This window comes from Salipiger sp. (assembly GCF_048261495.1).
Lineage (GTDB): Bacteria > Pseudomonadota > Alphaproteobacteria > Rhodobacterales > Rhodobacteraceae > Salipiger.
Genome location: NZ_JBLXFX010000004.1, coordinates 275,955 through 385,656, shown reverse-complemented (window position 1 = coordinate 385,656; position 109,702 = coordinate 275,955). Strand labels below are relative to the sequence as shown.

At 68.8% G+C, this 109,702-nt stretch carries 112 protein-coding genes (1 of these 112 running past the window's edge); 79 read left to right on the top strand and 33 right to left on the bottom strand.

Annotation, left to right across the window (positions count from 1 at the left end):
* Window positions 1-76: 76 nt before the first annotated feature.
* The 11 genes from ACN0RJ_RS11120 (at window position 77) to ACN0RJ_RS11070 (ending at window position 5,597) form a co-directional block, all read left to right on the top strand.
* The gene (locus ACN0RJ_RS11120) at window positions 77-970 is read left to right on the top strand and encodes a 2-dehydro-3-deoxygalactonokinase (protein ID WP_417724306.1); all 894 of its coding nucleotides are present in this window, start codon (window positions 77-79) and stop codon (window positions 968-970) included.
* Entirely contained in the window at window positions 967-1,572 is a 606-nt protein-coding gene (locus ACN0RJ_RS11115; RefSeq protein WP_417718877.1) for a 2-dehydro-3-deoxy-6-phosphogalactonate aldolase, read from the top strand. Before ACN0RJ_RS11120 ends, ACN0RJ_RS11115 begins: the two co-directional genes overlap by 4 nt.
* A gap of 24 nt (window positions 1,573-1,596) precedes the next feature.
* Window positions 1,597-2,094: a tRNA (N6-threonylcarbamoyladenosine(37)-N6)-methyltransferase TrmO gene (gene tsaA / locus ACN0RJ_RS11110; RefSeq protein WP_417724305.1), complete on the top strand. Its 498-nt coding sequence runs from the start codon at window positions 1,597-1,599 to the stop codon at window positions 2,092-2,094.
* A 168-nt stretch (window positions 2,095-2,262) separates the two neighbouring features.
* The gene (locus ACN0RJ_RS11105) at window positions 2,263-3,081 is read left to right on the top strand and encodes an urease accessory protein UreD (RefSeq protein ID WP_417724304.1); all 819 of its coding nucleotides are present in this window, start codon (window positions 2,263-2,265) and stop codon (window positions 3,079-3,081) included.
* 3 nt (window positions 3,082-3,084) lie between these two features.
* On the top strand, window positions 3,085-3,387 hold the full coding sequence (locus ACN0RJ_RS11100; RefSeq protein WP_417718880.1) for an urease subunit gamma: 303 nt from the start codon (window positions 3,085-3,087) through the stop codon (window positions 3,385-3,387).
* 20 nt (window positions 3,388-3,407) lie between these two features.
* Window positions 3,408-3,587: a hypothetical protein gene (locus tag ACN0RJ_RS11095; RefSeq protein WP_417724303.1), complete on the top strand. Its 180-nt coding sequence runs from the start codon at window positions 3,408-3,410 to the stop codon at window positions 3,585-3,587.
* Window positions 3,584-3,889, top strand: coding sequence for an urease subunit beta (locus ACN0RJ_RS11090; RefSeq protein ID WP_417718882.1), 306 nt, complete (start codon window positions 3,584-3,586; stop codon window positions 3,887-3,889). The genes ACN0RJ_RS11095 and ACN0RJ_RS11090 overlap by 4 nt, the downstream gene beginning before the upstream one ends.
* Window positions 3,890-3,910: 21 nt before the next feature.
* Window positions 3,911-4,270 carry an antifreeze protein gene (locus ACN0RJ_RS11085; RefSeq protein WP_417724302.1) on the top strand — a complete coding sequence of 120 codons (360 nt, stop codon included), beginning with the start codon at window positions 3,911-3,913 and terminating at the stop codon, window positions 4,268-4,270.
* 31 nt (window positions 4,271-4,301) lie between these two features.
* Window positions 4,302-4,646 (top strand): hypothetical protein, encoded by a 345-nt coding sequence (locus ACN0RJ_RS11080; protein WP_417724301.1) that lies wholly within the window; start codon window positions 4,302-4,304, stop codon window positions 4,644-4,646.
* 16 nt (window positions 4,647-4,662) lie between these two features.
* A complete protein-coding gene (locus ACN0RJ_RS11075; RefSeq protein ID WP_417718885.1) occupies window positions 4,663-5,073 on the top strand; it encodes a carboxymuconolactone decarboxylase family protein in 411 nt (136 codons plus the stop codon).
* On the top strand, window positions 5,070-5,597 hold the full coding sequence (locus tag ACN0RJ_RS11070; protein ID WP_417724300.1) for a GNAT family N-acetyltransferase: 528 nt from the start codon (window positions 5,070-5,072) through the stop codon (window positions 5,595-5,597). Before ACN0RJ_RS11075 ends, ACN0RJ_RS11070 begins: the two co-directional genes overlap by 4 nt.
* Before the next feature lie 26 nt (window positions 5,598-5,623).
* Here the strand turns inward: ACN0RJ_RS11070 and ACN0RJ_RS11065 are convergent, their stop codons facing one another.
* Entirely contained in the window at window positions 5,624-6,469 is an 846-nt protein-coding gene (locus tag ACN0RJ_RS11065) for a c-type cytochrome (protein WP_417724299.1), read from the bottom strand.
* 110 nt (window positions 6,470-6,579) lie between these two features.
* Here ACN0RJ_RS11065 and ACN0RJ_RS11060 point away from each other — a divergent pair, with 110 nt between their 5' ends.
* The 7 genes from ACN0RJ_RS11060 to ACN0RJ_RS11030 all read left to right on the top strand — a co-directional run bounded on the left by ACN0RJ_RS11060 (window position 6,580) and on the right by ACN0RJ_RS11030 (window position 12,391).
* A complete protein-coding gene (locus tag ACN0RJ_RS11060) occupies window positions 6,580-7,071 on the top strand; it encodes a GFA family protein (protein WP_417724298.1) in 492 nt (163 codons plus the stop codon).
* Window positions 7,072-7,145: 74 nt separating this feature from the next.
* On the top strand, window positions 7,146-8,855 hold the full coding sequence (ureC, locus tag ACN0RJ_RS11055; protein ID WP_417724297.1) for an urease subunit alpha: 1,710 nt from the start codon (window positions 7,146-7,148) through the stop codon (window positions 8,853-8,855).
* A 362-nt stretch (window positions 8,856-9,217) separates the two neighbouring features.
* Window positions 9,218-9,436 (top strand): DUF1127 domain-containing protein, encoded by a 219-nt coding sequence (locus ACN0RJ_RS11050; protein WP_417718890.1) that lies wholly within the window; start codon window positions 9,218-9,220, stop codon window positions 9,434-9,436.
* A gap of 138 nt (window positions 9,437-9,574) precedes the next feature.
* Complete coding sequence (gene ureE / locus ACN0RJ_RS11045) at window positions 9,575-10,153, top strand: urease accessory protein UreE (protein WP_417718891.1); 579 nt, start codon at window positions 9,575-9,577, stop codon at window positions 10,151-10,153.
* Window positions 10,140-10,781 carry an urease accessory protein UreF gene (locus ACN0RJ_RS11040; protein WP_417724296.1) on the top strand — a complete coding sequence of 214 codons (642 nt, stop codon included), beginning with the start codon at window positions 10,140-10,142 and terminating at the stop codon, window positions 10,779-10,781. The genes ureE and ACN0RJ_RS11040 overlap by 14 nt, the downstream gene beginning before the upstream one ends.
* Window positions 10,782-10,793: 12 nt before the next feature.
* On the top strand, window positions 10,794-11,426 hold the full coding sequence (ureG, locus tag ACN0RJ_RS11035; RefSeq protein WP_417718893.1) for an urease accessory protein UreG: 633 nt from the start codon (window positions 10,794-10,796) through the stop codon (window positions 11,424-11,426).
* Window positions 11,423-12,391 (top strand): ketopantoate reductase family protein, encoded by a 969-nt coding sequence (locus ACN0RJ_RS11030; protein ID WP_417724295.1) that lies wholly within the window; start codon window positions 11,423-11,425, stop codon window positions 12,389-12,391. Before ureG ends, ACN0RJ_RS11030 begins: the two co-directional genes overlap by 4 nt.
* 15 nt (window positions 12,392-12,406) lie before the next feature.
* On the opposite strand, the gene ACN0RJ_RS11025 is transcribed toward ACN0RJ_RS11030, so the two are convergent.
* Window positions 12,407-16,681 carry a translocation/assembly module TamB domain-containing protein gene (locus ACN0RJ_RS11025; protein WP_417724294.1) on the bottom strand — a complete coding sequence of 1,425 codons (4,275 nt, stop codon included), beginning with the start codon at window positions 16,679-16,681 and terminating at the stop codon, window positions 12,407-12,409.
* Window positions 16,678-18,471: an autotransporter assembly complex protein TamA gene (locus tag ACN0RJ_RS11020; protein WP_417718896.1), complete on the bottom strand. Its 1,794-nt coding sequence runs from the start codon at window positions 18,469-18,471 to the stop codon at window positions 16,678-16,680. Before ACN0RJ_RS11020 ends, ACN0RJ_RS11025 begins: the two co-directional genes overlap by 4 nt.
* Window positions 18,472-18,729: 258 nt before the next feature.
* Between ACN0RJ_RS11020 and ACN0RJ_RS11015 the strand changes: the two genes are divergently transcribed.
* Genes ACN0RJ_RS11015 through ACN0RJ_RS11005 form a run of 3 tightly spaced genes read left to right on the top strand, consistent with a single transcriptional unit; the run spans window position 18,730 to window position 22,675 of the window.
* Window positions 18,730-19,659, top strand: a complete 930-nt coding sequence (locus ACN0RJ_RS11015) for an NAD-dependent epimerase/dehydratase family protein (protein ID WP_417724293.1) — start codon at window positions 18,730-18,732, stop codon at window positions 19,657-19,659.
* Window positions 19,653-20,135, top strand: a complete 483-nt coding sequence (locus ACN0RJ_RS11010; protein WP_417724292.1) for a hypothetical protein — start codon at window positions 19,653-19,655, stop codon at window positions 20,133-20,135. The genes ACN0RJ_RS11015 and ACN0RJ_RS11010 overlap by 7 nt, the downstream gene beginning before the upstream one ends.
* Entirely contained in the window at window positions 20,132-22,675 is a 2,544-nt protein-coding gene (locus ACN0RJ_RS11005) for a rhamnan synthesis F family protein (RefSeq protein WP_417724291.1), read from the top strand. The genes ACN0RJ_RS11010 and ACN0RJ_RS11005 overlap by 4 nt, the downstream gene beginning before the upstream one ends.
* On the opposite strand, the gene ACN0RJ_RS11000 is transcribed toward ACN0RJ_RS11005, so the two are convergent.
* The 13 genes from ACN0RJ_RS11000 to ACN0RJ_RS10940 all read right to left on the bottom strand — a co-directional run bounded on the left by ACN0RJ_RS11000 (window position 22,672) and on the right by ACN0RJ_RS10940 (window position 37,070).
* Entirely contained in the window at window positions 22,672-23,580 is a 909-nt protein-coding gene (locus ACN0RJ_RS11000; RefSeq protein ID WP_417724290.1) for a DMT family transporter, read from the bottom strand. The two genes, ACN0RJ_RS11005 and ACN0RJ_RS11000, sit on opposite strands and share 4 nt — an antisense overlap.
* A 4-nt stretch (window positions 23,581-23,584) precedes the next feature.
* Complete coding sequence (locus tag ACN0RJ_RS10995; RefSeq protein ID WP_417724289.1) at window positions 23,585-24,013, bottom strand: hypothetical protein; 429 nt, start codon at window positions 24,011-24,013, stop codon at window positions 23,585-23,587.
* On the bottom strand, window positions 24,010-25,584 hold the full coding sequence (locus ACN0RJ_RS10990) for a GMC family oxidoreductase (protein WP_417724288.1): 1,575 nt from the start codon (window positions 25,582-25,584) through the stop codon (window positions 24,010-24,012). The genes ACN0RJ_RS10995 and ACN0RJ_RS10990 overlap by 4 nt, the downstream gene beginning before the upstream one ends.
* Window positions 25,581-25,997, bottom strand: coding sequence for a carboxymuconolactone decarboxylase family protein (locus ACN0RJ_RS10985; RefSeq protein WP_417718903.1), 417 nt, complete (start codon window positions 25,995-25,997; stop codon window positions 25,581-25,583). Before ACN0RJ_RS10985 ends, ACN0RJ_RS10990 begins: the two co-directional genes overlap by 4 nt.
* A gap of 16 nt (window positions 25,998-26,013) precedes the next feature.
* Complete coding sequence (locus ACN0RJ_RS10980; RefSeq protein WP_417724287.1) at window positions 26,014-27,999, bottom strand: FAD-dependent oxidoreductase; 1,986 nt, start codon at window positions 27,997-27,999, stop codon at window positions 26,014-26,016.
* Entirely contained in the window at window positions 27,996-28,982 is a 987-nt protein-coding gene (locus tag ACN0RJ_RS10975) for an ABC transporter ATP-binding protein (RefSeq protein WP_417724286.1), read from the bottom strand. Before ACN0RJ_RS10975 ends, ACN0RJ_RS10980 begins: the two co-directional genes overlap by 4 nt.
* Window positions 28,979-29,989: an ABC transporter ATP-binding protein gene (locus ACN0RJ_RS10970; RefSeq protein ID WP_417724285.1), complete on the bottom strand. Its 1,011-nt coding sequence runs from the start codon at window positions 29,987-29,989 to the stop codon at window positions 28,979-28,981. The genes ACN0RJ_RS10975 and ACN0RJ_RS10970 overlap by 4 nt, the downstream gene beginning before the upstream one ends.
* Window positions 29,986-30,888: an ABC transporter permease gene (locus ACN0RJ_RS10965; RefSeq protein WP_417724284.1), complete on the bottom strand. Its 903-nt coding sequence runs from the start codon at window positions 30,886-30,888 to the stop codon at window positions 29,986-29,988. The genes ACN0RJ_RS10970 and ACN0RJ_RS10965 overlap by 4 nt, the downstream gene beginning before the upstream one ends.
* A complete protein-coding gene (locus tag ACN0RJ_RS10960; protein ID WP_417724283.1) occupies window positions 30,885-31,898 on the bottom strand; it encodes an ABC transporter permease in 1,014 nt (337 codons plus the stop codon). Before ACN0RJ_RS10960 ends, ACN0RJ_RS10965 begins: the two co-directional genes overlap by 4 nt.
* A gap of 82 nt (window positions 31,899-31,980) precedes the next feature.
* Complete coding sequence (locus tag ACN0RJ_RS10955) at window positions 31,981-33,549, bottom strand: ABC transporter substrate-binding protein (RefSeq protein ID WP_417718909.1); 1,569 nt, start codon at window positions 33,547-33,549, stop codon at window positions 31,981-31,983.
* 49 nt (window positions 33,550-33,598) lie between these two features.
* Window positions 33,599-34,342, bottom strand: a complete 744-nt coding sequence (locus ACN0RJ_RS10950; RefSeq protein ID WP_417718910.1) for a DUF2848 family protein — start codon at window positions 34,340-34,342, stop codon at window positions 33,599-33,601.
* A complete protein-coding gene (locus tag ACN0RJ_RS10945; RefSeq protein ID WP_417724282.1) occupies window positions 34,339-35,343 on the bottom strand; it encodes a TauD/TfdA family dioxygenase in 1,005 nt (334 codons plus the stop codon). Before ACN0RJ_RS10945 ends, ACN0RJ_RS10950 begins: the two co-directional genes overlap by 4 nt.
* 128 nt (window positions 35,344-35,471) lie before the next feature.
* Complete coding sequence (locus tag ACN0RJ_RS10940; RefSeq protein ID WP_417724281.1) at window positions 35,472-37,070, bottom strand: GMC family oxidoreductase; 1,599 nt, start codon at window positions 37,068-37,070, stop codon at window positions 35,472-35,474.
* A 109-nt stretch (window positions 37,071-37,179) separates the two neighbouring features.
* Between ACN0RJ_RS10940 and ACN0RJ_RS10935 the strand changes: the two genes are divergently transcribed.
* Window positions 37,180-37,902, top strand: a complete 723-nt coding sequence (locus ACN0RJ_RS10935) for an SDR family oxidoreductase (RefSeq protein ID WP_417718913.1) — start codon at window positions 37,180-37,182, stop codon at window positions 37,900-37,902.
* On the opposite strand, the gene ACN0RJ_RS10930 is transcribed toward ACN0RJ_RS10935, so the two are convergent.
* From ACN0RJ_RS10930 to ACN0RJ_RS10920, 3 genes are read right to left on the bottom strand one after another with little or no spacing between them, the layout of a single operon-like run.
* Window positions 37,889-38,530 (bottom strand): hypothetical protein, encoded by a 642-nt coding sequence (locus tag ACN0RJ_RS10930; RefSeq protein ID WP_417724280.1) that lies wholly within the window; start codon window positions 38,528-38,530, stop codon window positions 37,889-37,891. The genes ACN0RJ_RS10935 and ACN0RJ_RS10930 overlap by 14 nt on opposite strands.
* Window positions 38,527-39,378, bottom strand: a complete 852-nt coding sequence (locus tag ACN0RJ_RS10925) for an alpha/beta fold hydrolase (protein ID WP_417724279.1) — start codon at window positions 39,376-39,378, stop codon at window positions 38,527-38,529. The genes ACN0RJ_RS10930 and ACN0RJ_RS10925 overlap by 4 nt, the downstream gene beginning before the upstream one ends.
* Window positions 39,375-40,808: an FAD-dependent oxidoreductase gene (locus ACN0RJ_RS10920; protein WP_417724278.1), complete on the bottom strand. Its 1,434-nt coding sequence runs from the start codon at window positions 40,806-40,808 to the stop codon at window positions 39,375-39,377. Before ACN0RJ_RS10920 ends, ACN0RJ_RS10925 begins: the two co-directional genes overlap by 4 nt.
* Window positions 40,809-41,099: 291 nt before the next feature.
* Here ACN0RJ_RS10920 and ACN0RJ_RS10915 point away from each other — a divergent pair, with 291 nt between their 5' ends.
* From ACN0RJ_RS10915 to ACN0RJ_RS10855, 13 genes are all read left to right on the top strand, one after another.
* Window positions 41,100-41,561, top strand: a complete 462-nt coding sequence (locus ACN0RJ_RS10915; protein ID WP_417718917.1) for a TRAP transporter small permease — start codon at window positions 41,100-41,102, stop codon at window positions 41,559-41,561.
* Complete coding sequence (locus tag ACN0RJ_RS10910) at window positions 41,562-42,854, top strand: TRAP transporter large permease (protein ID WP_417718918.1); 1,293 nt, start codon at window positions 41,562-41,564, stop codon at window positions 42,852-42,854.
* Between the two features lie 62 nt (window positions 42,855-42,916).
* Window positions 42,917-43,909, top strand: a complete 993-nt coding sequence (locus ACN0RJ_RS10905; protein WP_417724277.1) for a TRAP transporter substrate-binding protein — start codon at window positions 42,917-42,919, stop codon at window positions 43,907-43,909.
* Between the two features lie 26 nt (window positions 43,910-43,935).
* On the top strand, window positions 43,936-44,271 hold the full coding sequence (locus ACN0RJ_RS10900) for a hypothetical protein (protein WP_417724276.1): 336 nt from the start codon (window positions 43,936-43,938) through the stop codon (window positions 44,269-44,271).
* 54 nt (window positions 44,272-44,325) lie between these two features.
* A complete protein-coding gene (locus ACN0RJ_RS10895; protein WP_417724275.1) occupies window positions 44,326-45,393 on the top strand; it encodes a class I SAM-dependent methyltransferase in 1,068 nt (355 codons plus the stop codon).
* On the top strand, window positions 45,393-46,121 hold the full coding sequence (locus tag ACN0RJ_RS10890) for an SDR family NAD(P)-dependent oxidoreductase (RefSeq protein WP_417724274.1): 729 nt from the start codon (window positions 45,393-45,395) through the stop codon (window positions 46,119-46,121). The genes ACN0RJ_RS10895 and ACN0RJ_RS10890 overlap by 1 nt, the downstream gene beginning before the upstream one ends.
* An 8-nt stretch (window positions 46,122-46,129) precedes the next feature.
* Window positions 46,130-46,660, top strand: coding sequence for a hypothetical protein (locus tag ACN0RJ_RS10885; RefSeq protein ID WP_417718923.1), 531 nt, complete (start codon window positions 46,130-46,132; stop codon window positions 46,658-46,660).
* Entirely contained in the window at window positions 46,657-47,007 is a 351-nt protein-coding gene (locus tag ACN0RJ_RS10880; RefSeq protein ID WP_417718924.1) for a hypothetical protein, read from the top strand. Before ACN0RJ_RS10885 ends, ACN0RJ_RS10880 begins: the two co-directional genes overlap by 4 nt.
* Window positions 47,007-48,950 (top strand): FAD-dependent oxidoreductase, encoded by a 1,944-nt coding sequence (locus tag ACN0RJ_RS10875; RefSeq protein ID WP_417724273.1) that lies wholly within the window; start codon window positions 47,007-47,009, stop codon window positions 48,948-48,950. The genes ACN0RJ_RS10880 and ACN0RJ_RS10875 overlap by 1 nt, the downstream gene beginning before the upstream one ends.
* A gap of 10 nt (window positions 48,951-48,960) precedes the next feature.
* Complete coding sequence (locus ACN0RJ_RS10870; protein ID WP_417724272.1) at window positions 48,961-50,589, top strand: GMC family oxidoreductase; 1,629 nt, start codon at window positions 48,961-48,963, stop codon at window positions 50,587-50,589.
* Entirely contained in the window at window positions 50,586-51,275 is a 690-nt protein-coding gene (locus ACN0RJ_RS10865; protein WP_417724271.1) for a carboxymuconolactone decarboxylase family protein, read from the top strand. The genes ACN0RJ_RS10870 and ACN0RJ_RS10865 overlap by 4 nt, the downstream gene beginning before the upstream one ends.
* Window positions 51,268-51,993, top strand: coding sequence for a hypothetical protein (locus tag ACN0RJ_RS10860; protein WP_417724270.1), 726 nt, complete (start codon window positions 51,268-51,270; stop codon window positions 51,991-51,993). Before ACN0RJ_RS10865 ends, ACN0RJ_RS10860 begins: the two co-directional genes overlap by 8 nt.
* Complete coding sequence (locus ACN0RJ_RS10855; protein WP_417724269.1) at window positions 51,990-52,379, top strand: nuclear transport factor 2 family protein; 390 nt, start codon at window positions 51,990-51,992, stop codon at window positions 52,377-52,379. Before ACN0RJ_RS10860 ends, ACN0RJ_RS10855 begins: the two co-directional genes overlap by 4 nt.
* A 105-nt stretch (window positions 52,380-52,484) precedes the next feature.
* Here ACN0RJ_RS10855 and leuD read toward each other — a convergent pair whose 3' ends face one another.
* Genes leuD through ACN0RJ_RS10840 form a run of 3 tightly spaced genes read right to left on the bottom strand, consistent with a single transcriptional unit; the run spans window position 52,485 to window position 55,284 of the window.
* Entirely contained in the window at window positions 52,485-53,084 is a 600-nt protein-coding gene (gene leuD, locus ACN0RJ_RS10850; protein WP_417724268.1) for a 3-isopropylmalate dehydratase small subunit, read from the bottom strand.
* The gene (gene leuC / locus ACN0RJ_RS10845; protein WP_417724267.1) at window positions 53,084-54,481 is read right to left on the bottom strand and encodes a 3-isopropylmalate dehydratase large subunit; all 1,398 of its coding nucleotides are present in this window, start codon (window positions 54,479-54,481) and stop codon (window positions 53,084-53,086) included. The genes leuD and leuC overlap by 1 nt, the downstream gene beginning before the upstream one ends.
* Window positions 54,478-55,284 carry a GntR family transcriptional regulator gene (locus ACN0RJ_RS10840; protein ID WP_417718932.1) on the bottom strand — a complete coding sequence of 269 codons (807 nt, stop codon included), beginning with the start codon at window positions 55,282-55,284 and terminating at the stop codon, window positions 54,478-54,480. Before ACN0RJ_RS10840 ends, leuC begins: the two co-directional genes overlap by 4 nt.
* Window positions 55,285-55,454: 170 nt before the next feature.
* Here ACN0RJ_RS10840 and ACN0RJ_RS10835 point away from each other — a divergent pair, with 170 nt between their 5' ends.
* The 4 genes from ACN0RJ_RS10835 to ACN0RJ_RS10820 are packed head-to-tail and all read left to right on the top strand — an operon-like array spanning window position 55,455 to window position 60,755.
* The gene (locus tag ACN0RJ_RS10835; protein ID WP_417724266.1) at window positions 55,455-57,206 is read left to right on the top strand and encodes a hydantoinase B/oxoprolinase family protein; all 1,752 of its coding nucleotides are present in this window, start codon (window positions 55,455-55,457) and stop codon (window positions 57,204-57,206) included.
* Window positions 57,203-59,272, top strand: a complete 2,070-nt coding sequence (locus ACN0RJ_RS10830) for a hydantoinase/oxoprolinase family protein (RefSeq protein WP_417724265.1) — start codon at window positions 57,203-57,205, stop codon at window positions 59,270-59,272. The genes ACN0RJ_RS10835 and ACN0RJ_RS10830 overlap by 4 nt, the downstream gene beginning before the upstream one ends.
* Window positions 59,269-59,886: a cysteine hydrolase family protein gene (locus tag ACN0RJ_RS10825; RefSeq protein WP_417724264.1), complete on the top strand. Its 618-nt coding sequence runs from the start codon at window positions 59,269-59,271 to the stop codon at window positions 59,884-59,886. Before ACN0RJ_RS10830 ends, ACN0RJ_RS10825 begins: the two co-directional genes overlap by 4 nt.
* A complete protein-coding gene (locus ACN0RJ_RS10820; protein ID WP_417718936.1) occupies window positions 59,883-60,755 on the top strand; it encodes an isocitrate lyase/PEP mutase family protein in 873 nt (290 codons plus the stop codon). The genes ACN0RJ_RS10825 and ACN0RJ_RS10820 overlap by 4 nt, the downstream gene beginning before the upstream one ends.
* Window positions 60,756-60,812: 57 nt before the next feature.
* Here the strand turns inward: ACN0RJ_RS10820 and ACN0RJ_RS10815 are convergent, their stop codons facing one another.
* The 3 genes from ACN0RJ_RS10815 to ACN0RJ_RS10805 are packed head-to-tail and all read right to left on the bottom strand — an operon-like array spanning window position 60,813 to window position 64,041.
* Complete coding sequence (locus tag ACN0RJ_RS10815; RefSeq protein WP_417724263.1) at window positions 60,813-61,976, bottom strand: class I SAM-dependent methyltransferase; 1,164 nt, start codon at window positions 61,974-61,976, stop codon at window positions 60,813-60,815.
* Complete coding sequence (locus ACN0RJ_RS10810) at window positions 61,973-62,752, bottom strand: DUF1365 domain-containing protein (RefSeq protein WP_417724262.1); 780 nt, start codon at window positions 62,750-62,752, stop codon at window positions 61,973-61,975. The genes ACN0RJ_RS10815 and ACN0RJ_RS10810 overlap by 4 nt, the downstream gene beginning before the upstream one ends.
* Window positions 62,753-62,754: 2 nt before the next feature.
* Window positions 62,755-64,041: an NAD(P)/FAD-dependent oxidoreductase gene (locus ACN0RJ_RS10805; RefSeq protein ID WP_417724261.1), complete on the bottom strand. Its 1,287-nt coding sequence runs from the start codon at window positions 64,039-64,041 to the stop codon at window positions 62,755-62,757.
* 242 nt (window positions 64,042-64,283) lie between these two features.
* On the opposite strand from ACN0RJ_RS10805, the gene ACN0RJ_RS10800 reads away from it, so the two are divergent.
* From ACN0RJ_RS10800 to ACN0RJ_RS10790, 3 genes are read left to right on the top strand one after another with little or no spacing between them, the layout of a single operon-like run.
* A complete protein-coding gene (locus tag ACN0RJ_RS10800; protein WP_417724260.1) occupies window positions 64,284-64,856 on the top strand; it encodes a sigma-70 family RNA polymerase sigma factor in 573 nt (190 codons plus the stop codon).
* Window positions 64,853-65,488: a ChrR family anti-sigma-E factor gene (locus tag ACN0RJ_RS10795; RefSeq protein ID WP_417718941.1), complete on the top strand. Its 636-nt coding sequence runs from the start codon at window positions 64,853-64,855 to the stop codon at window positions 65,486-65,488. Before ACN0RJ_RS10800 ends, ACN0RJ_RS10795 begins: the two co-directional genes overlap by 4 nt.
* A gap of 3 nt (window positions 65,489-65,491) precedes the next feature.
* Window positions 65,492-66,229, top strand: coding sequence for an SDR family NAD(P)-dependent oxidoreductase (locus tag ACN0RJ_RS10790; RefSeq protein WP_417724259.1), 738 nt, complete (start codon window positions 65,492-65,494; stop codon window positions 66,227-66,229).
* A gap of 4 nt (window positions 66,230-66,233) precedes the next feature.
* Here ACN0RJ_RS10790 and ACN0RJ_RS10785 read toward each other — a convergent pair whose 3' ends face one another.
* Together ACN0RJ_RS10785 and ACN0RJ_RS10780 are read right to left on the bottom strand one after the other, a co-directional pair.
* Window positions 66,234-66,635 (bottom strand): DUF2177 family protein, encoded by a 402-nt coding sequence (locus tag ACN0RJ_RS10785; protein ID WP_417718943.1) that lies wholly within the window; start codon window positions 66,633-66,635, stop codon window positions 66,234-66,236.
* 92 nt (window positions 66,636-66,727) lie between these two features.
* Window positions 66,728-67,552 (bottom strand): amidohydrolase family protein, encoded by an 825-nt coding sequence (locus tag ACN0RJ_RS10780; RefSeq protein WP_417718944.1) that lies wholly within the window; start codon window positions 67,550-67,552, stop codon window positions 66,728-66,730.
* Window positions 67,553-67,745: 193 nt separating this feature from the next.
* Between ACN0RJ_RS10780 and ACN0RJ_RS10775 the strand changes: the two genes are divergently transcribed.
* From ACN0RJ_RS10775 to ACN0RJ_RS10720, 12 genes are read left to right on the top strand one after another with little or no spacing between them, the layout of a single operon-like run.
* Window positions 67,746-69,050: an ABC transporter substrate-binding protein gene (locus tag ACN0RJ_RS10775; protein WP_417724258.1), complete on the top strand. Its 1,305-nt coding sequence runs from the start codon at window positions 67,746-67,748 to the stop codon at window positions 69,048-69,050.
* A gap of 53 nt (window positions 69,051-69,103) precedes the next feature.
* On the top strand, window positions 69,104-70,000 hold the full coding sequence (locus tag ACN0RJ_RS10770; RefSeq protein WP_417724257.1) for a carbohydrate ABC transporter permease: 897 nt from the start codon (window positions 69,104-69,106) through the stop codon (window positions 69,998-70,000).
* A 4-nt stretch (window positions 70,001-70,004) separates the two neighbouring features.
* Window positions 70,005-70,871: a carbohydrate ABC transporter permease gene (locus ACN0RJ_RS10765; protein ID WP_417718947.1), complete on the top strand. Its 867-nt coding sequence runs from the start codon at window positions 70,005-70,007 to the stop codon at window positions 70,869-70,871.
* Window positions 70,872-70,874: 3 nt separating this feature from the next.
* Window positions 70,875-71,978 carry an ABC transporter ATP-binding protein gene (locus ACN0RJ_RS10760; RefSeq protein WP_417718948.1) on the top strand — a complete coding sequence of 368 codons (1,104 nt, stop codon included), beginning with the start codon at window positions 70,875-70,877 and terminating at the stop codon, window positions 71,976-71,978.
* Window positions 71,971-73,083, top strand: a complete 1,113-nt coding sequence (locus ACN0RJ_RS10755) for a mandelate racemase/muconate lactonizing enzyme family protein (protein ID WP_417724256.1) — start codon at window positions 71,971-71,973, stop codon at window positions 73,081-73,083. Before ACN0RJ_RS10760 ends, ACN0RJ_RS10755 begins: the two co-directional genes overlap by 8 nt.
* A 1-nt stretch (window position 73,084) precedes the next feature.
* Window positions 73,085-73,414 (top strand): L-rhamnose mutarotase, encoded by a 330-nt coding sequence (locus ACN0RJ_RS10750; protein ID WP_417724255.1) that lies wholly within the window; start codon window positions 73,085-73,087, stop codon window positions 73,412-73,414.
* Complete coding sequence (locus tag ACN0RJ_RS10745) at window positions 73,407-74,462, top strand: Gfo/Idh/MocA family protein (protein ID WP_417724254.1); 1,056 nt, start codon at window positions 73,407-73,409, stop codon at window positions 74,460-74,462. Before ACN0RJ_RS10750 ends, ACN0RJ_RS10745 begins: the two co-directional genes overlap by 8 nt.
* A complete protein-coding gene (locus ACN0RJ_RS10740; protein WP_417718952.1) occupies window positions 74,455-74,901 on the top strand; it encodes a MaoC family dehydratase in 447 nt (148 codons plus the stop codon). Before ACN0RJ_RS10745 ends, ACN0RJ_RS10740 begins: the two co-directional genes overlap by 8 nt.
* Window positions 74,898-75,209, top strand: a complete 312-nt coding sequence (locus ACN0RJ_RS10735) for a UxaA family hydrolase (protein WP_417718953.1) — start codon at window positions 74,898-74,900, stop codon at window positions 75,207-75,209. Before ACN0RJ_RS10740 ends, ACN0RJ_RS10735 begins: the two co-directional genes overlap by 4 nt.
* Complete coding sequence (locus tag ACN0RJ_RS10730) at window positions 75,206-76,393, top strand: UxaA family hydrolase (protein WP_417724253.1); 1,188 nt, start codon at window positions 75,206-75,208, stop codon at window positions 76,391-76,393. The genes ACN0RJ_RS10735 and ACN0RJ_RS10730 overlap by 4 nt, the downstream gene beginning before the upstream one ends.
* A 23-nt stretch (window positions 76,394-76,416) precedes the next feature.
* Window positions 76,417-77,163 (top strand): SDR family oxidoreductase, encoded by a 747-nt coding sequence (locus ACN0RJ_RS10725; protein WP_417724252.1) that lies wholly within the window; start codon window positions 76,417-76,419, stop codon window positions 77,161-77,163.
* An 11-nt stretch (window positions 77,164-77,174) separates the two neighbouring features.
* Window positions 77,175-78,014 carry a fumarylacetoacetate hydrolase family protein gene (locus ACN0RJ_RS10720; protein ID WP_417724251.1) on the top strand — a complete coding sequence of 280 codons (840 nt, stop codon included), beginning with the start codon at window positions 77,175-77,177 and terminating at the stop codon, window positions 78,012-78,014.
* Between the two features lie 185 nt (window positions 78,015-78,199).
* Here the strand turns inward: ACN0RJ_RS10720 and ACN0RJ_RS10715 are convergent, their stop codons facing one another.
* Window positions 78,200-79,333 carry a CaiB/BaiF CoA transferase family protein gene (locus tag ACN0RJ_RS10715; RefSeq protein WP_417724250.1) on the bottom strand — a complete coding sequence of 378 codons (1,134 nt, stop codon included), beginning with the start codon at window positions 79,331-79,333 and terminating at the stop codon, window positions 78,200-78,202.
* Entirely contained in the window at window positions 79,330-80,469 is a 1,140-nt protein-coding gene (locus tag ACN0RJ_RS10710; RefSeq protein ID WP_417724249.1) for a carbohydrate ABC transporter substrate-binding protein, read from the bottom strand. Before ACN0RJ_RS10710 ends, ACN0RJ_RS10715 begins: the two co-directional genes overlap by 4 nt.
* 167 nt (window positions 80,470-80,636) lie before the next feature.
* On the opposite strand from ACN0RJ_RS10710, the gene ACN0RJ_RS10705 reads away from it, so the two are divergent.
* Window positions 80,637-81,413 (top strand): IclR family transcriptional regulator, encoded by a 777-nt coding sequence (locus ACN0RJ_RS10705; RefSeq protein WP_417718959.1) that lies wholly within the window; start codon window positions 80,637-80,639, stop codon window positions 81,411-81,413.
* A 10-nt stretch (window positions 81,414-81,423) separates the two neighbouring features.
* Here the strand turns inward: ACN0RJ_RS10705 and ACN0RJ_RS10700 are convergent, their stop codons facing one another.
* On the bottom strand, window positions 81,424-82,653 hold the full coding sequence (locus ACN0RJ_RS10700) for a CaiB/BaiF CoA transferase family protein (RefSeq protein WP_417724248.1): 1,230 nt from the start codon (window positions 82,651-82,653) through the stop codon (window positions 81,424-81,426).
* Between the two features lie 281 nt (window positions 82,654-82,934).
* Here ACN0RJ_RS10700 and ACN0RJ_RS10695 point away from each other — a divergent pair, with 281 nt between their 5' ends.
* The 19 genes from ACN0RJ_RS10695 (at window position 82,935) to ACN0RJ_RS10605 (ending at window position 101,462) form a co-directional block, all read left to right on the top strand.
* Window positions 82,935-84,146 (top strand): ABC transporter substrate-binding protein, encoded by a 1,212-nt coding sequence (locus ACN0RJ_RS10695; RefSeq protein WP_417718961.1) that lies wholly within the window; start codon window positions 82,935-82,937, stop codon window positions 84,144-84,146.
* A gap of 72 nt (window positions 84,147-84,218) precedes the next feature.
* On the top strand, window positions 84,219-84,968 hold the full coding sequence (locus tag ACN0RJ_RS10690) for an SDR family NAD(P)-dependent oxidoreductase (RefSeq protein ID WP_417724247.1): 750 nt from the start codon (window positions 84,219-84,221) through the stop codon (window positions 84,966-84,968).
* A 10-nt stretch (window positions 84,969-84,978) separates the two neighbouring features.
* Window positions 84,979-85,896 (top strand): NAD(P)-dependent oxidoreductase, encoded by a 918-nt coding sequence (locus ACN0RJ_RS10685; protein ID WP_417724246.1) that lies wholly within the window; start codon window positions 84,979-84,981, stop codon window positions 85,894-85,896.
* A complete protein-coding gene (locus ACN0RJ_RS10680; RefSeq protein WP_417718964.1) occupies window positions 85,893-86,780 on the top strand; it encodes a branched-chain amino acid ABC transporter permease in 888 nt (295 codons plus the stop codon). The genes ACN0RJ_RS10685 and ACN0RJ_RS10680 overlap by 4 nt, the downstream gene beginning before the upstream one ends.
* Complete coding sequence (locus tag ACN0RJ_RS10675; RefSeq protein WP_417724245.1) at window positions 86,773-87,729, top strand: branched-chain amino acid ABC transporter permease; 957 nt, start codon at window positions 86,773-86,775, stop codon at window positions 87,727-87,729. The genes ACN0RJ_RS10680 and ACN0RJ_RS10675 overlap by 8 nt, the downstream gene beginning before the upstream one ends.
* On the top strand, window positions 87,729-88,505 hold the full coding sequence (locus ACN0RJ_RS10670) for an ABC transporter ATP-binding protein (protein ID WP_417724244.1): 777 nt from the start codon (window positions 87,729-87,731) through the stop codon (window positions 88,503-88,505). The genes ACN0RJ_RS10675 and ACN0RJ_RS10670 overlap by 1 nt, the downstream gene beginning before the upstream one ends.
* Window positions 88,498-89,232 (top strand): ABC transporter ATP-binding protein, encoded by a 735-nt coding sequence (locus ACN0RJ_RS10665; RefSeq protein WP_417724243.1) that lies wholly within the window; start codon window positions 88,498-88,500, stop codon window positions 89,230-89,232. Before ACN0RJ_RS10670 ends, ACN0RJ_RS10665 begins: the two co-directional genes overlap by 8 nt.
* Before the next feature lie 47 nt (window positions 89,233-89,279).
* Entirely contained in the window at window positions 89,280-90,071 is a 792-nt protein-coding gene (locus ACN0RJ_RS10660; protein WP_417724242.1) for an N-acyl homoserine lactonase family protein, read from the top strand.
* Between the two features lie 32 nt (window positions 90,072-90,103).
* Window positions 90,104-90,739 (top strand): GntR family transcriptional regulator, encoded by a 636-nt coding sequence (locus ACN0RJ_RS10655; RefSeq protein WP_417718969.1) that lies wholly within the window; start codon window positions 90,104-90,106, stop codon window positions 90,737-90,739.
* A gap of 51 nt (window positions 90,740-90,790) precedes the next feature.
* On the top strand, window positions 90,791-91,369 hold the full coding sequence (locus ACN0RJ_RS10650) for a cysteine hydrolase family protein (RefSeq protein ID WP_417718970.1): 579 nt from the start codon (window positions 90,791-90,793) through the stop codon (window positions 91,367-91,369).
* Between the two features lie 205 nt (window positions 91,370-91,574).
* Window positions 91,575-92,795, top strand: a complete 1,221-nt coding sequence (locus ACN0RJ_RS10645; protein WP_417724241.1) for an FAS1-like dehydratase domain-containing protein — start codon at window positions 91,575-91,577, stop codon at window positions 92,793-92,795.
* 51 nt (window positions 92,796-92,846) lie between these two features.
* Window positions 92,847-94,007, top strand: a complete 1,161-nt coding sequence (locus ACN0RJ_RS10640; RefSeq protein ID WP_417724240.1) for a CoA transferase — start codon at window positions 92,847-92,849, stop codon at window positions 94,005-94,007.
* Window positions 94,004-95,197, top strand: coding sequence for a CaiB/BaiF CoA transferase family protein (locus ACN0RJ_RS10635; RefSeq protein WP_417718974.1), 1,194 nt, complete (start codon window positions 94,004-94,006; stop codon window positions 95,195-95,197). Before ACN0RJ_RS10640 ends, ACN0RJ_RS10635 begins: the two co-directional genes overlap by 4 nt.
* Before the next feature lie 17 nt (window positions 95,198-95,214).
* The gene (locus ACN0RJ_RS10630) at window positions 95,215-96,075 is read left to right on the top strand and encodes an FAS1-like dehydratase domain-containing protein (protein ID WP_417724239.1); all 861 of its coding nucleotides are present in this window, start codon (window positions 95,215-95,217) and stop codon (window positions 96,073-96,075) included.
* The gene (locus tag ACN0RJ_RS10625; protein WP_417724238.1) at window positions 96,072-96,878 is read left to right on the top strand and encodes an HpcH/HpaI aldolase/citrate lyase family protein; all 807 of its coding nucleotides are present in this window, start codon (window positions 96,072-96,074) and stop codon (window positions 96,876-96,878) included. The genes ACN0RJ_RS10630 and ACN0RJ_RS10625 overlap by 4 nt, the downstream gene beginning before the upstream one ends.
* Window positions 96,879-97,008: 130 nt before the next feature.
* Window positions 97,009-97,968 carry a TAXI family TRAP transporter solute-binding subunit gene (locus tag ACN0RJ_RS10620; protein WP_417724237.1) on the top strand — a complete coding sequence of 320 codons (960 nt, stop codon included), beginning with the start codon at window positions 97,009-97,011 and terminating at the stop codon, window positions 97,966-97,968.
* Between the two features lie 10 nt (window positions 97,969-97,978).
* The gene (locus ACN0RJ_RS10615) at window positions 97,979-99,838 is read left to right on the top strand and encodes a TRAP transporter permease (protein WP_417724236.1); all 1,860 of its coding nucleotides are present in this window, start codon (window positions 97,979-97,981) and stop codon (window positions 99,836-99,838) included.
* On the top strand, window positions 99,835-101,163 hold the full coding sequence (locus tag ACN0RJ_RS10610; protein ID WP_417718978.1) for an acyclic terpene utilization AtuA family protein: 1,329 nt from the start codon (window positions 99,835-99,837) through the stop codon (window positions 101,161-101,163). The genes ACN0RJ_RS10615 and ACN0RJ_RS10610 overlap by 4 nt, the downstream gene beginning before the upstream one ends.
* Window positions 101,160-101,462 carry a hypothetical protein gene (locus tag ACN0RJ_RS10605; protein WP_417718979.1) on the top strand — a complete coding sequence of 101 codons (303 nt, stop codon included), beginning with the start codon at window positions 101,160-101,162 and terminating at the stop codon, window positions 101,460-101,462. Before ACN0RJ_RS10610 ends, ACN0RJ_RS10605 begins: the two co-directional genes overlap by 4 nt.
* Here the strand turns inward: ACN0RJ_RS10605 and ACN0RJ_RS10600 are convergent.
* Window positions 101,459-102,121 carry a TetR/AcrR family transcriptional regulator gene (locus tag ACN0RJ_RS10600; protein WP_417724235.1) on the bottom strand — a complete coding sequence of 221 codons (663 nt, stop codon included), beginning with the start codon at window positions 102,119-102,121 and terminating at the stop codon, window positions 101,459-101,461. The two genes, ACN0RJ_RS10605 and ACN0RJ_RS10600, sit on opposite strands and share 4 nt — an antisense overlap.
* Window positions 102,122-102,254: 133 nt before the next feature.
* Between ACN0RJ_RS10600 and ACN0RJ_RS10595 the strand changes: the two genes are divergently transcribed.
* Window positions 102,255-103,409 (top strand): HlyD family secretion protein, encoded by a 1,155-nt coding sequence (locus ACN0RJ_RS10595; RefSeq protein WP_417724234.1) that lies wholly within the window; start codon window positions 102,255-102,257, stop codon window positions 103,407-103,409.
* Entirely contained in the window at window positions 103,406-104,962 is a 1,557-nt protein-coding gene (locus tag ACN0RJ_RS10590; protein ID WP_417718982.1) for a DHA2 family efflux MFS transporter permease subunit, read from the top strand. The genes ACN0RJ_RS10595 and ACN0RJ_RS10590 overlap by 4 nt, the downstream gene beginning before the upstream one ends.
* A 45-nt stretch (window positions 104,963-105,007) precedes the next feature.
* Here ACN0RJ_RS10590 and ACN0RJ_RS10585 read toward each other — a convergent pair whose 3' ends face one another.
* Both ACN0RJ_RS10585 and ACN0RJ_RS10580 read right to left on the bottom strand, forming a co-directional pair.
* Window positions 105,008-105,517: an Lrp/AsnC family transcriptional regulator gene (locus tag ACN0RJ_RS10585; RefSeq protein ID WP_417718983.1), complete on the bottom strand. Its 510-nt coding sequence runs from the start codon at window positions 105,515-105,517 to the stop codon at window positions 105,008-105,010.
* Window positions 105,514-106,374, bottom strand: coding sequence for a VOC family protein (locus ACN0RJ_RS10580; protein WP_417718984.1), 861 nt, complete (start codon window positions 106,372-106,374; stop codon window positions 105,514-105,516). Before ACN0RJ_RS10580 ends, ACN0RJ_RS10585 begins: the two co-directional genes overlap by 4 nt.
* A 397-nt stretch (window positions 106,375-106,771) precedes the next feature.
* On the opposite strand from ACN0RJ_RS10580, the gene ACN0RJ_RS10575 reads away from it, so the two are divergent.
* The 3 genes from ACN0RJ_RS10575 to ACN0RJ_RS10565 form a co-directional block, all read left to right on the top strand.
* The gene (locus tag ACN0RJ_RS10575; protein ID WP_417724233.1) at window positions 106,772-108,367 is read left to right on the top strand and encodes an ABC transporter substrate-binding protein; all 1,596 of its coding nucleotides are present in this window, start codon (window positions 106,772-106,774) and stop codon (window positions 108,365-108,367) included.
* Between the two features lie 78 nt (window positions 108,368-108,445).
* Window positions 108,446-109,435, top strand: a complete 990-nt coding sequence (locus tag ACN0RJ_RS10570; RefSeq protein ID WP_417724232.1) for an ABC transporter permease — start codon at window positions 108,446-108,448, stop codon at window positions 109,433-109,435.
* Window positions 109,432-109,702, top strand: the 5' portion of a protein-coding gene (locus ACN0RJ_RS10565; protein WP_417718987.1) for an ABC transporter permease. Its footprint extends 605 nt past the window's final position; 271 of the gene's 876 nt are visible here — the first part of the coding sequence; its start codon is at window positions 109,432-109,434; its stop codon lies off the right edge, out of view. Before ACN0RJ_RS10570 ends, ACN0RJ_RS10565 begins: the two co-directional genes overlap by 4 nt.

Below are 109,702 nucleotides of genomic sequence, written 5' to 3'. Positions count from 1 at the left end.
GAGGCTCGGGCTTGAACGTGGTCGGCAGGCGCTCTACCACTTGCGCGACCGCTCGGGCGGATTGGGAGAAGACTGCATGACGCAACCGGACTGGATCGCCGTCGACTGGGGAACCTCGCACCTGAGGGTATGGCAGATGGCGCGCGACGGCACGGTGCTGGAGCGCGCGGAGTCGACCGACGGCATGGGCGGGCTCGACCGCGACGGGTTCGAACCGGCGCTGCTGCGGCTGCTGCCGCCGCCGGTGCTGCCGCTGGTGGTGATCGTCTGCGGCATGGCCGGGGCGCGGCAGGGCTGGCACGAGGCCGCCTATGCCAAGGTGCCCTGCACCCCGCCGGGTCTGCCGCAAGCGGTGAAGGTGCCGACCAGGAATCCGCTGCTGGACGTGCGCATCCTGCCGGGCGTGGCCCAGGACCGGCCCGCCGACGTGATGCGCGGGGAAGAGACGCAGGTCGCCGGGTTCCTGTCGCTCAACCCCGGGTTCGACGGCATTCTCTGCCTCCCCGGCACCCACTGCAAATGGGTGCATGTGAGCGCGGGCGAAATCGTGAGTTTCCGCAGTTTCATGACGGGCGAGCTCTTCGCGCTGCTGTCGCGTCAGTCGGTGCTGCGTCACTCCATGGGCGAGGGCTGGGACCCCGAGGCCTTCGACACCGGGGTGGATCAGGCCATGGGCCGTCCCGCCGCCGTCGCGGCGGACCTCTTCACGATCCGCGCCGAGTCGCTGCTGCACGGGCTGGACGGCGCGACCGCCTCGTCCCGGCTGTCGGGCCTGCTGATCGGTCTGGAACTGGCCGCCGCGCGGCCCTACTGGCTGGGGCAGAGCGTGGCGATCCTCGGTTCCTCCGGGCTGGCCCGGCACTACCGCAGCGCGCTCGAAGCGCAGGGCGTGCCCGCCGTGACGGCGGACACCGAACGCATGACACTGGAAGGGCTGAAGGCCGCCCGCAACGCGATGGAGACACCATGAGCCGCGAGATCATTGCCATCCTCCGGGGGATCGAGACCGAAGAGGCCACGGCCGTGACCGAGGCGCTGATCGCGGCGGGCATCACCAAGATCGAGGTGCCGCTGAATTCGCCCGATCCCTATGACAGCATCCGCGCCATGGTCGCGGCCTTCGGCGAAGAGGCGCTGATCGGCGCCGGCACCGTGCTGGCCCCGGAAGAGGTTCTGCGGCTTCAGCGCATCGGCGCGCGGATGGTCGTCTCTCCCGACACCAACCCCCGGGTGATCGTCGCCACCAAGAAGGCCGGGATGCTGAGCTTTCCCGGCGTCATGACCCCGACCGAATGCTTTTCGGCACTGCGCAACGGCGCGGACGGGATCAAGCTGTTCCCGGCCTCGCTGATCGGACCCTCGGGTCTGTCGGCGATCCGCGCGGTGCTGCCCGAAGGCACCCGGACCTATGCCGTGGGCGGGGTCGGGGCCGAGAACATGGCCGACTGGGCAAGGGCCGGGGTCAGCGGCTTCGGCATCGGCACCTGGCTCTACACGCCGGGGCGCAGCATGGCCGACCTCGCCGCGCGGGCGCGCGACGTGGTGGCCGCCTACGACGCGGCGATGGGCTGAGCCGAGATGCGGGGGGGCGCGGGCATGAACGGCAAGGGTCAGGACATCCGCCCCGGCGAGCTGCGCGCGGATCTGCCGCCGGCCGAGGATGCGGGCCTGCGCTTTGTCGGGCGCATCCGGACGCCCTTTGCCACCCGTTACGACTGCCCGCGGCGCGGCGATCCCGAGGGCCCCGAATGCCGTCTGGAGCTCGACCCGGTCTATGCCCCGGCGCTGGAGGGGATCGAGCGGTTCAGCACCCTCGAAGTGCTCTACTGGCTGCACGAGTCCCGGCGCGACCTGCTGACCCAGAGTCCGCGGCGCGACGGCGCCGCGCGCGGCACCTTCTCGTTGCGTTCGCCGGTGCGGCCGAACCCGATCGGGGTGTCTTCGGTCACGCTGGTGCGGCGCGAGGGGGCGACCCTCGTGGTGCGCGGCCTCGACTGCGTGGACGGTACGCCGCTCATCGACGTCAAGCCGGATCGCTGCGATCATGCCGTCCGGCGCGACGGCGCGGGCGAAACGACGCCCGGCGATGCCTGATTTCATTCTGCCTGTTTTTCCGGCAATCCGCCCGATAACGCCGCCCGATTGCGCGCCGGGCCGGGGCGGGGCGGCAGGCACCGCGCACGGTCTTGCGCCCTTCGGGCCGGTGGCCAAGCCTTGCTCCGCTAGACGGAGTCCGGTGCCATTCCCTACGACCACATCCGCATGACCGCCCCGGACCGCCCCGCGCCGCAGCGCGCGCGCGGCATGGCGCGTGTCACCGCCCGGGTGCGGCGCGGGCGCAATGCCATCGGCGACCTTGCCATGTCGGGCAGTTCCAAACTGCTGTTCCCCCGCGCGACCGACGCGCTCCAGGCGGTGCTGCTCAACAGCGCGGGCGGCATCACCGGCGGCGACAGCTTTGCGCTCGACGCCGGGGCGGAGCCGGGGGCAAAGCTCGCCATGACCACGCAGGCGGCCGAACGCATCTACCGCGCGCTGCCCGGCAGCGAGCCGGGGCGGGTGCGCACGCGGCTGACCCTCGGGCCCGGCGCGCGGCTCGACTGGCTGCCGCAGGAAACCATGCTGTTCGACGGCTCCGCGCTCGACCGGGGGCTGAGCATCGACATGGCCGCCGACGCGCGCCTGCTTGCCTGCGAGGCGCTGGTCTTCGGCCGCACCGCCATGGGCGAACGGGTGACGGACCTGCGCCTGCACGACCGGATCGACCTGCGGATCGGCGGCGCGCTGGCCTGGGCCGACCGGCTGCGCCTGCACGGCGATGCCGCCGCGATCCTGGCCCGTCCCGGCGTCGCCGACGGGGCGGGGGCGGTCGCGACGGTGATCTACGCCGCCCCCGGCGCGGCCTTGCAAACCGACAGCCTGCGGGCGATGCTGCCCGGACATGCGGGGGTTTCCGCGCTCGGGGCGGATCTGCTGACCCTGCGCATTCTTTCCGTTGACGCCTTCGATCTGAAACGCCACCTTGGCCCGGTCCTGAGACACCTCAGCGGTGCCGAACTGCCACGACCCTGGATGATCTGACACATGCAACTGACTCCCCGTGAAAAGGACAAACTCCTCATTGCGATGGCCGCCGAAGTGGCCCGCAAGCGCCTGTCGCGCGGGGTGAAGCTGAACTATCCGGAGGCCATCGCGCTGATCACCGACGCGGTGGTCGAGGGTGCCCGCGACGGGCGCTCGGTGGCCGAGATGATGGTCGCCGGGGCCGAGGTGATCTCGGCCGAGCAATGCATGGAGGGCGTTCCCGAAATGATCCACGAAGTGCAGGTCGAGGCGACCTTTCCCGACGGCACCAAGCTGGTCACCGTGCACAATCCCATCCGTTGAACCGACAGGAGCCGAACGCCGTGAAAATCCTCTCCCTCACCCTGGCCGCGCTGGCGGCAACCCCCGCGCTGGCCCATTCCGGGGCGCATCTGCACCCGCATGACGGCGCCTCCTGGCTGGTGATCGCCGCCGCGCTGGGCGTCGTGGCGCTGGCCGCGCGGATGGCGCTGGTACGGGCGCGGGCGGGGGCGGGGAAGTGATCCCCGGCGAGGTCGTCACCGTCGAGGGCGAACTGACCCTCAACGAGGGCCGAGAGGCGATCACCCTCATGGTGGCCAACACCGGCGACCGCCCGGTACAGGTCGGCTCGCACTACCATTTCGCGGAAACCAACGGCGCGCTCGACTTCGACCGCGACGCGGCGCGCGGTCTGCGTCTCGACATCGCGGCGGGGACGGCGGTTCGCTTCGAACCCGGCCAGCGCCGCGAGGTCAATCTCATCCCGATGTCCGGTGCCCGCCGGATCTATGGATTCAATCAGAAGATCATGGGCGCATTGTAGAACATTGGAAAGCAGGACCGAATGGGAATACCCGAAAGATCGAACGGCACGTTGTTCAGCGCCATGACCGGCTGGAACGCCAGCGCCATCCAGCTCGGAACGCTGGCGGCGGAGGCGAACAGCGTGGTGATGTACCGGATGCTGGGCATGGCCGGGCTGTGGTCGATGCCGCCCTCCGAAATGATGCGCATGTCGGCGGAAAAGGGTCCGGCCTTCATCGAGGGCTTCGTCAACGCCACCGAGGCGGCGGGCGCGGGCAAGCCGATGGACGAGGTGGTCACCGCCTTTGCCGAACCGCTGGAACGCACCGCTCGCAGCAACCGCCACCGGCTCGAACGCCGCGGGCCGAAACTGACCATGGGGATCGAGTCGGAAGACTAGGCCGCGCCGCGACCGCAGGAGGAGCAAGAGAATGCGACCGATGACTCCGCTGGATTTCACCGTCTCGGCGGTGCGCGTGTCGGCCGGGCTCTGGGGCATGCAGATGCGCGTGCTGCGCATCTTCGCCGAGGCCGGGATGGAACGGCCGCTGCGGTTCTGGGGCTTCCCGGCAGCGGATGGCGGGGCGCCCGACGCGCCGCCCTGCGCGCTGGCCGCGCCGATGATGTCCGCGGCGGCGATCCGGCACTGGGCGGCGCTGCGCCGCCCGACGGTCGTGCAGGGCGGGAAATCCGGGCGCGCCGCGACGCTGTGCCGCCCGGTCGCGCGCCCGCGCGTCATCACCGAACCGGCGGGCGAGGGCGGGCCGCCGGTCTGAAGCCCGGGAGGGGATCATGGCCACCAGAGAACTGCTCACGGACGAGGACCTCGACCCCGCGGCGCGCGAGGTGTTCGACGACATCCGCGCCACGCGCGGCACCGACCGCGTCAACAATTTCTGGCGCGCGCTGGCGCATGACCCGGTGACGCTGAAACTCACCTGGGAGCGGCTGAAGGTTCTGATGGGGCCCGGCGCGCTCGACCCGCTCACCAAGGAGCTGATCTATATCGCCGTGTCCACCGCGAACGCCTGCGAATACTGCTGCCATTCCCACACCGCCGCGGCGCGCGCCAAGGGGATGACCGATGCCATGCATGACGAATTGCTTGCGGTGATCGGCATGGCGGGCATGACCAATGCCATCGCGACCGCGCTGCAGGTGCCGGTCGATGCCGCCTTCGACGTCGGGCAGGGCGCAGCATGAGCGCCGCCCCCGCGATCGTCCGCACCCGCTCCGGGCCCGAGCGCGACGCGATCCGCGAGATGGTCGCGGAGTTCTTCGATTTCATGCGCGTGCGCTATCCCGACATGCTGGCCGAGATCGACGACTATATCCTGCAGCAGGACATCGCCGGGCAACTGGCCGATTTCGACCGCTATTTCCTGCCGCCCCACGGTGAATGCTTTCTCGGGCTGCACGAGGGTGCCCCGGCGGGCATGGTGATGATCCGTCCGGCCGGGGACGGCGCCTGCGAGATGAACCGGATGTATGTCCGCCCCGCCGCGCGCGGCACCGGGCTTGGCCGCGCGCTCTGCGCGGCGGTCATCGCCGAGGCCCGCGCCCTCGGCTACCGCACCGTGCTGCTGGACGCGCTCTACCGGCACGAGGAGGCGCTGCCGCTCTACCGTGCCATGGGATTCCGCGACTATTCCGACCCGGCGCTGTTCAAGGCCGACGATCGGCGCGTCGTCCACATGCGTCTCGATTTCGACGGGGGGCCGGCATGACACCCGCCCCCCGGACGGTTGCGCCCCTATGCGTCGGGCAGCGGCGGCAGGCTGCGCAGGTAGAGCACGATGGCGTCGAGGTCGTCGGAGGTCATCCCCGCAAGGTAGCCGTAGGGCATCGGCGGCAGCATGGCGGACCCGTCGGGGCGCACGCCCCTGACGATCATCGCCTTCAACTCGTCGTCCGAGTAGCCCGCCAGCCCGTCCTCGCCGTTCGTCAGGTTCGCCGCGACCGAGGTGCCCCAGGGGCCGTGAAATTCGAACCCTCCCTGTCCCAGATGCTCCGGGTCGGTCATCGGCCCCTGCGGGCCCATGGGCGAATGGCACTCCATGCAATGCGACACGGCCTTGGCGAGGTATTCGCCGTATTCGACGCTGACCCCGGCGGGCGGGGCGGTGACGCTGTCGACCGGCGGTCCGTAGGCCGGGGGCAGAGGGATGCGGTATTCCGAGGCCGGGACCTCGTTCTCGACCGGCGCGAGGGTGCGCAGGAAGGCGACGATGGAGGCGAGGTCCTCGTCCCCGAGACCGCGATACATCGGCAGGGGCATCGGCGGCCCGATCAGCGATCCGTCCGGACGGATGCCCTCGCGGATCGCGCGGGCAAGCTCCTCGTCGCTCCAGCTTCCGATGTGCCCGGCCGGGGTGATGTTGGGGGCGTATGCGGTAAAGGCCTCGTTGTCGTCGACCAGCCGACCGGCAAGTTCCATGCCGGCGACGGGGCCGTCGGGCCCCAGCGGCGTGTGGCAGTTGCCGCAGCCCGCAGGTCCCCGGACGAGATATTCGCCGCGCGCCACATCGCCCGCGGCGCCGGCGCTTCCGGCGGCAAGGAGGCCGAGTGCGCCTGCACAGGCCATCAGTCTGAAATGCATGATGTTTCCCCGTATGGAATGGAAAATTCGTCGAAAATGAACTCGCACCGTACCGACCCCATTCTAACCGAAAATCCGCTTTACCCAAGGGAAGTTATCGGAAGCACCCCATGCCGCTGACACTCGAAGGTTCCTGCCGCTGCGGCGCCGTGCATTTCACCGTGCAAAGCCATACGCCGGTGCCCTACCAGCGCTGCTATTGCAGCATCTGCCGCAAGACGGCCGGGGGCGGGGGCTATGCGATCAACCTCGGCGCGCTGGCCGATACGCTGCATGTCGACGGCTGGGATCACGTGGAGGTCTACCAGGCGGAGATCGCGCGGGGCGACGGTTGCGAGACATCCTCGGGCGAGCGGCATTTCTGTGCGCGCTGCGCCACCGCGCTCTGGCTCTACGATCCGCGCTGGCCCGAGCTGCTGCATCCCTTCGCCAGCGCCGTCGACAGCGATCTGCCCGAGGCGCCGGACCACGTCCACCTGATGCTTGCCGACAAGCCCGGCTGGGTGCCGGTGCCCGACGGTCCCGGCGACCGGCAATTCGACGGCTATCCCGACCAGTCGCTCGACGACTGGCACAGACACCGCGGCCTCCGGGTCGACTGACCCCCGCGCCGCAGACCCGATGACCCGACCGAGCGGCCCCGCGCCCCGGCACAGACACACCGAGAGGGACAGACATGCCTGCCAAGATTTCCCGCGCCGACTACGCCGCGATGTTCGGCCCCACCACCGGAGACAAGGTCCGCCTTGCCGATACCGAGCTGTTCATCGAGGTCGAGCGCGACCTCACCACCTACGGCGAGGAGGTGAAGTTCGGCGGCGGCAAGGTCATCCGTGACGGCATGGGCCAATCCCAGGCCACCCGCGCCGAAGGGGCCGTGGACACGGTCATCACCAATGCGCTGATCGTCGACCATTCGGGCATCTACAAGGCCGACGTGGCGCTGCGCGACGGGCGCATCGCCAGGATCGGCAAGGCGGGCAACCCCGACACCCAGCCCGGCGTCGACATCATCGTCGGTCCGGGAACCGAGGTCATCGCGGGCGAGGGCAAGATCCTGACCGCCGGCGGCTTCGACAGCCATATCCACTACATCTGCCCGCAGCAGATCGAGGACGCGCTGCATTCCGGCCTGACCACGATGCTCGGCGGCGGCACCGGTCCGGCGCATGGCACGCTGGCGACCACCGTGACACCCGGCCCCTGGCACATGGCGCGGATGATGCAGGCGGCGGATGCCTTTCCCATGAACCTGGCCTTCGCGGGCAAGGGCAACGCCTCGCTCCCCGCCGCGCTCGAGGAACAGGTCAAGGCCGGGGCCTGCTCGCTGAAGCTGCATGAAGACTGGGGCACCACCCCGGCCTCGATCGACTGCTGCCTTTCGGTGGCCGATGCGATGGACGTCCAGGTGATGATCCACACCGACACCCTGAACGAGAGCGGCTTTGTCGAGAACACCGTCGCGGCGATGAAGGGGCGCACCATCCACGCCTTCCACACCGAGGGCGCGGGCGGCGGCCACGCCCCCGACATCATCAAGATCTGCGGCGAGGCCTTCGTGCTGCCGTCCTCGACCAACCCGACGCGCCCCTACACGATGAACACGCTGGAAGAGCATCTCGACATGCTCATGGTCTGCCACCACCTCGACAAGTCGATCCCCGAGGACGTGGCCTTTGCCGAAAGCCGCATCCGCAAGGAGACCATCGCCGCCGAGGACATCCTTCACGACATGGGCGCCTTTTCGATCATCGCCTCGGACAGCCAGGCCATGGGCCGGGTGGGCGAGGTCATCATCCGCACCTGGCAGACCGCCGACAAGATGAAGAAGCAGCGCGGCAAGCTCTCCGAGGAAACCGGCGACAACGACAACTTCCGGGTCCGCCGCTACATCGCCAAGTACACGATCAACCCCGCCATCGCCCACGGCATCGCGCACGAGATCGGCTCCATCGAGGTCGGCAAACGCGCGGACCTCGTGCTCTGGAACCCCGCCTTCTTCGGCGTGAAACCCGAGATGGTGCTGATGGCCGGCACCATCGTCTGCGCCCAGATGGGCGACCCCAACGCCTCGATCCCGACGCCGCAGCCGGTCTACACCCGGCCGATGTGGGGGGCCTACGGCCGCTCGGTCGAGCATTCGGCGGTGATCTTCGTCTCCGAGGCGGCGCAGGCGGAAGGGGTGCGCGGCAAGTACGGGCTGGCCAAGCAGACCGTCGCCGTGAAGAACACCCGCAACATCGGCAAGAAGGATCTGATCCACAACTTCGCGACGCCGAAGGTCGAGGTGAACCCGGAAACCTACGAGGTCCGCGCCGACGGCGAATTGCTGACCTGCGAACCCGCCAGGGTGCTGCCGATGGCGCAGCGCTACTTCCTCTACTGACCGGCGCCCCGGCGACTCGCCCGCGCGGGCGTCCGGGTGGGCTTTGGCCGCGCGGGGCGGTTTTTCACCGTGTTGCACCAAGCGCATAGCCGCCGCCCGCCCCGTGGGCGGCGGTTTTCCGTCCGCCCGCAAAACGCGCATTTCGCGGCCCGAAGGGCCGGATAGTTGCCCATTGAACTATTTTCGACGCTATTCGGCGTCCCCCGCGCCGCGCCGCCTCGGGGATCGCCCCCGATTTCCGCCCGCGACCTATGCACCTGCAGAAACCCGAGTTTGCACATGCAGCATTTGAAGGTTCGGACAGCCTGACTTACCTTTGAGGCCATGGGAGATACTGAAAGCTCCAGACAAGGAACGAACCAATGGCATTCATGACCGCAACCGCCCACCACGAGCACCAGCCGCTTCTGTCCCGCATCCTGTCGGGTATCGGCAACGCACTCGTGGCCGTCGGCGAAGCCAACCCGCGCCTGCGTCGCGTCGAAGCCCTGCAGCGCATGACTGACGAACAGCTGGCCGCCCGCGGCATCCGTCGCGAAGACATCGTGCGCCACGTGTTTCACGACGTCTACTACCTCTGATCCCTCCGTCGCGTGCCACGAGGCGCGCGAAAACAGGACGGACACCACTTTCCGAGGCCGCGATCCCGAATGCTCCGGGGCGCGGCCTTGATCTTTTCGCGCCCATGGCGTGATCTGCGGGAAACCACGGAGTCCCGCATGACACAGCTACCCCAGGCCCACGAGATCGCCCGCAAGGGCCGGTGGGACGGACCCGCCTCCGCCGCCGTGACCCTCTCCTACGAGGACCGCTTCCTGCGGCGCAAGGTTCTGACCACCGACGCGGGGGGCGCCTTCCTGGTCGATCTCGCCCACACCGAAAGCCTGGACCACGGCGACGCCTTCGTGCTGACCGACGGCACCCGGGTCGAGGTGCTGGCCGCGCCCGAGCCGCTGCTTGCCGTGACCGGGGCCGATCTGCCGCGCCTGGCCTGGCACATCGGCAACCGCCACACGCCCTGCCAGATCGAAGCGCAGCGCCTGCTGATCCTGCGCGATCACGTGATCCGCGACATGCTCGGCCATATCGGCGCCGAGGTGTCCGAGGTCGAGGAGCCCTTCACCCCCGAAGGCGGCGCCTATGGCCACGGCCGCACCCACGGGCACGACCATTCCCATGTCCACACACCGGCAGAGGCGCATGGCCACGGCCATGTTCACACCCATGCCCGCAGCCACGATGCGGAGGACGGCGCGCCCGCCCATGACCACGCCGGGCACGAGCATGACGACCTCTGACGACGCCCTGCTGACCCTGCACCAGCTCTTTTCCCCGGCCTTTCCGGTCGGGGCCTTTGCCTATTCCCACGGCCTCGAGACCGAGGTGCAGGCCGGTCGGGTGGCGGATGCCGACGGGCTGCGCGCCTGGCTGGCGGATGCGCTCGAACATGGCGCGGGCTGGTCCGACGCGGTGCTGCTGGCGCTGACCGCACGGGGCGGGGACGCGGCATCGCTGGCCGGGCTTGCCGCCGCGCTGACCCCGTCTGCGGAACGGCGGCTGGAGACCGTGGCGCAGGGCACCGCCTTTGCCGCCACCGTGTCCGAGGTCTGGGGCATCCGGATCGACGCCGCGCCCTATCCCGTGGCGGTCGGCGCAACCGTCGCGGCGCTGGACCTGCCGTTGCGCGACGCCCTGCGGCTGTTCCTCATGGCCTTTGCCTCGAACCTTGCCGGGGCCGGGGTGCGGCTGATCCCGCTGGGCCAGACCGACGGGCAGCGGGTGGCGCGCGCGCTCGCCCCGCTCTGCGCGGCGCTTGCCGAACGGGCGGAACACGCGGGCGAGGACGATATCGGCGGCTTTGCCCCCGCCATCGACATTGCAAGTCAGCGCCATGACATGCTCTATTCCAGGCTCTTCAGATCGTAACGGAGATTTACCATGGCATCCCCGAACGGACCCCTTCGCGTCGGCATCGGCGGCCCCGTGGGCGCGGGCAAGACCACGCTGACCGCCGCCCTCTGCGCGGCGCTGCGTGACCGGCTGTCCATGGCGGTCGTCACAAACGACATCTACACCCGCGAGGATGCCGAAGAGCTGATGCGCCGCCAGGTCCTGCCGCTTGAGCGGATCAAGGGCGTCGAGACCGGCGGCTGTCCGCACACCGCGATCCGCGAGGATGCCTCGATCAACCTCGCCGCCATCGCCGAGCTGACCGCCGCCTTTCCCGATCTCGACCTCGTGCTGATCGAAAGCGGCGGCGACAACCTCTCGGCGACCTTTTCGCCGGAACTGGCGGATGTGACCATCTACGTGATCGACACCGCGGCGGGGGAGGAGATCCCGCGCAAGGGCGGCCCCGCCATCACCCGCTCCGACATCCTCGTCATCAACAAGACCGACCTCGCGCCCCATGTCGGCGCCTCGCTCGAGGTCATGGAACGCGACGCCACGCGGATGCGCGCCGGGCGCCCCTTCGTCTTTGCCCAGATCCGCCACGGCAAGGGCGTGGACGAGATCGTCTCTCTGCTTGCGCGGATCGGCGGCCTGCCGCTGCCGCTCGCGGCCGAATGATGCGGGTCATCGTTCACGGGATCGGCGCCATCGGCGGCACGGTCGCCGCCGCGCTGGCGCTGAACGGACAGGAGGTAGTGGGCATCGCCCGCGGCGCCATGCTCGACGCGATCCGCGCCGACGGCCTGACCTTCCGCAGCCCCGGCGGCGTGCAGGTCGCGCGGTTCGACTGCGTCGACTCGCCCGATGCCATCGCTTTGCGCCCGGACGACGCGATCCTGCTCTGCATGAAGACCCAGCACACAGAGGCGGCGCTGGATCAGCTTGTCGCCGCCGGGGTGACGGACCAGCCGGTCTTCTGTCTCCAGAACGGTGTCGAGAACGAACGCCTTGCGCTGCGCCGCTTCGGCAACGTGCATGCGGCGACCGTCATGATGCCCGCCGATTTCACCACGCCGGGCGAAGTGGTCAGCTATGGCGCGCCCTGCTACGGGATCTTCGACGTCGGGCGCTATCCCGGCGGCAGCGACGCGCAGGACCGCGCCCTGGTCGATCTGCTGACCGCGGCCAACATGCAAAGCTTCGTGCTGGACGACGTGATGGCAAGCAAGTTCGGCAAGCTTCTGATGAACCTCGGCAATATCGTTCGCACCGCGCTGGGGCAGGCGGATGCCACCGCCATCGTCGACGCGGTCAGGCAGGAGGGTGAGGCGGTGCTGCGCGCCGCAGGCATCCCCCGGGCAACCGTCGATCTGTCCGACCCGCGCCGCGCCGAATACATGACCTCGCATCCGGTGGCAGGGGCCGCCCGCGCCGGCAGCTCCACGGCGCAAAGCCTGCTGCGCGGTGCCGGGTCGATCGAGACCGACTACCTCAACGGAGAGATCCTGCTGCAGGCCCGGCTTGCCGGGGTGGAGGCGCCGCTCAATCGCTACTGCGTCGAGCTGGCGCGGCGCATGCTGCGCGAGGGGCTTGCCCCCGGCGCGGTCTCGCCCGCCGAAATGTCCGCCGCGATGGGGCTCTGAGGCGCTGCGCGCGCCTCAGTAGTCGCGTTCGAAGAAGATCCCGAGCGAGGTGTTGCCGTCGGATTTCACGCTGCCCCGCGCCGTGACGCTGGGCGAGACCTTGAAGTTCAGCTCGACCTCGGTTTCGCCGTCCGAGCCGACGGCGACATCGGTATAGAGGTTCTCGTTGATGTACTTGCCGAACTTCAGCCCGGCATTGCCCTCGGCATCCGTGGTCACGTCGAGATCGTCGAGCCCGAAGCCCTTGCGCAGGTTGTCCACGATCCCCGAACCGCCGCGCCCCGACAGCGTGTTGACCGCCGCCGCCAGCCGCAGGGCCTGGAAGGCGGAGAGCTGTCCGGCGTCGCGTCCGAAGATCAGCAAGGCCAGAACCTCTTCCTCCGGCCGCGAGGGGCTGGAGGTGAAGCTGACCTCGGGCTCCATCGCGTCGCCTTCGATGGTGACGGTGATGGTGGTGCCGTCGCGCTCGGTGGTGGCGACGACGCGCAGGATCGGATCGAAGCTGCCGGTGAGCTGGAGGTAGGCCTCGCTCAGGGTCAGGCGCTGGCCGAGAATGTCGAGCCGCCCGCGGATCAGGTCGAAGCGCCCCTCGGGGATCATGTTCGCGGTCGACCCCGTCACGCGCAGTTGCCCGCCCAGTTCCGCGTCCAGACCGCGCCCGCGCACGAAGATCCGGGCCGGGGCGTTGATCGTCACGTCCAGCGGCAGCACATAGGCGCTGCCCCCCTGTTTCTGCGCGGCGGCCACCAGCCCCGCGCGTTCGCGGGTGATGTGGACCGGGCGCGGTTCGGCGATATGGGTCAGCACGAAGCTGCGGCTTCCCGGCCCGAGGCCGGTTTCCGGCACGCGCACCTCGGCGTTCAGCACGTCGACCGTGCCGGCGATGCGCGGCCCGGTGAGCAGGGGGCCCTGCACGGTGATGTCGGCTTCGAGCTCGGCCTGGTAGAGGCGGCGGTCCTGGACCACGACCTCGCGCGCCTTGACCAGCAGGTCGGCATTGTAGGGCGCGGCAAGGCCGATGGTGCCGTTGGCCCGCAGCCGCCCGCCGGTCGAGATGTCGCCGCCGACAACCAGGTCGACCCGTCCGCCGGAGAGGGTGGCGTCGATCTCGAGCCCGGTCAGAGTCAGCGCCGGTCCAGGCAACACCACGTCGCCGTTGCGCACCGTGACCGTCCCGCTCAGCGAGGAGGGGCTCAGCGGCCCGTTGAGCCGCAGGTTCAGCTGGACCGGCCCGGAGAGCAGGTTGGGCGCGGTGATCCGGTTGGCAAGCGACAGCGGCGCGGAGCCTTCGATCGACAGGTCCGCCGTGGCGAAATCGCGCGCCACGCTGCCCGAGATCTGCGCCTGAGTGTTGCCCGGCGCGGTGATCGCGGTCCGCACCTGCCAGGGGCCGGAGCCGGCGGCCGAGAGCGTGCCCTCGGCGGTGGCGCGGCCGGGAAGCTGTTCGACGATGATCCCGAGATTGCGCAGCGCCACGTTGTAGCGCAGCGCGCTGTCCGTGCCGGTGATGCTGCCGCTGAGATCGGCGGTCACTTCCGGCGTCTGCGCGTTCAGCCGTTCGACCGTGATTGTGCCTGCGGCATCGCGGTTCGCGGCAAGCTGTACGCTGCCGGTCCCGGCGAGCAGGCGGTCGGCGATGTCGATGCCGACCCCGAGGTTCAGCGTGTCGACCTGTCCGGTCACGTCGAAGGCGCCGTCCGGCACGTTGTAGGCGGCGACGCCGTCGAAGGTCACGGCGCCTTTCAGCGGGCGGCCCACCAGCGGCGCGAAGGCCGACAGGGATTGCGCGCCCGCCGTGCCGTTGAAGCGGACCATGCCGACGCCCGTGCCGGCCTTTTCCGCGCTGACGCGGCCCGAGGCCTGCGCCGACCCCGGTCCCGCGGCGGTGAAGTCGAGCAGCCAGGCCTCTGCGGTTTCGGAAAGGGTGCCGTTCAGCGACGCACCGCCCGGCAGGCCGGGCCGGATGCGCGACAGCTCCGGAAGGCTGAGGTCGAAGGTCCCCTGCGTGGCGTTTTCCGCGTATTGCCCCTGCGCGGCAAGCTCGATGGCGGGGCCGTCGGCGGTCAGGCGGTCGACCACGATGGTCTGCCCGGCCCTGCGGGCGGTGACGGCCAGCACCGTGCGCCCGGCCAGCAGGCCGTCCGCCTCGGCGATGCCGACCTTCAGATCCTGCGTGACGAGATCGCCGTCGACGTTGAAATCTCCGCTGGCGAGGGCGTAGTTCGCCGTGCCGTCGAATTCCAGCGCGCCGCCGATGTCACGGCCCGCGATGTCGGCATAGATGCTGAGGTCGCGCGCCGAGGCGCTGCCGTCGAAGCCCACCGCGCTGATCGCGCCGTCCGACTTGGAGGCGGTGACCTTGCCGTCGAGCTGCACCGATCCCGGCGCGGAGCCGGTGAAGTCGAGCAGGTAGGCGGCCGCGGTTTCCTCGAGCGTGCCGGACAGCCGCGCGGCCCCGGCGAGGTCGGGATCGACCAGCGACAGGTCGGGCAGGGCGGCCTGGAAAGCCCCGGTGGAGGCATCGGTCTTGAGTTCCGCGTTGGCGTTGAGTTCGAGCCCGTCGCCCTTGAGTTCGAGGTTGCGCAGGAAGGTGCCGCTTTCGTCCCGCGCCATCGAGGCGGCAAGGTCGATCTGCCCGGCGATCAGCCCGTCGAGCTGCGCGATCCCGGAGGTCAGGTCCACGGTCTTGCCGTTGACCACCAGGTTGAACCGGCCCGAGATCGGCTCGACCCGGCCCTTGAGCGCCACGTCGGCGGCCCCGGACAGCGGACGCCCGGCAAGCCCGGAGAACCGCGAGATATCGTCGGTGCGCACCTGGAGGTCGGGCTCCACCGCCGGGTCCTTGCCCACGGTCAGACCCGAAAAGGTCGTCGCCCCGGACAGTTCCAGACCCGCGCCCTGCAGGTCGATATCGGTGAGGTAGAGCGGTTCGTCCTCTTTCCACGCGAACCCGAGGCTGCCGGTCGCGGCATCGCCCGCCGCCTGTGCCAGCGCCTCGTCGGTGAAGTCGAGCCCGGAAACATCGAAGGTCAGCGTGCCGTCGACCTGACCCGGCCGCGCGGCCTCGGGGTCGCGGTCGATGGTGCCGCGCCCGGAAATCCGCGCCTCACGCATCGCCACGTCCGGCCGGTCCAGCCCCTGCGCGATCACGTCGAGGGTAAAGGCATCGCCCTGGTCGACGTCGTATTTCAGCGCGATGGTGGCTTCGTCGATCAGCGTGACGACGGTTCCCGCCGGAAGGCTGACCGGCGTTCCGTCCGCCGAGGCGAGCCGTCCGTCGAGGCGCAGCAGGCGCGGCCAGCCGTCGCTGCCGATCTGCGCCTCGCCGTTCAGCGCGACAACCGCGGTGGTCAGCGTCATCTCGTCAAGCGCGATGGTCCCGTCCGAGGCCAGCAGCACGTTGGCGCGCAACTCCTGCCGGGGCCCGAGAAAGTCCTGATCCTGCGCGGGGATCAGCGGCCGCAGGTCGCCGGCGATGTCGACATCGACGCGGTGGCCGGCCTCGCTGCTGCCCCTGAGGGTGATATCCCCCGCAAGCCGTTCCTCGCCATCGGTGGCAAAGGTGAGCGCGGCGGCGAAATCGTCCACCGGCCCTTCGCCCTTGAGCGTCAGTTCCAGCGAGGGTTGGCCGGGCAGGGTGGCCATGCGCGCGACGATGCCGCCTTCGCCTTCGCTCAGGTCGAGGTCGACCGTCAACTGTCTGGTGGCATTGGCGTAATCGCCGTTGAAGGTCAGGCTGCCGTCCTTGCCGTCGGTACGCCGGATCGCCACGTCCGCCGTGCCTTCGCCGTCCGAAAGCTGCGCCGAGCCTTCCAGCGTCAGCGTCACCGCCTCGCCGAGCAGGGTCGGTCCCAGCTCGACCTGCGTGATGGCCAGCTTGCCGATGTTCACCGAAACCGGAAGCTCCGGCAGGGAAAATCCGCCGCTCGCCTCGGGGGCGGGGGCGGTGTCTTGCTGCGATCCCGGCGCGCGCGCGACTTCGAGCCGCTCGGCGGAGAGCTCCGCAACCTCCAGCCGCCCGGTGAGCAGCGCGGTGCGGCTCCAGTCGAGCTTTGCATTCTCCAGCGTCAGCCAGATGCCGTCCTCGTCCGCGATGGTCATGCGCTCCAGCGTGGCTTCGGAGCTGAGCACCCCCCGGAAGCCCGAGATGTTCACGGTGGAGCCGGCCGAGGACAGCAGATCCTCCAGCAGTCGTTCCAGCCGGGTGCCGCCGTCGTCATCCTGTGCGGACAGCGGGGCGGGTGCGATCAGGCACGCGAGGAGGGGGAGGAGAAGGAGGAGACGTTTCAAAACGATTGACCTATTCCGAGGTAGATCTGGACACCCTTGCCGGTGTCGCCGCCGACCGGGGCCGCGACGTCGAAGCGCAGCGGCCCGAGGCCGGTCTGATACCGCACGCCGAGGCCCGCACCCGCGTGCCAGTCGCCGTTGGAGCCGGGCACCTGATCCTCGCCCACATAGCCGATATCGGCAAAGGCGACGACGCCGAAGCTCTTGCCGACGTCCTGGCGGATCTCGCCCGAGAAGCCGATGAAGCTGAGGCCGCCGCTGCTGATCCCGCCGCCGAGGTCGATGTCGAGCGACTGGTACGGCTGTCCACGGACCGTGCCCGCGCCGCCGGAGTAGAACAGGAAGTCGGGCTGGGTTTCGGTGATCGAGGGACCGATGACCGATCCGATCTGCAGCCGACCGGCCAGCACGGTGCGGTCCGCCTCGCCGAGCCCGTAGTACCCGCGCAGATCGCCGTAGAGCCGAAGGCCGCTGCCGCCGTCCCCGGCCACGTCGGCAAAGGGCGTGGCATCGGCCGAGATGTAATACCCGTTGCGCGGATCGAGATCGTTGTCGCGCTTGTCGTAGGTGAGCGACAGCGGCAGCGTCACGAGATGGAATTCCCGCGTGCCGAGGTCGTCCTTGGTCTTGGAGAACTGGTAGCCGATGCCGATCTCGGCGGTCAGATCCTCGTTGTAGCGCCGGGTGAGACCGGCGGCGAGTTCGAGACTGTCGAGATCGTATGCCGGCTCGCGCTCGCGCGAGATGGCGGCCTGGAAATAGGCGTCGGTATCGGGGCCGACGGCGCCCGGCACTTCGAGGCGCGCGGTGATCGAGGCGTCGATGCCGTCGACGCTGTTGGAGATGTCCGACACCTCTGCGTCGATGCGGAACCGCTCGGCCCCGCCCGCGACGTTGCGGTGCAGCCAGAAGGTGCTGAGGGTCAGCCCCTCGAGCGAGGAAAGCTCGGCCCCGAACCCGAAGCGGCGCGGCTTGGCATCGGTCACCGTCAGTTCGATGTCGAGCGTGCCGTCGGCATTCGGGGTCTCGGCCTCGCGCAGCGTGACCGAGGAAAACGCCCCGGTTCGGGTCAGCCGGTTCGAGACGCGCTTGAGCTCGTCGGGATCGAATCGCTCGCCCGAGGGCAGGCCGGCGATGCGGCGCAGCGCGGCGGTGCGAACGTAGCTGTCATTCACCGTGACGAGCCGCCCGAAGCGCAGTTCCGGGCCGGGGGCGACGCGCAGGTTGACGTTGATCAGGTGGTCGACGTGGTTCGCCGTCACCCGTTGCGCCGCGATCTCCGCCTTGGCGTGACCGTCCGCGCGCCAGCCCTCGATCGCCGCATCCGCCGCGTCGCCGATCAGCGGCGCGCGCGCGGTCTGGCCGCGCTTGAAGCCTTCGGGCATCTCGGTTTCCGGGGTGACGGGCGCCACGTTGGTTTCGCCGAACTTGAACTTCGGCCCGGTGGTCACGGTCACATCGACCCGCGTCACGGTTTCCGGCGTCGACAGCAGGGCGATGTCCGCCGCTTCGCGCCCGTCGATCCGGATCGACACGGTGCCGCCGTAATACCCGGCGGCATAGAGCGTTTCGAGCAGGATGCCGTAGTCCGACAGCGCCGCGGCGAGCACGTCGGCCCCCGCGCTGCGGTTGTCCGCCTGCGCCTCGGTCAGGGCGGCGTTCGACTTCAACTGCGAGCGCAGATCCTCGTCCATGCCGGGAGTGTCGAAGTTGAGCGCATCGAAGCCGTAGGCCGGGGCGCTGACGATGCAGACTGCGAGGCCGAAGGCCGAAAGAGAAAACCTGGGCATCACTGGTCGGTCCTTGTTCTGGGCCATGTCCGGACGTTAACGCACAGGTTGGGTCAGTGCTAGCCGGTGCGGGCAAATATTGCGAAACCTGCCCGGAATCGGGCAAGGATCCCACAGCCGCGCGCCGCCGTCCCCGTGCGCCGCTGCGGGCGGCGCGGGACAGCGGAAATCTGCCTTCGGACAGTGGCATGTGGCGAAGGCGGGCTCTATGGTCCGGGCGGCGGGGCGGAGGGGCCCCGCGGGCAGGAAGGAGATCACATGGCAGGCAAGGTCTTCGTGACGGGCAGTTCCGGGATGCTGGGCGTCGAATGTCTCCGACATCTCGACGCGACCGGCTGGACGGCGACCGGCGTGTCGCGCCGCCCGCTGCCCGGGGGCAGCGCGGGCCTGACGCAGATCACCGTCGGCTCCGTCCTTGCCGCGGACTGGCTCGAGGATGCCTCCGCCCCGGTGCTGCACTGCGCCGGGCTGTCGGATGCACGGGCGCCCTTCGACGGCGTCACCGATCTCCTGTCGCGCGAGGTGGCGCCGCAGGTCGCCTTTGTCGAGGCGATGCTGGCGCGCGGCTGGCGCGGGCACCTGGTCTACCTTTCCTCCGCCGCGGTCTACGGCAACCCCGAATCCCTGCCGGTGGCCGAGGACCATCCGCTGCGCCCGCTCGGGTTCTACGCCTTGCAGAAGGTCGAGGTCGAGCAGGCGTTGGGCTTCCTTGCCCGCCACCACGGTTTCGGGCTGAGCGTGCTGCGCGTTGCCAACCCCTATGGCGGCGCGCGGCCCTTGGCGGAACGCGGCGTGCTCCGCCTGCTGTTCGACGCGGCGCGGACGGGGGCGCCCTTTACCGTCAACGGCAGCGGCGAGGGGCTGCGCGACTACCTCCACATGTCCGATTTCGTCGCGGCCGTCGCACGGGTGCTTGCCGCGCCGCCGCCACCGCAGGACCCGGTGCGGGTGCTGAACCTCGGCAGCGGCACGGGAACCTCGCTCAACCGGCTCATCGGTCTGGTGGAGGCGGCGACCGGTCGCCGCCTGGACCTGCGCAGCGTGCCCTCCGCGCTCGAGGTCGCGTCGAACGTGCTCGACGTCGGCCGTGCGGAGCGGGTGCTGGGCTGGCGCGCGGTCTGCGGCATCGAGGATGGCGTGCGCCGCATGGCGGCGGCCCGCGCGGCGGAGGAGGGCGCAAAATGCTGATCACCCGCGATCCCGACTGGACTGACGCCGACTGGCCGGGGCCCCGCTGCCTCGTCCTGCCGCCCGAGGCGCCGGATGCGCGCCCGCCGGGCAGCGACTGGCGCCGTTTCACCCTCGTCGACGGGCCGGGCGGCGCGCTGAGCGTCATCCGCGATGTCGCGGCCCGGCTGGCCCGCTTCCGTCAACTCGCGCCGACGCCGCTTCTGCACGCGCCGGAGCGGATTGCCGAACCGGAGCTCGCCGCCCTGCGCGACCGCGCCGGGACCGAGCCCTTTGCCGCCGACCTCGCCCTCACCCCCGGGGGCCATGCCGGGCGCATCCTTCTGGGGGCCGAGATCGTCGCGAATCCGCTGTTCGTGGCCTTCTTCGCCAATTTGCGAAGACCCGAAAGCCTCGATCCCGAGGCGGTGTTCGACCAGTTGCGCTTTCACCTTGTCCCGCAGGAGGATGCAGCGGACGAGGAGGCCCGGCCATGACCGCCGACGACATCTGGAAGGCCCGCACCGCAGGCAGCGACATCGCCGGGATGCGCGGTGATTTCCGTTTTGATGCAGAGGTTTACACCCGCCTCAACCGCGAGGCGCCGCGTCCGCCGGACGAGGCCGAGCAACACTGGTGCGCCACCGGCCGCGACAGGCGGCGCCCGGCGAACGAATACGGGCGCCTGCGGGCGGCGATCCCCGACCTCGACCGGCGCATCGCCGGGCTGGTCACCGATCCGCAGATCCGCGCACTGATCGCGGCAGGCGAGCCCGACGCCTGCGAACTGCTGTTCGAACTGATCCTGCTCGGCCATCCGCATGACGCGGCGGTGTCGGATTTCTCGGCGACCTATTACCTGACCTGCCACCCGGCGCTGCGCGATGCGGGGGTGCAGCCGTTTCTGCACTACATCCAGCACGGCATCCGCGAAAACCGCCGCACCCTGCGCGCCCTGCGCCAGGGCTACCAGGAGGGCGGGCGCGAGTTCCGCCCGTCGCGCGAAACCTGCCTGCTGGCCGTGCACGACCTGTCGCTCACCGGCGCGCCGCTGCTCGGGCTGGAGCTGGCGCGCGAGGCGGCGAAGCAGCACAATCTCGTGGTCACCGCGCTGGCGGACGGCCCCCTGCGCGAGGCCTATGCCGAACATGCGGTCGAAGTGCTCGTCACCGACGATCCCCTCCGCGATTTCCCGTTCTACGAAAGCGAGGCGCTGCCCGAGATCCGCTTTGCCGTTCTGAACTCGGTCGAGGCGCTGCCGGTCTCGCAGGTGCTGTTGCGCTCGGGCATTCCCTGGGCGACGCGGGTCAACGAATATCCCGACTACATGCTGCCCGCCCACAAGCCGCTGTTCACGGCGCTGTTCTCCGACCTGCTGGTGTTTCCCGCCACCCCGCTGCTCGACGCCTGGAGCGGCGTCTTTGCCGAAACCGGATTCGATGCCGCGCGCGACGTGCTGATGCTGCCGCAGCGCAGCTACGTCTTCGGTGGCGTCACCGCCGAGGCACAGGAGGCCGCCCGCGCGCGCCTGTCCCGGTTGATCGGGACCGAGGTCGGCAGCCGCCGCGTCGTGCTCGGCTCGGGGGTCGCGCATTGGCGCAAGGGTGCGGATCTGTTCGCCCTGACCGCGCAGGCGGCGCGGGCGCGCGGCGATGACACGCTGTTCGTCTGGGTCGGCGACGGGCGCAACCCGGAGGATTTCCACTCCGGCGTATGGCTCGAACGGCACCTCGTCGAGGCCGGGGCGGATCGCGCCGGCGCCAACCTGTTCTTCCTGCCGACCGGGCCGTATTACGACGACCTGCGCACGGCGGCCGATGCCTTCTACCTTCCCGCCCGGCTGGACCCGCTGCCCAATGTGGTCTTCGAGGCGGCCGAAACCGGCTGCCACACGGTTCTGTTCCGCGGCGCGACCGGCTTTGACGATCCCCGCTACGACGGTGCGGAGGGGCTGAGTTTCGTGCCCTACGGCGACATTGCCGGGGCCTGCGACGCGCTGCTGTCCGTGCCGCCGAAGCGCCCGACCGCTCAGCCGGCCCGCGCGAGCTTTCCCAGGCTGTTCGACGCCATCGCCGCGGCGCTCGACGCGCGGCTGGCCGATCAGCGCGACTTCGTCGTCGGGGGCGGGGCCTTCGACGTGCCGGTCATGGCCTCCACCCGGTCCGGAGATCATGCCGCCCGCATCGCCGAGCGGGAAAAGATCTGGACCTACGGGCGCAAGTTCATCTGGCAGTCGGCGGACCAGGCGCGCGCCGCGCTCGCGGCCGGCGGCAACGCGGTCCATGCCCGGTGCGAGATCCGTACCCATGTGCCGACCGATGCCGGGATGCCGGAGATCAACCTGCACATGCACGCGCATTACACCCGCGATCTGGGCGGCGACCTGCTGTATTACCGCGCCCTGCGCGAGGCCCGGCGCCTTGTCGTCACCACCGATACCGAGGCCAAGAAGGACGAGATCCTGCACATCGCCTCGGAGGCCGGGGTCGCGGTCGACTGCCGGGTGATGCCGAATGTCGGGCGCGACGTGCTGCCCTTCCTGCGGCTGTTCGCCGAGGGCATCGCCGCGGAGGACGAGACCTGGTGCCACGTCCATCAGAAGCGCTCGCCCGGCGTGTCGCAGGACGGTCTGGTGTGGAAGCGGTTCCAGATGGTCGGCCTGCTGGGCGACGATACCCGCCTGTCGCCCGCGCTGGGGCTGGCGATGCAGCCAGAGGTCGGCCTCGTCGCGCCCTTCGATCCGTTCCGCGTCGGCTGGAGCGGCGCGCGCCGCCTGCTGCACCGCGTTGCCCCGGCGCTCGGCGTCGAACTGCCCCGAGAGCCGTTGGTCTTTCCGGTGGGCAACATGTTCCACGTTCGCGGCTCGGTCGCGCTGCGGATGCTGGGGCTGTTCGGGATGGATCACCCCTGGCCGAACGAACCGCTGCCCCACGACGGCACGGTCTTTCACCTGATCGAGCGGCTCTGGCCCGCGGTCGCGGCGGATTGCGGCCTGCGGTCGGTCTTTCTCGACAAGCCGGACCAGCCGCGCAGCTAGGCCGCCGGGGGTTGCGGCGGGGCGGGGGCGATCCTGCGGGTCGAGACCTTGAGCACGATCACCCCGCTGGCGACGATCAGCAGGATGCCGAGACCGTCGACCAGGTCCGGCACCTCTTCGAGCACCAGCGCGCCGATCAGCGCGGCCCAGAGGATGCGCGCGTAGTCGAGTGCGCCGATCAGCACCGACGAGGACACCCGGTAGGCGATGGTCGTGCAGGTGTGCACACCGAGCGCGATCCCCGCCAGAACCCAGAACCACGGCCAGGCATCGGCCGCCGGCAGCCCGGTGTTGCCGATGGCGGCCAGCCCGTAGACCACGGCCCCGCCGAGGCTGAAGTAGAACAGCACCGCGTAGTTGCTGGAGCGCGCGGGCATGCGCCTGACGGCAAGGTTCATGCCCGCCCCCAGCGCCGAACCGAGCAGCACCACCGCCGCGTCGGTCCCGATGCCCGAGGCGTCGGGCCTCAGCACCAGCACGGTGCCCGCGAACCCCAGCGCCATCGCCCCCCACCCGGCGGGCGAAACCTGCTCGCCGTAGAGCAGCCGCGCCCCGATCAGCGTGAAGATCGGGGTGGAGAAATTGATCGCCGTCACGGTGACGATGGGCATGGTGCGCAGCGCGTAATAGAAGCAGGCCATCGTCGCGACGGTAAACGACGCGTGGATCACGTGCGCCCACTTGTCCGCCGTCAGCACCGCCCGCAGGTTGCCGCCCCAGAACAGCAGCGGCAGCAGCAGCCCGAAGGTCAGCCAGGCGCGCCAGGCCAGCATCTCGACGGTGCCGACCCCCTGCGCGGTCAGTTCCTTGATGGCGACGCCCATGATCGGAATCAGGATGGTGTTTGCCAGCATCGCCGTGGCCCCGATCACGGGGCGCGCTGCGACCACGCCGGACCCGCTCATGCCGTCATTCCGGCACGGCGCGCCAGATCGGCCCGCGCGCCTTGACCGCGTCGAGCAGGCTTTCGTCGAAGGGCGGCAGCGCGTAGCCCAGCGGTTGCGGCGGGCGGTTCTCGTAGCCGGTCAGCCGTTCGATCACGTCGCGCACGGCGGGGGTGGTGTAATAGGCGTTGTAGGCGGCGGTCACGATCCTGCCGAACCGTTCGGGGTCCGCGTCCTCGATCTCGGCAAGCAGCGCCTGCCGCGCGGGCTGATCCATCGCGCCGAAGGTGTCGGGCAACCGGGCCAGCACGGTCTCCAGCGCGTCGGTCCCGCCGGGGGCGAGGGCGGCCATCTCCGCCATCCGGGGACCGAGGTCGAGCGCGCCGGCCGAGGGCCAGTCCCCGCCGTCTCCCGGCAGGAGCGTGTCGACGAGGGCGTTCAGATGCGTGGTCATGCGGCGGTTTCCGTTTTGGCGTTCAGGCGGGTGCGCATGGCCTCGCCGGCGCGCAGGGCGATGGCCTGAAGCGTGGGGGTCGGGTTGACGGGGGCGGCGGTGACGAAGGTCGAGGCATCGACGATGGAGAGGCCACGCACGCCGTGGACCCGGCCGAAGCTGTCGGTGACGGAGGTTTCGGCGTCCTGCCCCATCCGCGCCGTGCCCATGAGGTGAAAGCCCGCGTTGCGCGACAGCGGGTTGACGCGGATCGCCTGCGCCCCGGCCTCGCGCAGCGCCTCGGAGGCGCGCTCGATCCCGAAGGCCAGCATCCTGCGGGAGTTGTCGCCCACGCGGTAGATCATCCGGGGCACGGGCAGGCCGTGCCGGTCGCGGCGGCTGTCGTGCAGGGCGATGCGGTTTTGATCCTCGGCAAGGTCGTCGCAGGTCACGGTGAGCGAGATGGTGCGCCCGAAGCTTTGCGCAAAGGCCGCGGCGTGGTGGGTGCCCCATTGCAGCGGCAGCCCGTAGCCGCCGAGCGCGGTGGTCAGCGGACCCTGTCCGCGCAGCGCCTGCATCTGGAAGCCTCGGGTGAATCCGCGCGTCGTGTCGGTCTCGTAGAACTGCTGGCTGACGAGGGCGGCGGCAAAGGCGCCGCGATAGCTCCGGATGTTGTCGGGGAACAGGCCCGTCACGATGGCGGTGGGGTGCATCATGAGACCCCGGCCGAAAGGCGCGGGGGCCTCGATGGTCTCCATCAGCCGCGCGGTGCCGAGCGCATTGCCCGCCAGCACCACTTCGGGCGCGTCGATCTCGTGCGCGCCGGTCGCATCGGAGTAGCGGAGGCCGGTCACGTCGCCGCCCGATCGCTTGAGACCCGTCACCACCGCGCCCGCGCGCAGCTCGACCCCGCGTGCCTGCGCGGCGGCAAGATAGGCGATGTCGGCGCTGGCGCGGGCGTGGCGGGGGCAACCGACGCCGCAGGGGCCGCAGCCGTTGCAGGCTTCGCGGTCGTCGCGCGCCCGCGACAGGATCGCGGCGTCGGACGGCCACCAGTGCCAGCCCAGCCGGTCGAAGGCGCGGGCCAGCCGCGTGGTGCCGTCGCAGAGCGGCAGCGGCGGGGCGGGGCGGGGGGCGCGGTCGGGGTTGCCGGGATCCCCGGCAAGGCCCGACACGCCCATCATCGCGTCGTTCAGATCGTAATAGGGGACGAGGTCGTCATAGCTCACCGGCCAGTCGGCCCCCACGCCGTCGAGCGTGTGCATCCGGAAATCCGAGGGCCGGAAGCGCGGAAAATGTCCGCCCCAGCGGATCGTGCTGCCGCCCACCGCGTTGTAGATCGCGGGCGAGATGTCGCTCTCGCTGTCGTCGACGGGGTAGTCGGCGGGCCCCTGCCGGATGTTGGGATTGTTGTTGTAGCCGGTCTGGAGCGCCAGTTCCCATTCCGTGCGCAGGTTGGGCGCGCGGCGCTGGTCGACGGGTTGCCCCGCCTCCAGCACCACGACCCGCAGGCCGGGCGCGGCGACGGCCCGGGCAAAGGCGAGACCCGCCGCGCCCGCGCCCACCACCACGATGTCGGCCACCTGCCTCATGTGTTGGCGGTTTCCTCGGGGACCTCCTGGTCGACCCAGCCTTCGCCCTGCTTCATGGCGTTGAAGGCGCGGCAGGTCGCCTCGAAGGCGGGGATGCCGGCGGGCAGGGCGGCCATGAAGGCGGCCTCGTAGACCTCCTTCCAGGTCGCGCCGTTCTGGATCGCGCGTTTGGAAGCCCATTCGACCCCCTCGCGGTCGCCCTTGATGGCGGTGGTCACGCCGACCAGCACGAGAAAGCGGGTCTTGAGATCCAGCGCCCGGCCCTCTTCGTCGCCGAAGATGGTGTAGGAGGCGAGGTTGCCGTAACGCTTGAGGAATTCCGGGTTCAGTTCCGCGAGATATTCGTGAACCGGCAGGGTGTAGCCGCGCACTTCGCGGATCTTGTCGAGTTCGGCCTTGCCTTCGGGTGTCATGGTGTGGGTCCTTTCGTTATATCCGGCGAGCGGCAAGCTCGCCTTCCTTGATTGCGTCGTTCACCCGGCGCGGCGCCATGGCGTCGCCCACGAGGTGCAGGTCCATCTGTCCGTCGAGTTCGTGGAACAGGGCGTCGTTCGCCGTGCCGCCCTGCACCATGACCACCATGCCGATCCCCTGCAGGGTCTCGGTGTCGCCGGTGTAGAGGTCGCGCAGGGTCACCGTGTCGGGGGTGATCCCGGTGAGTTCCCGGTCCACGTGGAAGCGCACGCCGAGACGGCGCAGCATCCCGTGCACCTTGCCCCAGTCGCGCGACGAGGCGAGGTCGGGCGAGGGCTGGCCGAGTTGCGTGACGAATTCCACGATGGCGCCCCGGCGGGCGAGGTATTCCGCCGTCACCGCGCCCTGCCGTCCGCCCATCGTGTCGAAGACCACGACGCGGGCGGGGATCTCGGGGTCGGTTTCCAGCATCCGGCCATAGGGCATGACGTGGGGCAGATCGGTGCCGGGCAGGGCGGGGCCGGACCATTTCTCGGGGCGCAGCATGGTCCAGCCATGGGCGATGCCGGTGGACCCGGCGGCAATCACCGCGGCGTCGAAGTCCTTGAGCGTCGCGGCATCGGCGCTGGTGCCGAGGCGGATCTCGGCATCGGTCTCGCGCAGGCGGGCTTCGAGAAAGTTCACGATCCCTACCAGTTCGCGGCGGCTTTCGGCCTTGGACCACCAGCGGACCTGCCCGCCGAGGGTGTCGCGCGCCTCGAACAGGGTCACGGCATGGCCGCGCCTCGCCAGCGTCCAGGCGGCGCGCAGACCGGCGGGGCCGCCGCCGACCACGGCCACGCGCTTGCGGGCGGGGGTTTCGGGCAGGTCGGCCTCGTTCAGTTCCAGTTCGCGACCCGCCGAGGGGTTGTGGATGCAGCCGATGGCGGCATGGGCAAAGATCGTGGACATGCACCAGTTGGCGCCGACGCAGGGGCGGATCTGGGTCTTGCGCCCGGAGAGCGATTTCTCGCCCCAGTCCGCGTCCGAGATCAGCTGCCGCGCCATGCCGACGAAATCGAGCTTGCCGTCGCGCAGGTAGCCTTCGGCCTCGTCCGGGTCGACGATCCGGCCCACGCCCACGACCGGGATGGTCAGCGCCTTGCGCACCGTCTCCGTCGCGCCGAGTTGGAAGCCGTGCTCCTCGGGCGAGGTCGGGTAGATCTTCATCCGGTCGATATAGGTGCCGTGGCTCATCGAGATGTAGTCGATGAGGCCCGTCGCCTCGAACCGCGCGGCAAGCTCGGCCCAGTCGTCGGGGCGCAGCCCGCCCTCGTGGCCGTCGTCGGAATTGATCCGCATCCCCATGATCATGTCGGGGCCGAGTTCGGACCGGCAGGCGTCGAGGATCTCGACCACGATGCGCATGCGGTCCTCGATGGTGCCGCCATAGGCATCGGTGCGGGTGTTGGTGGCCGGCGACAGGAACTGGTTCAGCAGGTAGCCGTGCGACATGCCGTGCACCTCGACCCCGTCGAGCCCGCCCTCGCGCGAGTATCTGGCCGAGAGGCGATACCCCTCGATGATCTCTGCGATGTCCTTGCCGGTCATCACGTGCGGCATCTCGCGGTAGACGCCGCAGGGAATGGCCGAGGGCGCCCAGACCGGCAGGCCGTTGGTCACGCCGTTGGTCTGCCGCCCCCGGTGCCAGGGCTGGGACAGCAGCAGCGTGCCGTACTCATGCACCGCATCGGCCAGTTTCCGGTACTCGGGCACCATGCGCGGATCGAACGCAAAGGCCTTGCCCTTGTAGGGCTGCGTGGTCGGATGGGCGGCCATCGCCTCCATCGTGATGACGGCGGCGCCGCCCTTTGCACGGGCGGTGTAATAGGCGATGTGCTCCTTGGTGAAGAGGTGATCCTTGACCAGCAGCGTCGCGTGGGCGGTCATCCAGATCCGGTTGCGCGCGGTGCGGGGGCCGAGTTTCAGCGGGCTGCCGAGCAGCGGATAGTCAGCGGTCATGCGGGTTCTTTCACGGGGAGTTTGTTGTCGCCGGTGGCCACGCGGACGCAGCGCACCCGGTGGTCGTCGGCCAGCCGGTCGGGCACGATTGTGCCCGCGCGGCAGGCGGGCAGGACCAGCGGGCAGCGCGTCTGGAACGGGCAGCCCGGCGGCAGGTCGATGGGCGAGGGCACCTCGCCCTCGAGCACGTGGCGATGCACCACATGGTCGGGATCGGCGGGCATGTGCGCCGACAGAAGCGCCTGGGTATAGGGATGCTCGGGCGCCTCGAAGAGCGTTTCGGCCGGGCCTTCCTCGACCACCTGCCCGAGGTAGAGCACCGCGACCCGCTGGCTGATGAGCCGCACGGTGCCGAGGTCGTGGCTGATGAACAGCATCGCCGCCTGCGTCTCGGCCCGGATCTGTTCCAGCAGTTCCAGGATGCCCGCCCGCACCGATAGATCGAGCGAGGAGGTCGGCTCGTCCAGCACGATGAGCGCGGGGTTGGTGGCGATGGCCCGCGCGATGCAGACCCGCTGCAACTGCCCGCCGCTCAGGCCCGCCGGGGTGCGCGTCAGCGCGGCGGGGTTGAGGTGGACGCGCCTGGCCAGCGCCTCGACCCGGTCGTCGCGTTCGGATCTCGACAGCGACATATGCAGCTTCAGCGGCTCCGCGATGAGCGATTTCACCGACATGCGCGGGTTCAGCGCGCTCCACGGGTCCTGGAACACCATGGTCATGTCGCGCCGCATCGGGCGGATCTCGCGCAGGGGGAGGCGGGTGATGTCCTTGCCCCGGAAATAGATGCGGCCCTCGGTCGGGTCGGTCAGGCGCAGCACCGCGCGCCCGAAGGTCGACTTGCCCGAGCCGCTTTCGCCGACCATGCCCATGACCTCGCCCGGCCGGATGTCGAGATCGACGCCGTTGACCGCGCGCACGGCGCGACCCTTGCCGATGGGAAAGGCCTTGGTCAGCCCGGTGACGGAAAGCACGGGCTGGGTCATTCTGCGGGCTCCGTCGTGGCTTCGGTCGCGGTGTCGAAGGCGCCGGCGAAATGGCACAGCGCCAGGTGGCCGGGGGTGGTTTCCCGTTCCGTCGGGGACTGGCGGCAGGCGGCGCGGGCAAAGGGGCAGCGGGGGCGGAAGTGGCAGCCCTCGGGCAGGTCGTAGAGGTCGGGCGGCGGCCCGCCGAAGGTGGCCGCCCCGCCCGAGCGCAGCCGCTCCGGCGTCGCGGCGATCAGGCCGCGGGTGTAGGGGTGGGCCGGGTGGCGGAAGACCTCGCGCACGGGGCCGCGCTCGACGATGGCACCGGCGAACATCACCGCCACCTCGTCGCAGAAATGCGCCACCACCCCGAGATCGTGTGTGATGAGCATGGTCGCCATGTCGAGCCGCGCCACCAGATCCCGCAGCAGGTCGAGGATCTGCGCCTGAACCGTCACGTCGAGGCCGGTGGTCGGTTCGTCCGCGATCAGCAGCTTGGGCGCGTTCATCAGCGCCATGGCGATGAGCACGCGCTGCGCCATGCCGCCGGATAGCTCGTGCGGCCAGGCCTGCGCCCGGCGCTGCGGGTCGGGGATGCCGACCGCCTCCATCATCTCGATGGCCCGCTTGCGCGAGGCGGCGACGGGCCCGCCGGAATGCACCTGATGGATGCGGACAAGCTGGTCGCCCAACCGCGTCAGCGGGTCGAGCGAGGTGCGCGGATTCTGCACGACCATGGCGATCTCCGCCCCGCGCACGCGGTTCAGCGCGTCGTCGTCCATCGCCGTCAGGTCGCGCCCGTTGAACATCGCCTTGCCGCCGACCACCCTCGCGGGCGGGCGCAAGAGGCCGGTGATCGACTGCGCGGTCAGGGACTTGCCGGCCCCGGTCTCTCCCACGATGCCGAGGATGCGACCCCGGTCGATCGAAAAGGACACGTCGTTCAGCGCATGGGCGGTGCGGATCCGGTTGTCGATATCGCGCGAGATGAAGTGGGTGCGCAGGCCCTCTACGGTCAGCAAGCTCATTTCGCGGCCCTCCGGCGCGGGTCCATCACGTCCTGGAGGCCGTCCCCCAGCAGATTGAGGCCGAAGACCATCAGGATCAGCGCGGCGCCGGGATAGACCCCGACCCACCACTGGCCGGTGATCATGTATTCCGCGCCCTGGCGGATCATCGCGCCCCATTCCGGGGTCGGGGCCTGGATGCCCACGCCGAGGAACGCCAGCGTGGCCGAGATCCGCACCGCCCAGGCCGCGCGCACCGCGACCTGCGCCATGGCGCCCTGGATGGCGTTGGGCAGGATGTGGATGAAGAGGATGCGCCAGGTCGGGTTGCCCGCCGCCACCGCGCCTTCGACAAAGACCGAGGCCCGCAGCGACAGCACCTCGGCGCGCACCACCCGGGCAAAGACCGGGCTGTCGAGCAGGCCGAGCACGAGGATCACGTTGAACAGCGACTGGCCGGTCGCGGCCACCACGGCAAGCGCGAGGATGATCGACGGGAACACCCGCAGCCCGTCGAAGAAGCGCATCAGCACCTCGTCGAGGTAGCCGCCGCGATAGCCCGCGATCAGCCCGACCGGCACCCCGATCACCACCGACAGCAGCACGGCGGGAATGGCGATGCCGAAGCCGAAGCGCGCGCCGTAGATCACCCGGCTGAACACGTCCATGCCGTTGCCGTCGGTGCCGAACCAATGCTCGGACGAGGGCGCCTGGAGGATGCGGTCGGTGTAGGAGGCCACCGGATCGTGCGGCATGATCCAGGCGGAAAACACCGCCAGCACTGCAAAGAACAGGATGATCGCCAGCCCCACCGCGCCGGTCGGGCTGAGCCGCGCAAGCCCGACGATGCGGTTGCGCAGGCGGTGAGGACGGGAGGGGCGGGTTGCGATGTCGGGGCCTTGGGCGTCTGCGGTCATCATGTCAGGTCCGAACGGGGTTCCATGAGGTAGACGAGGATGTCGATCACCAGGAAGACGATGACGGAAAACAGCGCGAGGGTGAGCACGTAGCCCTGCACGGCGGTGAAATCCCCGCGCTCGATGGCGTTGAGGCCGTATTGCCCCAGCCCGCCCCAGGCGAAGACGTATTCGATCAGCGACATGGTCCCGACGAGGCCGGTGATCTCGGTCCCGACATAGGTCAGGATCGGCACGCCCGAGTTGCGCAGCACCATGCGGCGCACGATGCGCTCGGGCAGGCCCGAGGCGCGGGCATAGCGGATGGCGTCGGAACTCAGCACGTCGAGCGCGATGGCGCGGGTCTGCTTGATGATCGGCGCGGCGGCGATGATCGCCATGCAGAGCACCGGCAGCACCATCTGGGCGGCGGCGGAATAGGCCGCCTGCCATTTCGCCTGAAGCAGACCGTCGATGAGATAGGAGCCGGTGATCGCGGGCGGCGGGGTGATCAGCAGGCTGATGCGGCCCATCGCGGGCGGCGCCCAGCCGAGCAGGTAGAAGAAGACGAAGATCACGACGAGGCCGAGCCAGTAGGTCGGGATCGAGAAGCCCAGCAGCGACAGGATGCGGCTCACCTGGTCGAAACGCCCGTTGGGACGGAAGGCGGCGCGCAGTCCCACCGGAATGCCGATCAGCGTGCCGAGCCCGACGCCCCAGAACAGCAGTTCCAGCGACACGACCGCCCGGCCCAGGATGTCGTCGAGCACCGGCCGGTTCGACAGCCAGCTCTCGCCGAAATCGCCGCGCGCGACGTTGCCCGCGTAGATGACGAACTGCCGGAACAGCGACTGGTCGAGACCGAGCTCCTCTCGGATCGCCTCGAATTCGGCGTTGGTGGCAGTGGGGCCGGCAAGCTGCCCGACGGGGTCGAGCCCGCCGATGCGCACGAGCATGAAGGTGATGAAGACCACGCCGACCAGCAGCGGGATCACCATCAGGGCGCGTCTCAGAAGAAAGCGGAGCGTTCGCACGGGCGGTTGCGTCCTGTCGTTTGATCGGAAGAAAGGCCCGCGCCCGTGGCCGGACGACCACGGGCGCGGCAGTCGGGAAGGATCACTCGGTGGTCAGATCGGCCCAGCGTTCGTGCTCGTCCGGGTAGTAGACCCAGCCCGTGATGTTCGGGGCCATGGCCTCGAAGGTGGCGGGGTAGGTGACCAGAACCCAGGGGGCCTCTTCGGCCCAGATCTTCTGTGCCTCGTCCATCAGCGCCATGCGCTTTTCGGTGTCGAGCTCTTCGCGTGCGGCGTCGATGTCGGCATCCAGCTCCGCATTCTTGAACTTGGCGCGGTTCGACACGCCCTCGGAATGCGACATGAGGTACATCGAATAGACCGCGTCCAGCACGATGGGGCCGTCTTCCCAGGTGAAGAAGCACAGGCTCTGTTCGCCCGGCGCGGTCTGGGCGCGCATGTCCGAGGCGGTGATGCGCTTGGCCTGCGCGTTCACCCCGGCCTTCTTGAGCATGTCGGCGACCTGGATGGCGACCGGCTCCTGGTGCCAGAAGACGTCGGAATAGATCACCTCGATCGGATCGGCGGTCGCGGCATCGTACCCGGCTTCGGCCAGCAGCGCCTCGGCCTTGGCGACATCGTAATCGTAGGTCCAGTATTCCTGGTGCGAGCCCTCGATGATCGGCGACACGATGGAGCCGGCAAGGTCGGCCTGTCCCGCGAACACGGCGGTGTTCAGCGCGTCACGGTCGATGGCGTGGTTGAAGGCCTTGCGCACCCGTACGTCGTCGAAGGGCTTGCAGGTCGGGTTCATCCGCACCGCCGCGACCGAGCGGCTGGTGGCGCGCATGACCTTGACCTTGGGATCGGCCTGCATGTCCACGACCTTCTGGATCGAGGGACGGTCGATCCACTGCACCTGACCGGCCTTGAGAAGGGTGACGCGCGAGGCTTCGGAGGGGATTTCCTTGTAGATCACCCGGTCGAAATGCGGCGTTCCGAGGAAATAGTTCGGGTTGGCGACGAAGACCGCCTGATCGTCCGGCACGAGCTGGTCGAGGTGATAGGCCCCGAACCCGGCGGTGTGATCCTGCATCCAGACCAGCCCCCAGGGATCTTCGGCGGTGGCGTGTTTCTTGACCTCGGTCGTGTCGTAGATGCCGGGGGTGTAGAGCGTCAGCGCATTGAGGAAGATCGAGGAGGGCGCCGAGAGCGTGAACTCCACCTCGTATTTCGACAGCGCCTTCACCGCGGTCACGTTCGACACCTTGGCGATGAAGTTGCCGGTGCGCTTCTGGTCGAAACTCTTGTTCCAGCCCCAGGCCACGTCTTCGGCGGTCAGCTCGTTGCCGTAGGGGCTGAGCACGCCTTCGCGCAGCTTGAACACCCAGGTCTTGCCGTCCTCGGAGGTGGTCCAGCTTTCGGCCAGGTGCGGCTCGACGCGGGTGGCGTCGAGGGTCGTCTCGCCGTCGACCTCGACCTTGGGGTAGCGCACGAGATTCTCGTAGACCTGCACCACCACGTTCTGGGTCTGCGCCTTGAGCGCGTCGCCGTCGAAGCCTTCGGGCGCCTGCGGCGAGGCGACGATCATCGTCTCGGCCAGCGCCGGGGCCGCGGCGAGCGTGCAGAGCGCGGCGCTGGCCATGAGGGTGGTGCGGAGGGGGAAGTTCATCGGCATTATGGTGTCTCCCTGTTAGAGAAAAGTTTTTATATTTATGGTCTTACGCGGCGTTCTCGCGTTTCGGGTTGAAGAAGGGCACGCGGTATCCGGGATCGACCTCGGACAGGATGTCGACGACCCTGTAGCTTGCGGAAAGCTTGCGGCCGGTGGCCGGCGTGTCGAGCTCGTAGGACCACTCGGTTCCGAAACCGAGCGCCTTGTCGACGCTCACGATGGTGCCGCAGAACACGAGGAAATCCTTCTCCGGCAGGCCGGGGACGCGCTCGCGCAGGATGGCGATGATGTCCTCGGGACGGATGAAGGCGTTCACCCCCACCTCCTGATAGAGCCGCCCGTCGACCCGGGAGCGCAGGATGCAGTCATCCCAGCTGTCGCGGATTTCCTCGTAGGGCCAGAATTCGGGCACGAGATGGTTCGCGCAGGCCTGTTTGGAGCCGGGGATCGACACGGTTTCCAGCGCCCGGTCGGTGTGGTCCGAACCGACCCCGACATAAAGCTGGTCGCCCATGTAGAGCACGATCTCGACCTCGCCCGAGGTCATGTCGTTCTGCACGAACAACTCGTCCTCCGAGCTGATCGCATCCAGCGAGATCGGATAGATCCGCGGGGCGGGAACGTCGAAGGCGATGTGGATGCCGGATTTCGCGACTTCCTGCTGATGCGCCACGGCGGTGTTCGGATCGCGCGTCGCGGAGCCGAGGTTGTACATCCGCTTCAGCGGCAGGTCCGCGTCCTTGGTGGTGCCGTCAAGCGATGCGATGCGCGCCTTCAGGGTGCGGCTCATGCGAATTCCTCCATGTCGAGTGCGGCCGGGTCGGTGCCCGGTCCGATGTGACGGCGCCACATCCAGAAGCGTTTCAGGGTGCGCCCGCCCGAACCGGCGGCAAAGGCTTCGCGTCCGTGAAGCAGCACGAGGTTGTTCAGCACCAGCATCTCGCCCGGCTGCAGGGTGAAGCGGTGGTTGAGCTCGGGACGGTCGAGAACGTCGTCGAGAAGGTCGAGCGCCTCGCGCTGGGTGGCGCTCAGCGGGGTGCCGGCCATCTCCATGCCGGGCTCGACCATGACGCGGGCGTAGTGCACGCGCAGCTCGCCGCCCTTCACTTCGAGGATCGGCATCTGCACGGTCGGTCCCTTGCTGGGCCAGACATGGGCCTGCGGGGCGCGGAAATGGTAGGTCTCGAACAGCAGCGGCAGCAGGTCGGGGCGTTCGCGCGCCACGGTGTCGTGGATCGTGCGCGCCGAGATCAGCGTGCTTTCGCCGCCCTCTGCCGCCGAACGCACGCAGTAAAGCGCGAGATAGCCCGGCGACCGGGGTTCGAGACAGCCGTTGTCGGAATGCTTGGGCGAGCGTTTGGGGCTTGCGCCGATGCGGGTCGGGTCGCCTCCCGGCATGCCCTTGTCGGACACGGTGAAGAAGCGGCGGTCCTGGCCGATCCCCTGCCGGATGATCTGTCCGAGGTAGTTGCAGAGCGCCCAGGCGACGATCTCGCTCTCGGCCTCGTCATACCTGCCTTCGGGGATGCCGCCGATCACGACAAAGCCCGCGCCCTTGTCGAGCCGGGCCCGCAGCTCGGCCACGTCGCGCGCGAAGGAGGGGAGGCGGAAGTCTTCCTGCTCGATGGTGTCGACCGTGAGCCCGTTCTCGCGCGCGAAACGCAGCGCGGTGTCGATCTCGTCCAGCGCGGCGACCGTCAGCGTATAGCGCAGCGGCGCGGGGTCGAGCGAGTCGCGGGACCAGCGCCGCGCGTCGGGATCGGTCGGGGGGATGGGCCGTGCATCTGGCATGTGTCTCTCCCTGCGTTACGAATCAAAGGTTACAAGAAAGCTGTATTAAATAAAGACCAATATTTGTTTTTGTGTAAGCCGATAGTGCAGAATGGAAAATCGTGATCGAGATGACCGTTTTTGCGGCGTCAAGCTGCCCTGTCCCGGCGCATCGCGTGGATCCGGTCGGCGAGTCGGAGGGCCAGCGCCTGCAGGGTGTTCGTCGGGTTGACCGCCGCCGCCGTGACGAAGGCGGAGCCGTCGGCGACGTGCAGGCCCGGCACGTCATGCGCCTGGCCCCAGGGATCGACGACCGAGGTTTCGCGGTCCGCGCCCATGCGCGCGGTCCCCATCAGGTGAAAGCCCGCCTGCGGGATGCTCTCCATCTCGATGAAGGCGGTGGCGCCCGCCTCGGCCAGCACCTCGCGCGCGCGGGCGCGGCCGAAGGCAAGCGCCTTCCCGGCCTCTTCGGGGATTCGGTAGATCATCTTGGCGGCGGGCAGGCCGTCCGATCCGGTGAGGCTGTCCGACAGGGTGATGCGGTTGGCCTCGTCCGGCATGTCGTCGGAACAGATGGACAGGCTCATCGCATGGCCGAAGTGGCTGGCGAACCCGGCGTGATGCTCCGTCCCCCAGGGCAGGCGCCGGCCGAGCGCGCCGTTGGCAGTCAGCGCGGGGCCGACCGTGCCCATGACCTGCAGCTTGACGCCGCGGGCAAAGCCGCGCGCCGGGTCGGTCTCGTAGAAATGGTGGCTGACGACGGGCCCGGCGGCGATGCCCCGGTGGCCCTCGGCAGGGGTGTCGAAGATCCCGGTGACGCGGGCCATCGGGTGCAGCATGAGCCGCCTGCCGACCAGACCGCTGCGATTGGCAAGGCCGTCGCCCCGCCCGGACGTCAGCAGCAGGCGCGGGGTGTTGATGCCGTTCCCGGCAAGGATCACCACCTTGGCGCGGTGCCTGTGGTGCGCGCCATGATCGTCCAGCCAGACCGCGCCGCAGGCCGCACCGGCGGAATCGGTCAGCACCTCGGTGACGCGGGCGCCGGTGACAAGCCGCGCGCCGCTTGCGATGGCGGCGGGCCAGTAGTTGAGGTCGGTCGCGGATTTGGCGCGGCGCGGACAGTGCAGTTCGCAGGGGCCGCAGCCGTTGCAGGTGCCGGTGCCCGGACCCGCCGCGCCGGTGTTGATCGCGATCTCGCCGGTCCACCACGACCAGCCCTTGCGGTCAAAGGCCTCGGCCACCCGCCGCGCGCCGGGCGAGAGGCCCACGGCGGGCAGGCGCGGGGCGTCATGGGCCGGGTAGGCGGGGTGCCCCGGCAGGCCCGCAACGCCCATGATGCCTTCGTTCAGATGGTAATAGGGCGCGAGGTCGTCATAGCTCAGCGGCCAGTCGTCGCCGACGCCGTCAAGGCTCCGGGTGCGGAAATCGGACGGGTGGAAGCGCGGGAAATGACAGGACCACATCACGGTGCTGCCGCCGACACCGTTGAAGAACAGCGGCTTGATCTCGCTCTCGGCATCGTCGACCGGATCGTCGTCGGGCCCGCGCCGCAGGTTCGGATTCGGGTTCCAGCCTGTCTGGCGGATAATCTCCCAATCGGGCGAGGACGACGGGCTGGCGGCGGGGTCGACCCAGCGTCCGCGCTCCAGGCAGGTGACGCGCAGCCCGTGGCCGGCCAGTCTCCAGGCCGCGGCGGCGCCCGAGGCGCCGGCACCGACGATCAGAACGTCACTTTCTGTCTCGGGCATCTTCCTGTCCTCTTGATAATACAAATTTTGATGACAGTATGGATACAGAAATTCAGATCAATCAATCGGGAATGTTCCGCGCGGCGGAAAATCGGACGGGGGAACGGCGATGACGGACAGGGCTTTGGTGGTGACGGGCGCGGCGGGCGGCATCGGCGCGGCGATCGCGCGGCGGGCGGCACGGGACGGCTTCGCGCCGCTGATCCTGATGGATCGCGACGCCGCTGCGCTGGCGCCGGTCGCCGAGGAAACCGGCGGTTTCGCGATTGCCGTGGACGTGACCGATGCCGCCGCGGTCGCCGCCGCCTTCGCGCGGGCGCGGGCGCTCGCGCCGTCGCTCTACGGTCTGGTCACGGCGGCGGGGGTGGTCGACAACGGCAAGCTCGCCGATCTCGACCTCGACCGCTGGAGCCGGATCCTGACCATCAACCTCACCGGCACCTTCCTGTGCTGCCTCAACGCGCGGGACTGGCTGCAGGAGGACGGACGGCTGGTCACGCTCGGCTCGCTTGCCGGGCGCACCGGGGGCGTCATCACCGGCACCGCCTATGCCGCCTCCAAGGGCGGGGTCGAGGCGCTGACCAAGAGCATGGCGCAGGAGCTTGCCCCGCGGCGGATCACGGTGAACTGTGTGGCGCCGGGTGCGGTGGAAACGCCGATGCTGGCCGCCCATCCGCCCGAGAAGAAGGCCGCGATGTCCGCGACAACGCCGCTCGGGCGCATGGGCCGCCCGTCCGAGATCGCGGCGGCGGTGTCCTGGCTGCTGGACGAGGAGGCGGCCTTTGTCACCGGGGCGGTGATCCCGGTGAACGGCGGTCTCAGGATGGACTGACGGGCGCGCGGTCGGGCGCGGCGATCAGCCTTGCCCGGCAGGCGAATTCCGCCGTTTCATGCGGCGGCGCCGCGTTGCCGTAGGTGGCGCAGAGCCAGTCGAGCCCGAGCGGATTGCCCTCCGCGGCCGGGGTCTTCCAGGGTTTGTCCGACGCGCCGCCGAAGTGCTTGTGCAGCACGCTTTCGACCTCCCAGCGGACATGGCCCGCGGCGCCGGGCAGCGGGCCGGTGCCGCCCGAGAGGGTCAGCGTGAGGTCGGTATGGGGGCGGCGCTCTCCGACCCGGCGCATGAGGTAGGAGTGCCGCAGCACCGGCGGGGCCTCTCCCGCGCCGTAGCCCCAGAGTTTCAGCCAGTTCTTGCGGAAATCGTCGAGGCCGGGGTCGAACCAGACCCGGTCGAGATCGGCCTCGGAGTTCAGCCCCTGGAAGTCGAAGTAGTCCCAGGGCCTCGGCCGGCCCTTCAGCACGTCGCCGACGCGCCAGTTGGCATAGTGCCCGGTGCCGGGAATGGCGTTGAAGAAGGGCATGTCCACGTCGCGCAGCCATTGCGAATAACCGCGCGCTTCGGCGTCCGCGGGCACGGTGTAGGCGATGAAGATGACCAGCGGGCAGTCTTCGAGGGCAGTCATGCCGTCTCCTTCAGGAAGCTGTCGATGACGTCCGCCATGTGGGCGTGGTGTTCTGGATCGGACCAGGCCGTCAGCTCGGCGCGCGCCGCGCCGGGGATCAGGTCGGCGACCTCTCCGAAATAGTCGTACAGCATGTCCGAGGTCGAGCATACCACAAGCGCGGGCCGGGCGATCAGCGGCAGGCGCTCGCGCTTGGGGTGGCGGAAGGCGGCCCGGTAGGACAGGTGATAGGTGCGCAGGGCCTTCAGCACCTCGACGGTGAAATCGTGCATGTAGTCGTCGTCGGGCAGACCGTCCGGCAGACGCCCGGCGGCGGTGCGGTTGTAATAGGGCCAGAACAGGTGCTGGTCGCGGCAGAAGTGCCAGACCTTCATCAGGTGCGTGGCCTCGGCATCCGGGGCGATCTCGCGCGCGTAGCGGTCGAGCACCTCGTTCTGCAGACCGCCGGAATAAAGCCCCATGCCGTCGATCACGATGCGGCGCACCCGGTCGGGACGGGCGATGGCGATCTCCATCGCGATGGAGGCGCCGGTGTGGCTGCCGTAGAGGTCGAAGGGACCGGGCAGGAGGCTGTCGACGGCGGCCATGGCGGCGGCGGCGAGGTCGGGGATTTCCGGCTGCGCCTTTGCCAGCGGTTCGGAATCGCCGTTGCCGGGGGTGTCGGGGGCGATGACCCGGCGGCCGAGGTCGGCCAATGCGCCCATCAGCCCTTCGAGCTGCTTGGACGAGCCGGGCGACTGGTGGATCGCCACCAGCGGCACGCCGTCATCGGGACCGGACATGCGGTAGTGGATCTGGCGGTCGCCGGTATCGGCAAAGCCGCGTCGGATGCGGGCGGTCGTGGTCATCTGGGGCAGGTCTCCATCGCGTCGGTGCCGAGACGCCGGCCCAGCCAGCGCCCGAGTGTCAGGGCAGGGGTCACGCTCATCCCGGAGATGAAGCCGCGCCCGGAAAGGGTCGAGCCGCCGATGGCCTCGCCCACCGCATGCAGGCCGCGGATCGGCGTGCCGTCGGGTCGGCGCACGGTGAGCGTGTCGTCCACGTCGAGGCCGGCGGGCGTCTTCAGCACCATGCCGCGCATCCGTATCGCCCGCAGCGCGGGGCCGCGAATCGCGCGGGGCAGGTGGGCGCGGCCCATGGGGTCGTCGCCCGCGCCTTCGACCGCGCGGTTGTAGTGGCACAGGCTCCGGCCCAGAACTTCCGGGTTCATGCCGGTGCGAGCCGCGAGGGTGGCGATGTCGGGGGCGGTGACGAAATCGGACCGCGTGGCCCAGGCTTCGGCCAGTTCCGCTTCGGTCCAGCCGGGCAGGAGGGGCGGCGCCTCGGCCAGCACGGCGTCGTCGAAGACGCACCAGAAGGCCATGTCGGCCGTCGCGTTCAGCGCGTGTTCGCGATTGTCGACCGAGGGGTCGTCCTCGCGCACGAAGCGGCTGCCGTCCGAGGCCAGGTGCAGTTCCCAGGGCTGGCGGACCTGCGGGGTGAGGCTGGGCATCTGCCGCCAGACGATGCGCGTGTCGCCGTCCTGCTGCGGAACGCCGGCATAGGTCGGAAGGAACAGATCCTGACCGCGCAGGGCGGCGCCCGCCGCCTCGGCCAGTTCGATGCCGGAGCCGTCCGAGCCGGGCATCGCCGCCGTGAACAGGGCCCGCCCGCCGGTCAGCCGCGCAAAGAGCGCGGCGTTGCTGCCGTAGCCGCCGGTGGCCAGGATCACGGCGCCGGTGGCGACGCTCGATTCGCCGTCCGGCCCCGCGAGGGTCAGGCCCGACACCGCCCCGTCGCTCAGGGTCAGCCCGGTGGCGCGGGTCGCGAGGCGCAGCTCGGCATTCGGTTCGGCCATTGCGGCCCCGAACAGCGGCGCCACGGTCGCGAGCACCGAAAGGCCGCCGTCGACACCCCAGTAGGTGCGCGCCTCGCGGTAGGCCTCGTGCAGGTGCAGGACGGTGGGGCAGGCGGGGTCCATGTCGAACCCGTTCTCCATCAGCCAGTCGATCGTCGCGCCCTGCCGGGGCAGGGTCAGGGCGAGAATGTCGCGCCGCCCGGTGCCGCGGTTGATGCGCTCGATATCGGCCATGTGGGCGGCGGCGTCATCCTTGATTCCGCGCGATGCCTGCAGGGCCGAACCCGCGCCGCTCAACTGTCCGAGGGAGACGTGCAGCGTGCCGCCGACTCGCGGTTCCGCCTCCACCACCAGCACCCGCGCGCCGGTTTTCACGGCCTCGATCGCGCAGGGCATCCCGGCGGTTCCGGCCCCCACGACGACGATATCGTATCGCTCCATCCGATGTGATCCCACCTGTCTGACCGGAGTGCCCGATTCTTCCGCACCGGGGCGGGGGCTGCCGGATTTGTTCAAAAAACCATAGACAAGCTGTTCCATTTATAAGACATTAAGTCAACGAAAAGAGATACAATTAAACTGACTGGTCTGGCGCGAGTCGCGTCGCCGGTCATCCGGTGGCCGATACCCCCGCAAAGAGGGGAGGCCGCCCTGCAACAGGGGGTTGTGCCGTCCATGAAGGCGACGACTGCGTTTGGTGCTTTTTGCCGGTTCGGGGCCGTTGTCTGCGGCTTGATCCTTTTGGTCTTCACGGGGCTGGTGCTGTATTCGGTGGTCATGCGCTACCTGTTCAGCGCCCCGCCGATGTGGGGCGAGGAGCTTCCCAAGTTGTTGTTCATATGGATGATTTTTCTCGGGGCGGGCTTTGCCTACTTCTCCGGGCAGAACATCCGCATGACGGCGCTGATCGAGCTCTTTCCGCGCAACGTCCGTCGCGTGATCGAGATCGCGATGCACCTCTCGGTGGTGTGCATGCTGCTCGGAATCCTCTGGTACTCGGTGCCGATCCTCAAGCTGACCTCGCGCTCCGTCTCCTATGCGACCGGCTTGTCGGACGGGTGGAAATTCTGGGCGCTGCCCATCGGCGCGGCGCTGCTGCTCGTGAATGAGGCATTCCGGCTCCGCACCCTGCTGAGCGGCGGCGTGGACGACCCGGTTTCGCTGACCGGAGAGCCGGACGAGGCGCACCGATAAATGCTGCTCACCCTCTGCATCCTCCTGCTCTTCGTCCTCGTCCTGCTGGGCATGGACATCGCCTTTGCCGTGGGCGCCGCCGCGCTCGCCTTCATCGCGGCCAGCCAGTTCGACGCGCGGCCGGTCAACCCGGTGCTGTTCACCAAGACCATCACCTCGGGCGTCGACAGCTATGCCATGCTCGCCATTCCGATGTACGTGCTTGCGGGCGAGCTGATGACCAAGGCGGGCGTCACGCGCCGCCTGATCGACTTTGCCGCCGCCATGGTCGCGCACCGTCCCGGCGGGCTGGCCAATGTCGGCATCACCTCCAACCTGTTCATGGCGGGGATCTCCGGTTCCGCGGTCGCGGATGCGGCCGCGACCGGCTCCATTCTCGTCCCCGAGATGCGCAAGCGCGGCTATGCGCCCCGCTACGCGGCGGGGGTCATCTCGGCCGCCGCGGCGATGGGCCCGATCATCCCGCCGTCGATCCTGTTCATCCTGCTGGCCTCGATCGCCAACCTGTCGGTGGGCGAGCTGTTCATCGCCGGGATCCTGCCGGGCTTCATGATGTATTTCGGCCTGATCGGGATGAGCGTCTACCTGGCAAAGCGCTACGACATCCCGCGCGAGCCCAAGGCCTCGTGGGAGGTCCGCCGCAAGGCGATCCGCGCCGGCATCCTGCCGCTGGGCGCGCCGGTCATCATCATCGTGACCAAGGTCGCGGGCATCGCAACCCCGACCGAGGCCGCCGCCATCGTCGTCGCCTACACGCTGCTGATCGGCTTCCTCGTCTACCGCGACATGACCCTGCGCGCCCTGATGGAGGGGCTGATCTCGGCCGCGATGACGACCGCCGTCATCATGATGACCGTGGCCTTCAGTCAGATCTTCGGACAGATCGCGGTGCTGGCGGGGCTGGGGCGGCTCGTGCACGACACGCTGCTGGCGATCTCGGACAATCCCTACGTGCTGTTCCTCATCATCAACGTGCTGCTGCTGATCCTCGGGACCTTCCTCGACGCGATGCCGCTCATGCTGATCCTGTCGCCGATCTTCTTTCCGCTGATGACCGGGCTCGGGGTCGATCCGATCCACTTCGGTCTGGTCATGGTGTTCAACCTGGTGCTCGGCATGGTGACGCCGCCGATCGGGCTGAACCTCTTCGTGATGGCGCGGATCTCGGGCCTCGGAATGCTCGAGGTCTTCCGCGGCGGGCTGCCCTTCTACGCGGTGCTCTGGGTCGCGCTGATCCTGCTGACCTACGTGCCGTGGATCACCCTTCTACTTCCCTCTCTGCTGATGCGCTGAGCGGGCAACCAGAGCCGGACCAACCGGCCCGCAACACCCCACACCAACAGGAGCTTGGACTCATGACCTTCACCCTCTCTCGCCGCGGACTGATGGGCGGTGCCGCCGCCCTGGCCGCAATGGGCACCCTGCCGATGCGGGCCCGCGCCGCCACGATCTTCCGCTACGGCAATGCCGGCGGTCCGCAGACCGTGTCGAACACCTTCAACGCCGCCTTCTCGGACGCGATGGCCGAAAAGACCGGCGGCGAGATTTCCTTTGAAATCTTCGCCGGCACGCTCGGCGGCGAAAAGGACCTGATCGAGTCGATGGCGCTCGGCAGCCTCGACATCTACAACGGCGCCTATACCGGCACAGATGCCTTCGACATCCTCTATTCGCCGTATTTCTTCCGTGACGCGGAACATGCCAAGGCCGTGCTGCAGACGGAAATCGGCGAGATCGCCTCGCAGGCGCTGTCCGAGAAATACGACGCCAAGCTGCTCGGGGTGGGGCGCCTCGGTTCCTACAACCTGATGCTCAAGGAACCGATCGAAAGCCTTGCCGACCTCAAGGGCCGCAAGATCCGCGCGCCCCAGATCAGGGGCTGCATCGAGGCGCTGAACTTCTTCGGCGCGATCCCGACGCCGATCCCCTTCAACGAGGTGTACCTGTCGCTGCAATCGGGCATCGTGGACGGCGTCCTGACCGCGCTCAACCCCGCCGTGCAGTTCAAGTTCCACGAGGTCTGCAAGCATGTCGTGGTGCCGGACTTCGGCCTTGCCCTCGACAAGGAAGTGATCTCGAACGCCGCCTGGGGGTCGATGACGCCCGAGCAGCAGGAGACGATGCAATCCACCTTCGACGCGCTGGAGGTCACCGATTACTACGAGGTCGGCGTCGCCCAGAAGGACAAGGATTTCGCCACCTGGTCCGAGGCCAACGGCGCCGATGCGCTGATCGACCTCGATGCGACCAGCCTCATCGAACAGATGAAGCCGGTGAACGCCAAGCTTGCCGACGAAGTCTTCGGCGAAGGCGCCTGGGACAAGATCAACGCCGTCGGCGCGGCCTGATCCGGATCTGAAAGGAAGACACCGCCATGGGCATGATGCAACACCCCACCGGCCTGCCGATGAAACCCGAGCAGACCTTTTTCGACGACCCGGCCATCGACCGTCTGCTGGCCATGATCATGACCATGGCGGCCGAGCTGAACGTCACGCGCGACCGGCTCGCCACGCTGGAAATGCTGATGGAAAGCGGCCAGCCGGTGACGGCAAAGGCGCTGGACGAATTCGACCCGACGCCGGAACAGGCCGGGACGCTCGCCGCCGCGCGCCAGGCCTTCAGCTCCGAGCTGATGTTCTGCACGTTGGGGATCGAGGCCTCGCTCGGGGCACCGGAAGACGGCGTCGACCGGTTCGACAAGGGCTAAGCGCGTCGGGGGGCGCGGACCGGCGCCCTCGGCCACCACTCACGGAGACGAACGATGTTCGACGATATTCCCCGGAACAGGTCTTTCGACGCCTATCAGGCCTTTGTTCTGGACTGCAAACTCTACTGGACCCGCCACATCTTTCCCGAGCTGCGCAAGCGCTACGCCGCGACCGGCGCCGCGCCGCAGACCGGGGCCGAGGTCAAGGCGCTGATGCAGGACGACACCACCGCGCAGTTCTTCGGCTGGTACGAACGCCACCTGCAGCGGATGAAATACTCCGGCCAGCGCGGCCTTGCCGTGCATTACGCACAGTACCGCGAGGCGATCGCGGCGGGGCTGAACGCCGCCGTGCCCGAGCGTCTGCTCGACCTCGATCCCGATTTCGAGCAGCCCGAGTATTACACCAACATCGACATCCACCAGCACCCCGGCGGGGTCTGGTCGGACGAGATCGCGGGCTATGTCTACGAGCGCGGCGCGCAATCCACCGCTCCCATGCTCAAGACCCATGCCAGCCTCTGGGACCGGGTCAGGATGCAGGCGATGCAGCGCGCCGGGACCGAGGTGAAGCGCGTCGTCGACCTCGGCTGCGGCTTCGGCGCCTCGACCCTTCCGTTCTACGCCGACAATCCCGACATCGACGTGGTCGGCGTGGAACTCTCGGCCCCCTGCCTGCGCCTTGCCGCGCAGCGCGCCGCCGAGGTGCAGGCCCAGAACGTGCTGTTCAAGCAGGCCGACGCGATGGACACCGGGCTCGAATCCGGGACCAGCGACATCGTGACCTCGACCATGATGCTGCACGAGATGCCGCCGAGCCACATCAAGGGCGTGTTCAAGGAAAGCCACCGCCTGCTGAAGCCGGGCGGGCTGTCGATCCACCTCGATTTCCTCGTGCGGGACGACCCGTTCAAGGAATACATCCACTACGGCCATTCGGCGCGGAACAACGAGCCCTTCATGGTGCCGCTCAACAGGATGGACGTGGTGCAAGCCCACAAGGATGCCGGCTTCGACGATGTGGAGATCGTGCCCTTCGAGGAATTCGACGGCGCGCTCGATCCGGCGATGACCTCCTGGCGCTTTCCCTGGACGCTGATCATCGCCCGCAAGGCGGCGTGATGACCGCCCTCGTCGATCTGACCGGCCTGCGCCTGCTCGTGATGGGCGGCGCGGCCGGGATCGGGCAATCCTGTACCGACCTCGCCCTCGCGGCGGGCGCGCGGGTCGCCGTCTCCCACCTTCCCGGCGAGACGGCGGCGACCCCGCTTGCCTTTGCCTGCGACGTGACCGACGCGGCTCAGGTCGGGGCCGCCGTGGACGGTGCGGCGCAGGCGCTCGGCGGGCTCGACGCGGTGATCCTGACGGCGGGCATCTTCGACCATCGCGGGGTGGAGGAGACCTCGGACGCCGACTGGGCGCGCATCGTCGGGCTGAACCTCACCGGGCCGTTCCACGCGGCCCGCGCAGTCGCCCCGCATTTCCGCCGGGCGGGGGCGGGGTCGCTGGTGCTGTTCTCCAGCCAGATCGGCCTTGTCGGCCACCGCAGGGCCACCGGCTACGCGGCGACCAAGGGCGGGGTAAACGGGCTGACGCGGACCCTGGCCATCGAATTCGCCGCCTTCGGGGCCCGCTGCAACGCCGTCGCCCCCGGACCCGTCGAGACTCCGATGACCGCCGTCGCCCGCGCCGACCCGGAGCGGGCCGCGAAGCTGGTCGAGGCGGTGCCGCTCGGACGTTTCGGACAACCCGAAGAGATCGCCCGCGCGGCGCTCTTCCTTGCCGCGCCCGCCTCGTCCTTCGTCACCGGACACATTCTCGTCGCCGACGGCGGCGTCACAGCCATCTGAGGACAGCCATGCCCTGCCGGATCGACCCCTATTACGTTCAGGAGGACGACCATCTCGACGAGATGGCCGAGGTCCTGAAACCCGCGCTCGAATTCGCCGAGGGCGATATCGAGCGCCTTTCGCCCGAGGCGAAGAACCTGTTCTCCGGGCGCCGGCATCTCGGCATCGACTGGCTCGACCGCTACGAGATCGTCGTCGAGATCACCGAGGCGCCCGGCGGCTGCGGCTGCGGCATGGCGACCGGGCAGCGCATGGTTTTCGACATGCGCCACAAGATCAAGCCAGAGCTTTCGGACGCGCCGCTCTGCGTGCACCTGATGGCGCCGGTGCTGTCGATCTTCTACATGACCTTCGACCGTGCGGCCGAGGGTCTGAACCCGCTCACCTGCGTCTGGCAATACATCGAATGCCCGATGACCGGCCCCGATCACGGCGCGGGCAAGGCCCATGCCCGCGTGCATCTGCGGGACGCCCGGACCCATGAGCCGGTGACCGACCGCCACCCCGTCGGCTCGGATGCGCGGGAGGGCAGGACATGAGCCTTCCCAACGAGATGACGCCCGGCGACGTGCGCCTCGTCGCCACCGTCACCCGGTCCTTTCACTGCGCCAACAAGATCCGCGAGGGCGAGACCTTCGTCTTCGATCACAGGGGGCGCCTGCTGGCGGAATCGTCTTCGGCCAATCTCTGCATCGGCATGATCTGCAAGTTGCAGCCGGCGCTGATGCTGGCGCAGGACCGGCTGGCCGAAGGTCTGCATCCGGTGGGCTCCTACGCCCATTTCGACTGCTTCGACACCGGCATCGACCACGGCGGCACCGGCAAGGTCTACGTGGAGATGACGCTGGTCGACGGGCGCACCGGGCAGGAGGTTCCCAAACCCTGATGTCCCGATACGACCGCGTTCTCGAACCCTTCGACCTTGCGGGCGTGACGGTGCGCAACCGCATCTTCCTGCCCGCCCACACGACGAATTTCGGTGTCGATTTCCTGCCGACCGAGCGTCACGTCGCCTACCTGCGCGAGCGGGCGAAATCGGTCGGGCTGGTGATCGTCGAGCCGCTGCGCGTGCACCGCACCTCGCTTGGCCGCTCCGGCGGGCTCTCCGGGTCGGACCGGCGCGCGCTCGACGGGCTGAAGCGCATCGTCGCGGCGGTGCGCGACGAGGGGGCGCGGATCTTTGTCCAGATCACCCACGCCGGGCGCCACGGGCCGAACGACACCGACGGGCTGCCTGCCTGGGGGCCGTCCGCGATTCCCTGGGTCGCGGGGGGCGAGATCCCCCATGCCATGTCCCGCGCCGAGATGATCGCGGTGCGCGACGCCTATGTCGAGACGGCGGAACTGGCGGCCGAGGCGGGGTTCGAGGGGATGGAGGTGCACATCGGCCACGGCCACCTGCTGCACCAGTTCCTGTCGCCCTCCGCCAACCAGCGGGGGGACGACTACGGCGGCTCTGCGGACAACCGCCTGCGCTTTCCGCTGGAGGTGCTGGGCGCGGTGACCCGGGCCATGGACGGCGTCCTGCCCGTCGGCATCCGCACCAGCGTCGATGACGTGCAGGCGGGCGCGCTCGGACCCGAGGACCAGCGCGCCATCACCGCGCGCGCCGTGCAGGTGCCGGGCGTGGCCTTTGTGAATGCTTCTGTGGCGGCCTATCAATGGCCCTCGATCGGGCACCATGTCGCCGACATGGCGCATCCGCCGCACCCCTTCCGCGATCTGACCGAGGCGCTGCGCCCGGTGATCGGCGCGCTGCCTCTGCTGACCGCCAACCGCTACCGCACCCTGGCCGAGGCCGAGGACACGCTGGCGCGCGGGCAGATCGACATGGTGGGCATGAACCGCGCCCACATGGCCGACCCCGCGCTGATGCAGAAGTCGCTGGCGGGCCGCGAGGACGAGGTGCGCCCCTGCGTCGCGCACAACTTCTGCATCGGGCAGGTGGGGGCGCACAGGCCGATCTCCTGCATGATGAACCCGGTCGTCGGCCGCGAGGAACACTGGTCGGAAACCCCCGCGCCGAGCGCCGCGCCAAAGCGCGTGCTGGTCGTCGGCGGCGGTCCCGCCGGGATGGAGGCCGCGCGCCTCGCCGCGCTGGCGGGCCACGCGGTGACGCTTCGCGAAAGGGCGGAGACCCTCGGCGGCGTGCTCGGCATCGCGGGAACCGGGGCAGGGCGCGGCGATCTGCTGCGGATGCGCGACTGGCTGACCGGCGCGCTGGACCGCGCCGGGGTGCGTGTCGTCACCGGGCAGGAGGTGACGCTGCGCAGCATCGAGGCGGACGCGCCGGAGCGCATCATCCTCGCGACCGGCGCCACCCGAACGGCGCGCGCGGCCTTCGGCCTCGAGGTGCGGACGGTCGAACAGGCGCTCGCCCTAGGCGGGGATCTGACCGGCAGGCGCATCGCGATCCGCGACGACGAAGGCGGCTGGGCGACGCTCTCGGCGGCCGAGACCCTGGCCGGTCTGGGTGCGCGGGTCGAGATCTTTCAGGTCCCCACCGCGCCGCTCTGGTCGGTGTCGCTCTACAGCCGGATGACCGCGCTCGAACGGCTCGCGGCGCGGGGCGTGGCATTCCGCCTCGGCCATCGCCTGACCGGAGGCGACGGCGGCCGCCTTGTCTGCACCGTCGCCGCCACGCAGGAGACGGCGGCTTTCGGCCCCTTCGATCTGCTGGTCGACGCCGCCCCCGGCACCCCCGCGACCGACCTCGGGACGGCGCTGGAAGATGCCGGAGCCTCCCCCCTCGTCATCGGCGACGCCGTGGCGCCCCGCACGCTCTTCGAAGCGATGCAGGATGCGCACCGCGTTGCCCGCAGCCTCTGAAGGACCCCTCATGCAGACCATCAACGCGGATGTGATCGTCATCGGATCGGGCTCGGCCGGGGCCACCGCCGCCGGGCGCATCGCGATGGACTCCGGCGCGCGGGTGCTGGTGATCGAAGCGGGCGGGCGCGACTGGAACCCGCTTCTGCGCGTGCCGCTGATGACCGGCATCCTGCTGCGCAACCGCTATGCCAACTGGTTCTACCACACCGAACCCGAACCCCACCTGAACAACCGCAAACTGTTCTGGCCGCGCGGCAAGGTCCTGGGCGGCTCCTCGGCCATCAACGGCATGGTCTGGACGCGCGGCCTGCCGTCGGATTACGACGGCTGGGCGCAGACGGGCCTGCCGGACTGGTCCTGGGACAAGGTCCTGCGCAGCTACCGCGAGATCGAAGGCCATTGGGGCGGGGAGACCGAGCTGCACGGCGGCACGGGCCGCCAGAAACTGTCGACCTATGACCGGATCAACCCGCTGTCGCAGGCCTTTCTCGATGCCGGTCAGCAGGCGGGCCACCCTCGGGTGACGGACTTCAACGCCGGTGCCGCGGTCGGGGTGGGGCGCTACGACTACACGATCCACGGCGGCCGCAGGGTCAGCGCCGCCCGCGCCTTCCTGCGCCCGGCGGCGGAGGGCGGCAACCTCCAGGTGCTGACCGGCGCGCGGGTGCTGCGCATCCTGACCGAAAAGGGCCGCGCCACCGGGGTTGATCTGGCCATCGGCAAACGGCGCGTGACGGTGCATGCGGGGTCCGAGATCATCCTCGCCGCCGGGGCGGTGAACTCGCCGCAGATCCTGATGCTGTCGGGAATCGGCCCGGCGGATCACCTGCGCGAAACCGGGATCGACGTGGTGGCGGATCTGCCGGGCGTGGGCCAAAACCTGCGCGATCACCTGCTGGTGCGGGTGGAATACGACTGCACCCGGCCTGTCACCCTGCACAACCTCCTGCGCGCCGATCGCGCCGGCAAGGCCCTGCTCGAGGCGCTCTGGCGCGGCACCGGTCCCGCCGCGCGCTTCCCGCTCGAAGCCGGGGCCTTTCTCAAATCCGACGATGCGCTGGATGAACCTGACCTGCAGGCGCATTTCCTGCCGGGGCGCTCCACCGCCGCCGTCAGGATGCCGTTTTCCCGCGCGCCCGACCGGGGCCACGGCTTCTTTGCCAATGTCTACCAGATGCGCCCGGACAGCACGGGGCACATCGCGCTGCGCTCCGCCGACCCCTTCGATGCGCCGAAGATCCACGGCAATTACCTCTCGGCTCCCCGCGATATCGCGGTGCTGCGCGCCGGTGTCCGCCGCCTGCGCGAGATCATCGCGCAACCGGCGCTCGACGGCTTTCGCGGCGCCGAGAACGCCCCCGGCGCGGCCCGCCAGTCCGATGCCGAGCTGGACGCCTGGATCCGGCAGGTGGCCGATACGGTGTTCCACCCGGTCGGCACCTGCAGGATGGGCAATGACGCGATGTCCGTGGTCGACGGTACCCTGCGCCTGCGCGGGATCGACGGGCTGCGCGTCGCCGATGCCTCGGTGATGCCGACCATGCCCTCTTGCAACACCGGCGCCCCGTCGCAGATGATCGGCTCCAAGGCGGCCGATTTCGTGATGGCCGCCCTGAACGGGAGGACCGCAGCATGAGCCTCGAAGACGATCTCGCCGCCCTCAAGGCCAAGCGGGGCTACCTGCTGCCCCACCACGGCCTGCTGGCCATGACCGCGCCGAACCTGCTGGCGGGTTACGATGCGGCCTACACGGCGCTCGCGCTCGAAGACCGGGTGCTGAGCCATCATGACCGCGAATGCGTCTGGCTGGCCATCCTGATCGCCACCGACGAGGACATCGCCACCCACCATATCGAGAAGTTCCACAAGGCGGGCGGCACCGCCGGTGAGGCCGCCGCCATGCTCCGCCTCACCGCCACGGTCTGCGGCTTCCGCGCCTACCGCTTCACCCAGCGCCACTGGGCGGCGCACCTGCCGGGCGTCGACATCCCGGCGGAATGGGGCCGCACGGTCACCGCCGCCGGACAGGGCGCCGATCCGGCACTGGTCCACCTCGCGGCCTGCGCGGTGCAGGTCTGCCGGGGCGACCAGGAGGGGCTGCGCTGGCAGTTGCGCGATGCCTACGCGGCGGGGGTGGACGAGACCGCGCTCTCCGAGGCGCTCTCGCTCACCATGTTCCCGGCCTCGGTGCCGTATTTCGTGACCGCGGCGAAGATCTGGCGCGAGATGATCCGCGCCGGAGAGCTCGACGCGACCGAGCCGTTTCTCACCTGGGCGCATTTCCCCGGACAGGGCGGGCACGGGGGCGGCCCCGATGACTGAGGATCTGCGCAAGAGGCTCGACACGCTGCGCGCCGCGCGCGGGTTCCTGCTGCCCCATCACGGCGCGCTGGCCGCCGGCGCGCCGGCGCTGCACGAGGCCTACCTCCGGATGTACCGCGCGCTCACGGTGGACGAACGCGCGCTGAGCCCCTTCGCGCGCGAATGCGTCTGGCTGGCGCTGCTGGTGGTGGCCGAGGAAGGCATCGGCACCCATCACATCGACCTCTTCCTGACCCATGGCGGCACGGAGGATCAGGCCGAGGCGCTGATCGCCATGGCGGGCTTCTGCGCAGGCTTCGACGCGCTGGCCTTTGCCGAACGCTCCTGGTCGGCGCAGCTCTCCGCCCTCGACGCGGGCGGGGCCTACCTCCGGGCGCTCGGCGCGCTCAACGCGGACCGCATCCCCGAGGATCTGGCCGAACTCTGCATGCTCTGCGCCCAGGCCGCGCGCGGTGCCTCCGCCGCCGTCACCCTGCACCTCGGCCGTGCCTACGCGCGCGGCATCCCCGAGCCGCAGATGGTCGAGGCGCTCAGCTACGTGATCTGGCCGGTCGGCGTGAACCGCTTCGTCGAGGCCTGCGAAAGCTGGCACCACCTGTTGCAGGGCGGGACGGTCACGCCCTCGGCCCCCTTCGCGGTCTGGGCCGACATGCCCGGCATGGGCGCCTTCGATCCCGAAGCGGGGGGCGCGGTGGGCGGCTTCGAGGCCGAACCATGAGCCCGCGGGACGTGGCGCTGGCCTTCCTCGCCCATCTCGCCGGGGGCAGGATCGACGCGGCGCGGGCGCTGCTCGCCCCAGATGTGCGGATGATCTTTCCCGGCGGCGTGGTCCTGCGCTCCCTGGACGAGCTGGCCGCCTGGTCGCGTCCGCGCTACCGCAGCATCGCCAAGCGCATCGACCGCACCGATTGCTCCGGCGCCACGGTCCATGTCTCCGGCACGCTCGAAGGTACCTGGTCCGACGGGCGCAGCTTTTCCGGCATCCGCTTCGTCGACCGCTTCGATGTCCGCGACGGGCTGATCGCCCGCCAGGAGGTCTGGAACGACATGGCCGAACACCGCGCGGGCGGCACGGCCGGGAATGCCTCCGGCGGGGATATTTGAAGCCTGAAGAAACCCGGGCGCGCCCCGCTGCTTCTTCTGGCCGGAAATATCCCGGGGGAGTCGCCGCGCAGGCGGCGACGGGGGCAGCGCCCCCGGGGCGGCGGATCAGCCGGGCCAGGTCCAGGGGCGGGCGGCCCTGCGCGCATCGGCGAAGCCGGCGATCGCCTCGCCATGGGCCAGCGTGAGGTCGACGTCGTCCCAGCCCTTCATCAGCTTCTCGCGCCAGACCGGGTCGAGCTCGAACGAGAGTGTTTCCTCCCCGGCGCGCAGGGTCAGGCTTTCGAGGTCCGCGCGCAGGGTGGTCGGGCAGAGGTCGATCAGGCGCTCGGTCTCCTCGGGCGACAGGCGGGCGGGGAGCAGGCCGTTGTTGATCGCGTTCGACGAGAAGATGTCGCCGAAGCTCGGCGCGATCACCACGCGGAACCCGGCGTCGACAAGCGCATAGACCGCCGCCTCGCGCGAGGAGCCGGCGCCGAAGTTGCGCCGGGTGACGAGGATCTTCGCACCCGCGGACTCCGGCCGGTTGAGCGGAAAGGCCGGATCCGGGGTGCCGTCGGCGTCGCGGGCGAGATCGTGCAGCAGGAACCGCCCGTAGCCCTCCGCGCGCGGCGTCGACATGAACCGGGCCGGGATCAGCTGATCTGTGTCGATATTCTCGATCGGCAGCGCCACGGCGCGGCCTTCGACAAGGGTCCATCCGGGCATCAGAGCCGTCCTTTCAGCAGGTCGCGCGCATCGGTGATTTCCCCGGTGACGGCGGCGGCGGCGGCCATGGCCGGCGACATCAGGTGCGTGCGCGCGCCCTGTCCCTGGCGGCCGCGGAAGTTGCGGTTGGTGGTCGAGGCGCAGCGCTTGCCCCCGGCGACGAGATCGCCGTTCATGCCCACGCACATCGAGCAGCCCGACGACACCCAGTCCAGCCCGGCCTCGGCAAAGATCCGGTCCAGCCCTTCCTGTTCCGCCTGCGCCTTGATCTGCGCCGATCCGGGCGAGATCATGCCCGGCACCTTGGCGCGGCGGCCGCGCAGCACGGCGGCGGCGCTGCGCAGGTCCTCGATCCGGCCGTTGGTGCAGGAGCCGATGAAGATCTGGTCCACCGGCGTTCCCGCCAGCGGCCGCCCCGCCGCCAGCCCCATGTAGTCGAGCGATGCGGCGATGCGCCGGGCGTCGGCCTCGGTCGGCGCGCGGGCGGGATCGGGCAGGGTGGCGGTGACCGGCAGCGCCTCCTCGGGCGAGGTGCCCCAGGTGACGACCGGCGCGATCCCGGCGGCATCGAGGCTGGTTTCACGGTCGTATTCGACCCCGTCGTCGGGCGCGAGGGCGAGAAAGGCCTCGCAGGCGCGTTGCCAGCCTTCGCCCTCCGGGACGCAGGGGCGGCCCCGGAGCCAGTCGAGCGTGACCTCGTCCGGCGGCACCAGTCCGCTGCGGGCGCCGCCCTCGATCGACAGGTTGCACAGGGTCAGCCGCCCCTCGACCGAGAGCGCGCGCACCGCGCTTCCGGTGTATTCGATGGCATGACCCCGCGCCCCGTCCGCCCCGAGCGTCGAGATCCAGTTGAGCGCGATGTCCTTGGCGCCGACCCCCGGTGCCAGCACGCCGTCCACGGAAAGCCGCATGCGTTTCGGTTTCTTCTGCCAGATGGTCTGCGTTGCGAGCACATGCGCCACCTCGGTCGCGCCGATTCCGAAGGCATAGGCGCCGAGCGCGCCGTGAGTCGCGGTATGGCTGTCGCCGCAGACCACCAGCAGGCCGGGCAGGGTGAGGCCCTGTTCCGGCCCGGCGACGTGCACGATGCCCTGGCGCGGATCGCCGAGGCCGAAGAGGTCGATGCCGTGGCGGGCGGTGTTCTCGGACAGGGTGGCGATCATCCGCGCGATGTCCGGCGTCGCCGGGGCGCCGCGGGTCGGGACGTAGTGATCGGCCACGCCGAAGGTCAGTTCGGGATGCGCCACCGGCATGCCGCGCCCTTGGAGCCGGGCAAAGGCGTGGTGCGAGCCTTCGTGCACGAAATGCCGGTCGACCCAGAGCAGCGAGGCGCCGTCCTCGCGGCGCAGGATCTCGTGGTCGTCCCAGAGCTTGTCCAGGGTCGTGCGCGGACTCATTGCGCGGCCCGCTGGGTGGCCTCGCCGAACACCGGTTCCCAGTGGCGGTCGTCGCTCTCGCCGACCCGGTTCAGGGTCATCTCGAGCTGGAAACGGTCGGGGCGGTAGAGCGCCGAGAGATATTCGATGCCCGCCCCGTCGGAATCGTAGACCACCCGCGTGAGCGCGATCAGCGCCGCGCCGACGGTGGTTTCGAGCGGGTCCGCGGTTTCCGGGGTCGCCAGCACCGCCGACACGGTCTGGCGGGCGTGATCGACCTGCAGGCCGCGCCGCTCCAGCAGGCGGAACAGCGGCGTGCTGGCAAGATCGGCCTCGGAATAGCTCTGGGCGATGGATTCGGGCACGAAGGTCGTCAGATGCGAAAACGCCTTGTCATTGGCCAGGCGCAGCCGCACCGCGCGCTGGACGCGGTCGCCGGGGCGCAGGTTCAGCGCCTCGCCCACCATCGGCGGGGCGGTGACATAGGCAAAGGACAGCAGGCGCGCCGTCGATTCCTCGGCATAGCGCTGAAGCTGCGGCATCAGGGTGGCGAAATCCGCCTTGAGCTGCACCGGCGTGCCGCTGGGGCGCCGCACCACCGTGCCGCTGCCCGCGCGCCGTTCCACGAGTCCGTCGCCGACCAGCGCATCCAGCGCCCGCCGGATCGTCACCCGCGACACCCCATGCGCATCGGCGAGCCGCAGCTCTCCGGGCAGGGCCTGTCCCGGGGCATGGGTGCCGCCGAGGATCTCGTCCCTCAACAACAGGTAGATGCGCCGGGCCTTGCCGCCCTCGGGTGCTGCCGCGCCGTTCTGTACTGCCATACTCGTCCCTCCGCCAGTTAGGCCCGCCTCTATGTTCTGCTGAAGCATCATGCAACTATTCTGTATTTTTGCCACCAGCAAATATCGCGACTTGAAAGCCAAAAATTTGTATTTTAAAAAATACAGGAAGCCGGTAGGCTGATCAATGACAAAAACAGGGAGTCGCGCCGATGGCGAATGCCGGAACGGCTGAAACGGTCAAGGAAACAGACGCGGCGCAGGGACCGGCGGGGGCGGGAATCGATCCGATCACCCTGGCGATCCTGGCCGGTCGGATGGAACAGATCGCGGACGAGATGGACGCCACGCTGTTCCGGTCCGCCTTCAACCCGATCATTGCCGAGGCGCATGACGCCAGCCACGGAATCTATCACCCGGACACCGGCGACACGATGGTCCAGGGCAAGAACGGCCTGCCGATCTTCGTCGGGGTGATGGCCTTTGCGGTGAAGGCGGTGATCGACAAGGCGGCCGAGCAGGGCGGCCCGAAGGACGGCGACGTCTGGATCTTCAACGATGCCCATATCGGCGGCACCCATCTTTCGGACATGCGCCTCGTGCGGCCCTACTACCGCGACGGCAAGCTGTTCTGCTGGCTGGCCTCGGTCGGTCACTGGCACGACGTGGGCGGCGCGGTGCCCGGCAACTACAATCCCGCCGCGACCGAGGTCTTCCAGGAGGCCATCGTCCTGCCGCCGGTCAAGTTCGTGGCCGAGGGAGAGCTGCGCACCGACATTCTCGACATCATCCTGCGCAACACCCGTCTGCCGCAATCGGCCGAAGGCGACGTCAACGGCCAGCTCGGCGCCCTCGATCTCGGGATCCGGCGGATGGATGCGCTCCTGGACGAATACGGCGCCGAGACCGTGACCGAGGCGCTTGCCGCGCTCTCCACCCGTGCCGAAACCCTGATGCGCAAGGAGGTCGAGGGCCTGCCCGACGGGCGTTGGGAGGCGGTCGATTATCTCGACAACGACGGCATCGTGGACAAGCCCCTGCCGATCAAGGTGGCGCTGGAGATACGGGGCGACCGGCTCAGCCTCGATTTCACCGGCTCCGCGCCGCAGGTGGCCGGGCCGATCAACATCGCGCTGCCGACCTCGATCGCCTGCGTCTACGTGGCGATCAAGCACATCTTTCCGGCGCTGCCCGCCAATGCCGGCGTGATGCGGCCCATCGACATCGTGGTGCCCGAGCATTCGCTGCTCTCGGCGGAATTTCCGGCACCCACGGGCGGCTATACCGAAACCATCCTGCGGATGATCGACGTGATCTTCTCTGCCGCCTCGCAGGCCGCGCCCGACCGGGTGGTCGCCAACGCCTACGGCACGATCAACGCGCTTTCCATCGCCGGCAGGAAAAGCAACGGCCAGCGCTGGGTGATGTTCAGCTTCTACGGCGGCGGCCACGGCGGCACCCCCGAGGGCAACGGGCTCAACCACGGCTCGGCGCCGATCTCCATGGCGACGATTCCGCCGGTCGAGATCCTCGAAGCGGCCTATCCCGTGGCCTTCCGGCAATGGGCGCTGCGCGAGGGGTCGTCGGGTCCCGGCAAGCATCGCGGCGGGCTCGGCGCGGTCTACGAGATCGAGGTGCTGGAAGAGAACGGCGCCGAGGCCTTTTTCTTCGGCGAACGGGGCAAGTTCCCGCCCAAGGGCGTGAACGGCGGCGGCGAGGCGGCGGTGAACCGCTTCGACTACGAACAGGATGACGGCTGGCACCAGCCGCCGATGACCTCGAAGATGCGGGGCATCGTGCTGAAACAGGGCCAGAAGGTGCGCCTGCAAAGCCCCGGAGGGGGCGGCTACGGCCCCGCGGCAGAGCGCCCGGCGGCGGATGTCGCCCGCGACGTGGCGCTCGGATATCTCTCGGCGGACCTGGCCGATACGCAATACGGAACCGCCTGGAGGGACCAAGCATGAGCCTCGGCAGCATCATCGGCGTCGACGTGGGCGGCACGTTCACGGATGTCTTCTCGCTCGACCTCGGCACCGGAGAGACCGGCGTCGCCAAGGTGCCGACCACGCGCCCCGACCAGTCGGGCGGATTTCTCGAGGGCATCCGCGCGGCGCAGCCCGACATGGGGCGCATCCGTTCGCTGGTGCACGGCACCACGGCGGGCACCAACGCGCTGCTGGAACGCAAGGGGGCCAGGACCGGCGTCATCACCACGGCGGGCTTCCGCGACGTGCTCGAGATGCGCCGCCGCGACCGGCCGCGCACCTGGGGACTGCGGGGGGATTTCACCCCCGTCGTGCCGCGCGACCTGCGCATGGAGGTGGCCGAGCGCGTGCTGGCGGACGGAACCGTCGAAACCGAGGTCGACCTCGACGCGGTGCGCGCGGCGGCCGCGGCCCTGCGCGAACTGGGCTGCGAGTCGGTGGTCATCCTCTTCGTCAACGCCTATGCCAACCCGGCCAACGAACAGGCGGCGGTCGCCGCGCTGCGCGAGGTCTGGCCGAACCCGAACGTGGCGGCCTCCTCCGAGATCCTGCCGGAGATCCGCGAGTTCGAACGCTTTTCCACCACCGCGCTGAACGGCTACCTGCAGCCGGAGGTGGCGGGCTATCTCGCAAGGCTCGAAACCGCGCTGAAGGGCGGCGGTTTCGGCGGCGAGTTCATGATCGTGCAGTCGAACGGCGGGGTGATGTCGGTCGATACCGCCTGCCAGCGCCCGGTGCGCACGGCGCTCTCCGGACCCTCGGCGGGCGTGATCGCGGCGGGCTACATCGCCGAGACGGCGGGCTATGCCAACCTCATCACCGGCGACATGGGCGGCACCAGCTTCGACGTGTCGATGATCGTGGGGGGCGAGACGGTGGTCTCTCCCCAGACCTCCATCGACTTCGGCATGGTCGTGCGCACCCCGATGATCGAGATCGCCACCATCGGCGCCGGCGGCGGCTCCATCGCCTCGGTCGACGCCGGCGGCCTGCTGACCATCGGGCCGGAAAGCGCCGGGTCGAACCCCGGGCCCGTGGCCTACGGACGCGGCAACACCCGTCCCACGGTGACCGATGCCAACATCGTTCTGGGCCGCATCGACGCGACCAAGCCGCTCGGCAAGGGGCTCGGCGCGCTCGACCTCGAGGCGGCAAGGGCGGCCATCGCCGAACACGTGGCAAAGCCGCTGAACCTCGACGTGATGGACGCGGCGGAGGCCATCGTCCGCGTCGCCAATTCGCGCATGGCCGGGGCGATCCGGCTGATCTCGATCGAGCGCGGACACGATCCCCAGAAATTCGCCTACATGCCCTTCGGCGGCGGCGGCGCGCTGCATGCCGGCGCGATGATCGACGAGGTCGGCATCGGCCGCGCGCTGATCCCGCGCTTTCCCGGCGTGACCTCGGCCATGGGCTGCGTCATCGCCGACATGCGGCAGGATTTCGTGCAGACGGTGAACGCCACCCTCGACACGCTCGACCTCGCCGCGCTCGCGGCCTTCATGCAGCAGCACCACGACGACGGGCAGCGGGTGCTCGACGGCGCGGGATCGGAATTTGCCGCGCGCGAGGCACGGTTCGAACTCGACATGGCCTATCTCGGCCAGACCCACACCGTCTCCGTGCCGATCCCGGTCACGGTCGAGGAGGGCAGGGTCGCCGCGCCGACGACCGCCGCCATCCGCAAGGCCTTCGAAACCGCCTATCACGGGCTCTACGGGCGGCTTCTGAAATCCGGCATCCGGGTGCTGAACCTGCGCTCCACCGTGATCGGCAAACGCCACAAGTTCGACCTGTCGCGGCTTGCGCCCTCGTCGGAGGCGACCGAAGCGGCCGCCGCGCGCGGCACGCGGCCGGTCTTCGTGCGCGGGGCATGGGCCGAGGCACGGGTGCTGTCGCGCCTCGATCTGCCGGTCGGCACCCGGGTCGAGGGCCCGGCGGTGCTGGAACAGCCCGACGCCACGATCTTCGTCGAACCCTGGCTGGTCGCCACCGTCGACGGCTACGGCAACGTCCTCATAGAGCGAAAGGAGGGCGCGGCATGAGCGGAGGCCCCATCGACCCGGCGAAAACCGCGCTGGTCACCATCGACCTGACGAACGACTTCCTGCATCCCGACGGCGCCTATGGCCGGGCGGGGCAGGGCACGCCAGAACTGGCCGCGCTGCCCGGACGGGTCGCCCCCATACTGCCCGCGCTGCGCGGCAAGGGGGGGCTGTTCGTCTCGGTCCAGTTCACCATCGAACACGTGCTCGGGAGGCCCTTCCTGATCGCGCCGCACCTGCAGGAGCTGCGCCCCTTCCTGCGCGAGGGCGATTTCGCCCCCGGAAGCTGGGGCAACAAGGCGGTCGAGGACCTGTCCCCACCGGACGTGGAAATCGAGAAGGTCGCCTATTCCGCCTTCTACCAGACCCGCATGGAACACGTTCTGAACGCCCTCGGCATCGACACGCTGGTCGTCGCGGGCATCGTCACCAACGGCGGGGTCGCCTCGACCGTGCGGGACGCCCACATGCGCGGCTATCGGATCATCCTGCTGACCGACGGCTGCGGTGCCTTCAAACCCGAGGTTCACGACGCGACGCTGATCTCGCTCGGCTCTGTTGCCGAGCAGGAAAGCTGCGCCGACTTCCTCGCCCGACCGGAGCTGTCCACATGAGCATTCCCGGCCTGCGCGCGCTTCTGAACGCGCCCGACATCCTCATCGCCCCCGGTGTCTACGACGCGCTGACCGCCTCGATCGCGGAAAAGGCGGGGTTCCGGGCGGTCTACCTGTCGGGGGCTGCGGTGGCCTATACCCGGCTCGGCCTGCCCGACATCGGGCTTGCCACCATGACCGAGATGGCCGAGACGCTGGCGCTGATCCGAGACCGCATTTCCCTGCCCATCGTGATCGACGCCGACACCGGCTTCGGCAATGCGCTGAACGCGCAGCGGACCATGCGGATCTACGAACGGGCCGGGGCGAACGCGCTTCAGGTCGAGGATCAGACCTTTCCCAAACGCTGCGGGCACCTGTCGGACAAGTCTCTGATTTCGCTATCGGAAATGTGCGGCAAGATTCAGGCCATGGCGGATGCGCGGGCCTCGGACGAGACGCTTATCATCGCGCGCTCGGATGCCATCGCGGTCGAGGGCTTCGAAGCGGCGATGGAGCGCGGCGCGGCCTATATCGAGGCCGGGGCCGATGCGCTGTTCATCGAGGCGCCGCGCAGCATCGACGAATTGCGCAAGGTGGGAGAGATCCTCGGGCGGCGCGTGCCGCTCATGGCCAACATGGTCGAAGGCGGGTCGACCCCGATGATGACGCCGGAGGATCTCCAGGCGCTCGGCTTCTCGCTGGTGATCTTTCCCGGCGGCATCGTGCGCGCGCTCGCCCGCACGGCCGAGGACTACTACGCCAGCCTCAGGACCAGCGGCTCCAACCTCGCGTTCAAGGAACGGATGTTCGATTTCGGCGGGCTGAACGACCGGCTCGGCACCGACGGCATGATCGAGACGGGCCGCCGCTACGCCAGCGGCGAGTGATCGCGTCCGCTCCCCCCGCCCCGGCCTTGCCGCGGGGGCGGAGGTGCATGATCCGGATCAGGCGTGAACAAGCCTGACCTGAACCACGTCCGTGCGCCCGGTCGAAAAGGTCGCTGCGCATCCCTCGAGGTAGAACTGCCAGCTCCGCAGGAAGGGCTCGTCGTAGCCGAGCCGCGCGATGCGGTCCTTTTCGGCCAGCATCCGGTCGGCCCAGATCCGGCAGGTCCGGGCATAGTCCTGCCCGAAGGCAAAGCTCTCGGAGACCTCCAGCCCGGCGCGCCGCGCCTCGCGGGCGATCACCGCGTCGCAGGGCAGCATCCCGCCCGGAAAGGTGTGCTGGCGGATGAAATCCGAGCGTTTCCGGTAGAGCGAGAATTCCGCGTCCGGCACGGTGATCGACTGGATCACCGCCGCGCCGCCCTCGGCCAGCCGGGCCTTGATGGCGGCAAAGTAGATCGGCCAGTATTTCTCGCCCACCGCCTCGATCATCTCGACCGAGGCGATGTTGTCGAATTTTCCCGTCACCTCGCGGTAATCCTGCAGCCGGATGTCGGCGCGCCCGTCGAGCCGCGCATCGGCATAGCCCTTCTGGCTGGGCGACAGGGTGAGGCCGGTGACATGCCGGCCGCGATCGGCGGCGCGTTCGGCAAAACCGCCCCAGCCGCAGCCGATCTCGAGCACCCGTTCGCCCGGCGACATGCGCGACAGGATGCGGTCGTTCTTGCGCGTCTGGGCGCGTTCCAGGTCGTCGCCCTCGTCGAACAGGGCCGAGGAATAGGTCATCCCCGGATCGAGCCAGAGCTGGTAGAACTCGTTGCCCACGTCGTAATGCGCGCGGATGTTGCGGGCCGAGCCGCGCAGCGTGTTGCCGCGCAGGATGCGGTCGGTCACCAGCATCCGCGCCCGGGCGATGGGCCCCGGTTCGGAATAGGCGCCCAGCCGGTCGATGTTGCGCAGCGCCACCGTCAGCAGCGTTTCGAGCGAGGCCGACTGCCAGATCCCCGCGATCCAGCTTTCGCCCAGCCCCACATCCCCCCGCCGCACCAGCGCGGGCAGCAGCGACCAGTCGCGGATCTCCATGTCGGCCTCGGGGCCGGAGGCACCGAAGCGGTGCACCGTGCCTTCCGGCGTCGTCAGGTGCAGCCGCCCGTAGTCCAGCCCCTCGAGCGAGGCGAAGAACCGGCGTTTCATGGCATTGGTGGCAAAGGTGGCAAAGGTCATCGGCTGATCTCGCTCTCGGGAGGGGTGGGAACCGGGCGGTAGCGTGCGCCCTTCAGTTTCAGGCGCAGCGCGTGCCAGTAGATCAGGGCGAGCACCCGCAGACCGCCGCCGGGACGGCGCAGCGCCGCGCCGAGACCGGACCGGTTGGTGAGCGGACGCAGCCGCCCCGACATCACCGCGTCGAGCCCGCGCGCGCCGTCGATCTGGCGGATGCGGATCGACAGGCGGTCGTCGGTCAGGAAAAAGCGGAAATGCGTGCGCCCCGCGATGTCCTGGAAGGGCGAGACGTGAAAGATCTTTTCCACGTCCAGCTCGTCCGGGGCGCGGATCGGATCGAAGCCCGGATGGTGGCAGAGATAGCTGTGGCGCTGCCCGAAGGTGTTGTTGACCTCGGCGACGACCGCCAGCAGGTCGTCCCCGCGCAGCACCATCCAGAAGCTGACCGGCGTGAACCAGTAGCCGAGAAAGCGCGGCTGCGTGAGCAGCGCCAGCACCATCTCCGGCTCCCAGGTCAGCCCGGCGCGGGTCAGCGCCTCGCGGGCCCAGGGCGCGCCGCGCCCGGCACCCCGCGGGCCGCCGTGGTCGCGGTCACGCACCGACAGCAGGTTGAAGCGGTTGTGCGACATCACCAGCGGCGGGCGCATCGTGCCGGGGGCGAAGAGCAGGTAGTCGACCCCGTAGCGGAAGGCGTGCCGCAGGCTGCCGCGCCGGGCGTGGCTGACCGAGGCCGGCAGGTGCAGGACCTCTCCCGCGGACAGGCGGTCGGCAAGGGTCATGGTCACACCCGCTCCGGAAGCAGACGGCGGGCGATGCGCATGGCGCTGGCGAAGCCGTCCTCGTGAAAGCCGTTGCGCAGCCAGGCGCCGGCGAACCAGGTGCGGTTGCTGCCCTGAAGCGCCGCGATGCGGTCCTGCGCCGCCAGCGCGGCCATGTCGAACACCGGGTGGCGGAAGGTCGTCTCGTCGTAGATCGCGGCGTCGGGCAGGTCGCGGTCGGGGTTCAGCGTGACGAAGAGCGGATCGTCCTCGGGGATGTTCTGCAGGCGGTTCATCCAGTAGGTGACGCCGATCGGATCCTCGGGCGGGGTGTCGCGTTCTGTCCGGTAGACCCAGGAACTCCAGCAGGCGCGGCGGGTCGGCATGACCGAGGGATCGCGGTGCAGCACCATCCGGTTGTCTTGAAACCGCACATCCCCCAGCGCGCCGCGCTCGTCGTGGTCGGCATCCGTCAGCAGGGCCAGCGCCTGATCCGCGTGGCAGGCAAGGATCACCTGGTCGAAACGTTCGGTCTCGCAGCGCTCGGCGGCGATGTGAACACCTGCGTCGTCACGGGTCACGGCGCGCACCGGGGTGCCGGGGCGCAGGATCACGCCGTCGGCCTCGAGCGCGGCGCTGAGCCGGGTCACGTAGGAGCGGCTGCCGCCGGAAACGGTCCACCACTGATGCTGGCTCCGGTGCGACAGCAGCGCGTGGTTGCGCATGAAGCGCAGAAGGGCGCGGGCGGGAAAGGCGCCGATGCCGCCCGCCGGGGTCGACCAGATCGCGCCGCAGATCGGGAACAGATACTGGTCGCGGAACCGCGTCCCGAGATCCATCTCCGAAATCAGCCCGTCGATGCTGAGGCCCGGCTGCGCCTCGGCCGCCGCCTCGGCCCCCGCGTTGAAGCGCAGCACGTCGCGGATCATCCCGAGAAAGCCGGGGTCGATCAGGTTGCGCCGCTGTCCGAACAGCCCGCCGAGCGAGCGCAGCGCATATTCGACCCGCCCGCCGTCGAGCGAGATGCCGAAGCTCATGTCGCTCCTTTCGACGGGCACGTCGAGATCGCGGAACATCCCGGTGAGATGCGGATAATTGGCATAGTTGAAGACGATGAACCCGGTGTCCACCGGCTGATCGCCGTTGCGCCCGGCAACCACCGTGCGGGCATGGCCGCCGAGGCGCGGCGCCGCCTCGTAGAGCGTGACCTCGTGATGGGCCGCCAGGGCGCGGGCCGAGGCCATGCCGGAGATTCCGCCGCCGATGATGGCGATGCGCTGCGGGGCGCCGCGGGTAAGGTCGAATGCCATCGTCAGGGTCCTGTTCTGCGTGCTTGTTAAGGGGTTACGCGCCGCACCGGCGGTCGGATCAAAAAAATCGTCGCGCTCCGCGATGCGCGGGCGGGGAGCGGAAAAATGCGGCGCGGGGTGATCCGATCGCGGCGGCGATGCGTAACCTGCCCATGACACCGGAACAGAGCATCGCGGAACAGGACGGCCGCCCCCCCGTTGGGGGGTTGCAGGGCGCGGCATTGCCGGGCCACTGTGCCACGATGCCCGAGAGTGACCCGATGGACAGCGCCCCCTTTTCCGAGATGACCCGCGCGCTGCTCGCCGTGCGCGACCAGAGGGACCGGACGGCCTTTGCGGCCCTGTTCGACCACTTCGGCCCGCGCCTCAAGGCGATGCTGATCAAGGGCGGCCTGCGCGACGGCAGCGCCGAAGACGTGGTGCAGGACGTGATGCTGTCGGTCTGGCACAAGGCGGCGCAGTTCGACCCGCACCGGGCCGAGGCCTCGGCCTGGATCTACCGCATCGCGCGCAACCGGCAGATCGACCTGATCCGCCGCCGCCCGCCGCCCGCGCCGGAACTTCTGGCCGAACCCGAGGGGCGCGAACCGGACGGGGCGCAGATCCTCGCGCTCGAGCAGGAGGCGCGGCTGCTGCGCGCGGCGCTGTCCCGGCTCAGTCCCGAACAGACGCGCGCGCTCGAGATGGCCTACATGCAGGACCTCTCGCACAGCGAAATCAGCGAAACCAGCGGCGTGCCGCTGGGCACGATCAAATCCCGCATACGTCTCGGCCTGGAACGGCTGAGGGGGGAGCTCAAGGATCTCGAGGAATGACCGCCATCACCCATCACATCCCGGACGAGCAGATCCGCGCCTACGCGGCGGGGCAGTTGCCCCATGCCTTCTCGGTGGTCGTGGCCGCGCATGTGTCGCTCTGCGACGATTGCCGGGCCCAGCTCGGCGCCGAGGAGGCGCTCGGCGGCGCGTTGCTGGAACGCGAGGCGCCCGTGGCGCTGGACACCGCGGCGCGCGACCGGCTGCTCGCGGCGCTGGACAGTTCCGAACCCCCGGCGCCGCCGATGCGCGGCTCGGGCATCTTTCCCGCCCCGGTGATGGAGGCGCTGCGCGGCGATCCGCCGAAATGGCGGATGCTGGGCGGCGGCATCCGCCAGCAGATCCTGTCGGAGGAAGAGGGCGCCTCGTTGCGGCTGCTCTACATCCCGCCGGGGCGCGCGGTGCCGGAACACGGGCACAACGGGCTCGAGATGACGCTGGTGCTTCAGGGCAGCTTTTCGGACAGCGAAGGCGCCTTCGCGCGCGGCGATGTCGAGACCGCCCATGACGAGGTGGATCACCAGCCGGTCGCCGGGCCGGGGGCGCCCTGCATCTGCCTGGCGGCGACCGATGCACCGCTGCGCTTCGCCAGCTTCCTGCCGCGCCTGCTGCAACCGATCTTCCGGATCTGAGCGATGGACGGTTTCGCGGGAAAACGGATCTGGATCATCGGCGCCAGTGCCGGGATCGGCGCGGCGCTTGCCCGGGCGCTGGCCGGGCAGGGCGCGCGGCTGATCCTGTCGGCGCGCAGCGAGGGCGATCTCGCGCAGCTTGCGGAGGAATGCGGCAGGGCCGAGGTTCTTGCGCTCGACCTCGGGCAGCGCGACACGCTGGCCGACGCGGTGCGGCGGTTGGGCGGGGGCGCGCCGCTCGACGCGGTGATCTGTACGGCCGCGATGTACGACCCGTCCCGCGTGGCCGACCTCGACCCCGAGCGGACCGAAACGCTGGTGCGCGTGAACCTGCTCGGCACGCTCGACGTGGCGCGGCTGGTGCCGCCGCTGCTGCGCGATGGCGGGCAACTGGTGCTGTTCGGGTCGGTCGCGGGCTATCTCGGGTTGCCGAAGGGACAGGCCTATTCCGCCACCAAGGCGGCGATCATCAACCTTGCCGAAAGCCTGCGGATCGAACTCGCCCCGCGCGTCGACGTGCGGTTGGTCTGCCCGGGCTTCGTGCGCTCGCGCCTGACCGACAAGAACGATTTCACCATGCCCGCGCTGATGGAACCCGGGGATGCGGCCTCCGCGATCCTGAAGGGCCTGTCGGGGCGCGGCTTCGAAATCCACTTCCCCAAGCGGTTCACCTACGGGCTGAAACTGCTGCGGGCGCTGCCCTACGCGCTGTCGCTGCGCCTGACCGGGCGGCTGGGCTGAGCGCTCAGACCAGCTTGCCGGTCAGCACCGCCACGCCGGCCCAGGCCGAGACGCCCGTCAGCACGATGCCCCAGAGCCCGTCGATGATGACCTGCTGCCAGGACCAGTCGGCCAGCGTGGCAAGGTTTGTCATCTCGTAGGTGCCGTAGCACAGGAACCCCAGCAGCATCCCCCCCACCATCGCCTGCAGCGGCGCCCCCTCGCGCAGCGCGGGGAGCGAGACGAAGTAGAGAACCCCGCCCACATAGGCGAGATAGAACAGCGCGGCGGGACCGAGCCGCAGCGGATCGGCCAGCAGGTGCCCGACATGGCGGTCGAAGACCGGGCGGATGATGTAGCGGATGCCCAGCATGTCGAGGCCGAGGAACACCACGGCGGTGATCGGGTAAAGAAGATAGGCCTGCATGCTCGCGCTCCGCTTGTGGGTCTCACAGGGTCTACGCAGAGCGGCAGGCTCCGGATCAGATCGGGCGCGAGATTTCCCGCGGGATCGGCGGATTACAGCGCCCAGAGACGGCGCGCGTTGTCGCGGTAGAGCGCCGCGCGCTCGGAGTCGGAACAGCCCGCCATCAGCGCATGCGTCGCCGCCACCCAGGTTTCGAGCGAGGCGTTCAGCGTGCAGACCGGACTGTCCGAGCCCCAGACAACCCGGTTCCAGCCGAACCGGTCCACGATGTGTTCGACATAGGGGCGCAGCGTGTCGAGCGTCCAGTCCGGCGCGGCATAGGCGGTGATGCCGGAAATCTTGGCGTGGACGTTCTCGCGCCGGGCGAGGTCGGTGATGGCAGCGGCCCAGCCGTCGTATCCGCCCCCGGCGATGTCGGGAACGCCGCAGTGATCCAGCACCAGCACCGTGTCGGCGCAGGCATCGGCCAGGTCGGCGGCCAGCGGCAGCTGGCGCGCCAGTACGCAGATGTCGAAGGGCAGCCCCGCGGTGCCCATGCGCGCGACGTTCTCGCGGAAGGTGACGGATTGCGACACCTCGTCGGGAACCACGTGCAGCACGCGGCGGATGCCCCTGACCACCTTCCGGTCGAGCCGGTCGAGAAAACCCGGGAAATCCGCGGATTCCGGCCGGGCCGACGAAATCGCCCCGCGCATCAGTCCGCTGCCCATCTGGTCCCGCACGAAAAGGGTCTCCGCCCCGATGTCCTCGGGGGCGACGTCCACCTCCATGTGCAGGCAGCCCTCGATCCCGAGGCGCGCGGCCATGCGGGCGTAATCCGCGAACGGCCAGTCCCGGTCGAGCGCGGGCACCCCGGCAAGCCAGGGATAGTGCAGACGCGCGCGGTCCACGAGATGCAGGTGGGTGTCGATGAACATGGGGCCTCCTCCTTCCGGCGCTTTCCTCCGGAGCCCGCTCACTCGACCTTGACTCGTGCGGGAAGTCAAGTTTAGATGTAAAACAAGCTTCCGTATATGAAATGCGGTGAGCGGAGATCGCCCGGCACGACAGGGGCGGCACACGGGAGAGGGCGGCGCAGCGCGGCCCGAGCGTTCCTAGGGAGGAAGACACATGAAAAGACGAGCCAGCGGCGCATCGGCCTTGGCCATCGCCTGCGCACTTGCCGGAGCGGCGGGTGCGGGCGAATTCGACGGCGTGACCATCGAGGCCAAGCTGATCGGCGGCCAGCAGTACGAGGCGCTGTATGCGCGCATCCCCGAGTGGGAGGCGATGACCGGCGCCAAGGTCGAGATCATCTCGAAGAAGAACCATTTCGAGCTGGACAAGGAATTCAAATCCGACATCGCGGCGGGCACGACGGGCTGGTGCGTGGGGTCGAACCATTCGTCCTTCGCCTCGCAATACCCGTCGCTCTATACCGACCTGACCGCGCTCATCCCTGCCGAAACCGTGACCGAGTTCGTGCCGGCCAACATCTCGGCGGCGACGCTCGAGGGCAAGCTGGTGATGCTGCCGCGCGCGCAGTTCGACGTCTCGGCGTTGTATTACCAGAAGGATCTCTACGAGGATGCCGACAGGGCCGCGGCCTTCGAATCCGAATACGGCTATCCGCTCGCCGTGCCGGAAACCTGGCAGCAGGTGAGCGACCAGGCGAAGTTCTTTGCCGACGGCCCGAACTTCTACGGCACGCAATACGCGGGCAAGGACGAGGCCATCGTCGGCCGCTTCTACGAGATGATCGTCGCGGACGGGGGCAAGCTGTTCAACGACGATTTCTCGCCCGCCTTCGACTCGGACGCCGGACGGGAGGCGCTGCAGTGGTTCGTCGACCTCTACGAGGCGGGCGCGGTGCCGGCGGGCACCACGAACTACCTGTGGGACGATCTCGGTAACGGCTTTGCCTCGGGCACCATCGCGCTGAACCTCGACTGGCCGGGCTGGGCCGGGTTCTTCAACGATCCCTCGGCGTCCAAGGTCGCGGGCAACGTCGGCGTGGCCCCCGCGCCCAAGGGCTCGGCGGGCGTGCGCACCGGCTGGTCGGGCTTCCACGGCTTTTCCGTGACAGAGGACTGCGCCGACAAGGAGGCCGCCGCGTCGCTGGTCGATTTCCTGACCGGCGAGGACAGCCAGAAGCTGGAAAGCGCCGCGGGCCCGCTGCCGTCGCGCACCGCCGTCTGGGATTACGTCTCGGAACAGGCCAAGGGCGACGACTACCGCTCCGAAGTGCTGGCGGCCTTCAAGGAAACCGCCGCCACCGCCTTTGCCGTGCCGCCGACACCGCTGTGGATCGAGGCGACCAACCTCATCTACCCCGAGCTTCAGGCCGCCATCCTCGGCGACAAGACGGTGGACGAGGCGCTGAGCGATGCCTCTGACGCGGTCGACGAGCTGATGCAGGAAGAAGGCGTCTACTGACGCCATCGCGGGGGCGGGCCGAACCGCCCCCGCGCCACGAACCGGGAAAGCCCATGAAACGCGTGAAACTGCCCTCGTGGCTGGTGCTGTTGCTGCCGGCCATCGTCATTCTTGCGGCCGTCGTCCTGATCCCGCTGCTGCTGTCGCTCTATTCGAGCTTCACGGCCTACCGGCTGACCAAGCCCGACAGCCTCTATCGCTGGGTGGGGACGTTCAACTACGAAAAGGCCGTCGGGGATGCCAAGTTCTGGGCCGCCTTCGGGCGCACGGTGCTGCTGCTGACAATCGCGCTGAACCTCGAAATGCTGCTGGGGCTGGGACTGGCGCTGATGGTGTCCAAGGTGACGCGCGGCCAGCGCGCGCTGCGCACCATGATGATGTTCCCGATGATGTTCTCGCCGATCCTCGTGGGCTTCCAGTTCAAGTTCATCTTCAACGACAACGTGGGCCTCGTGAACAACGCGCTGCAGTCGCTGGGGATCACCGACCTGGCGATCCCGTGGCTGGTGAACGGGCAGCTTGCCATGTTCTCGATCATCTTCGCCGAGGTCTGGACCAGCACGTCGGTCTTCGCGATCCTGATCCTCGCCGGGCTCTACGCCATCCCGCAGGACCCGCTGGAGGCGGCCAAGGTCGACGGCTGCACCTCCTGGCAGAGCTTCCGCTTCGTGACGCTGCCGTTCCTCATGCCCTTCATCTACATCGCCATGGCGATCCGCTCTCTCGACGTGGCGCGGGCCTATGACATCGTGCAGATCATGACGAACGGCGGACCGGCGCGGCGGACCGAGCTTCTCTGGACCCTGATCGGGCGCACCGGCTATGTCGATGCCCGCATGGGATATGCCAATGCGATGGGCTACATCTCGATCTTCCTCGCGATCTTCTTCACCGTGTTCTTTTTCCGCAAGCTCACCGCCGCCCGGCGCGAGCTGGGCATGGGGGTGTAAGCCGATGGCCTCGAACGCTTCCCACCGCAACCGCCGCCGGGCGCTGACGCTGGTCCACGCCGTCGGCCTGTTCCTCGCCATGGCGGTGATCTGCCTGCCCGGTCTCTGGGTGGTGCTGAACTCCTTCCGGCCCACGGTCGAGATCATGGCAAAGCCGCCGGTCTGGATCCCGAACGAGCTGAACCTCGACCATTACCGCGCGATGTTCGGCGGCATCGGGGAAGGGGGGGTGCCCGTGCTCACCTACTTCCGCAACTCGCTGATCATCTCGGTCACCTCGACGGTGATCGCGCTGCTGGTGGGGATGGCGGGGGGCTATGCCTTTGCCCGCTTCCGCATCCCCGGCAAATCGTGGTGGTTCGTCGGCCTCATGTGCACCCGCGCGGTGCCCGGCGTGGCGCTGTCGCTGCCGCTGTTCATCCTGTTCGCGCGGGTCGGGATCATCGACACCCATTTCGGCATGATCCTGACCTACGTGGCGATGAACGTGCCCTTCACCATCTGGCTGATCGACGGTTTCTTCCGCCAGGTGCCGCCCGAACTGGCCGAGGCGGCCGAGATCGACGGCTGCACGCGCTGGCAGGCCTTCTGGCGGGTGGAATTCCCGGTCGCCCGGTCGGGCATCGCCAGCGCGGGGATCTTCGCCTTCCTCACCTCGTGGAACGAATACGCGCTGGCCTCGCAGCTGACCCGCTCGGTCACTTCGAAGACCATGCCCGTGGGCCTGCTCGATTTCCAGGCCGAGTTCACCCTCAACTGGGGGGGCATGTGCGCGCTGGCGGTGCTGATGATCATCCCCGCGCTCGTCCTCACCTTCATCGTACAGAAACACCTCATTGCCGGACTGACCTTCGGCGGCGTGAAAGGATAAGACATGGCCCGGGTTCACCTTCGCAATGTCGTCAAGAAATACGGCGCGCTCGAAGTCGTGCATGCGATCAATCTCGAAATCGAGGATGGCGAATTCGTCGTGCTGGTCGGTCCCTCGGGCTGCGGCAAGTCCACGACCCTGCGCATGATCGCCGGACTCGAGGACATCTCGGGCGGAGAGGTCGCCATCGGGGATCGCGTGGTCAACGACCTCCCCCCGCGCGAGCGCAACCTCGCCATGGTGTTCCAGAACTACGCGCTCTATCCGCACATGACGGTGCGCGAGAACCTCGGCTTTTCGCTGAAGATCGCCCGGCGCCCGCAGGCCGAGATCGACAGGGCGGTGGACAATGCCGCCGAGATCCTGTCGCTGACCCCGCTGATGGAGCGCAAGCCCGGCGCGCTGTCGGGCGGGCAGCGGCAGCGCGTCGCGATGGGGCGGGCCATCGTGCGGCACCCGGACGTCTTCCTGTTCGACGAACCGCTGTCGAACCTCGACGCCAAGCTGCGCACCCAGATGCGGGTCGAGATCAAGAAGCTGCACCAGCGGCTGAAATCCACCATCGTCTACGTCACCCACGACCAGGTCGAGGCGATGACGCTGGCCGACCGCATCGTCATCATGCGCGACGGCCATATCGAACAGCTCGGTACGCCGCTCGATCTGTTCGAGCATCCGGTGAACACCTTCGTCGCCACCTTCATCGGCTCGCCGCCGATGAACCTGCTAGACGGCAGGCTGCGCGGCGGGCAGGTGGTGCTGGGCGACGGTTCCACCCTACCGGTGCCCCCGGGATATGCCGCCCCCGAGGGCGCGCGGGTTCAGTTCGGCGTGCGCGCCGACAACATCATGCCGGTCGGCCATGCGCTGCCGGGGACCGAGCACATGGCCGAGGTCGAGATGGAGGTGAGCCTCACCGAACCGCTGGGCACCGAAACCCTGCTGTTTGCCGAACTCGCGGGGACCGAGGTGCAGGCCAAGATGCTGAACCCGCGCCCGGTCCGCCCCGGCGAGCGGATGCGCTTCCGCATCAGTCTCGACAAGTGCCACCTGTTCGACGCGCAGACCGGCGCGGCGCTGACCGTACGGGAGATGGCCGATGCCTAGGATCACCCACGCCCGCGCCTTCATGGTCGACCTCAAGCCCAAGGTCGTGCGCACCGATGCCATCCAGTCCTTCAAGTCTCAGGAGACGATCTTTGTCGAACTGACCGATGCGGAGGGCGCGACCGGCATGGGCTACAGCTACACCATCGGCGACGGCGGACCGTCGGTGCTGGCGCTTCTGAAGCACACGCTGCTGCCCCGCCTGATGGGGCAGGAGGGCGAGATGATCGAGGCGATCTGGCGCGACCTGCTGTTCTGCACCCACGCCACGGCGGTCGGGCCGATCATGGCGCTGGCGCAGGCCGCCATCGACTGCGCGCTCTGGGATCTGCGGGGCAGGCGCGCCGGTCTGCCGCTGCACCTTCTGGCGGGCGGGGCCAAGGACCGGGTGCCGATGTATACCACCGAAGGCGGCTGGCTGCACATCGCGCCCGAGGCGCTGGTCGAGGATGCGCTGGCCGCGCGCGAACAGGGCTTCACCGGCTCCAAGGTCAAGATCGGCAAACCCACCATCGCGCAGGATGCCGCGCGACTGGGCGCGGTGCGCGAGGCCCTCGGCGCGGATTACGAGATCATGACCGACGCCAACCAGTCGATGACCGCCGCGCAGGCGCTGCGCCGCGTGCCCATGCTCGAGGCGCTGAACATCGGCTGGTTCGAGGAGCCGCTGCCCTCGGACGACATCGCCGGCCACGCGCGGCTTCAGGCCGGATCGCGGGTGCCGGTGGCGGTGGGCGAAAGCCTCTATTCGCCGGGGCAGTTCGCCGATTACATCGCGCAGGGGGCCTGCGGCATCGTGCAGGCGGATGTGTCCCGCGTGGGAGGCATCACCCCCTGGCTCAAGGTCGCGCACATGGCCGAGGCGCACAACATCGCCATCTGCCCGCATTTCCTGATGGAGCTTCACGTCAGCCTCGTCTGCGCCGTGCCGAACGCGCCCTGGCTGGAATACATTCCGCAGCTCGACGACATCGCCGCCCCCATGGCGCGCGACGGAGGGCACGCGCTGGCGCCGGTTGCGCCGGGGCTCGGCATCGCATGGGACACGGAGAAACTGGCAGCATGGACGGTCGAGGGCAGTGCCTTCGAAACGAGGGAGGGTTGAGATGGTCCGGCACGGACAACTGATCGGCGTGGGCGAGGATGCCGTGGCCGAATACAAGCGCCTGCATGTGGAGGCCTGGCCGAAGGTGCTGGAGATGATCTCCGCCTGCAACATCCGCAATTACTCGATCTTCCTGAAGGAGCCGGAGAACCTGCTCTTTGCCTATTTCGAATATGTCGGCACCGATTTCGAGGGCGACATGGCCAGAATGGCCGCCGATCCGGTGACGCAGGACTGGTGGTCGCACTGCATGCCGCTGCAGCGCCCGCTGGAAACGCGGGCGGCCGGCGCATGGTGGGCGGAGATGGAAGAGGTCTTTCACCATGATTGAGCTGCGCCAGACCATCGAACTGCCCGAGGTGCTGACCCCCGTGGTCATCTACGGCGCGGGCTCCATCGTCTCGGACGCGCATCTGCCGACATACGGCCGCCTCGGCATTCCCGTGGCCGGCATCTTCGATCCCGACACCGCCAAGGCTGCCGCTCTGGCGGAGCGGTACGGCACCAGGGCCTTTGCCGACATGGACGCGGCGCTGGCGGTTCCGGGCGTGATCCATGACCTCGCCGTGCCGCCCGCCGCGATCCCGTCGATCCTGCGCGCGCTGCCGGACGGGGCGACGGCGCTGATCCAGAAACCCATGGGCTCGGACCTTGGGGCCGCGACGGAGATCCTGACCATCTGCCGCCAAAAGGGGCTGAACGCGGCGATGAACTTCCAGTTGCGCTATGCGCCCAATGCGCTGGCGCTGAAGGATGCCGTCGCGCAGGGGCTTCTGGGCGATGTGGTGGATTTCGACGCCTGGCTGGCGCTCGATACGCCCTGGCATCTCTGGGCCTTCCTCGCCGACCTGCCCCGGGTCGAGATCCTGCTGCATTCCATCCATTACGTCGACTTCATCCGCGACCTGCTCGGCAACCCCTCGGGGGTCCATGCGCGGACCATGGGGCACCCGTCCTCGACCGTGTCCAACACCCGCACCTCGATGATGCTGGACTACGGGGCGGATGTGCGCTGCAACCTGTCGATCAACCACAACCATGCCTTCGGGCGCAAATTCCAGGCCTGCGAATTCCGCGTCACCGGCACCAGCGGCGCGGCTTATATGAAGATGGGCGTGAACCTCGACTATCCCGAGGGCGAGCCGGACGAGCTCTGGCTCAACACCGGCGACGGCTGGGAGGAGGAGCCCCTGCGCGGCGACTGGTTCCTCGAGGCCTTCGAGGGCCGCTTTGCACAAGTCCAGCGCTTTGCCGCCGGGCTGGACGCCACGCTCGAAGGCAGCGTCGAGGACGCCTGGCACACCATGGCACTGGTCGAGGCCGCCTATGAAAGCGCGGACCTGCCCATGCATCCGATCAAGGAGTCCCCCGATGCTTGAACAGATCAGATATTACGAGGAGTACGAGGTCGGAGAGGGGCGCGAGACCGTGGGCCGCACCATCACCGAGACCGATTTCGTGGTCCATGCCGGGCATTCCGGCGATTTCTTCCCGCACCATCTGGATGCGGAATTCTGCAAGACGCTGCCTTTCGGCCAGCGCATCGCCCATGGCACCATGGTCTTTACCATCGGCGTCGGCCTCACCGCGACCATCATCAACCCGGTCGCCTTTTCCTACGGCTATGACCGGATGCGCTTCGTGAAGCCGGTCTTCATCGGGGATACCATCCGCTCCCGGGTCGAGATCACCGCCAAGGAGGTGATGGACAAGCGCCCCGGCTTCGGCCGCGTCACCGAACGGCTGACGGTGCTGAAACAGACCGGAGAGACCGCGCTGGTGGCCGATCACATCTACATGGTCGAGAGGAAGCCATGAGCCCCTTTCTGCTGCTCAACCCCGCCGACAACGTGCTGGTGGCCCGCGCCTCGGCCCCCGAGGGCACGCCGGTGGCGCTGGAAGGGGGCGAGGTCACGCTCGCCCGCCTGATTCCGCTTGCGCACAAGATCGCCCGGCATGACATTGCCGAAGGCGCGCGCGTGCTGAAATACGGCATGCCCATCGGCATCGCGACCCGGGCGATCGCGGCGGGCGAGCATGTGCACGTGCACAACATCCGCTCGGCCTATACCGCCACCCACGCACTGCAGGACGCCGACGGCACCGGCGCGCTGGTGTCGCAATGAAGGGCTGGCTGCGCGCCGATGGTCGCAAGGGCATCCGCAACACGGTCGTGGTGGCCTACCTCGTGGAATGCGCGCATTTCGTGGCTTCCCGAATTGTCGAAGGCTTTCCCGACGACGATGTGCAGCTCATCGGTTTTCCGGGCTGTTTTCCCAATGAATACGCCGCCCGGATGATGGAGCGGCTCTGCACCCATCCCAACGTGGGCGCGGTGCTGTTCGTCTCGCTGGGCTGCGAAAGCTTCGACAAGGTGCGCGCCTCGGATGCGGTCTCGGCCTCGGGGCGTCCGGTCAGGACGCTGGTGATCCAGAAGGCGGGGGGGACGAAGTCCACCGTCGAGCTGGGCCGCGACTGGCTGCGCGACGCGCTGGGCAGGGTGGCGGGGGTCGAACAGGTCGACATGGACCCGTCAGAACTGATCGTCGGCACGGTCTGCGGCGGCTCTGACGGCACCTCCGGCATTTCCGGCAACCCGGCGGCGGGCAAGGCCTTCGATCTGCTGGTGCAGGCGGGCGCGGCCTGCATATTCGAGGAAACCGGAGAGCTGATCGGCTGTCAGCACATCATGGCAGAGCGCGCCGTGACCCCGGAACTGGGCCGGTTGCTGATCGAAAGCGTGGAAAAGGCGGAGCGCTACTATGCGACGCTGGGCTATGGATCCTTTGCGGCGGGCAATGCGGCAGGGGGCCTTTCGACCATCGAGGAAAAGTCGCTGGGCGCCTATGTGAAATCCGGCGACAGCCCGATTTCCGGCATCCTCAAGCCGGGCGACGTGCCGCCGCGCGGCGGGCTCTATCTCATGGACGTGGTGCCGGACGGCGAAGTGCGCTTCGGTTTTCCCAACATTTCGGACAATGCCGAAATAGTCGAGATGATCGCTTCGGGCGCGCATCTGACCCTCTTCGTGACCGGGCGCGGCTCGGTCGTCGGCTCGGCGATCTCTCCGGTGATCAAGATCTGCGCCAACCCCGACACCTACCGTGCGCTTGCCGACGACATGGACGTGAACGCGGGCGACATCATCGAGGGGCACCGCTCCATCGACGAGGTGGGAACCGAGATCCGCGATCTGGTGCTCGCCGTCGCATCGGGCCGCCAGACCAGATCCGAAGAACTGGGGCATCGCGAATTCATCCTGACCTACAAGACATTCGAGCCCATCGGCCCGGCCTGCCTGCCGGCATGAGACAACACTCCGAGGAAGACCATATGGACCTGACACAACGACTGAAGGGCAAGCGCGCCGTGGTGACGGCGGCGGGCCAGGGGATCGGCCGCGCCTCTGCCGAACGGCTCGCCGCCGAAGGGGCGGAGGTCATCGCGACCGACATCAATGATGCCGCGCTGGCAGAGCTCGGCGCGATCCCCGGCATCACCGCGCAAAAGCTTGACGTGCTGGACGCAGGCGCCATTTCGGGGTTTGCCGAAACGACCGGCGCCATCCACATCCTCTTCAACTGCGCGGGGGTGGTCCACAACGGCACGATCCTCGATGCGACCGAGGATGACTGGACCTTTGCCTTCGATCTCAACGCGCGGGCGCAGTTCCGCATGATCCGCGCCTTCCTGCCCGGCATGATCGCGCAGGGGGGCGGGTCGATCATCAACATGTCCTCGGTCGCGGGCACGGTCACCGGCCCGGTGAACCGGCTGATCTATTCCGCGTCCAAGGCCGCCGTCGCGGGCCTGACCCGCGCGGTCGCGGCGGATTACGTGACGCATGGCATCCGTTGCAACGCCATCTGCCCCGGCACGGTCGACAGCCCCTCGCTGCACCAGCGGCTGCGCGACACCGGCGACTATGACGCAGCCCTTTCGGCATTTGTCGGGCGGCAGCCCATGGGGCGCATCGGCAGACCCGAAGAGATCGCAGGCCTCGTGGCCTACCTTGCATCGGACGACGCAGGGTTTACCACGGGGCAGGAACATATCATTGACGGTGGCTGGACCACCTGAGGAGGGACCCCATGAAATTTGCACGATACGGAGAGCGCGGCGCCGAAAAGCCCGCAATGGTGGATGCGGACGGCAAGCTGCGCGATCTGTCGGGCCATGTGGCCGACCTTGCGGGCGATGTGCTGGCCGATCTCGACCGGTTCAAGGGCATCGACCCGACCTCGCTGCCGCTGGTCGAGGGCAATCCGCGCTACGGCGCCTGCGTCGGTGCCACCGGCAAGTTCATCTGCATCGGCCTCAACTACGCCGACCACGCGGCGGAAAGCGGCATGGCGGTCCCGCCCGAGCCGGTGATCTTCGCCAAGTACACCTCGGCCATCTGCGGGCCGAACGATCCCATCATCATCCCCCGCAAATCGGTCAAGACCGACTGGGAAGTGGAGCTTGGCTTCGTCATCGGCAAAATGGCGAAATACGTCAGCGAAGACGACGCGATGAACCACGTCGCGGGCTTCTGCCTGATCAACGACGTGTCCGAGCGCGAATACCAGGCCGAGCGTCAGGGCCAATGGTCCAAGGGAAAATCCTCGGACAACTTCGGACCCACCGGCCCCTGGCTGGTGACACCGGACGAGGTCGGCGATTTCGACAATCTGCACATGTGGCTGGACGTGAACGGCAAGCGGATGCAGGACGGTTCGACCGCCACCATGGTCTACCGGGTGCCCTTCCTGATCTCCTACCTGTCGCAGTTCTTTACCCTGCATCCGGGCGACATCATCTCGACCGGCACACCTCCGGGCGTGGGGCTGGGGATGAAGCCGCCGACCTATCTCAAGGCCGGGGACAAGGTCGAACTGGGCATCGAGGGCCTCGGCACCCAGACCCAGACCTGCGTCGACGACGACTGATGCAACGCACGGTGGGGGCGCTGCCCCCGCCACGGCACGCCGTGGCTCCCCCGGGATATTTGCCTGCCAGAAGAAGCAACATGGTTCGCGCTGGTTTCTTCTGGCTGAAAATATCCCGGGTGAATTGAGCCCGCAGGGGTCAAGAGGGCAGAGCCCTTTTTGTTATCAAGGTTTGCCTATCGTGCTCACCAGCCCTCTTGCAGGAGGGAGTTGGCGTTGCCCAAGGACGGTGCGGCGTTCGTTGATTTCGGGCGTGTTCCGTCGATCCTCAGGGGAAGGCGCGTGGTGTTCAGTTCTACGGCGTCGCGAGATATGGTTTGAACCATGTCGAGCGTTTCGAGCACGCCGCTTTTGACCAGCGCCTGCCAGTCCAGAACCGGAGCCGCCCAGATATCTGCGGCGACGAACCCGGTCATCCAGTGGTCTGTTGTCTCGGTTTTGAGGCGGTCCGCCAGGCCTGCTTTTATCGTGTCGCGGTTGGCGAAGGCATCGCTCGCGGCCAGCGAAGGATCCAGGCCTGTCAGGCTCGCCAGAAGATCCAGTTTTCCCATGGCGATCGCGATATGGCCGTCCCTGGTTTCATAGATGCCATAGGGAGCGGCGAGATAGGCGTGGGCGGGATTGTTGCGTGATCTGCTCGGGGTTCTTCCGCCATCGTTGAACCAGGTGGTGAGCAGCTCGAACTGAAGATCTGCGAGCACTTCGATCAGGGAGGTCTCGACCAAGCCGCCAAGGCCCGATCGTTCGCGGCGGAAGAGCAGGGCAAGCACGCCGTGGGCAAGTGCGGCACCTGCAAGCACGTCGGCCACGGGGAGCCCCATGGCGACCGGACCGTCTTCGGCACCGCCGGAGAGCCACATCACCCCGGACCGGGCCTGGGCCAGAAGATCCTGGCCGGGCAAATCCACCCATGGTCCCTCGGAGCCGTAGCCCGTGACCGTTCCGTAGATGACCGAGGGGTTGATCTCTTTCACGGCCTCGTAGCCGAAGCCGAGGCGGTCCATCACGCCGGGGCGGAAGTTCTGCAGCACCACATCCGCATCGGCCACCAGCCTGCGCAGCGCGGCCTTGTCGCCCTCGTCCTTCATGTTGACCGCGACGGACCGCTTGTTGCGGTTGATCGCGTGAAAGATCGTGCTTTCGCCGCCGATTTTCGTGTCCGTCAGGTAGAGGTAGCGCGACAGGTCGCCTTGCCCGGCGCGCTCCACCTTGACCACGTCGGCGCCGAGGTCGGCGAGTTTCAGCGCGCAGTAGGGACCGGCGAGGAATTGCGAAAAGTCGAGCACCTTGAGCCCGGCGAGCGGCAGCGGCGTGGTCATGCGGGAAAACTTTCGTTGAAGCGGTCGTCGAGGGCGGCAAGCACCGTACCCGGATCGCTGCGCCCCTCGAGGGCGTCGAGGAGGATGTGCGAGGCCTCTTCCTGGAAGGCCATGTAGCCGGCGTGGCGCGGGCGCAGCCAGGCCGCCTCGTGGGTCATGCGGGTGTCGAGATAGGCGCCCCCCACCGCGGCGTTGACCGTCGCGTCCGACCAGGCCACGGCATTGCCGGGCTGGCCGTTGTTGCGGGCATAGAGGCCGCGCTGCAGGTCGGCCGAGGCCAGCCGAAGCGCATACTCCACGCAGAGCTCCGGGTGGGCGGTGCGCGCCGAGACCGCGATCCCCGTGCCGCCGAGCGCGGAGCCGAGCGGCCCCGCCTTACCCAGCGCGGGGATGTCGTGATAGGCGATGCGGTGTGCCCGGTATCCGTCCGAGCCGTAGGGCGCATAGAGATAGGTCAGCGGGCAGAGGTCGAAGCGATCGCCCTCGGCCAGCGCGTCGAGCGCGGCGATCGGGTCCATGCCGTGACAGGCCGGATCGACCGCGTCGAACAGGGCCTGCATCGCCTCGATGACACCGCGCCCCGCGACCGGGTCGAGCAGCGGCCCCGGCACCACCGAACAGGGCGCGCCGGTATTGGCGGCGAGGGTGAAGAAGCTCATCAGCACATGCGGCGGACGCAGTGGCCAGACCACGCGCCCCTCGCGGGCCAGTTCCACCACCTCCGCGAACCGGGCGAGGGGGGCGGACACCCGGTCGGGCCGCAGCGCCTGCACCTGCGCCGCCGCGTCGATGGGCAGCGCCCATTGGTGGCCGGCGTAGAAATAGCTCTGGTAGCTCTTGCCCACGGTCTCGGCCTCGATCCGGGCGAGCGCCATGCGCGGCGCATGGTCGTCGAAGGGCAGCAGGCAGGATTGCTCGACCACCGCGCCCACGTGGGGATGGTCGATGACCATGAGATCGTATTGCGCGGCCAGCTCCTCGACCGGCGTGCTCTCGAAGCCCTGAAGCGACCGCTTGTCCCAGACGATGGTGACATTCGGATGCAGCCGGGCAAAGTCGGTCGCGGCGGCGACCACCGGATCGTATCCGCGCGGATCCGACCAGGTCATGCCTTTCAGAACGATGGCGTCAGTCACTCTGTTCCTCCCCTTTGCGGGCAGGATAGCGGTCATGGTTCACAAGTAAAAGATAATTTTATATCTAAATTCACCACGGGCGCGCCGTTGCCAACCCCGGCGCGGCGCTTCATAAGAGGAACGGCCCGCCTCGCGCGTGGCGGACGGGTGGCAGGATTGGCAAGGCCGTGAGCGACGACGAAGACGACAAATACCGCGCCCCGGCGCTGTCCAAGGGGCTGGACATCCTCGAACTTCTCGCCTCCGAGGCCGAGGGGCTGACGCAGATCGAGATCGCCAAGACGCTGGGCCGCACCACCTCCGAGATCTTCCGGATGCTGATGGTCCTGCGCAAGCGCGGCTATGTGGAACTGTCCGAGGACAGCGATCGCTACCACCTGACAACCAAGATGTTCGAGGTCGCCCACCGCCATCCGCCGATCAAGCGCCTGACCTCGGTCGCGGGCGAGGCGATGCAGAAACTTGCCGACCGGATCAACCAGTCGATGCACCTCGCGATCCTGCATTCGGGCCGCGTGCTGGTGATCGCGCAGGTGGATTGCCCGGACAACAACATCACCTCGGTGCGGCTCGGGGCGCATATCTCGCTCTACGACACGGCCTCCGGTCGGGTGCTCGCGGCGTGGATGGCGGAGGAGGCGCTGGCCCGCCTGCTCTCCGAAGCGGGGGAGGAGCCCGCCGACAAGCGGGCCGCCTTCCTTGCCGATCTGCCCTCGGTGCATGCCAAGGGCTATTGCGAAAGCCCGTCGCTGACCATCGAGGGGGTGCGCAACATCTCGGCCCCGGTGTTCGACTTTTCCGGCCGCCCGGTTGCCGCCGTGACGATTCCCTTCATCCGGCGGCTGTCCGGCACCTCCATCGTCACCGCCGAAGAGGCCCGCGCAGCGCTCTGCGACATGGCGGCGGAACTGTCGCGCCGGATGGGCGCGGGCGCGCGCGACTAGGGCAGGGGGCTCAGCCCCCCACCGCCACCGCCTTCGCCGGCCGCGACCAGAGATCCTCGGCCGGGTCCGCCTCCACCGCGGTGCCGGCGGCGACCAGCGCCGCGATCCGGTCTTCGCCGTAGCCGAGGCTGCGCAGGATCGCGGCCGTGTCCTCGCCCAGCAGCGGCGGCGCATCCCCGAGCCCGCTGTCGCGGCGTTGCGAAGGGACCGGGAAATCCGGCGATTCAAAGCCGAGATCGCTGAATCCGAAGCTCGAGAGCTTGCCGGGATGGCGGGCCTGCGGCGCGTCGAGCACGCGATCCGTCGACAGCACCTCGGTATGGCCGACCCCCCTGGCCGACAGCGCGGCGGCGATGTCGTCGAAGCTCTGCGCGGCGACCGCATCGGCCACCAGCGCCTCGACCCGGGGGCGGTCGCGGCGACGGGCGCGCAGCGTGGCCAGCGCCGGATCGGCGGCGATCCCGGCGGCGGCGCAGAACCGCCGCCAATGGTCGTCGGTCAGCATGACGAGGTAGACCCAGCGGTGATCGCGGGTTTCGTAGGCGCCGTAGCCGGGGATGCTGAATTCGGCCGAGGGTTCGGTTTCCGCCCGCCCCAGGATCTGGGACTTGAGCTGCACGCCCAACAGGTCGCGCGCGGCAATGTGCAGGCCGGTCTCGTAGAGGCCCAGCTCGATGTTGCGCGCCTCGGGGTCGTCGGACATCAGCGCCGACAGCACCGCGATGGCCGCGTAACAGCCCGCGAACTGGTCATGGTAGGACGGCCCGAGCCGCGCCGGGCGCCCCTCAACGCGGTTCGAGAACATCACCCCCGTCGCCGCCTCGGCAATCGGGTTCGAGGCAACCTCCTCCGACGCCGGACCGTCGCCGTAGCCCTTGATGTGACAGAACACGACCCCGGGGTTCAGCGCACGGCAGGTCTCGAAGGTGGCGCCGAGCTTGCGCGCCGCGGAAGGGGAGAGATTGTGCATCACGATATCCGCCCGCGCGATCAGCTTGCGGAAGACTTCCTGCCCCTCGGGCGCCTGCAGGTCGAGGCAGAGGCTGCGCTTGCCGCGATTGAAGGCCAGGTAGCTGCCGCTCGGACCGCCGCGCACCAGCTTGCGGGTGGTTTCCCCGGCGGGCGGTTCGATCTTGACGACCTCGGCGCCCAGTTGCTGAAGGATATGCGTGGCGAAGGGGGCGGCGATCATGCTGCCCAGTTCGACCACCGTCTTGCCCGCCAGTACCCCGTTTCCCATCCGATCCTCCCGTGTTGCGACGCGCCGACCGCGCCGGATTCGGGGTACAGATGTGTCAGAACCTCTGTCCGTGGGCAACAATAAAATGCATTATCCTGATGCGCTGCACCGGCAGGATCGGCCAGAACTCCCAGATTTCCCGATGAAAACCTGACATATTTTGCGATACGTGCCCCTCCTGATCGGCGCGGATCAAAATTTGATGCATTTTATATTGACGGAAAGGGGCGCCCGGTCCTATCGTTCCGGCAAGTCGTCAAACAAGCATGGGAGGAGTGCTGATGTTTACGGAACTGAGGGGGGCGGTCGCCGCGATGGTGCTCGCCGGAGTCGCGGCAGGGGGCAGCCCCGCGGCTGCGGCCGATATCGGGATCGACGCGGAGAACAAGGTGGTGACCATCGGGGCCTTCACGCCCGTGACGGGGCCGGTGCCGTTCTACGCCATCCTGACCCATGCCGCCGAGGCCTATTACCGCAATCTGAACGAGACCGGCGGCATCGACGGCTGGACGGTCAACTACGTCACCAAGGATGACGGCTACGATCCCGCCCGTTCGGTCGCCGTGACGCGCCAGCTCGTGGAGGATGACGGCATCTTTGCGCTGTCGGCCCCCATCGGCACCGCGACCAACGTCGCCGTGCTGCCCTATGCCCGCGAAGTCCGGCTTCCGGTCGTCGGCCCGATCGGCGGCGCCAGCGCGTTCTTCGTCGAGCCGAACGTCTTTCCGCTGCTGCCCGACTACGGCTGGTCCGCGGCCTCGAACCTCGACTACGCGGTCAACACCCTGGGGCTGAAGAAGGTCGCCCTGCTGTGGGAGAACGACGAACTCGGCAAATCCGCCAAGCGCGGCTTTGACACCTACATGGAGGAACTGGGCCTCGCCGAGGCGGAATCCGTGCCCTTCGACGTCAAGACCACCAGCTTCAGCCCGCACATCCGCCGCGTCGCCAATTCCGGGGCCGAGGCGGTGATCCTGTTCGGCTCCAACGCCAACCTGGCCGCCGCGCTCAAGGCCGCGGACCTTCAGGGGCTGGACGTCGCCTGGTTCGCGCCGTTCTTCACCGCCGATCCGTCGACGCTGAAACTGGCGGGCGATCTGCTCGACGGGGTGTATTTCTCGTCCTGGCTGCTGCCGGTGTCGAGCGACGAGCCCGAGATCGCGGCCTATCGCGACTCCATCGCCAGGTATTACCCGGACGATCCCGTCGGGGTCTTCGGCCTCAACGGCTGGAGCAATGCGGCGATCTTTCACAAGGGGTTCGAGGCGCTGCTGAAATCCGGCAACGAGCTGACCCGGGAGAACCTCGTCGCGGCGCTCGAAACGCTGGAGGGCGCGGCCGTGGGCGGAGCGCGGGGCGTGACCTTCGAACTGGGCGACCATCGCGGCACCCGGCAGGAGGGGATCATCCAGGCCAAGGGCGACAGCTTTGAACTGGTGCAGGAATTCCGCGCCTATCCGCCGGTGGTGTTCGAGGCGCCGAAGTCCCAGTAGCCGATTGCCGGCGCCGTGCCTTCCGGGCGCGGCGCCGGAATCCTTTGCAATACCAAGATCATGGAGACAGGGATGACCCTGATACCCGTAAGCGCGCCGGCGCGCATGGACGGAAAGATCGCGCTGGTGACAGGTGCCGCGGGCGGCATCGGTCGGGCGACGACGCTGGCCCTGGCCGAGGCGGGCGCCACGGTGATCGCCACAGACATCGCCGAAAGCGCCGCCTTCGATCATGCCGGCGTGCACTACCGTCCCTACGACGTCACCTCGCGCGAGGAAACCGATGCGCTGGTGGCGCGGATCCTGGCCGAACACGACCGCATCGATGCGCTGGTGCTCTGCGCGGGCACGATTTCGCACAAACCGCTGGGGGAAAGCACCGACGACGAATGGCGCGCCATCCTCGACGTGAACCTGATGGGCGTCGTCAACCCGGTGCGCGCGGTGTTTCCGGTGATGGAGGCGCAGGGCATGGGCAAGATGGTGGCGCTCGGTTCCATCGCAGCCAAGATCGGCGGCGTCGCGTCCGGGCCCGCCTACGTGGCGGCGAAATCCGCCGTGCACGGGCTGATGAAATGGGTCGCGAAGGCCGGCGCTCCCAAGGGCGTCTATGCCAGCATCATCGCGCCGGGCCCGGTCGAAACCCCGATGTGGGAAACCGTGACCCAGCGCGCCGCCCCCTCGGCCCACGGCAGCGTACCGCTCGGCCGCTACGGGCAGCCCGAAGACATCGCGCAGGCGATCCTGTTCCTGTGTTCACCCGCGTCAAACTGGATCACCGGCACCGTTCTCGACGTGAACGGCGGCATGTTGATGGATTGAGGACACGATCATGACAGATACAATCGGATTCATCGGCCTCGGCGTCATGGGCGGCCCCATGTGCCGCAACATGGCCACCAAGCATGACGGCCGGGTGCTGGCCTTCGACCTGTCGGACGAGGCGCTGCACGCGGTCGAGGAGGCCGGGGCAACCCGCGTCGCGACGGTCGAGGAACTGGCCGAACAGGCCGACACCATCTTCCTGTCGCTGCCCGGCGGTCCGCAGGTCGAAGCGGTGAGCGCCGCCATCGCCGCCGCTGCTTCCGCCGCCGGGGGGCGCTGTTCGCTGCTGGTGGATCTGTCCACCACACCGGTCGAGGTCGCGCGCAGCGTTGCCGCAGCGCTGGCGCCGCAAGGCATCGCCTTTGCCGACGCGCCGGTCGCCCGAACCCGCGAGGCGGCGCAGAAGGGGGCGCTCGCCATCATGGTCGGCGCCTCCGGGGCGGTCTTTGCCCGCGTCAAACCGATGCTCGACATGATCGCCACGGACATCACCCACGGCGGAGACGTCGGCGCGGGGCAGGTGCTGAAGCTGGCCAACAACATGCTTGTCTTCGCCAACACCGTCGCGCTGGCCGAAATGATGGTGCTGGGCGAAAAGGCCGGAGTCGCGCCCGAAACGCTGCTCGACGCGGTGTCCAAGGGTTCGGGCGACAGCTTCGTGCTGCGCAACCACGGGCGCAAGGCGATGCTGCCGCGCGATTTCCCGGACAGGGCGTTCTCGCCGGAGTACGTTCTCAAGGACATCTCCTATGTCTTTGAACTGGCGCAACAAACCGGAGTCGCCCTGCCGGCCGCCGATGCCGCCCGCAGCTACTACGAGGCCGCCACCCGCACCGATCTTTCGGGCCGCTACTTCCCCGGCGTGATCGAGCTGGTCGAACGCGGGGCAATGGCGCCGAAGGCGCGCAAGGGAGAGGCGGCATGAGCCTGCTCCAGGATCTTTTCCCGCTGGTCTGGTCGGGGATGATCACCGGCTGCCTCTACGCGCTCGGCGCGCTGGGGCTGGTGATGATCTTCAAATCCTCGCGGGTGGTGAACTTCAGCCACGGCAACGTGGCGGGCTTCGCCGCCTTCCTGATCTACGGCTTTTCCAGCGGCATGCTGCTGGAACTGAGCTGGGGCGCGGCGGTGCTGCTGGCGGTTCTGGCGGTGATCGCCATCGCCTTTGCCACCTATGCGGTGATCTCTCCGCTGGTGTTCGAAAGCGACCTGACCGCGACCATCGCGACGCTCGGCATCGGGTTGATCGCGCAGGGCGCGACGCTGCTGATCTTCGGGGCCGATATCGTAAGCCTCGACCTGCCGATCCCGCGCTTCGGGATGTCGGTGCTCGGTCTGCGCATTACCGGATACGACCTCACGGTACTGGCGGTCGCGGTCGTCACCATCGGCACGCTGTTCTTCGTGATCGACCATACCAAGCTCGGAACAGCATTTCGCGCCATCTCTGAAAACCCATTTGCGGCAGAGGTTTGCGGGTTGAACCTCAAGTCGATCCATCTGTTTTCATGGATCGTCGCGGCGGTGCTGGGCGTGGTCGGCGCGCTGCTGATCGTGCCGACGACGTTTCTCAGCGTCACCACCGTCGCGGCCTTCATGCTTCAGGCCTTTGCCGCGGCGGTGATCGGCGGTTTCGCGAGCCTTCCGGGCAGCCTGATCGGAGGCATCCTCATCGGGGTGCTGATGAACCTCTTCACCTTCTACGTCTCGCCGGAATTCTCCAGCACCTTCCTGCTGGCGGTGATCCTGCTGGCGCTGAACATCTTTCCGAACGGCATCCTCGAACGGGTGGGAGGCTCGCGTGTCTGATCAGTCTCTCGATACCCCGCGTCCGCTGGCGCTGCCCCCGCAGGCCGTCACCCTTGCCCTGATCGCCGTGCTGGTCGTGCTGCCGCTGATGGTCGGAGGGTCGTGGATCTTTGCGCTCGGCGTCTGTTTCGCCAATGCCATCGGTGTGCTGTCGGTCAGCGTGCTGGTGCGCTACGGCGGCGAAGTGTCGATCGGGCACAGCTTTTTTGCCGCGGTCGGCGCCTATTCGGTTGCCGTGCTCGACACCCGCTACGGGCTGTCGCTGCTGGTCAGCCTGCCGCTGGCGCTGGCGCTCGGCGTGATCTGCGGCATCGCCTTTGCCTGGCCGTCGCGCAGGCTGTCGGGGATCTACCTCGCGGTGTCGACCATGGCGCTGGCCCTCGCCGTGCCCGAGATCATCAACAACATGGATGCGCTGACCGGCGGCTACGAGGGGCTCTATGTCTCGACCCCGGTGATCCCCGGCCTGCCGATGGGCCTGCAGCGCTACTATGCGGCGCTGCTGGTGCTGGGCGCGGTGGTGTACGCACTCTCCCGCCTGCGCCGGTCGCGGCAGGGGCTGGTGCTGCTGCTGGCCAAGGCGCACCCGGCGGCGGCGGATGCCTTCGGCACGCGCCGGGTCTGGGCGCGCATCGCGGTCATGGGGATCAGCGGCGGTATCGCGGCGCTCTGCGGGGCGATGCTGGGCTTTGCGGGATCGACCGTCTCGCCCTCGGGTTTCACCCTGTGGGCGGCGATCTTCCTGCTCGTCGGCTCGGTGGTCAGCTTCTACGGCCTGACCCTGCCGCGCGCGCTGGTCGGCGGGGCGTTCCTGACGCTGGTGCCGCAGCTTCTGTCGGCCTCGGGCGCGTGGATCCCGGTGCTTTACGGCCTTGCGCTGCTCGGTGTGATCCTGATCGGCCATTACCTGCCGCGCCTGCGGGCGCTGGTGTCGAAAGGCGGTGCATGATGGACATGGCGACAAACGCGCTGCGCGGGCAGGGGATCACCCTGTCCTTCGGCGGCATCGACGTTCTGAAAGGGCTCGACGTGGAATTCCGCGCGGGCGAGATCACCGGCCTCATCGGCCCGAACGGGGCGGGAAAGACCAGCCTGTTCAACTGCCTGACCGGCGCCTACCGGCCGCAGAAAGGCAGCATCACCTATGCCGGAGGCAGCCTCGACGGCCTGCCGCCCGCGGCGCGGGCGAGCAGGGGCATCGTGCGCAGTTTCCAGCACGTCGCGCTGTCGCCGGATCTTAGCGTGCTGGAGAACGTGATGATCGGCGTGGCGCGCAACCACCACGCGGGCTGGCTGCACAGTTTTCTGCCGACCGGGCGCGGCCGCGCCGAGATGGCCGAGATGCGCGCCGCCGCGATGGGTGCGCTGAGCGAACTGGGCCTTGCCAAGGCCGCGGACAAGCTGCCCTCCGAACTGCCGCCGGGGATGCTGCGGCTGGTCGAGATCGCCCGCGCCATCGTCGGGCGGCCTGCGGTGCTGCTGCTGGACGAACCGGCTGCGGGGCTGAACAATTCCGAAACGCGCGACCTCATGCACAGCCTGCGCAAGCTGGCCTCGCCCGAGCTGGTGATGGTGGTGGTCGAGCATGACATGGACCTGGTCATGTCGATCTGCGACCGCATCTACGTGCTGAATTTCGGGGCTTTCGTGGCCTGCGGCACCCCCGCCGAGGTGCGCGCCGACGAAGACGTGGTCCGCATCTACCTGGGGAGCGACGATGACTGATCTTCTGACCGTATCCGGCCTGTCGGTGTTCTACGGCGCCCGCGCGCAGGCCGTCGAAGAGGTGTCCTTTGCGGTGCCGCGGGGCTCCGTCGTGGCGCTGCTGGGGGCGAACGGGGCGGGCAAGACCTCGATCATGAAGGCCGTGGCGGGGCTGATCCCGGCGCAGGGGGCGGTGGTCTTCGACGGCGCGGACCTCGGCGCGCTGCCCACCCGCGAGCGGGTCCGGCGCGGCATCGTCTATGTCCCCGAGGGGCGCGAGATCGTCGGCCAGATGTCGGTGCGGGAGAACCTGACGCTGGGCGGCTACCACCTCGGCGGGCGCGAACGCAGGGCGCGGGCCGGAATGGTGCTGGACCTCTTTCCCGAGATCGCCTCCAAGGCCGACCGTGACGCCTGGCGGCTGTCGGGCGGCGAGCAGCAGATGCTTGCCATCGGGCGGGGGCTGATGGCGGGGCCGCGGTTGCTGCTGCTGGACGAGCCGTCGCTCGGCCTCGCGCCGATGCTGGTGCGGCGGGTCTTCGACCGGCTGGGCGCGATCCGGGCCGAAACCGACCTGGCCATCGTGCTGGTCGAGCAGAACCTCGCCATGACCATGCGCATCTGCGACGAGCTGCATTTCCTGCGCGGCGGGCGGCTGGTGGGGCATCGCACCGCCGCCGATCTGCGCGACACTACCGCCCGGCAGGAGGCCATCGACGCCTACCTCGGCGCGGCCACGGCGGCATGAGGTCCGACATGGAAAAGACATGGAAAATCCTTGGCATACGTCATGCGGTGAATGCATCGCGCAAACGTGGCCAGAACTTCATCCGCGAAGCCGACCCCGAGGCGCCGCTGGTGCTCGACTTCTATTCCTGGGTGCTGATCTCGGACGATCGGGCCATCGTGGTCGACACCGGCATGGACCCGGCCAAGGCCGCCCGGCACGGCCATACCCACCTGCTGAGCCCGGTGGACGGGCTGGCGCAACTGGGCGTGGACGCGGCCTTGGTCGACACGCTGATCCTGACCCATGCGCATTACGACCACCTCGGGTATCTCGATGCCTTTCCGCGCGCGCGCTTTTACATGCAGGCCGAGGAAATGGCCTATGTCACCGGCCCCTGGATGGAAAAGCCGTGGTTCCGCCGCGCCTACGAGCCCGACGAGATCGCCCGGCTCGTGACCCTGCTGCACGCCGACCGGCTGACCCTGCACGGCCGCGAAGCGCAGATTGCCGACGGCGTCAGCGTGCATTGGGTCGGGGGCCATTGCGCGGGGCAGGAGATCGTGCGCGTGCGCACGGCGCGCGGCTGGGTGGTCCTGGCCTCGGACGCGTTGCATTATTACGAGGAATACGAACGCGGCGTGCCCTTTGCCGTCGTGTTCAACGCCTCGGACATGATCGCCGGGCATGACCTGATCCGTGCCCTGGCCGACAGCGACGACCACGTCCTGCCCGCCCACGATCCGCGCCTCGCCGCGCTCTATCCCGCCGAGGCGGAAAACATTCTCCGGCTCGACGTCGCCCCCGACCATACGGGTGCCCGCAAGATATTGCATTCTTCTGCCGCGCAGGTGGTATAAGGCGATGCAAAGTTTGACGGAAGGCCACGGCGTTGAAGCACCAGACCAAGGAAGAACGGGTCGCGGATTACCTGCGGGAAGGCATCATTTCAGGGAAATTCCCGCGCGGGTCCAAGCTGAAACAGGCCGAACTGGCCGAGATGATCGGCACCAGCATCACGCCCGTGCGCGAAGCGATCAAGCTGCTGGAGGCCGAGGGTTTCATCCTCGGGACCTCGCATCGCGGTGCGGTGGTGGCACCCTTCGACATCGACGCGACCGAGGAAATCGTGGATCTGCGCGTCACGCTGGAGTGCAAGCTGGCGCTGCGGGCGATGGGCAAGCTGACCTCGGAGCAGGTGCAGGAGCTGCGCGGGCTGCAGGATCAGCTCGAAACGGCGGCAAGCGCGGGGGACCGCGATTCCGTGCGCACCATCAACTACCGCTTTCACGAGGTGCTCTATCTCGCCGCCGAACTGCCGCAGACGCTGCGCTTTGTCCGGGCGCTCTGGGCGCGGTATCCCTTCGACCTCATCAACAAGCTCGACAGCCGGATCGGGCGCGCCTCGGACGAGCATCACGAGATGCTGAGCGCGATCCTGTCGCGCGACGAGGGCGCGATGCTGAGTGCCCTGCGCACCCACATCCGCGCCGGATGGGACGAATTCAAGGCCAATTACACCGGGTAGGCCCGCCTTGCGCGCAGCCCGGTTCCGGGGTTTCGCAGCAAGGAGACGGATATGCCCGCTGATAGCATCCTGCTTGTCATGGACATGCTCAACGACCTCGTTCATCCCGACGGGATGGGCGCCAAGACCTATGTGCCGCTCTGCGAGGAGAGGGGGGTCCACGCCAACACCGCGCTGGCGATCCGCCGCGCGCGGCAGGCCGGGGTGATGGTGGGCTACGTGCGGGTCGGGTTCTCGCCGGACTATGCCGAATGCCCGCCGGGATCTCCGGTGTTTTCCAAGGCGAAGGACAACGGCGTCTTTACCCTGGGAAGCTGGGGCACCGAGGTGCATGCCGATTTTGCCCCGGAACCGGGCGATCCCGACATCGTCAAGCACCGCGTCAGCCCGTTCTACGGCACGAAGCTCGAACCGCTTCTGCGCGCGCAGGGGATCGGACGTCTGATCCTGTGCGGGGTGTCGACGAACGGGGTGGTTTCGGCGGCGGTGCGCGAAGGGCACGACCGCGATTATTCCTGCGTGGTTCTGGAAGACTGCTGCGCCGGGGCGACGCGCGAGGAGCACGATTTTGCCCTGGCCGGGCTGCGGCGCTACGCGCAGATCGCCACGGCGGCCGACGTCACGCTCTGATTTCACGATAATGCATTAAATTGCCCGGCGCGCCCCATGGGGTGCGCCGGGTTGACGCGTTTTTCCGGGATTTTCCGGCAAAATCAGCAAGAAAATGCATTATCCTGCGCATCCTTGGTTGACGAAAGAAAATAAAATGCATTAAGTGAGTCTCAAGGGCGCGGGGAGGACCGCGCAGTTTCATACCGGAAGAGGAGAGACCCGAGTGAACACGGTCGATACGAAGGAACGCGCAAGGGAAGCCGTCGGCGGCGCACCCGCCGAGGGCAAGATCACCGACGAGGCGATCGCCGCCGCGCAGAAGATGATCGGGTTGCAACTGCGCCCGGAGGGTCCGTACCTGCAGGATGCGACCACCGACACGCTGCGCAACTGGTGCAACGGCATCGGCGATCTCAACCCGCTCTACCGCGAGCAGGGATACGGCGCCGCATCGCGCCACGGCGCGCAGGTCGCGCATCCGATGTTCCCGATGGCCTACGGCTGGATCGGCCGCACCCGCTGGGGTCTGCCCGGCGTGCACGGCTTCTACGCCGGCAACGACTGGGAGCTGTTCCGCCACATCCGTCCCGGCGACCGCGTCAACGCCATCGAGCGGGTGATCGGTGCCGACGTGAAGGAGAGCAAGTTCTCCGGCCGCCTGGTGCTGCAATATGTCGAGGCGACCTACACCAACCAGCGCGGCGAGCTGATCGCGCGGGCGCTCGGCACCTGCACCCGTCACGAACGCAAGGCGGCGCGGGACGCGGGCAAGTACAGCGACATCAAGACCTACGAATACACGCAGGACGAATACGACGCCCTGGACGACTGCATCATGCGCGAGCCCGAGAACATCCGCGGCAGCAAGGTGCGCTACTGGGAGGACGTGAACGAGGGTGACAACCTCGAACCCATCGTGCGCGGCCCGCTCTCGCTGATGGACACCATGGGCTTTCTCGTCGGCTCCGGGCGCGGCCATACGCACGGTGTCGTGTTCCAGAACGCGATGAAGCATCCCGGCCATTTCTTCCGCAATCCCGAAGCGGGCGGGGGGATCGAGTACACCGGCATCGGCCACCACCGCGAAAGCACCGCCAAGGAAGTCGGCGTGCCCGGCGTCTACGATTACGGCCCGCAGCGGTCGTCCTGGATGGCCTCGCTCGTCACCAACTGGATGGGGGATGCGGGCTTTCTCAAGCGCATCCGCACCGAGATGCGCCGCTTCAACACCATGGGCGACAGCACCTGGTGCAAGGGCAAGGTGTCGCGCAAGTACGTCAAGGACGGGCATGCGCTGGTCGACCTCGAGATCTGGGGCGAGAACCAGCGCGGCGAGATCACCACGCCGGGCCTTGCCACCGTGGTGCTGCCGAGCCGCGATCCGAACATCCGCGTGTTCTTCGACGCGGGCGCGCTCGAACTCGACCTGCCGGTCGTGCGCTGAGCAGGGACCGGCCACCAGTAACTGGATGACGACGAAGGAAGGCGTCTGGCGATGCAACAGGACAAACCACTCGCGGGCCTGCGGGTCGTGGAGCACGCCTCGGGCGTGGCCGCGGCCTGGGCCGGACGCCTCTTCGCGGCCATGGGGGCCGAGGTCATCATGGCCGAACCCCCCGCGCTTTGCCCCCTCCGGGGCGAGGCACCGCTGTTCGACGACGGTGGCAGCGCGCTGTTCGCCTATGTGGCGGCGGACAAGCGCAGCGTGATCTGTGACACCGGGACACCGGAGGGACGGGGCGCGCTGTCGGCGCTGCTCGACACCGCCGACATCTTCATCGACGACACGCCGCTGGCAGCGCGCGCCGCACGGGGGCTGGACGAAACCGCCATCGCCGCGCGGCATCCCGGCCTCGTGCATCTTTCGGTGCTGCCCTTCGGCGCAACCGGCCCCAAGGCGGGCTGGACCGGGCAGGAAATCAACCTCATCCATTCCGGCGGAGAGGGCTATCTGCTGCCCAACGGCCTCTCCGCCGACATGTTTCCCGACCGCCCGCCGCTCAGGATCGCGGGGCATTTCGCGGAGATGCAGGGCGGCGCCACGGCGGCGCTGGCGGCACTGGCGGCGCTCTGGTCCGGCGAGGGGCAGTATGTCGATGCTTCGGTGCAGGACGCCAACGTCGCGGTCGGCTGTTTCGCGCTGCAGCGCTACGGCGACGGCTCGGTCGAGCATCGCCTGACCCGGTCCTTCCGTTACGGCGGGGTGATCGAATGCCGCGACGGCCACGTGGAGCTGCTGATGCTCGAGGAACGCCAGTGGCAGGCGCTGGTGCGACTGATGGACCATCCGCGATGGGCCATGGACGAGGCGCTGGACGATCCCGCCACCCGCAGCGCGCGGGGGGACGAGATCAACCGCAACATCCGGGCCTGGGCGCGCCATCACGCGGTCGACGACCTGGTGAGCCGTGCTCAGGAGCTCGGCGTGCCCATGGCGCGCTACAACACGCCGGAACAGATCCTGTCGGGTGCACACGAGATGGCGCGCGGGCTGTTCGGCGCGGTGACCGTGCCGGGCACGGGCGAGGTGCTGATCCAGACCGCGCCCTTCCGCTTCGGCGACGCGCCGCTCGACCTTTGCCGCGCCGCCCCCGGACCCGGCGCCGACCAGGCGCTGCTACCGCAGATCCCGGCAGCCCGGAGGGTCACCGCATGAAACCGCTCGCAGGTATCCGGATCGCGGATTTCACCGTCCATGCGGCGGGGCCGTTCTGCACGCACATGCTGTCCCAGCTCGGGGCCGAATGCATCAAGATCGAAAGCGCGCAGCGCCCCGACATCTTCCGCAAACCCCATGCGGTCTATGGCCGCGCGGGGCCCGCAACCTTCGACCAGGTCGCCTCGAACAAGCTGTCGGTGCGGCTGAACCTCAAGCATCCCGAGGGCATCGCGCTGGCCAAGCGGTTGGTGGCGGCTTCGGACGTTGCCGCCGAAAGCTTCCGCGCCGGGGTGATGGCGCGGCTGGGGCTGGGCTACGAGGCGCTGCGCGCGGTGAAGCGGGATATCGTCATGGTCTCGGTCTCGTCCTCGGGGCAGAGCGGCCCGGACAGCCACTTCGCCGGCTACGCGCCGCTGTTCGGTGCCTGGGGCGGGCTCGGGCATCTGACGGGGTACGAGGACGGCCCGCCGGTCGAGATGCGCCACGTGATGGACCATTCCGTCGGCATGAACGCCGCGCTGGCCACCGTCGCCGCGCTGCACAAGCGGCGCCGCACCGGGGAGGGATGCCATGTCGACGTGGCCGCGCGCGAGGTGGCCTCGTCGCTGGCGGGCGACGCGCTGACCGCCGCCTCGGCCGGGATCGAGGTGAAACGCATGGGCAATGCCGACCCGCAGCGCGCGCCGCACGGGCTCTACGCCACCCGCGCCGACGACCGCTGGCTGTCGATCGCGGTGTCGGACGACGCGCAATGGTCGGCGCTGGCCCGCCTGATGGGCCGCGCTGCGCTGGCGCAGGATGCACGCTTTGCCACCGCCGCCGCCCGCGTCGCGGCACGGGACGAGGTCGACCGCATCGTGTCGGACTGGGCCGTCCTGGTCGAGGCCGAGCAGGCCGCCGAGGCGCTGCAACGGGCCGGCATCGCGGCGCATGTGTCATGGCGGGCGTCCGACATCGCCCGCGATCCGCACATGGCGGCGCGCGGCGCGGTGGTGCCGGTGCGCGAAACCGACGGGCGCGAGCGCATGGCCGTCGGCTTTCCGGCGCGCTTTTCGCGCAGCGACGCGCCGGGGATCGCGCGGGGGACACCCGGCCTCGGAGAACACGAGGATCACGTCTACGGAGAAATCCTCGGGCTGGGCCGCGCCGAACGCGCGCGGCTGGTCGAGGAACGGGTCATCTACTGACCACGGAAGGGAAAACCATGACCACTGCACTTGCCGAAAATGACCACACCGACGCCATCGGCCGCACCGAACGGCGCTGCGGCACCATCCAGGCCGACCGCGTGTCGGCGCTGGCGGCGACGCTGGACCTGGGGCAGGGCGCCGGTCCGGGCGCGGCGCTGCCCGCCGGCTGGCACTGGCTGTTCTTCAACCCCTTCGTGCGCCGCTCGGAGGTCGGTGCCGACGGGCACCCGAAGCGCGGCGGCTTCCTGCCCGACGTGGATCTGCCGCGCCGGATGTGGGCCGGCGGACGCCTTCGCTACCTCGCGCCGCTGCCGGTCGGCGCGGATGCGGAAAAGCAGAGCGAGATCACGGCGGTCAAGGCCAAGTCCGGGCGCGCGGGCCGTCTGGTCTTCGTCACCGTCCGGCACCGGATCGGCACGGGCGGCACCCTGTGCATCGAGGAGGAGCAGGACATCGTCTACCGCGAGGCACCCGCCGACGATGCGCCGAAGCCGGTGCCTCCCGCCGCCCCCGATGCGGCGGAGTGGTCCGAAGAGGTGATCCCCGATCCCGTCCTGCTGTTCCGCTATTCGGCGCTGACCTCGAACGGCCATCGCATCCATTACGACCGGGAGTATGCCACCGGCGAAGAGGGTTATCCCGGCCTCGTGGTGCATGGCCCCCTCATCGCCACGCTGCTTCAGGGCTTCGCGGCGCGCTGCCGCCCCGGGGCGCGGCTGGTCCGGTTCGACTTTCGCGGCATGGCGCCGCTCTTTGCCGACCACGCCTTCCGGCTCGCGGCGGCACCCGCAGAGGCGCCCGACACGCTCGACGTCTGGGCCAGGGGGCCGAACGGCGAACTGGCGATGAAGGCCGAAGCGGTCTTTGCGCCATGAGCGATCCTCGAAGCTATCTCTTCGTGCCCGGCCAGCGCCCGGACCGCTTTGCCAAGGCCGCCGCCGCCGGGGCGGGCGCGGTGATCCTCGACCTCGAGGACGCGGTGGGCCCGGAGCTGAAATCCGAGGCCCGCGCCCATGTGGCCGACTGGTTCGCCGGGGGCGGCGCCGGCATGGTGCGGATCAACGGCGGCGACACGCCGTGGCACGACGACGACCTCGCCGCGCTGGCCGGGATGCCGGGCGCCGCGGTGATGGTGCCCAAGGCCGAGCCCGAGACCCTTGCCGGGGTTGCGGCGCGGCTCCCGGGGCGGCCTCTGGTCGCGCTGGTGGAAACCGTCGCGGGGCTGGCGAACCTGCGCGCCTCCGCCGCCGTCAGGGGCGTGGCGCGGCTGGCCTTCGGCAATCTCGACTTCGGCGCCGATGCCCGCATTCCGGGCGGCGGGGCCGTGCTCGACCCCGCGCGGTTCGAGATCGTGCTCGCCTCGCGTCTTGCCGATCTGCCGCCGCCGGTCGACGGCGTGACCACGGCGCTGTCGGACCCCGACGCCATCGCCGCCGACATCACCCGCGCCCGGGCCCTGGGCTTCGGCGCCAAGCTCTGCATCCATCCCGCGCAGGTCGCGCCGGTCGAGACGGGCTTTGCCCCGACCCCGGGCGAAATCGACTGGGCCCGCCGCATCCTCGGCGCGCTGAAGGCGGCGGCCGGGTCGGTCGTCCAGGTCGACGGCAAGATGGTCGACCGCCCGCTGATCGAGCGGGCCGAACAGATCCTTCGGGGCGTTGACACCGCGACGCCCTGACGGTCGAATACCAGCGGTGACAGGGAGATGCCCGCAGGCCGCATGGCCGCGCGTGAGAGGACATCGCCCGTTGAAGGCCTGCCCGGATCAAGGGCGGGAAAAAGGCCATCAACGTCTCAGGGAGGAGACCATGAAACACGCAATCTTCGCCGCGCTCGGCGCGTCCATGCTGGCATGCGGAAGCGCCGGCGCACAGGACATACTCTTCGGTTCGACCTCGGCCTCGTCCAGCCACTACGGCTACATCGTCGCGGTCGGCAAGCTCATCAACGAGAGCGGCGCCGACATCAACGCCACCGTGGTCGAAACCGGCGCCACCATGGACAACATCCGCCGCATGGAGCGCGGCCAGATGGATCTGGGCATCATCACCACCAACGTGGTGCAGCACGCGGTCGCGGGCACGCAGGAATTCGACGGCAAGCCGCAGGATCTGTCGCTGCTCTGGGTCTATGCGCCCTCGCCGCAGAACGTCATCATGCGCGCGGATTCCGGGGTCGAGAGCATCGCCGCCCTCGACGGGGTGCGCATCAATCCCGGGATCAAGGGCTCGGCCACCGAAACCACCACCGAGGCGGTCTTCGACGTGCTGGGGATCAAGCCCGACTGGGTGCGCGGGTCGACCACCGACATCGTCGACGCGATCAAGGACAACCGCCTGCCGGGCTACGTGAAATCCGGCTCGCCCAAGGCGCTGGATTCCTCGACCATGGATCTTGCGACCGCCACCGACATCCGCGTGCTGGGTCTCGACCCCGAGCAGGCAGAACGGATCCGCGAAGGCATGCCCGACATTTCCATCGTCGACATCGCCGCCGGCGTGGGCGAGGGCATCCCCGCCTATACCACCTGGAGCTTCGGCGTCGGCATCGCCGCGACCAGCGCCATGTCCGAGGAAACCGCCTACCGGATCGTCAAGGCGGTGATGGAGGACAAGACCGTGCAGGGCAACGCCATGGCCAGCGTCAAGGGCGAGGATCTGGCACAGATGACCCTCGACTATGCGACGGTGCCGCTGCATCCCGGCGCCCTGCGCTGGTTCGAGGAACAGGGCATGGACGTGCCCGCCAAGCTGAAACCGGCGATGTAAGGGCCGGGACATGAAACTGCCAGCCCCCGGCAAGGCCCTGGCGCTGCTCGTCGGCGCCTTCGTCTTCTACACCGCCGCCACCGGCCCGTTCGAAGGTCTGATCCAGCGCGCCATCTTCCTTGCGCTGGTGATCTGCCTCGGCTTCGTGCTCTATCCCCTGGGCGCGGAGAGGCGGTGGCGGCCGCTGGGGCTGGCGGTCGACCTCGCGCTGATGGCGCTGAGCCTTGCCGCCTGCGCCTATATCGTCGTCAACTACGACCGCATCATGAGCGAACTGCCCTGGGCCACGACGACGGACCTTGTCCTGACCGCGGGGCTTGTGATCGCGGTACTGGAACTGGCGCGGCGCACGGTGGGGGTGATCTTTCCGCTGCTGGTGCTCGCCGGGCTGGGCTATGCCTATTTCGGCGCCTCGATGCCGGGGCCGCTGCGTCATCGCGGGTTCGACGCCCATTATATCACCGAGACGGTCTTTCTCGGGGATCTCGGCATCTGGGGGATGCTGACCGGGGTCGCGGCGACGGTGATCGCCGCCTTCGTGCTCTTCGGCGCGCTCCTGCTGCACACCGGGGGCGGGCAGGCCTTCATCGACCTCGCCATGCGGCTGGGCGGGCGGCAGGCGGGCGGGGCGGCCAAGATCGCCACCATCGCCTCGGGGCTGTTCGGGATGATCTCGGGCTCCTCCGTCGCCAATGTCGCCACCACGGGCAATTTCACCATCCCCATGATGATCCGCCTCGGCTACCCGCGCCCCTTTGCCGCCGCGGTCGAGGCGGTGGCCTCGACCGGAGGCCAGATCGCCCCGCCGATCATGGGCGCCGCCGCCTTCGTCATGGCCGAGATCGTCGGCGTGCCCTACACCGACATCATCCGCGCGGCGCTGCTGCCGGCAGTGCTGTTCTACGTCTCGGTCTTCGTCACGGTGCACCTCGTCTCGGTCCGTCGCGGGCTGGCGCTGGTGCCCGCCGAGGAACTGCCGCCCTGGGCGCTGATCCTGGCACCGCGCCGGGTCGGGCCGGTCTGCGCGGCGCTGATCGGGCTCGGCATCGGGTTCTGGCTGGGCCGGTCGGTGGCGACCTCGGCCTTCTACGGCATCGTCGGGCTGCTCGCGGCCTTCGTGCTGACGCAGGCCGGCCGTCTGCCCGCGCGCGAGATGGCCGGGCGCGTGCTCGACGGGCTGGAGGACGCCGGGCGCGGGCTGGTCATCATCGGCGTGCTGCTGGCGGGCGCGCAGGTGCTGGTGTCGATGGTCAACCTCACCGGGGCCGGAGTCGCGCTGTCCTCGGCGATCGTGTCGCTGGGCGGGGACAGCATGGCGATGGTCGCGCTGATGGTCGGTCTGGTCTGCCTCGTCATGGGCATGGGCCTGCCCACCACGGCGGCCTACGTTCTGGTGGCGGCGGTGCTTGCCCCGGCGCTGACCGAGGTCGGGATTCCCCCGCTCACCGCGCATCTCTTCGTGTTCTACTTCGCCACCATCTCGGTCATCACGCCGCCGGTCTGCGTGGCGGTCTTCGTGGCGGCGGGGATCGCGGGCACCAACTGGATGCAGGCCGCCGGAGAGGCGGTGCGGCTGGGCGCGATGACCTATCTCGTTCCGTTCCTGCTGCTGATCTATCCCGGCATGGTGCTGGAGGGCGGCCCCTTTGCCATCCTCGACGCGATGCTGGCCGGGCTGGTGCTGGTGCTCGCCATTCCGCTGCTGCTGTCGCGCATCCCGCTGACCGGACAGCGCGGGCTGGACATCGCGCTGCTGCTCGCGGTGGTGGCGCTGGCGATCTGGCCGCATCCGGTGACGCCGTTCCTCGCCGCGCTGGTGCTGCTGGGCGGCTGGGGGTTCGGCCGCCGCCGCCAGAGGGCCACGGCATGAGGACGCTGCGCATCGGGGCCGGGGCGGGGTTCGGCGGCGACCGGATCGACCCGGCGGTGGCACTGGCGCGGGACGGGGCGCTGGACGTGCTGGTCTTCGAATGCCTCGCCGAGCGGACCATCGCGCTGGCGCAGCTCGCGCGGCTGTCGGAGCCGGACAGGGGCTACGACACCCGGCTCGAGGCGCGGCTGCGCGCCGTGCTGCCCCACTGCGCCCGCAACGGCACCAGGATCGTCAGCAACATGGGCGCGGCCAACCCGCGCGCCGCCGCCGCGCAGGCGGCACGGATCGTCGCCGACCTCGGCCTGTCGCTGCGCGTGGCGGCGGTGCTGGGCGACGACGTGCTCGACCGGATCGGTCCCTGCGTGCTGGACGACACCGGCGCCCCGGCGGCGGCGCTCGGGGACCGGCTGGTCTCGGCCAACGCCTATATCGGCGCGGCGGGCATCGTGCGCGCGCTGGAGCAGGGGGCCGACGTGGTGCTCTGCGGGCGCGCCGCCGATCCGGCGCTGTTCCTCGGCCCGCTGATACATGCCTTCGGCTGGGCGATGGACGACTGGACCCGGCTGGGGCGGGGCACGCTGGTCGGCCACCTGCTGGAATGCGGCGCGCAGGTGACGGGGGGCTATTTCGCCGACCCGGGACGCAAGGACGTGCCCGACCTCGCCCGCGTCGGCTATCCGCTGGCCGAGGTGACGGAGGACGGCAACGCCGTCATCACCAAGCTGCCGGGCACCGGCGGCAGGGTCAGCCGCGCCACCTGCACCGAACAGTTGCTCTACGAGATCCACGACCCCGCGCGCTATCTGCAACCGGACGTGATCGCCGATTTCTCGGGCGTCGATTTCACCGAGATCGCGCCGGACCGGATCGCCGTGTCGGGCGGGGCGGGGCATCCCCGGTCCGGCAGCTTCAAGGTCTCGGTCGGCAGCCGCGACGGCTGGATCGGGCAGGGCGAGATGTCCTATGCCGGGCCCGGCGCGGTGGCGCGCGGACGGCTGGCGGCGGAGATCGTGCGCGAACGGCTCGCCCCGCTCGGCAACGGCATCGAGGAGCTGCGCTGCGATCTGATCGGCGTCGATGCGATCCTGCCCGGCGCCCCGACCGGAGAGCCGCGCGAAGTGCGCCTGCGCGTCGCCGCCCGCTGCGCCACGCGCGCGCTGGCCGAGGCGGTGGCGGACGAGGTCGAGGGGCTCTACCTCTGCGGCCCCGCCGGGGGCGGCGGCGCGACCCGCGCGGTGCGCGAGGTGATCGGCATCCGCTCGGCCCTGATGCCCGCCGGAGAGGTCCCCGTCTCGGTCCGGTTCGCGGAGGGCACGGCATGAGGCTCTACGACATCGCCCACGGCCGCACCGGCGACAAGGGGGCGACCTCCAACATCTCGGTCATCGCCTACCGGGTCGAGGACTGGCCCCTGATCGAGCGCGAGGTGACGGCCGAGCGCGTCTCGGAGATCTTCGGCGGCCTGCCGGTCACGCGCTACGTGCTGCCCCGGCTCCAGGCGCTGAACTTCGTCATCGAGGGCGCGCTCAAGGGTGGCGTGACCCGTTCGCTCGCGCTCGATGCCCATGGCAAGGCGCTGAGCTTTGCGGTGCTCGAGATGGAGCTGCCCGACAGCGACTAACGCGGTGCGGGGCGGTAGGCGGCAAGAAAGACGCGCACCGCCTCGCGCGCCACATGCGCGATATCGTCCGGGGACGAGGGTGCGTTCTGCCGCCCGAACAGCCGTTGCCGCCAGAGGCCCGCGGTCGCCAGTTCGACGAACTGTTGCGAGGCCAGGTCCGGGTCCGGCACGTCGAGCCGCCCGGCGGCGGTTTCCGACCGCAGGAAGCTCGACAGCCCCGTGAGGAAATGCCGCGCGCCGCTGTCGAAGAACCGCTGCCCGAGCTCCGGCATCCGCTCGACCACGCCGATCACGATGCGCTGCGCGCGGATCACGTCGTCCGAGGTCATCAGCTCTCCGAGATTGGTGGCATAGGCCATGAGACCCGCCTCGATGCTGCCCGCCCCGGTCAGCCGCGCGCCGATGCCTTCGAAGAAGGCCTGCCGCTTCTTTTCCACCAGCGCGACGAACAGGTCTTCCTTGTTCTGGAAGTAGACGTAGATCGTCCCCTTGGACACCCCCGCCGCCTTGCAGATGCTGTTCATCGAGGCCGCGTCGAATCCCTGGTCCATGAACACCCGCCAGGCGCCGTTCAGGATCTGGTCACGCTTCTTCGGGTCCTCGCCGGCCGCGTGGCGGCGCTTGTCTGCGGGGCAGTCGGCGGTGTCTGTATCGCTCATCTCGGTCTCCCGGAACTTTCAGGACAAATAATCGAACCGAGCGGTTCGATAAAGACTTGATTTCGGAATTTCTCCGTCCTAACTGGTGTCGAACTGAACGGTTCGATCCAATTCATCCAGAAAGCTGCCCGCCATGTCGCGTCATGACCGTATCGAAAGCGCAAAAGCCGAAACCGCAACGCCCCGCATCGAGACCGACGCCGAGACGCCGCCGACCGACGCCCCCGCGAAATCCGGGCGCAAGAAGCGCATCTTTGCCGGTGTCGCGCTGATCGCGCTGCTGGCAGGGGGCTACGAGGGCTGGGGCTGGTGGACCGACGGGCGCTTCATGGTCGATACCGACGATGCCTACGTGCAGGCGGACATGTCGCTGGTTTCGTCCAAGGTGCAGGGCTACGTCGCGGCGATCCCGGTCAAGGCGAACCAGCACGTGACCAAGGGCGAGGTGATCGTGCGCATCGACGACGGCGACTACCGCATCGCGCTGGAGCAGGCCCGCGCCAAGCTGCCGACGCTCGAACGGACGCTGGCGCGGATCGACGCGCAGGTCGCGGCGGCGCAGACCACGGTCGCCCAGGCCGAGGCGCAGCTGACCGCCGCCGAGGCCGCGCTGAGGACCGCCACCACGGGCGCCGAGCGGGCGCGCGATCTCGCCGCGCGCAACGTGACCTCGCAGGCCAATCTCGATTCCGCCAACGAGGCGCTGGATACCGCACGTGCCAACAAGGCCGCCGCCGAGGCCGCCATCGCCGGGGCCGAGGCGCAGGTCGAGGTCCTGAAGGCGCAGCGCGCCGAGACCGAGTCGGGCCGCCGCGATCTGCAGCTGGACATCGACCAGGCACAGCGCGATCTCGACCTGACGATCCTGCGCGCGCCCTTCGACGGCACCGTCGCCAATGTCGCCATCGAAGAGGGCGAACTGGTCAGCCCCGGCGCGCGGCTGGCTGCCGTGGTCCCGGATCACGGGCTTTATGTCGAGGCGAATTTCAAGGAAACTCAGCTCGGCGAAATCCGCCCCGGCGAACTCGCGCGGGTCAGCATCGACGCGATGGACGGGCACGAGGTCGAGGGCCGCGTGGTCTCGATCGCGCCGGCCACGGGGTCGCAATTCTCGCTGCTGCCGGCGGACAACGCCACCGGCAACTTCACCAAGATCGTGCAGCGCGTGCCGGTGCGCATCGAACTGCCCGCCGGAACGCCGGGCCTGCGCGCGGGCCTCTCGGTGGTGGTCGAGATCGACAGCCGCACGGGAGGTGAGGGAACCGTCGTCGCGGAGGCCGCTGAATGAGCACCGCCGCAACCGACGAACCGGAAGTCACGCCGCGCAGGGTCGCGGCGTTCTTCGTCATGGTGTTCGGGATGTTCATGGCCATCCTCGACATCCAGATCGTCTCGGCCTCGCTGCCCGAGATCCAGGCCGGGCTCGGCGCCTCCTCGGACGAGATTTCCTGGGTGCAGACCGCCTATCTCATTGCCGAGGTCATCATGATCCCGCTGTCCGGCCTGCTGGGCCGGATGATGTCGACGCGCTACCTCTTCGCCGTCTCTGCGGCCGGGTTCACCGCCGCCTCCTTTCTCTGCGCCACCTCGACCTCGATCAACGAGATGATCCTGTGGCGCGCGCTTCAGGGCTTTCTCGGCGGCGGCATGATCCCCTCGGTCTTTGCCGCGGCCTTCACCATCTTTCCGCCGTCGAAACGTGCCATCGTCTCGCCGATGATCGGCCTCGTGGCCACGCTGGCGCCGACGGTCGGCCCGACGGTGGGGGGCTACCTCAGCCATGCCATGTCCTGGCACTGGCTGTTCCTCGTCAACGTTCCGGCGGGCATCCTCGTCACCCTCGGCGTGCTGGCGCTGGTGGATTTCGACAAGCCGGACTGGTCGCTCTTCGACCGCTTCGACTGGATCGGCCTAGGCGCGCTGGCCTGCTTCCTCGGCGGCATGGAATTCGTGCTGGAGGAAGGCCCGGGGAACGACTGGTTCCAGGACGAGATGGTGGCGATCCTCTTCGTCGTCATGGTGGTCGGAGGCGTCACGACCTTCTGGCGGGCCTTCACCCGCAAGGATCCGGTGGTGGATTTCTCGGCCTTCACCAACACCAATTTCGCGGTCGGATCGGTGTTCAGCTTCGTCATGGGCATCGGGCTTTACGGGATGACCTATCTCTACCCGCTCTACCTGTCCTCGATCCGCGGCTACGACAGCCTGATGATCGGCGAGACGGTCTTCGTCTCGGGCATGGCGATGTTCTTCACCGCACCGCTCGCGGGGTTCCTGTCGTCCAAGATTGACCTCAGGGTGATGCTGCTTGCCGGGTTCTTCGGCTTCGGGCTGTCGTCCTGGATGCTGACGCAGATGACGGCGGACTGGGATTTCGACGAACTTCTGGTGCCGCAGGTCCTGCGCGGCATGTCGCTGATGATCTGCATGGTGCCGATCAACAACCTCGCGCTCGGCACGCTGCCGCCGGCGCAGATGAAGGGGGCGTCCGGGCTCTACAACCTGATGCGGAACCTCGGGGGGGCGGTGGGCCTCGCGCTCATCAACACGCTGCTGACCGACCGGCGGGCGCTGCACGGCGCGCGGCTGGACGAGGCGCTGAATTGGGCCAACCCGGAGGCGCTGCGCCAGCTGAACCTGATGTCGGCGAACCTCACGGCACAGGGGCTGGACGGCGACCGGGGCGCGCTGGCGCAGATGGCGGGCCGTGTCGCGGGGCAGGCGGCGGTGATGTCCTTCATCGACGTCTTCCTGCTCATCACGGCGCTGTTCGCGAGCCTCGCGCTGCTGGCGCTCGCGATGAAGCCCCCGCGCAAGGGGGCGGGCGGGGCGGCGCACTAGCGCCGTCGCCGTCCGGCCGCCGGGGCGCGCCCGGCGCGGCCCGCGTCAGAGGTATTTCGTCGGCACGGCGGTGGTGAACTTCAGCTCCTCCATCGAGATCATGGAATTCACCTGGCTGAATTCGAGCTTTTCGATCATGCGCTTGTAGACCGCATCGTAGGAGGCCATGTCGGGCACCACGACCTTGAGGATGTAATCCACCGTGCCGGTCAGCCGGTAGGCTTCGAGGATTTCGGGGATGTCGTCGATCAGCTCCCGGAAGGTGTTGAGCCAGGAAATCTCGTGCCGGGGGGTGCTGACCCCGATGAACACGGTCAGCGGGACATTCGCCCGCTCCTGATCCACCAGCGCCACCCGGCGCTTGATCAGCCCGGCTTCCTCCATCCGCTTGATGCGCCGCCAGCAGGGCGTCGCCGACAGCCCCACCGCCTCCGAGATCGCCTGAACCGGCGTGTCGCTGTCCTCCTGCAACATGGCGAGGATGCGCTGGTCGGTCTCGTCGAAGGTGATGGTGTCGGCGGGCTTGATGCCGGTCTTGCGGGGCTTGTCCGTCATGCCGGTACGAACTCCACGATCACGCCCGCCGCATGGGCGGGCGGCACCGCCAGCCCGGTCGCCGTGGTCACCGCCGCGATCCCCGCCGCGTCGAGGCAGGCGGCGGCGGCGGTGATGTCCGACACCTCGATCCGCAGCGCGGTGAAGGCGCCGGTCGGCGTCTCGGCAAGGTCGATGCCGGGATAGAGCGCGGCCATCGCCTCGGGCGCCATGACCAGAAGCGGGGCCGAGTCCGGGCCGGTGATGACGGTGAACCCCGCATCGGTGCCCAGCACCTCGCCCGCGGCCCAGAGCCGGGCGAAGGCGGCGGCGTCCGCGGCGGGCGCGTCGGACACGGTCAGCACGGCGCCCAGCCCGCAGGCGGTGTTGGCATGGCCCAGAAGCTCCGGCAGCCAGACGGTGTCGCGGGTCTTGTGCTGGCACATGAAGACCATGCCGCGCGGCGTCTCGTCCGGGGTGAAGGCCACGGTGGAAAAGGCCGCGATCCCTTCGGAACCGTCGGGCAGTGGCACCGGGCGCGAGAAGCTGCCCAGACCCTGCGTCGCGATGCCGAGCGCGCCGAGCGCGGTCGCCGCCGCCTCCGCATCGTCGATCCGGCAGGCGACGGCGTGCAGCCCCTGTCCCATGCGCGCCAGCATCTCGCGCCGGTTGGCGTTGAGCTCGGTCGGCACCAGCACGCCCAGCAGTTCGAAGTAATCCTCCGGGAACATGATGGTGTAATTCGCCGTGCCCTTGCTGGCCGAATGCATGCCGCGCGGCGATAGCGTGAAGCCGAGCGCGGCATATTGCGCCGCGGCGGCGTCGAGATCGTCGACCAGGGCGAAACAGTGGTCGATGCCTTTGACGGGATGGGTCATGCGGGGTCTCCTCTTGCACTCGAAGCCGGGGCGCGACGCGGCCGGACGGGCAGGGCGGCGGCACCGGGGTATTCACGGTTGCGCTGGGGAAGGGCCGGCGCGTAGCCTGCCGCAAGCCCGTACGGACCGGCGGCGGGACCACGGACAGGCGGGACAGGGATCTCCGACCGGATTGACCCGGTCCCGCATGGCACGACAAAGGCCTCCCTCAGGCGCATTTTCTGAATGCGTATCCCAAGGCGTGATCGCTTCCTAGGAAAAATTTCCAACTTTTGTCTCGTTCGTGGGATTGATGTTGACTCCCCGCCGGAGGTGCATGCAGTTTGATCGCGGAACGCAGGCGCATCAGCGAATGCCATCAGACAAGCGTTCGCAACCGACCGGGAGACTGACCGACATGACCTTCGACTTCAAAACTCTGGGACTTGCCCTCGCCTCGGCGGGGGCGTTGACCGCGGCGGCTGCCGTGGCGCAGGCGCAGGACGTGCAGACTGGCGGCACGGCGATCATCCACATGGTTTCCGAACAGCGCATCCTCAATCCGGCGCTGCGCGCCTCGACCGGGGTCTACAACATCTCGGGCAAGATCGTGGAGCCGCTGATCGACAAGAGCTACGACGGCTACGAGCCGGTGCTGGCAACCGAATGGGAAGGCTCGGACGACGGTCTCACCATCACGCTGAAGCTGCGCGAGGGGGTGAACTGGCACGACGGCGAACCCTTCACCTGCGATGACGTCGCCTTTACCGCGATGGAGATGTGGAAGGCGCTTCTGAACTATTCCTCGGCGCTTCAGGCCAACCTCGAGTCGGTGGATTGCCCCGATCCGCACACCGCCGTCTTCAACTATTCCAAGCCGATGCCGCTGCCGCTGTTCCTCGCGGCGATGCCAGACCTCGGCCACCCGATGCCCAAGCACCTCTACGAGGGCACCGACATCCTCAAGAACGAGCTGAACACCGCGCCCGTCGGCACCGGTCCCTTCAAGTTCGTGGAATACGAACGCGGCCAGTACGTCATGGCGGTGAAGAACGAGGATTACTGGCGCGGGCCGGAATATCCCTATCTCGACCGCATCGTCTGGCGCTTCATCACCGACAAGTCCGCCGCCGCCGCCGCGCTGGAAGCGGGCGAGGTGCACGAGTCGGGGTTCATCGGGGTGTCGATGGCCGATATCGAACGGCTCGGCGCCGACGACCGCTTCGACGTGGGCACGCAGGGCTACGAGAACAACGTCGCCCACTCCACCGTGGAGTTCAATCACCGCAACCCGATCCTCGCCGACCTCAAGGTACGCCAGGCGATGTATCACGGGCTGGATATCGACTATGCCATCGAGACCATCATGCGCGGCTTTGCCAAGCCGGGCCGGGGCCCGATCCCGTCCGCCGGGGGGGAGAACTACACCGACGAGGTGACGACCTATCCCTATGACGTGGAAAAGGCCAAGGCGATGCTCGACGAGGCGGGCTACCCGGTCAAGGAGGACGGCTTCCGCTTCCACCTGCGCCACCGTCCCGCGCCCTGGGGCGAGTACACCCAGCTCTGGGCCGAGTACTATGCCCAGGCGATGAAGGAGATCGGCATCGACGTCGAGATCCTGACCAACGACGCGCCCGGCTTTCTGAACGGGGTCTATCGCGACCACGATTTCGACACGGCGAACGGCTGGCACCAGTTCCGGTCCGACCCGGCCGTGTCGACCATGGTCTGGCTGCGCTCCGGCCAGCCCGAGGGCACGCCCTGGACCAACCAGTTCGGCTGGCAGAGCGACGAGATCGACCGGATGATCGACGACGCGGCTTCGGAACTCGATCCCGAAAAGCGCGCCGAAATGTATCACGAGATCCAGCGCCGCTCGATGGACGAGCTGCCGGTGATCTTCGCGATAGAGCATCCGTTCATCTCGGTCACCTCGAAGACGCTGCACAACCACCACAACACGCCGCGGTGGAACTCGTCGAGCTGGTACGACCTCTGGCTGGAACAGTGATCGCGCCCGGCGATCCCGAACAGTGATGCTTGCGGGCGGGCGCTGCGGCGCCCGTCCGGCCCCTGAAGGACCCCCCGCATGACCCTGCCCGTTCCCCCGATCCTGATCTACGCGCTGCGCCGACTCCTCCAGGCGGTGCCGGTGATCATCCTGATCATGATCGGCACCTTCCTGCTGCTGAAGCTCGCCCCCGGCGATACCGTCGACGCGCTCGTCGGCGACATGGGCGGGGCCGATGCCGCCTTCATCGCCCGGCTGCGCGCCGAATACGGGCTGGACCAGCCGGTCTGGGTGCAGCTCTGGCGCTACATGACCAAGCTCGCGACCTTCGATTTCGGATGGTCCTTCGTCTATGAACAGCCGGTCTCGACCGTGTTGATGGACCGGCTCGGCACCACGCTGCTGCTGATGGCAAGCTCGCTCACCATCGCCTTCACCGTCGGCATCGCGCTCGGCGCCTTTGCCGCGCGGCGGGTCTACTCGGCCACCGACAACGTGATCTCGACGCTGGGGCTCGTGTTCTACGCCACCCCCAGCTTCTTTCTGTCGCTGATGATGATCCTGCTGTTCTCGGTCAAGCTGGGCTGGCTGCCGGTGGGCGGGATCAAGACCATCGCGGGCTTCTACACCGGGTGGGATCACGTGGTCGACGTGGCGCTGCACCTGGTCATGCCGACCGCCGCGCTGTCGCTGATCTACCTGTCCTTCTACCTGCGGCTGATGCGCGCCTCGGTGCTCGAGGTCGCGGATCTCGACTACGTGCGCACGGCACGGGCCAAGGGCGCGGGCGAGGGGCGGATGATGATCCATCACATCATGCGCAACGCGCTCTTGCCGGTGGTCACGCTGCTGGGGCTGCAATTCTCGACCGTGCTCGGAGGTTCGGTGGTGGTCGAGACCATCTTCACCCTGCCGGGCCTCGGCCAGCTTGCCTACAAATCCGTCATCCAGCGCGACATGAACACGCTGATGGGCATCATCTTTCTCTGCGCCCTGATCGTGGTCGTCGTGAACTTTCTCACCGACCTGCTCTATGCACGTCTCGACAGCCGGATCGAACTCGCATGACCACGCTCGACACCGATCTCGCCCCGCCCGAGCCGCCGCGGCTGGTGGTCTTCTGGCGCCGCTACAAGCGCAACCGCGCGGCGCTGCTGGGCCTTGCCCTGTTCGTCATCGTGGTGCTGATGGCGCTGACCGCGGGCATCGTCGATCCCGAGGACCCGCTGCGCCGCGCGGGCGCGCCGCTGACCCCGCCCTTCACCAACTGGGACACGCCGCTCGGCACCGACCAGCTCGGCCGCGACGTGCTGTCCGGCATCTTTTACGGCGCGC

Bases quoted from the DNA above. Each gene is read 5' to 3' on its own strand.
- ACN0RJ_RS11120 (WP_417724306.1), top strand. From the start codon at position 77: ATGACGCAACCGGACTGGATCGCCGTCGACTGGGGAACCTCGCACCTG.
- ACN0RJ_RS11115 (WP_417718877.1), top strand. From the start codon at position 967: ATGAGCCGCGAGATCATTGCCATCCTCCGGGGGATCGAGACCGAAGAG.
- tsaA (WP_417724305.1), top strand. From the start codon at position 1,597: ATGAACGGCAAGGGTCAGGACATCCGCCCCGGCGAGCTGCGCGCGGAT.
- ACN0RJ_RS11105 (WP_417724304.1), top strand. From the start codon at position 2,263: ATGACCGCCCCGGACCGCCCCGCGCCGCAGCGCGCGCGCGGCATGGCG.
- ACN0RJ_RS11100 (WP_417718880.1), top strand. From the start codon at position 3,085: ATGCAACTGACTCCCCGTGAAAAGGACAAACTCCTCATTGCGATGGCC.
- ACN0RJ_RS11085 (WP_417724302.1), top strand. From the start codon at position 3,911: ATGGGAATACCCGAAAGATCGAACGGCACGTTGTTCAGCGCCATGACC.
- ACN0RJ_RS11080 (WP_417724301.1), top strand. From the start codon at position 4,302: ATGCGACCGATGACTCCGCTGGATTTCACCGTCTCGGCGGTGCGCGTG.
- ACN0RJ_RS11075 (WP_417718885.1), top strand. From the start codon at position 4,663: ATGGCCACCAGAGAACTGCTCACGGACGAGGACCTCGACCCCGCGGCG.
- ACN0RJ_RS11070 (WP_417724300.1), top strand. From the start codon at position 5,070: ATGAGCGCCGCCCCCGCGATCGTCCGCACCCGCTCCGGGCCCGAGCGC.
- ACN0RJ_RS11065 (WP_417724299.1), bottom strand. From the start codon at position 6,469: ATGCATTTCAGACTGATGGCCTGTGCAGGCGCACTCGGCCTCCTTGCC.
- ACN0RJ_RS11060 (WP_417724298.1), top strand. From the start codon at position 6,580: ATGCCGCTGACACTCGAAGGTTCCTGCCGCTGCGGCGCCGTGCATTTC.
- ureC (WP_417724297.1), top strand. From the start codon at position 7,146: ATGCCTGCCAAGATTTCCCGCGCCGACTACGCCGCGATGTTCGGCCCC.
- ACN0RJ_RS11050 (WP_417718890.1), top strand. From the start codon at position 9,218: ATGGCATTCATGACCGCAACCGCCCACCACGAGCACCAGCCGCTTCTG.
- ureE (WP_417718891.1), top strand. From the start codon at position 9,575: ATGACACAGCTACCCCAGGCCCACGAGATCGCCCGCAAGGGCCGGTGG.
- ACN0RJ_RS11040 (WP_417724296.1), top strand. From the start codon at position 10,140: ATGACGACCTCTGACGACGCCCTGCTGACCCTGCACCAGCTCTTTTCC.
- ureG (WP_417718893.1), top strand. From the start codon at position 10,794: ATGGCATCCCCGAACGGACCCCTTCGCGTCGGCATCGGCGGCCCCGTG.
- ACN0RJ_RS11030 (WP_417724295.1), top strand. From the start codon at position 11,423: ATGATGCGGGTCATCGTTCACGGGATCGGCGCCATCGGCGGCACGGTC.
- ACN0RJ_RS11020 (WP_417718896.1), bottom strand. From the start codon at position 18,471: ATGCCCAGGTTTTCTCTTTCGGCCTTCGGCCTCGCAGTCTGCATCGTC.
- ACN0RJ_RS11015 (WP_417724293.1), top strand. From the start codon at position 18,730: ATGGCAGGCAAGGTCTTCGTGACGGGCAGTTCCGGGATGCTGGGCGTC.
- ACN0RJ_RS11010 (WP_417724292.1), top strand. From the start codon at position 19,653: ATGCTGATCACCCGCGATCCCGACTGGACTGACGCCGACTGGCCGGGG.
- ACN0RJ_RS11005 (WP_417724291.1), top strand. From the start codon at position 20,132: ATGACCGCCGACGACATCTGGAAGGCCCGCACCGCAGGCAGCGACATC.
- ACN0RJ_RS11000 (WP_417724290.1), bottom strand. From the start codon at position 23,580: ATGAGCGGGTCCGGCGTGGTCGCAGCGCGCCCCGTGATCGGGGCCACG.
- ACN0RJ_RS10995 (WP_417724289.1), bottom strand. From the start codon at position 24,013: ATGACCACGCATCTGAACGCCCTCGTCGACACGCTCCTGCCGGGAGAC.
- ACN0RJ_RS10990 (WP_417724288.1), bottom strand. From the start codon at position 25,584: ATGAGGCAGGTGGCCGACATCGTGGTGGTGGGCGCGGGCGCGGCGGGT.
- ACN0RJ_RS10985 (WP_417718903.1), bottom strand. From the start codon at position 25,997: ATGACACCCGAAGGCAAGGCCGAACTCGACAAGATCCGCGAAGTGCGC.
- ACN0RJ_RS10980 (WP_417724287.1), bottom strand. From the start codon at position 27,999: ATGACCGCTGACTATCCGCTGCTCGGCAGCCCGCTGAAACTCGGCCCC.
- ACN0RJ_RS10975 (WP_417724286.1), bottom strand. From the start codon at position 28,982: ATGACCCAGCCCGTGCTTTCCGTCACCGGGCTGACCAAGGCCTTTCCC.
- ACN0RJ_RS10970 (WP_417724285.1), bottom strand. From the start codon at position 29,989: ATGAGCTTGCTGACCGTAGAGGGCCTGCGCACCCACTTCATCTCGCGC.
- ACN0RJ_RS10965 (WP_417724284.1), bottom strand. From the start codon at position 30,888: ATGATGACCGCAGACGCCCAAGGCCCCGACATCGCAACCCGCCCCTCC.
- ACN0RJ_RS10955 (WP_417718909.1), bottom strand. From the start codon at position 33,549: ATGAACTTCCCCCTCCGCACCACCCTCATGGCCAGCGCCGCGCTCTGC.
- ACN0RJ_RS10950 (WP_417718910.1), bottom strand. From the start codon at position 34,342: ATGAGCCGCACCCTGAAGGCGCGCATCGCATCGCTTGACGGCACCACC.
- ACN0RJ_RS10945 (WP_417724282.1), bottom strand. From the start codon at position 35,343: ATGCCAGATGCACGGCCCATCCCCCCGACCGATCCCGACGCGCGGCGC.
- ACN0RJ_RS10940 (WP_417724281.1), bottom strand. From the start codon at position 37,070: ATGCCCGAGACAGAAAGTGACGTTCTGATCGTCGGTGCCGGCGCCTCG.
- ACN0RJ_RS10935 (WP_417718913.1), top strand. From the start codon at position 37,180: ATGACGGACAGGGCTTTGGTGGTGACGGGCGCGGCGGGCGGCATCGGC.
- ACN0RJ_RS10930 (WP_417724280.1), bottom strand. From the start codon at position 38,530: ATGACTGCCCTCGAAGACTGCCCGCTGGTCATCTTCATCGCCTACACC.
- ACN0RJ_RS10925 (WP_417724279.1), bottom strand. From the start codon at position 39,378: ATGACCACGACCGCCCGCATCCGACGCGGCTTTGCCGATACCGGCGAC.
- ACN0RJ_RS10920 (WP_417724278.1), bottom strand. From the start codon at position 40,808: ATGGAGCGATACGATATCGTCGTCGTGGGGGCCGGAACCGCCGGGATG.
- ACN0RJ_RS10910 (WP_417718918.1), top strand. From the start codon at position 41,562: ATGCTGCTCACCCTCTGCATCCTCCTGCTCTTCGTCCTCGTCCTGCTG.
- ACN0RJ_RS10905 (WP_417724277.1), top strand. From the start codon at position 42,917: ATGACCTTCACCCTCTCTCGCCGCGGACTGATGGGCGGTGCCGCCGCC.
- ACN0RJ_RS10900 (WP_417724276.1), top strand. From the start codon at position 43,936: ATGGGCATGATGCAACACCCCACCGGCCTGCCGATGAAACCCGAGCAG.
- ACN0RJ_RS10895 (WP_417724275.1), top strand. From the start codon at position 44,326: ATGTTCGACGATATTCCCCGGAACAGGTCTTTCGACGCCTATCAGGCC.
- ACN0RJ_RS10890 (WP_417724274.1), top strand. From the start codon at position 45,393: ATGACCGCCCTCGTCGATCTGACCGGCCTGCGCCTGCTCGTGATGGGC.
- ACN0RJ_RS10885 (WP_417718923.1), top strand. From the start codon at position 46,130: ATGCCCTGCCGGATCGACCCCTATTACGTTCAGGAGGACGACCATCTC.
- ACN0RJ_RS10880 (WP_417718924.1), top strand. From the start codon at position 46,657: ATGAGCCTTCCCAACGAGATGACGCCCGGCGACGTGCGCCTCGTCGCC.
- ACN0RJ_RS10875 (WP_417724273.1), top strand. From the start codon at position 47,007: ATGTCCCGATACGACCGCGTTCTCGAACCCTTCGACCTTGCGGGCGTG.
- ACN0RJ_RS10870 (WP_417724272.1), top strand. From the start codon at position 48,961: ATGCAGACCATCAACGCGGATGTGATCGTCATCGGATCGGGCTCGGCC.
- ACN0RJ_RS10865 (WP_417724271.1), top strand. From the start codon at position 50,586: ATGAGCCTCGAAGACGATCTCGCCGCCCTCAAGGCCAAGCGGGGCTAC.
- ACN0RJ_RS10860 (WP_417724270.1), top strand. From the start codon at position 51,268: ATGACTGAGGATCTGCGCAAGAGGCTCGACACGCTGCGCGCCGCGCGC.
- ACN0RJ_RS10855 (WP_417724269.1), top strand. From the start codon at position 51,990: ATGAGCCCGCGGGACGTGGCGCTGGCCTTCCTCGCCCATCTCGCCGGG.
- leuD (WP_417724268.1), bottom strand. From the start codon at position 53,084: ATGCCCGGATGGACCCTTGTCGAAGGCCGCGCCGTGGCGCTGCCGATC.
- leuC (WP_417724267.1), bottom strand. From the start codon at position 54,481: ATGAGTCCGCGCACGACCCTGGACAAGCTCTGGGACGACCACGAGATC.
- ACN0RJ_RS10840 (WP_417718932.1), bottom strand. From the start codon at position 55,284: ATGGCAGTACAGAACGGCGCGGCAGCACCCGAGGGCGGCAAGGCCCGG.
- ACN0RJ_RS10835 (WP_417724266.1), top strand. From the start codon at position 55,455: ATGGCGAATGCCGGAACGGCTGAAACGGTCAAGGAAACAGACGCGGCG.
- ACN0RJ_RS10830 (WP_417724265.1), top strand. From the start codon at position 57,203: ATGAGCCTCGGCAGCATCATCGGCGTCGACGTGGGCGGCACGTTCACG.
- ACN0RJ_RS10825 (WP_417724264.1), top strand. From the start codon at position 59,269: ATGAGCGGAGGCCCCATCGACCCGGCGAAAACCGCGCTGGTCACCATC.
- ACN0RJ_RS10820 (WP_417718936.1), top strand. From the start codon at position 59,883: ATGAGCATTCCCGGCCTGCGCGCGCTTCTGAACGCGCCCGACATCCTC.
- ACN0RJ_RS10815 (WP_417724263.1), bottom strand. From the start codon at position 61,976: ATGACCTTTGCCACCTTTGCCACCAATGCCATGAAACGCCGGTTCTTC.
- ACN0RJ_RS10810 (WP_417724262.1), bottom strand. From the start codon at position 62,752: ATGACCCTTGCCGACCGCCTGTCCGCGGGAGAGGTCCTGCACCTGCCG.
- ACN0RJ_RS10805 (WP_417724261.1), bottom strand. From the start codon at position 64,041: ATGGCATTCGACCTTACCCGCGGCGCCCCGCAGCGCATCGCCATCATC.
- ACN0RJ_RS10800 (WP_417724260.1), top strand. From the start codon at position 64,284: ATGCCCGAGAGTGACCCGATGGACAGCGCCCCCTTTTCCGAGATGACC.
- ACN0RJ_RS10795 (WP_417718941.1), top strand. From the start codon at position 64,853: ATGACCGCCATCACCCATCACATCCCGGACGAGCAGATCCGCGCCTAC.
- ACN0RJ_RS10790 (WP_417724259.1), top strand. From the start codon at position 65,492: ATGGACGGTTTCGCGGGAAAACGGATCTGGATCATCGGCGCCAGTGCC.
- ACN0RJ_RS10785 (WP_417718943.1), bottom strand. From the start codon at position 66,635: ATGCAGGCCTATCTTCTTTACCCGATCACCGCCGTGGTGTTCCTCGGC.
- ACN0RJ_RS10780 (WP_417718944.1), bottom strand. From the start codon at position 67,552: ATGTTCATCGACACCCACCTGCATCTCGTGGACCGCGCGCGTCTGCAC.
- ACN0RJ_RS10775 (WP_417724258.1), top strand. From the start codon at position 67,746: ATGAAAAGACGAGCCAGCGGCGCATCGGCCTTGGCCATCGCCTGCGCA.
- ACN0RJ_RS10770 (WP_417724257.1), top strand. From the start codon at position 69,104: ATGAAACGCGTGAAACTGCCCTCGTGGCTGGTGCTGTTGCTGCCGGCC.
- ACN0RJ_RS10765 (WP_417718947.1), top strand. From the start codon at position 70,005: ATGGCCTCGAACGCTTCCCACCGCAACCGCCGCCGGGCGCTGACGCTG.
- ACN0RJ_RS10760 (WP_417718948.1), top strand. From the start codon at position 70,875: ATGGCCCGGGTTCACCTTCGCAATGTCGTCAAGAAATACGGCGCGCTC.
- ACN0RJ_RS10755 (WP_417724256.1), top strand. From the start codon at position 71,971: ATGCCTAGGATCACCCACGCCCGCGCCTTCATGGTCGACCTCAAGCCC.
- ACN0RJ_RS10750 (WP_417724255.1), top strand. From the start codon at position 73,085: ATGGTCCGGCACGGACAACTGATCGGCGTGGGCGAGGATGCCGTGGCC.
- ACN0RJ_RS10745 (WP_417724254.1), top strand. From the start codon at position 73,407: ATGATTGAGCTGCGCCAGACCATCGAACTGCCCGAGGTGCTGACCCCC.
- ACN0RJ_RS10740 (WP_417718952.1), top strand. From the start codon at position 74,455: ATGCTTGAACAGATCAGATATTACGAGGAGTACGAGGTCGGAGAGGGG.
- ACN0RJ_RS10735 (WP_417718953.1), top strand. From the start codon at position 74,898: ATGAGCCCCTTTCTGCTGCTCAACCCCGCCGACAACGTGCTGGTGGCC.
- ACN0RJ_RS10730 (WP_417724253.1), top strand. From the start codon at position 75,206: ATGAAGGGCTGGCTGCGCGCCGATGGTCGCAAGGGCATCCGCAACACG.
- ACN0RJ_RS10725 (WP_417724252.1), top strand. From the start codon at position 76,417: ATGGACCTGACACAACGACTGAAGGGCAAGCGCGCCGTGGTGACGGCG.
- ACN0RJ_RS10720 (WP_417724251.1), top strand. From the start codon at position 77,175: ATGAAATTTGCACGATACGGAGAGCGCGGCGCCGAAAAGCCCGCAATG.
- ACN0RJ_RS10715 (WP_417724250.1), bottom strand. From the start codon at position 79,333: ATGACCACGCCGCTGCCGCTCGCCGGGCTCAAGGTGCTCGACTTTTCG.
- ACN0RJ_RS10700 (WP_417724248.1), bottom strand. From the start codon at position 82,653: ATGGGAAACGGGGTACTGGCGGGCAAGACGGTGGTCGAACTGGGCAGC.
- ACN0RJ_RS10695 (WP_417718961.1), top strand. From the start codon at position 82,935: ATGTTTACGGAACTGAGGGGGGCGGTCGCCGCGATGGTGCTCGCCGGA.
- ACN0RJ_RS10690 (WP_417724247.1), top strand. From the start codon at position 84,219: ATGACCCTGATACCCGTAAGCGCGCCGGCGCGCATGGACGGAAAGATC.
- ACN0RJ_RS10685 (WP_417724246.1), top strand. From the start codon at position 84,979: ATGACAGATACAATCGGATTCATCGGCCTCGGCGTCATGGGCGGCCCC.
- ACN0RJ_RS10680 (WP_417718964.1), top strand. From the start codon at position 85,893: ATGAGCCTGCTCCAGGATCTTTTCCCGCTGGTCTGGTCGGGGATGATC.
- ACN0RJ_RS10670 (WP_417724244.1), top strand. From the start codon at position 87,729: ATGGACATGGCGACAAACGCGCTGCGCGGGCAGGGGATCACCCTGTCC.
- ACN0RJ_RS10665 (WP_417724243.1), top strand. From the start codon at position 88,498: ATGACTGATCTTCTGACCGTATCCGGCCTGTCGGTGTTCTACGGCGCC.
- ACN0RJ_RS10650 (WP_417718970.1), top strand. From the start codon at position 90,791: ATGCCCGCTGATAGCATCCTGCTTGTCATGGACATGCTCAACGACCTC.
- ACN0RJ_RS10640 (WP_417724240.1), top strand. From the start codon at position 92,847: ATGCAACAGGACAAACCACTCGCGGGCCTGCGGGTCGTGGAGCACGCC.
- ACN0RJ_RS10635 (WP_417718974.1), top strand. From the start codon at position 94,004: ATGAAACCGCTCGCAGGTATCCGGATCGCGGATTTCACCGTCCATGCG.
- ACN0RJ_RS10630 (WP_417724239.1), top strand. From the start codon at position 95,215: ATGACCACTGCACTTGCCGAAAATGACCACACCGACGCCATCGGCCGC.
- ACN0RJ_RS10625 (WP_417724238.1), top strand. From the start codon at position 96,072: ATGAGCGATCCTCGAAGCTATCTCTTCGTGCCCGGCCAGCGCCCGGAC.
- ACN0RJ_RS10620 (WP_417724237.1), top strand. From the start codon at position 97,009: ATGAAACACGCAATCTTCGCCGCGCTCGGCGCGTCCATGCTGGCATGC.
- ACN0RJ_RS10615 (WP_417724236.1), top strand. From the start codon at position 97,979: ATGAAACTGCCAGCCCCCGGCAAGGCCCTGGCGCTGCTCGTCGGCGCC.
- ACN0RJ_RS10610 (WP_417718978.1), top strand. From the start codon at position 99,835: ATGAGGACGCTGCGCATCGGGGCCGGGGCGGGGTTCGGCGGCGACCGG.
- ACN0RJ_RS10605 (WP_417718979.1), top strand. From the start codon at position 101,160: ATGAGGCTCTACGACATCGCCCACGGCCGCACCGGCGACAAGGGGGCG.
- ACN0RJ_RS10600 (WP_417724235.1), bottom strand. From the start codon at position 102,121: ATGAGCGATACAGACACCGCCGACTGCCCCGCAGACAAGCGCCGCCAC.
- ACN0RJ_RS10595 (WP_417724234.1), top strand. From the start codon at position 102,255: ATGTCGCGTCATGACCGTATCGAAAGCGCAAAAGCCGAAACCGCAACG.
- ACN0RJ_RS10590 (WP_417718982.1), top strand. From the start codon at position 103,406: ATGAGCACCGCCGCAACCGACGAACCGGAAGTCACGCCGCGCAGGGTC.
- ACN0RJ_RS10585 (WP_417718983.1), bottom strand. From the start codon at position 105,517: ATGACGGACAAGCCCCGCAAGACCGGCATCAAGCCCGCCGACACCATC.
- ACN0RJ_RS10580 (WP_417718984.1), bottom strand. From the start codon at position 106,374: ATGACCCATCCCGTCAAAGGCATCGACCACTGTTTCGCCCTGGTCGAC.
- ACN0RJ_RS10575 (WP_417724233.1), top strand. From the start codon at position 106,772: ATGACCTTCGACTTCAAAACTCTGGGACTTGCCCTCGCCTCGGCGGGG.
- ACN0RJ_RS10570 (WP_417724232.1), top strand. From the start codon at position 108,446: ATGACCCTGCCCGTTCCCCCGATCCTGATCTACGCGCTGCGCCGACTC.